The organism is Lysinibacillus sp. KU-BSD001 (assembly GCF_042920265.1).
In the GTDB taxonomy this organism is placed as follows: domain Bacteria; phylum Bacillota; class Bacilli; order Bacillales_A; family Planococcaceae; genus Lysinibacillus_B.
Map to the genome: position 1 here is coordinate 57,672 of NZ_JBDQZI010000004.1, position 115,343 is coordinate 173,014.

A 115,343-nucleotide genomic window follows, 5' to 3' on the forward strand; every position below is an offset into this window, starting at 1 on the left:
GTTTGTTTGTTACACGTGCATAGCCTTCTGCTGCATGGATTGCACCTTGCTCATGACGTGTCAAAATATGACGAATTGGATTACGGTACATCGCATCATAAATTTGTAATACCGCTCCACCTGGATAACCGAAAATTATATCAACGCCTTGATCATGTAATGCTTGCACTAAAATATCTGCACCATCACGCGGCTTTTTTACTTCTTCTGTCACTTCTTGCTTTTGCATTTCTTTTGCTGAAACATTAGACATTTCGTTTACTCCTCCCTACTTAAACTGATAAAGTGAAACTTCAATCAGTGGCTCCCACTGATGTATAAAGGTACTCAGGCTAAGAACACCACTTCCTGTGGCAACACCTGAGTGAGCAACGTCCTGTTGCCCCGAACCAATCGGGCTTTTATGGGCAGTTAATCTCTCACCTCTCACTTCAAGGTGAGGATCTTGTACCTGTCGCTTCGCTTTCGGTACAGATAAATTACTGCCCGTTAATGCGGGATAAAGAAAAAGCCTTCTTCTCCGCACGCAAAAGAAAACCTTTGCGTAGGGATGAAAAAGACTTTTCATGGTACCACCCTTATTCACAACTTAAATAAGCTGCCTCGTAAATAGCTTGAACAGTCAATCTTCGCCGAATGTTAGAAAGTTTCAGATAATTCAGCGCGCAACTAAAATTGACACACTATTCATTAATAACGAGCACTGTTCATGCCCGGAGCTATCTAATGGCAAAATCGCGTTTAATAGCTCACTCCGAGGGGATGTCGGATACAGTTGTATCGCCGGCTTCCAGCAACACCGGCTCTCTGGTAGATACAAGGCTCTGTAACCTTTAACCTCATCAACGTTTTCGTAAATATTATATTTTCATAATACCGCCTTGAGAAGCATTTGTCACTAGTTTTGAGTAACGTGCTAACCAACCGCGTTTAATTTTTGGCTCAAATGGTGTTAATTTTGTACGTCGTTCAGCTAAAACTTCATCTGAAACTTCTAGTTGAATCGTACGATTTGGTAGATTAATTGTAATGACATCACCATTTTCAACTAAAGCGATTGGACCGCCTTCTGCTGCTTCTGGTGAAATATGCCCAATTGAAATACCGCGAGATGCACCTGAGAATCGACCATCTGTGATTAAAGCTACTTTTGTACCTAAACCACGCCCTTGAATGGCTGAAGTTGGCGCAAGCATTTCAGGCATCCCTGGTCCACCTTTTGGACCTTCATAGCGGATGACAACGACATGCCCTTCACGCACGTCACCATTATCAATAGCAGCCTGTGCCTCTTCTTGCGAGTCAAACACAATCGCTTCACCTGTAAATACTTGTATAGATGGGTCAACCGCACCAACCTTGATAACAGAACCTTCTGGTGCAATATTACCGAATAAAATCGATAAACCACCTACTGGCGAGTATGGATTATCTTTTGTACGAATTACTTGATCATTCGTAATATGATAATCTTTCACAAGCTCACGCATTGTAACCCCTGCAATCGTCGGTCTATCTGGATGAATAGCTCCAGGAATTTTAGTTAACTCATTAATGATTGCTTGCACGCCACCTGCTTTTGCAATGTCATCCATCGAAATATCCGATGCTGGCATAATTTTCGCTATATAAGGTACACGTTCAGCGACTTTATTAATATCTTCTATGTTGTACTCGATTTCTGCTTCATTTGCAATTGCCAATGTATGTAGAACGGTATTCGTTGATCCACCCATCGCCATATCTAACGCAAATGCATCATCGATTGCTTCTTTTGTAATAATATCTCGAGGTTTAATATCCTCTTTAATCATACGCACTAAATGTTTAGCTGCTTCTTTAATTAGTTGGTGTCGCTCTTCACTTGTCGCAACAATTGTACCATTACCTGGTAGAGCTACCCCTAACATTTCCATTAGACAGTTCATCGAGTTCGCTGTGAACATCCCTGAACATGAACCACATGTCGGACATGCATTGTTTTCAATATCTAATAACTCTTCAGCTGTCATTTTACCCGATTTATGAGCACCGACACCTTCAAATACGCTTGTTAATGAAAGTTGCTTCCCGCTTGCAGAAGTACCTGCCTCCATCGGTCCACCTGATACAAAGACAGATGGTACGTTTGTGCGAACAGCTGCCATTAACATCCCAGGCGTAATTTTGTCACAGTTTGGAATGTAAAACACTCCATCAAACCAGTGTGCGTTAATTACTGTTTCTGCAGCATCTGCAATAATTTCACGCGATGGCAACGAATAACGCATCCCGATATGGCCCATTGCAATCCCATCATCAACACCGATTGTATTGAACTCGAATGGGATACCGCCTGCTTCAATAATCGCTTCTTTCACGACATCTGCAAACTGACGTAAGTGCACATGCCCTGGAATAATGTCGATGTACGAGTTACATACACCGATAAAAGGCTTATCTAAGTCTCTCGCCTTTACTTTCCCCGTAGCGTATAAAAGACTACGGTGAGGAGCTCGGTCTACCCCCATTTTAATCATATCACTTCTCATTTAGAACGCCCCTCACGTCTACATATGTTATTAGATGCTGAATTTTCAATCACCTATGTTTACATATTGATGTTCGCTTGAAACAACGAACGTATTAAATTGTTGCTATCATAGTACGAAAACCTTATGCTCGTCAACACTATTTTTGAATTTTTTAGACAATTAAAAACATTGAAAAACAAAGAAAGCGGTTTCTTTATGATTATTGCAATGTTTTTTCTCGTTTAGCATTTTTTTTAATCTCTATGAAAATAAAAAAATATTTCGTCAAAACGTATCTTTCACCTTATACAGCTCGGTCGTAACGAAGAAAACACAACCTATATACCAAATAAAGGTAATGATTAAACAGGATCAAATAACACAGATACTTCGAAAACAGTTACTTCTGTAAAATCACTATTCCTTGAGTGGCTTTCATTAATTAAATTTTAATAATTTATAAGTGTCGGATAATATACATCATTTCTGGATGAAATGTGTTATTGACTACGTTTAGTAAGATGGTCTTTCGCAATAAAAAAACCTAGCTTATACGCTAGGAGAGAAATAAAAATTCAACTGCGAGGTTTAACCAAATCACCGTATGCAACGTTGCAAAAATAAAACCTTGTTTATCAAGCTTTTTCATTAATGCCTTATCCATGATGATCACCTCTTAAACTAAGTTTATTTTTATTTTAATCAAATATTCTTATTTCCCTTAAACTTTTATAACATTTAGATAACACTTTCCCCTTGATTACATGGCATAATAAAACATATGTCAGAGGAGGGGAAAAAATTGAAGAAAGCTTTACTTGTGATTGACTATACGTATGATTTTGTAGCAGATGACGGAAAATTAACTTGTGGTAAACCGGGCCAAGCAATTGAACAAACAATTTCTTCTTTAATTGAAAAGTATGTAGCAGCTAATGAGCTTGTCGTTTTTACAAATGATATTCACTATGAAAACGACGAATACCATCCAGAAACGAAACTGTTTCCACCGCATAATATTGCCGGAACAGCTGGCCGTGATTTATATGGCATGGTCAAAGACGTTTATGAAAAACATAAAAATGGCTGCATATCGTTAAATAAAACGAGATACTCTGCATTTGCAGGAACGAATTTACATCAGCTATTACAAGAACGCGGCATTCGTGACATCGCCTTAGTTGGCGTTTGCACAGATATTTGTGTACTTCACACGGCTGTGGATGCTTATAATTTAGGCTATCATGTTACAGTTTACAAAAATGGGGTAGCTAGTTTTAATACGGCAGGTCATGACTGGGCATTAGAACATTTTACAAATACGTTAGGCGCTAAAGTAATATAATTAAATTTTTATTAAATTTACGTCCGATTACGTTTAATTTGCTATATCACAGGAAATAACTAAATAGACGCTATCATAGATCACTAACAATTTTAAAGGAGTTGTACGCAATTATGATTAGCTTTATTTGGTTTTTAATCATTGGTGGTATTTTAGGTTGGTTAGCAGGTATCATTCTGGGGAAAGATGTCCCAGGTGGTGTGATTGGTAATATTGTTGCCGGTATTGTCGGTTCGTGGATAGGAAGTATGTTGCTTGGCAATTGGGGTTGGAGAGTGTCTGACTTTTACGTATTCCCTGCACTAATTGGCGCAATCGTATTAATTTTCATCGTCAGCTTTATTTTAAAATCAATGCGTAAGGCGACTTAAATATGTCAATTAAAAGGAATCGCTCGTCGGCGATTCCTTTTTTAGTTGCACTAGGAATTCACAGTAATTACTTCTGTTTCCAGGCGCTCTTTATACGTGTTGTATAAATTGTAGTAATATAATATGTCTTCTACATATTCCTCACTGTGGTTATATTGAAAAATCGCTTTTTCTAACTCGCCATTCGCTGCACCAGCAATGGCTAAAAAATTCGCCGCAGAGTAAATGGCATCTTCAATATGAAATGGGTCTGCAATACCATCACCGTCAGCATCTACTCCATAGCCACCATACAGCGCAATTGTTTGTGGATCCAACTTTTCTTCATCTGTAATCTCCCCCTCACCAAGTCCAGAACATGTATTATGCTGCCATCCAACCCAAGTGCATGGCATAAATTGTAAATGCCCCTCTGCTCCGACTGGTGAGATCAGTGTTTGCATCGTAGAAAAGCGTGTCTCAATTCGATGATGTGCTGCAAGTAATGTCCACGGAATATTATATTTTTCCCCAGCCTCCATATAAATCGGGATGTACTCAACAGGGATTTCAAGATCAAAATTGGCTTGAATCTTCGCGATTTCACTCGGTTCCACAAATTCTCTAATAAACGGTAGACCTTTAAATTCCTCCCAAGCAAAATAAACCCCTATATAAATCGCTATCGTAACAGGTAGCATCAGAACAATTAAACATATTTTATATAGTGGAGAAAGCAACGGCTTTTTATTCTTTTTCTTCTTTTTATTTTTTGACATAATACCACCAAACCTTTAAATGAATAGTTAAATCACATCACATTTATGTAACGTACAAGGAATTAAAGTTGAGTTTTAATCGAAAAACTATTAGAATGAGTATCTCTTAATTATACCAGTATACATCAAATAAAGGAGCTATAATCCATATGTGGAAAGAATTCAAAGAGTTTATTATGCGGGGTAATGTATTAGACCTTGCGATTGCGGTTGTCATAGGTGCCGCTTTTAATGCCATTGTAACATCTTTAGTACAAAATATTATTACCCCACTCATAGGTATACTAGTAGGCGGAATCGATTTTACAAATGATTTTGTATGGACAGTGGGCAAGGAATCCGTCATGTTCGGATCATTTATCCAATCTGTCATCGATTTCTTAATTATCGCCTTCTCCATTTTCATGGCTTTAAAATTTATCAATAAATACATTTTACGCAAGAAACAAGAAGTTGCTGAAGAGCCTGCTGCACCTGTAGTTGATACAAAAGAAGAGCTACTAAAAGAAATTCGTGACTTACTGAAAAAACAGCAAGCTTAATCTCCAACAAGTCTATACACGATGCCTATAATTTTCAACGTCTATCCGAAAACATAGGCGTTTTTTTATTTCTTAGGTTGTCCAGTACCTTTTTACATGGTAAATTGGTGTAATAATCGATTCATTCGAAATGTTTCGTAAATTAATGTGAGTAGAGAGAGTGATTTGTATGACTGAACGTAAAATGGAAACGAAACTTGTACAACTTGGTAATTTAAGTGATGCAAAAACGGGTGCTATTAACCCCCCTATTTATTTATCAACAGCCTATAAACATGCAGGTATTGGTGAATCGACAGGGTATGACTACACACGTACTAAAAATCCGACTAGAACGATTTTAGAAGAAGGAATTGCCAACCTTGAAGGCGGTGACCAAGGTTTTGCCTGTAGTTCGGGTATGGCAGCAATCCAACTTATTTTATCTTTATTTGCCCCTGGCGATGAACTAATCGTTCCTGAAGATTTATACGGCGGGACATACCGTTTATTTAAAGTATACGGTGATACTTACAATATTAAGCCCGTCTATTCACCATTCACATCTATAGAGACTGTTGAAAGCTTAATTAATGACAATACAAAAGCTTTATTTATTGAGACACCAACAAACCCATTAATGCAAGAAATTGATTTAGTTGCTTATAACGAATTAGCAAAGAAGCACAGTTTATTATTAATCGTTGACAATACATTTTATACACCCTATTTCCAACGTCCAATTGAATTAGGGGCTGATATCGTGGTCCATAGTGCAACAAAATACATCGGTGGACATAATGACGTGTTAGCTGGTTTAGTCGTGGCAAAAGGGGCTGAGCTTTGTGAGCGTCTTGCTTATATTCACAACGGGGCAGGTGCTGTCCTTTCCCCAATGGATGCTTGGCTCGTTATTCGTGGTCTTAAAACGTTGCATTTACGCTTAAAACAACATGATGCGAATGCCAAACAAGTAGCTGAATATTTACAATCGGAAGAGCTTGTAACAGATGTTCTCTATACAGGAAAAGGTGGCATGCTATCATTCCGCTTAAAAGAGGCAAACATGGTAGATCCATTCTTACGCAATATGAAACTCATTACATTTGCGGAAAGTTTAGGTGGTGTAGAGAGCTTTATCACCTACCCTGCAACACAAACGCACGCAGATATGCCGTATGAAGAACGTGTAGCACGTGGTGTATGTGACCGTCTACTTCGCTTCTCTGTAGGGGTAGAAGAAGCAGAGGATCTTATTGCTGATTTGAAACAAGTATTTGATACGTTACGTAAAGGAGTGTAGAGGATGAGTCGAATCGAAACAGCTTTAGTGCATGGTGCCGTTCGTGAAGGCTATGCAGATAAAAAAGGGGCCGTCAATGTACCGATGTATTTATCTTCTACATTCCATCAAGAATCGATGGATGAATTTGGTGAATACGATTATGCCCGCTCAGGAAACCCAACTCGTGCTGCATTAGAGCGTGCCATTGCCGAGTTAGAAGGTGGCGATCGTGGCTTTGCCTTTGCAACAGGTATGGCCGCTGTATCGGCTTGCTTCATGCTCCTGTCTAAAGGCGACCATATCGTCATTACAGAGGATGTATACGGTGGAACGTATCGTTTTGTGACAAAAGTATTGCCGCGCTTTGGCATTACACATACATTTGTCGACTTTACAAATGTAGAAGCTGTGCGTGCTGCCATCACACCTGAAACAAAGCTATTATATATTGAAACACCATCGAATCCTACTTTAGGGATTACCGATATCGCAAGTATTGTAGCAATTGCCCGTGAAGTTGGGGCATTCACATTTTTAGATAATACATTTATGACACCCATTCATCAGCGCCCACTTGATTTAGGCGTAGATGTTGTTATTCATTCAGCAACAAAGTTTTTATCAGGACACTCCGATATCCTAGCAGGTCTTGTCGTAACGAAAGACCCTGCTATAAGTGAGCAAGTGTATTTTATCCAAAATTCATTCGGTTCATGTTTAGGAGTACAAGATGCATACACACTCATTCAAAATATGAAAACAACGGCGGTTCGCTTTAACGAATCTGCACGTGTTGCCGGTGTATTAGCTACATACTTAGATCAGCATCCACTTGTCGAAAAAGTATACTACCCTGGTTTAGCAAGTCATCCTGGTGTAGCGATTCATGCTCGCCAATCAACATCAGCTGGAGCCGTATTATCATTCAGCCTCCCTTCGTATGAAGTAGCAAAAACGTTTGTAGAGGCGATGAAAATTCCGGTGTTCGCCGTTAGTTTAGGCGGCGTGGAGTCGATTTTATCGTACCCAGCTAAAATGAGCCATGCTGCGATGGAGCCGGAAGAACGAGCAAAACGCGGCATTACAGATGGGTTACTCCGCTTCTCTGTAGGATTAGAAAATGAACAAGATTTACTAGAAGATTTTGCACAAGCATTAGAAAAGGCTTCACTCGTGAAGTGCTAATCGTCACGACCATCCTTTTACGGGTGGTCGTTTTTTTATGCATGTTGTAATAGGAGTGTTTACGAATCCTTGCTTTTGCCTATAAAAAAAGGAGACGTCCAGAAAGTAAAAACTTTCAGAACACCCCCTTCAATCCTTAATCATGTCCTATTAAGAAATATTGCTTCTGCGGTGGTTGCATGAACATGCCACCATCCTCGTCGAAAGGGGCCGTCTCAAAATATCTTTTCAGACGGCCCCTTCGCTTTATTGCTGCAAACGTTCTTCAATTAATGTTTCCATATCGATGGCGATTGTATCATATGACACGCCATCTTCTTGTTCAGAATAGCCTGTGTAGTTTTTTACAGCAATCCCCTTCTCATCTATTAAATAGAATGTATTCGCATGTAGTACTTGGTCTGAGTTCTCTGGCATTTTTACAAGCGATTTAAATGAATTAAGCGCAAGTTGCTCGATAAACTTCTGATCATACCCCGTTACTAAATGCCATTTCGACTCATCTGGCACATCATAGCGGCTTAAATAGTTGGCTAATACTTCCGGTGAATCCGTTGCCGGGTCCACTGAAAACGCCACAATATTATAATCCTCTACCCCACGTTCAATTAACTTATTTTGTATTTCTGTCATATTGTACGTCATTGGTGAACAAATCGTTGTACAGTTTGTGAAAATAAACATGGCTAGCCACGGTTTGCCTTTGAAGCTTTCAAGGGATACTTCTTCCCCACGATGATTCGTTACAGTGAACGGTTGCACTTCATATTCTGTAGTAGCTTTAAACTTATAGTTGCTACATGCACTGATAAGAACTGAAACAATAAGCAACATGACTAATAGCGTATATTTCTTTTTCATCTATCTCTCTCCACTTCTTCCTACGTTGTTTTCATCTTAACGAATTGTAGGTAAGAATACAATAGTTCCATTCGTGAAGGCTTTTAGACAAATTCGTGAAACCATATTTCACAATTACTGCCTCATGCTAAGCAGTGCTGTATGAATCGCTTCAAGCTTCGTTTCAATTCTATACAGTAAATAAAACGATATAAAAATAGGAAAACTAATTTCTTGAATGAGTGCTAGCCACTGCTCCATCTCTTTCACCTACCTTTAAAAAGCCAGTGAGACATCTCCCACCGGCTTTCATTTGTTAGTTCATGTCAAATTCTGTGACAGCACGTTCCACAATACGTGCAGACTTTTTTGCTCTAATCGCTTGTCCGTCACGCACAAATACATTGGACGAAATGATAGATTGCATCGCATGATTCACTTCTACATCCGTTAAGCTTGATTTCGGATTTTGCACCGAAATCGTTAGTGCCTTTCCATCTGCTAGTTCAAAAATTAATTCTAACACTTGTGTCATATGCTCACCTCCTCATCATTTTTTATTGCCATTACATGACGTACTGCTTTTCTGTTTTTTCAACATCTACAAGTTCAAAATCGGTTAAGCTTGCAAGAGCTAAAGCAACGGTGTTTAGTTGATCGGCTGTCACTGTTTCTACGATGTTACGATACGTTACTTTTTTGTACACTGACTCACCTTCAGCATTTTGTCCTGTTAAGAACTTTAATGTGAATGTTGCATTTTGAAATTGATACACTGCCATCTCTCATCCCCCCTTTCACTAACTAATATCGAAATTCGTCACATATAAAGGGACATACCTAATGAAAAAAATTGCAAAAACTTTTATAATAACAATGTAGAGAGAGTAAAGAGGTGAATACAGTGTTAGATGGCTGGTTTTTATGGTTTATTTTATTTTGGGTAGTCGTGCTTATCACTTTAATGAGTATTGGCGGCTTCTTTATGTTTAGAAAGTTCTTAAAAGCGTTACCAAAAGCTGATGGTAAATCGGATTTAGATTGGCAAAATTATTATTTAGATAAAACAATCCACTTATGGAGTGAGGAGTCTAAGGCATTATTAGCAGAGTTAACATCACCTGTCCCAGAACTTTTCCGCCAAGTAGCAAAAGAAAAAATCGCAGGGAAAATCGGTGAAATTGCTTTAGAAGAAAAATCTTCTACCATTACGCAAGATTTAATTATTCGGGGTTATATTCAAGCAACCCCTAAACGCGATCATAAGTTTTTACGTAAAAAATTAGACCAAATGAAAATTGACGTTTCACCATACGAGCATTTATTTGAATAAAAAAATCCTTACGAGTACTAGTCTCGTAAGGATTTTTTTAACTTACTATTGTTCTTTTTAATTTTTTAAACTGCACTAACATAGCAAGGCGCCATGGAATAATCATTGCCCATGCTAAAATGAAGAACATACCACCTAACTCCCCAACATCTAAGCTATTGGAGAATAGAAGCTTTAATATAATACGTAATACTAATAGCCCTACTAAAATTAAAACAAATGCCTTTGAACGTTTTAAATAAATAGCGCCATCACGCGCTTCAAACTTCGATGTGGCTATGAGTACCGTTGAAAATAAAATGCCAATAGCAGTCGCCTCTAAAATTTGAAGCGGCGCTACACGAAATTCTTCAAATAAAAACATCAATGCCCCAGTAGACATCGCAATGGGTGGTATAATAATTTTTTTCTCATTGACAGGATTTTTTTGCGATCGTAATCTTACAAACATCACAAAAATCGCCATCATTACGGCTCCTACAGATGTAATGAGAAATAAAAGTTGAGAAGGTATTGCATCAAACACACGAATCCCTCCCCTTGTCGCTTGACCTTCTTATGCTCCTAATACATTATGGATAACTAACTTTAACTTATCAGGTGTGAACGGCTTTGTAATAAAGTCTTTCGCCCCATGTTCAATCGCTTCTACAATTAATCGCTGATGCCCTAACGCAGTAATCATAATAATTTTTGCCTTTGGAAATTCAGCAATAATCTTCTTTACCGCATCGATTCCTGACATGATAGGCATCGTTACATCCATTGTTACGATATCTGGCTGAAGCTTCCGATACTGTTCAACCGCTTGCTTGCCATTTGCTGCCTCCCCGACAACTTCAAATCCCCATTCTTTTAACATATTGCCGATGGCGACACGCATAAACATCGCATCATCTACAATTAATACAGTTGGCATTCTAAAACCCCTTCACATGAGTACCACTAAAATACATAGTTTGATACATTGTATCAAATTAGAACCCAGTAAATCCACCAAAAATCGGGGAAAGAATGCGAATTATATAATCTAAACCGTCAAAGAATAATAGTATTCCGACCGCAATCATAATCCAACCACCAACTTTGATGATTTTTTGACTATTGCGACGAATCCATCCCATACGTGATATGAAGAAGCTTAATACGAAAAATGGAATCGCAAAACCGAAATAATACGCCAGCATGTACCACAAACCTGCATCAGGATTTGTACCTGCAAGTGCGATAATGGACATTAAAATTGGTCCTGTACATGGCGTCCACCCTGCCGCAAATGCAAGTCCAATCAGCGTTGAACCAATATAACCACCCGGACGATTTTTAAATTGAAATTTTCGGTCTTTCATCAAGAAGTCTACTTGTAGTAACCCAACAATCATTAGTCCAAATACAACGATTAAAATAGCCCCCACTTGACGCAGTAAATCTTGATATTGAATAAAGAAATCTTTCGCCAACGATGCACTAAATCCAATCGCAATAAAAATAATCGAAAACCCTAGAAGGAAAAATAGCGTATGTAAAATTGCTCGCTTTTGTAGCATCCCTTTTTCTGATTTTAGCTCATCTAACGTCATCCCTGTAATATACGATAAAAACGCAGGGTATAACGGCAATGTACACGGTGAAATAAAGCTCAGGAAACCTGCACCGAACGCTAAAAATACATTTATATCCGTAGCCATAACATTTCGTTCCTTTCTTTGTAGTGCTTCCATCGTACCAAATTTTTGTGTAAAAATCGCTTATTTGGACTGTGAAAATTTCATGGCAAAGACGTGTGATAAATGTGAAATGCGGCAAGCGAGCAAAACCTCACATTTGCAAACTAAAATTAATGATTAACGCAAGAAATCAATGATAAGGAATAAGGAATAAATAATGCATATATATATAACTACAATCGAAAATGCCATTGCTTGAAAGCGAATTAACCATCCCATTACACTTTCTTCCGTTCGGCGCTCACGCCATCGTTTCGCTGCAGTAAAGCTAATAAACCAACAATGAAATGTAACGATAATCGAAGGAAAAACACAAAGAAAAATAGTGCATACAAATTTCAATGGGAAGGTTGGTTCATAATCACCGTAATTCACAATATAAAATGGCAACACAAACCAAAACATAGATGTCATTATAAGGACCATAGCGTAAATCACATGCAACCATAAATATTGACGATGCACGTCCTTGTAAAAGCGAAAGGCTTCTCTCATCATCACCCATCCTTTTTACAGTCTATTACCTTAAATAACACTTTTAAAACAAAAAACACACAAAACTTTAACGAAAATAAAATATTTCGAATGCATATCTAGGTTCTTATGAAAAAATGGACTTAACTTAACGGTCCCAATATAACTTCTCATGCTTTCATTTATTTCATCACCTGCCAGCGATAAAAAAAGAATCCGCTTTCTTCTATAAAAGAAGATGAGCGAATTCTTTTTCATTATTTAAGCGTTTTCATCAAAATATGCACTTGATATATAGGTACCTTCATGATAAACGCAACCAAGAACACATTTGGCATAGGACCTATCTATCTAAATTGTTCGACAACTTATTACGAACGCAAAAAGCCGCTTACTTCCTTCCCTGCTCTTAAATTCCAAGTAGGTTCAAAGCGTCGGATAATCGCATTTTTGAGTTGATTCATTTCCTTTGTATCTTTCATCGGACAAATAGAAAAATGAATTTTTCCCTTGTCAAAAGCCTCTGTTAACCGAGCATTAATATGACAATGCGTAGCCGTCCCATCACGATAACAGCCTTTCGCTGAAATATTGCCAATATGCTGGTTAAACCGTTCTTTGAAAGCCCTTGCACATACACCTGAAAAAACGAGTTCATTATTTACAATAATATTGTAAACACCATTTTTTTGTAAAAGCTCGTCATTCCCTTTTACAACAAAGCGTGAAAAAGGCAAATCCCCATAATTATTTAAAAACTGCTTGTAATACGGATTCCCCATGAATTTCAGCTCAAGTAATGCTTCCCCAGCTGGTCGATCGAGTAACCAATCACATTTTTTTTCTGCCTCGAGCTTTAAATGTTCATACTTCTTTTGTTCCAACAATTGCTTCAATGTCATTTTGTCGAACTTTGCGAATGTGTTTTCAATCCCCATTTCCAACACATCTAGCCCGACTTTATGAAAATCAAAGCGTTTATCCCCTATTGTTACGTACATCCAAATTACCCCCTTTTGCTTGTACAATTGGATGTATTCGACATAATTAGAGAAATCCCTTCAAAAAAAAGAAAATAAGTTGCAAATCTCCTTATTCAGCAACTTATTTTGAGTACTCGTAATGAGCAAAAATGTATCCTAAAATACCATTTAAATAGTGAAAGGTTTGTATCATAGCCTCCGCGCTTTACCACAGCCTACACAGGAGCTAAAACAGGCGTGGCCTGTTTGGATCTCCTGTTACGGCTCCTGTGGCTATGGCGCGCTACGGCAAAAGTCAATGCTTCTCGATATGCTAGAAAAATATTTCTCTTACTAAAAGAAATCATTTTCTTCCTATTTGCAAGTGTAATTACCTAACCTCTACCGTCATGCATGAGAATCTTCCTTTATTTTTAGCAACCAATTATTATATTCCAGGTGTGTTGGTTATTAAAATATTTCCTGTATAGCAGCGTATTTTTTTAGCAAAAACGTAATCAAAAAATGACTTGCCAGTTGATTGAAGCGGAATCGGCGAGGTGTAGCTGACGGCATGCGCCTTTCGCTACAGAGCAAAGCTTCCTACGGGAATAGCAATAAAGGAACGAAGGCTAAAACCGTCACGTCCTGTGACAACGCCTTCGTGACCAACATCGTGTTGGCCTGAAGACCCCGCAGGAAATTTATTTGCGACGAAAGCGCAGCGACAGGAGCACCGAGGTACGAGCGACGAGGAGGCTGAAGCCATGCCCGTGGAAAGCGAGCCGAATGGAGCGGAAATCAACGGTTACTCAAATGGTAATATATATTTTAGAATTTACTCATTATGAGTTGAGTACATATTATTTTAATAATAGCGTATGACGCTTTCTCGCTTCATGGATAGAAGAGTAAGAGAAAATAATGATCGCCGTCCAAATACAACTAAAGGCGAAAAGCTCTACGTGTGTAAATGGCTCTTTATATAAAAACACACCTAGTAAAAAGGTAATTGTCGGTGAGACATATTGAATAAAGCCCATTAAATAAAGCGGAATTTTTTGCGCACCTTTCGCAAATAAAATGAGTGGAATCGCTGTAATAATACCGCTAATCATCATCAAAATGTCCGTCTGCCAACCTACATGTAAAAACTGCATCGTGTCATTGCTATATAAATAAACATAATACATAAGTGCAAATGGCATAATGAATAATGTTTCAATCGCAAGTCCCCGCGTCGCTTCCAACACAATACGCTTCTTTAATACGCCGTACGTAGCAAATGATAGCGCAAGTAATAACGATACCCATGGTACTTGACCATAATTCACGGTCATGACAAGCACCCCTAGTAAGGCAACACACAACGCAGCCATCGTCGCACGTGAAAGCCTTTCTTTAAAAATAAGCATGCCAAACAACACTGAAATAATCGGGTTAATATAATACCCCATGGATGACTCTAATACCCGATCATGTGTTACGGCCCAAATGTAAACATACCAGTTAATCGATATAAAAAAAGAAGCTGCCATCAATGAAAAAAATTGTCGCTTATGTTGCCATAAATAATGTAAATCCTCTATCAACTGTTTGCGCTTCCCAATCAATAAAATAAATAACGTTGTAAATACAAACGACCAAATGATACGTCCAAGTAATATTTCGATGCTGTTCACATGCTCAAGCAACTTCCAAAACAGCGGAAATATGCCCCAAATCGCATAGGATAAAAACGCAAACAGCATGCCCTTATGTTGCTCCGTCATAAAAAAACCCCTCTATATGTAAAGTAATCACATTATAGAGGTCAGCTTACAAAAAGTAAACGTACTTTTTTCGTGTTTAGAAATAATATGTGAATCTAGTTGAAATTTTTCATGAATAGAGCCAATTAACAAAAGCATCCTGTTTTAATCTTTTATCGGGTAGCCTAAATAAGGAATAACGGGCTGCTAATCTGTCATTTCGGTTCTATAAAAATAATAACTTGGTCCTTTGCGCTGTTGCTTTACATAACCGCGCCCCATTAAATAATGCACGTACGTAACAACTTGAATAAGAGATGCGCCGCGCAGCTTCGGAGGCTTATGTGCATATACTTGATCCGTAATATCGCTTACTGTCGCTCCTTCTGCAGGGATAGCATTTAAAATTTGCTGACATTTATCTATATAATGCAACATTAGTTGTGACACTCGTTCATTAAAATTTTTAATCGCTGGTCCATGTCCTGGTAAAGCATGATTCATTTTTAGCTGACGTAACTGTTTAAATGTCTCTAAATAGACGCCAAGCGGATTTTGTAAGCGGGTAGAAGGCATCACAATCGGATTAATAATTTCTAACAAATGATCTCCTAAAAATAACACACCTGCTTCTTTTTCATAAAAACAATAATGGTCTGGCGCATGGCCTGGTGTCCAAAGTGGCTGTAATGTAAATGTCTCTCCTTCAATCACTTGATGCTCAGAAAACACGACGTCTACATGCACTTGAAAAGGCTCAGAACGGTTATACACCGCTGACTCATCGCTATCTACCTTCATCTCATAAACACTCATAAACGATAGGTTATCATCTTCATACAGCCCTTTTTCAAACCGCGCTCGCCTTCTCGTTAATTCCTCATAGCTTCGCTCAGACATCCAAATGGTTGCGTTGTACTCATCCTGAAACCATCTCGCCAGCCCAAAATGGTCAATATGTAGATGTGTAATGAGCACACGGTTTATACGGCGTTGACCTATTACCTTTCGCCATATGTCCTTCGCCTCGTCTGATTCGTCACCCGTATCAATAATTGTGAGACCAGATGGCTCCTCAATGATATAACTGTTCATGCTACGTAAATCATAAGGAATAGGCAATGTGACAAGTTGCCAATTTAATATTTTTTGATTTTGCATAGTGAGCACCTCATTTATTATTCAATTATTCTGTCTTTTTGTGATAAGATAGTGGCACTTTCTAAATAAGGAGGGAAGCTATCTTATGTTACAAAAAGTCGATACACTTATTTATAATGCCATCATTTTAACGCAATCCAAGTCTATGCCGGTTGCGTCGAGCATGGTCATTCATAATGGAAAAATTATTGCTGTATTTCAGCACGAAGACCACTCCCCCTATCAAGCGAAAACTAAAATTGATGCAAAACAACAGGTGATTATACCAGGCTTAATTGATGCCCACTGTCACTTACAAGCTATGATTAGTGAGCAGTTCAGTATTCACCTACCAAAATCATTACAAACAAAAGAAGCTCTTTTAGCATATATCCGTGAGCAAATTGCTGCCATTCCTGCTGGTGAGTGGGTGCGTATTACTGGTTATCATCCTTTTCATTTTAGACATATAGAGACACTTACTATGACCGTACTGGATGAAATCTCTACCAATCATCCGATCCGTGTACGTTATGTGACACGTCATACTTCAACGTTAAATAGTCGAGGCTGGCACCATTTTCAACAAGCACTTCAGCAGCATTCACAAGAAGGCATACATCTAGAGTTGGATGCATGTGGACAACCAACAGGTATCATTCATGGAGCAGATACTTTACTAAATGAATGCGTCCTACCCAAAATTGCCGAAGAACAGTGGCTAACAGGCATGCAAGCTTTACAGTCGAAGCTTCTATCTGTCGGTATTACGACGATATGTGATGCATCACCTACGACTTCACCACCCCAACTGGCATTATGGGAAAAAGCTGCACAGCATTTTTGGAAAATTCCAGTCCAATGGATGACAAGTGCCACTCATTTTGATGAACTACCTAATGCTTTATACCATGTACCGATATTTAAACGCGGCGCTTTAAAAATTGTGCTAGAAACAATGCCTGAAGTTTATCCAGCAAAAGAATCGATTGTGCAAATGATGCAGCAAGCTTTCCTAGCTAATAGCCCGATTGCCATTCATGTTGTAACGCCTGAAATGGTGTGGCATGCACTGGATGCTTTACAAACGGTGCGTACGCAATTACCTGAAGTAAATGGCGCTTGTCGCTTTGAACATCTTAGCCTATGTCCGGAAGCTTTTTTCGACATGATTCAAGAGCAAAACATCCAAGTTGTAACGAATCCACCGTTTATATACACTCACGGAGATCGGTACTTACAGCAGGTGGACGAAGATGAACATAGTTGGCTTTACCCAGTGAACGCTTTACTGCAAAAAGGCATCACGGTCGCAGCTGGTGCTGATTCACCTGTTGCGCCCATCTCACCTTGGCTCGGTATATATGCCGCCTGTACAAGAAAAACGCAAGATGGTGCTCATGTAAATAGTGATGAGGCTGTTTCAAGAAAAGATGCGCTTCGCCTATATACGACCAATGCTGCCCTTGTTATGGGCGAACAGTACCAAATAGGACAGCTGGCACATGGCTTTGATGCTAATTTTGTCGTTCTTTCACATCATCCAATGCAATGCTCTCTTGCTCAGCTTCAACATATGCATGTATTAGAAACATGGATTCATGGCCAGCGAGTTTACTCTTCTTCATAACAATTGTTGTGTTTTAATCTATTTATATATATAATTTGAAATTAATTCCTATATTCGCAATACAAACTAGAAGAGGTGCACGTTATGGAAAATTCAAAAACTGTCCACCGTTTAAGTACGGTAGATAATGCCATTTCTTTACTGACATTATTCTTAAAATATCAATCACTAGGACTAGTCGATATTGAACGAGAGTTACAAATTAGTAAAACCGCGGCATTTCGACTAGCGGCTACATTAACGGATCGCGGGATGTTACTAAAAAACACCGCTAATAAAACGTATGAGCCCGGACCTATTATTTTTCAAATTGTGAACCGATTTCACTCACCTGATATTGTGTCGATTGCCCGTCCACACATGGAAGAATTGACAGCTATTACAAAAGAATCAGTTTACTTATCAATTCGTTCAGGTAATAAATTTATCTTTTTATCCGGTATTGAAAGTGAGCACGCTTTAAAGGTAACTACGCCACTTGGAGAAGAGTACGACCTATACTACGGCGCTGTTGGCAAACTACATATGTCTTATATGTCACCTAAAGACTTACAAACTTATTTTAATCGCACAGCCTATGTCCAACATACCGAGAGAACACTGGATATAGAGCTTCTCAAACAACAGCTCTCGACGATTAAGCAGAATGGCTATGCTTGGAGCCTTGGTGAACGGGCAGATGGTATGATTGGTGTCGCCGCGCCTATTTGGGGCAAAGGTGATGAACCCATCGCAGCACTTACGATTCTCTTACCCCTTTCTCGGTTCAAAAATGAAAATAAAAACGAAATGGAAGCACTACTCAAAGAATATACCGCCAAAATTTCTCAAGACTTTCTTGATAAATAACGCTAGCTATTCTACACAAGGCGTTGCTTATAATTTTCCTTTATGAGGGTTTGTTCAAAAGCAAGCCCTTGCTCTAAAGATCGATCGAGCCCAAAAGAAATTAAACGTTTAATTTGCTGTGCTGCTTTAGGATAGGTCGTGACACGCTTCATAAAACGGAGCACCTCATCAAATAGATGTTCTTCCTCAAAAATGTCTGTCACAATTTGACGTACCTTTGCTTCCTCTGCCGACAAATAATATCCTTTCATCGCAAAATCTATTGCCCACCCGTGACGCATTAAACGAGGCAAGCTTTGTGTTCCACCTGCTGCCGGTAACATACCGAGTGCACATTCTGGTAAAGAAATTTTCGTTTTTGGTGCAGCAAAACGAAAATCACAAATCATCGCCATTTCAATTCCTGAGCCAACTGCAAAACCATGTAAAATAGCAGCGATTGGCTTCGGACAACGACGGAATTCCTCCCAAATATCATGCTGAATACGAATTTTACGTTTTTCAATGACGGAAGGTACTGTCCCAAACTCCTTTAAATCGGCTCCCGCGCAAAATCCTTTTCCATTGCCTCGTAAAATAATGCCATGTATTGTAGGATCCAACTGTACAGCAACGATATGCTCATACAAGGCATCACGCATCGCCACGCTAACAGCATTTAATTTTTCAGGATCATTTAGTGTAATGATTGCTATATTTTCTTCTCTTTCTAATAATACGATTCGTTCCATCTCATCTCCTCCTACTCCCCAATGAAATGTGGCTTCCGCTTTTGTAAAAAGGCTTCAACCCCTTCCATTCGGTCATGCGTTGTTTGTAATAATAAATACACATCTAACTCTAGACGTAATCCTTGATCAAATGGGAGCTCGCTACCACGATATAAGCATTCCTTCGTATATTGTAAAGATAAGGTAGAAAGTTCACTTAAGTGCTGTGCCTCTTCACACACCTTATCCCACAGTTCCTCACGTGTTGTTTTTGTCGTGGCCAAGCCTAGTGCCATTGCATCCTCCGCTGTTACAGTAGATTGCCCAAGTAAGATTGCCATTGCTGCACCTTTCCCAATTATTCTCGGTAACCGCTGTGTAATGCCCCCTGCTGGCACTAACCCATGTGCTAATTCAGGAACGACAAATTGTACATCTTCTGCAATGATTCGAATATCTGCAACACAAGCAAAGCTAAACGCCAGTGATGTACATTGTCCATGAATGGCCATAATAATTGGATACGGTAGCTTTGCCCATTGCTCAATGGCTTCTGTAGCAAGGGCGACTGTTTGATACTGTTCTGGTACGTCCTCATCATGACTGGTAGGTAAGCTACTACCAATCGAAAATTCCTTTGCACTGGAACCAACTACCACTACTTTCACATCCGTTGCATCGCGCAAATAAATCGCAATGTCTCGTAATTCTTGAATAAAAGGCGCACGCCACTCATTTTGCGTGACGTCATCTGTCAACTGTACATAGGCAATTCCTGCTCGTTGTTTAATATTAAAAAATTGATACTTCATGTGCATTCCCTCATTTCATCGAAGTATTTTGTTTTGTAAAAGGCTGTATGTTCACCAAAATAAGGAGCTCGTTCTATTCGGATTGCATAGTCATCTCTTTGCCACCAATTTGGCTTTTCTTCTATTAAATAGGCCTCATCTTCACATAATGCTTTGACACATGATATATTCGCTGTATGCTCGTAAGGAACCCACGCTAACATCGTGGCGACCTCATATTGTGAGACATCAATCGTATAAGCAGCTTTCGTTGTCATTTGCTCATATAAGGCGAGAACAATCGACAACGCCCCGACAATCCCGGCCATCATATCACTGATCGAAAATAGCGGTAAAACAGGGGTCGCTGTACGGTCTACTGTTTGCGCTACAATTCCACCCATCGCCTCTAGTGTTGAGCCATACCCAACATAATCTCGATAAGGACCTATTTGACCAAATGCTGATAACGATGCATTAATAATCGACGGATTATGTAGTTGTAGTACATCATCTGTCAAACCAAAATTCTCCATTACACGCGGGCTAAAATTATTCACGACGATGTGGCTGTCTTGAATAAGCTTCAATAGTAACGCTTTATCTTTCTCTTCATACAAATCTAAAACGATGGATTTTTTATTGCGATTCAGCTCTTCAAAAAAGGGCGTTGTACCAGACTGCCCGCGAATACCATCTGGTCGATGTGGTGCCTCGACTTTCATGACCGTAGCACCTAAATCCGCAAATAATCTTGTACAATAAGGGCCTGCCCACATGGCGGTTAAATCCACAACTCGTAGCTCCTGAAAATTCGTAAAAGAAAAGGGCTGCTTCGCTGCCAGCCCTTTCGACATGATCCATGGAGAACGACTCATGTGATGTTGTTCAATAAAACCTCGACTTTTATGATGAGGACATTCAGCAATTTCCTGATGTGATTGCACACTTGCAAATGGCAATCGAAACGTCTGTCCAAGTACCATTAGCCCTTGGCGTAATTGACTTGCGCTCCATTTACTTAATGCCTCTTCGACACTCCTTTTTTGCAGCCTTCGTTCTGACTGTGTCGTACAATGTGGCAAATTAATTTCTGCCCAACGTGTTAAAAATGCCCACTGCTCATCACTTGGTGCACCAATGAACATATGCCCGTCTAAAGTCGGCGCGATCATCATCGGTATAATACCTTGCTCCTCTGAAGTAAACAAGCGACCTTTTAAGGCACCCTTTAAAATTTCTGCTACATGGATCGTCACTTTAGATTCACGTCTTCCTTCCAGTAGCTGACATACTACGAGAAAGGCAATATGGGCTGCCACTAACATAGAAGCAGGATAACCACCAATCGCTGGGGATGCGTTCCCTCTCTCATTTAGCCAGCCTGCTTTTGCTTGCAGTTCACGCTCTTCACCGGTTTGAAACGGTTGAAAGTCAATGTATATTGTCAACGCTGTCCCAAAATACGGTGAGGGCCACACCGTATGATCGATCAATACGATATCCCAATCATGAGTTGGGGAGGTCGATGGTACGAGTACCTTCTCTGCATCACAAAAGAAAGGATGGGGAGTCGATTGTTTTTCAACGTAAGCTCCTTGCTGCCGTAATAATTCAGCAGCATAGCTCGTTGCAAGTGTTGTTGAAATTTCTAGTATCCTACAGCCTTGAAGTGTTTGCTGCTTCATCATACGACCTCCTTTACTTAGTCTGCTGTTGGTAGCGCGACTGGTTTTTTCACCTGCATATTTTCATTGCAACATTGCACAGTACCATCACCAGATTTAATGCACATTACTTCACTTCCGCATTTTAAACATTCTAAGCGTTTGCCTAATTGATTAGTCATGGCATATCACTCCTTACTTTTTCTCACTGAGTACTTGCCCGCAGCATGTTATTTTTCCTTCCCCAATCTTCATCATAATGAATTCACTTTGACATTTTGGGCATGTAAACTTTGTACCGATTTTAATCGTCATTTACGATTCCTCCCTTTTAGCTAAGCATTTTATCGCCGATAATTTGCTTTTCTAGTAGACTATTGTATTCTTCGTTAGAAAGCTGCAATAATTCCTTAAATACATATTCATTATCTTGCCCAAGCGTTGGCGCTGGTGCTTGATGTAGAACGCGCTCATTGTTCCACTTTATAGGCCAGGATGGATACAAATGTGTACCTACGTATTCACGTGTCACCTCTTGATACACATTTTTCAAAAATGGATCTTGCTCCATTTCATGCACTTCCAATACAGGACCTGCTGGCACACCTACCTCCTGCAAACGTGAAGCAATCGCATAATGCGTATGTTGCGCTGTCCATGTTGAAATGATTGCATCTAGCTCATCATGTGCCGCAATGCGTCCTGCCACCGTCTTGAAACGTTCATCCGCTAACAGCGACTGTTGATTCATGACTTGGCATAAGCTTTGCCATTCTTCATCCGTTGTAACTGAAATCGCTACCCAGCTATCTTTCCCTTGTGTACGATAAATACCTTGCGGGGCAATCCCTGGGTGGCGATTGCCTACACGCCCCCAGTTTTCACCATTCAGTATAAAGTCAGCAATTGGCGCACCCATATAATTCAAGCAACCTTCATTTTGTGCAAGCTCTATTTCCTGCCCTTCTCCTGTTTGATCGCGATGCTCGAGTGCAATTAACAATGCAGCTGCGGCATGGAAGCCTGCGATGACATCTGCTACACCGAGTACAGTCATCGGTTTCCCGTCCTGATAGCCGTTCAATTGTGCGATACCTGACAGCATTTCAAATGTATAAGCAAATCCAGGTTGATTACGATAAGGTCCTGTCTTCCCGTAAGCTGGCATCGATAGCATAATTAAGTCCTTCTTATACTGCGATAGCACATCATACGTTAAATGAAAGTTCTCCATCACACGTGGTGTGAAATTTTCCATAACGATATCGCATTTTTCTACGAGCTTTTTGAAATACTTTTTCCCCTCTTCATCATTTAAATTAAGTGTTGCTCCTAATTTATTATGATTAGCTGCGTTAAATGTTGGCCCAAGCTCCCACCAATTTTCACCTGGGGATGTTAACATAAAACGGAAGCCATCCGGCGATTGAATCGATTCGAGTTTAATAATTTCAGCCCCAAGTGCACCGAGATAAGAAGTACACATTGGGCCAGACCACCACATCGTCAAATCTAAAATTCGTACTCCTTTTAATGGTTGATTCACAATGTTTCACCCTTTCTAGATTTGTGTACTTTTATCATAAAGTGCTTTTAATGTTATTTCGTTATGCTCACCAAGTGTTGGTGCACTCGTACGAATGGCCCAAGGCGTTTCCGCCATCCGGAATGGTGCACCCGGCTGCGTTATTTTACCGAGCTCTGGATGTGTAACCTCGACGAAAAATTCGCGTTCTACATACTGATCTAACGAAAGCAACTCTTCAAATGTCGGTACAAGTGTGACAGGTACACGCCATTCGTTGCCTAGCGCTAGCACTTCCTCCGTCGTATGCTCCATTAAAAACGCATCGAGGCGCTCTTGGAAAATGTCCTGATGAATTAAACGCTGTGGTAACGTTGTAAATCGCTCATCATCTACCCACTCATACGCGCCAATCATAAAGCAGAAACTTTGCCAATGCTGACCTGTTAGCACACTAATACCTACATGACCATCCTTACATTTCTCAATGCCTGGCAGCATAATATAGCGTGCCACATGCTTAAAAGGACTTGTCGGATAAGAGTTTTGAACGGTCGGATAGGACCGCTGTAATAAGCCTGTTGCCGTAATAGAAATATCTAAATGGGCGCCTATACCTGATACACGTGCACCGCGTAATGCGGCAAGGGCTGAAGATGCTGCAAATGTACCCGTTACATACTCCAACATACGTAATTGCCCTGCTGCACGTACTGGCTCAAGGTGTGGATCACCGACTGAAGAGAGGAACCCACTCATCGCCTGCGTCACAATTTCCGTTGCCTTATAATGGGCAAATTCTCCTTCTTGCCCAAAGTTCGTAATCGAAACCATGACAAGCTTTGGATTAATCGCTTTTAATGTATCGTAATCTAATCCAAGGCGCTTCATCACACCTGGTGCAAAATTTTCAACAAGAAGATCGACCTCTTTGACTAATCGTTTCACTATATCAATACCTTGCACTGATTTTAAATCGAGCGTGACACTTTGCTTATTATTATTTAAATAAGCAAATAAGCCGCTCGCATTTACATTTTGTTCATTATTTTTAAAGGGGCCTTCCGAACGTGAAGGGTCACCGGTACCAGGGCGTTCTACTTTAATGACTTCAGCGCCGTAGTCTGCCAAAATTTTTGTACAATACGGGCCTGCAATATGCCAAGATAAGTCCAGTACTTTTACATGTGATAACGCTAATTTTGTCATCTATTCACCCCCTTACATACTCGTTACTTTGGATGGTTCTTGCGGCTTTGTCGCCAACCACTGACCTAGGTTTTGCAGATGCATTTCCGGTGTACCAAATTCTAATTGTTGCCCTTTGAAGCGACGGAAACAAAACTGTAATGGATAATCATAATCGATACCCATCCCGCCGTGTAATTGGTGTGCACCCGTTACTACTTTTTGTCCTTCTTGACTGAGCCAAGCCTTTGCAATCGCAACCTCTTTTTTCGCATCTTTGCCCTCTACTAATCTAGAGAAGGCATGAAAGGCTGCTAGGCGACCACCTTCAACGATTGTGAACATATCCGCCAGACGATGCTGAACCGATTGGAACGAACCAATGGGTACATTGAATTGATGTCGCTCCTTCACATAATCGGCTGTAATATCCACTGTTCGACTAAGTACACCTGTCATTTCAATACATTTCAATGCTGTTGCAAATGTCAGCATGTCGCTTGCCACATCGAATCCATCTCCAACGTTGCCTACTATTTGTGCAGCGGATACTTTCACTTCATGGAAGCGTACTTCACATAAACCGTCCGCACTAATCGTTGGAATGTCCTTCACTTCTATTCCTTGTGTAGCTGTATCAACAAGGAACACCGTCAGCCCTTCCTTCGTACCAATCGCTTTTTGATCTGTACGGGCGATAACAAATAATTTGTCCACTGACTTGGCAAAAGGAACGAATAGCTTCGTACCATTTAATACGTAGTGATTTCCAGTAGATGATGCACCTAGAGACAAATGCTCTAACTTATAGTGTGCTTGCGGTTCTGCAATCGCATAACTTGCCTTTGATGTACCGTCTGCAAATGCGGGTAGTAAGTTTGATTTTTGCGTATCTGTGCCGTATGTTACTAGCGGCCTCACACCACTCACAATCGTCGATAAAAATGGACCCTGGAACAAGGACCAGCCTGCCTCCTCTATGACAAGTGCTAAGTCTAAAAACTCTCCACCGAATCCACCATATTGTTCCGGCACAACAAGCCCTACAAACCCTAGCTCTACAAGCTCTTGATAAAGTTTTTCTGAATAATGATGTGGGTTCCCTTCAAATGCACGTAATTCCTCTAGTCCACACTTCTCTTTAAAAAACTTACGTGCTGTTTGCTTAAATTCTTTTTGTATATCATTTAAATGAAAATCCATTGCGAAACCTCCTCACCCTTTTTTAAATTTAATAAGAGAGATATCTTCAAACACTTGATCGTCTACTACGACTTCAACTGGCATACCGATTTCAATTTCATGTGGGGAGGCATCGAGCATATTGCCCACAATTCGGGCGCCATTTTCCAATTCGACTAACACTACTTCATACGGCGTCTGGAAACCTGGGTGCACAGACCGATGATACACGACATAAGAGTAGACCTTTCCTTTCGTCGGTGCTTCTACCCATTCCAACTCAAAACTGCGACAATTATGGCAAGCAGGGCGCGGCGGATGTAATACCGTCCCACACTTACTGCATTGTTGAAAATGTAACTTTTTCGTTTCGCGTAGCTTTTGCCAAAATACCTCAGTATCTTCATTCATATTTGGCCTCGGTGTGCCAATTCCTGTATATTGCACCATATTGTTTACTCCTTTCTTAAAATGAGCCCACTTGTTGGTACGCCTAAACCACCTGTAACGAGCACATTTTCCACATGATCAATTTGTGTTGTGGACGTACCGCGGATTTGACGAACGCCCTCTGTAATTAAGTTCATGCCATGTAAATATCCTTCTGACATTAAGCCACCTGCTGTATTAATCGGTAACTCACCGTAACGATTAATTCGCGTGCCCCCTTCACAGAAGGCTACCCCTTCGCCTCGACCAACAAAGCCAAGTGCTTCTAACTGCATCGGAATTAACGGACTAAATGCATCATAAAACTGTGCTACATCAATATCCTGCGGTGTAATTCCAGCTTGTTTGAATAATTTTTTGCCGTATTCTTCTACCTCATGTAAAAAAGTAATTTCATCACGGTAGTAGCTCGTCATGACTTCCCCATTCGTTGACATTCCTTGGCTTACCCCCGCAATAATGGCAGGTGTTTGTTTTAGTGCCCTCGCACGTTCTGGCGTCGTTACAATAACAGCAACGGCACCGTCCGTACTTAAACAGCAATCATGACGTCGAAGTGGCTCGACATTAATCGGTGATGCCATATACTCTTCCATTGTCATCGTACGATTATAAAAAATAGCTTTCGGATTGCGGTTGGCATTTTCACGATTGACTAAAGGTGCCCATGCTAACTGTCCATCCTTAATGCCGTATTCATGAATATAACGATTAGCAAACATCGCTACCCACGAAACAGGTGTCAGTAAGCCGTATGGATGATACATCCCCATATATACATCTCCGCTTACCCTCGTTGGCTCAAAATCACCGTAACGCATCGGACCAGAAGCATCCCGAATTGAACGAACACAAACGACATAATTGGCTAAACCAGATGCCACCGCCGCAGCTGCACTTGCAACCGTTCCACAACTCGCTCCACCACCATAGGGCACTTGATTGAAGTAGCTTAAGTTTGGAATGCCGAGTGCACGTACGATATCAATTTGAGTGGCACTATCTAGCGTATAATTCACCATTCCATCGATATCTTTAATATCTAATCCTGCATCCTCTACTGCATTTAAAATTGCTTCCAGTGCCATTTTTAATTCGGTTCTTCCACAATTTTGACTAAACTCTGTTTGACCAATCCCTACAATCGCTGTTTTTCCTTGAATCGTTTCCACATGTTTACCCCCTTGGTAAGGCTACTACGCCTGCTCCTAATGCGTGATAACCTAAGTTATTTTTACCTGCAAACTCCACTTCTACTAGACACTCATCGTTTTCTTCATATTTTTTTGTAACCCGACCACTAAAGACAATCGTGTCATTCGGATAGTTAGGTACGGCTAGTTTGAGCGAAATTTTCTTCAAAGTGCCTTCTGGTCCTGTCCAATCGGTTAAATATTTTCCAACAAGACCATTTGTCGTTAAAATATTCATAAACACATCGTCAGCCCCTGCCGCCTTTGCTGCCCTATGATCGTGATGGACGATTTCGTAATCATGTGTGGCTGAAATGGCACCGCCAACAACGAGCGCTGCCGTTACCTCTCTAGTAGCAGTTGGCAACTCCATTCCGACTTCGACTGCATCCCACGTCGTACTTGCATACATTGTCGCTTTCATTTCACATTCCTCCTATTCTTGAACTTGCGCCTTATACGATAAAATTGTGAAAGACTGCTTACATACAACCTCATTGCGCTGGTTCGTAAATGTATATAAAAATGTAGAGAAATAACCAGGTCCTCGTGCTGTTTGCTTCAACGGTGAGATTTCTTTTACTGAAATCGTGTAACTAATTTCATCCCCAACTTTCATTGGCTCAAAATATTCTTGTACTTGTTCTGTCGCAACGATGGAAGAATAGCCGTGCTCCCTTAGTAACTCTACTAAATGCTCCATTGTATTTTTTTCACGCTGTACTTTTGGCCATAGTGGATTCATTGTATACACTTGCACTTGCGTTGGCGGTGCGATAATACCCCCGTATCGTGTTTCCTTCGCATACTCTTCATCATGATAGAGTGGATTGGCATCCTCCATCACTTCACAAAAATGACGAATCATTGGACGGCATACTTCATCTGCTCCTTTTGTCACCTCGGATTCAATCCCAACTAACGCTTGCAGCATTTCATTTGTTAATGACATGATTTTCTCCTCCTTTGTATTAGGCGCGTGGTAAGGCTAACCCAAAGCGGGCTACTAAATCACGCTGTACATCATTCGCACCACCACCAAACAAGAACACCAGTCGTTTCTTCGCATAGTTCTCTGCGTCACCGTTTGCGATTGCCCACGCTGAGCCGTCTTGTACTTGCCCGAAAAGCCCCATAATATGCATGCAAGAATCAAAGACACGTTGATTTATTTCAGCTGCAAATACTTTATTCATTGAAGGTCTAAACGGGGCTACTCTTTCATTATCATGACCCCATGCAGCACGGTAATTGAGTAAACGTAATACGTCTAAATTCATCTTCATTTGTGCAAAATGCTCCTGTACCCAAGGACGATCGATGACACGCTCTCCATCAATGACTGTTTCCTGAGCAAAAGCCAGTGTATCTTCCACCATCCGCTCCATACGTGCATACGTCGAAAGCATTAAGCGTTCTAATGATAATTGTGAAGTAATGTACTCCCAGCCTTTATTTTCTTCGCCGACAAGCGCCGAAACAGGTACTCGAACATTTTCATAGTACGTAACATTTGTTTCCTCGCCCATTAATGCCATTGGTGTGACAGAAAAACCTGGGTCCGTCGTCGGTACTAAAAAAATTGAAATCCCTTTATGCTTTGATACCGTCGTATCTGTCCGTGCTGCAAGCCAAATATAATCTGCAATATGTGCGTTTGTAGTGAAAATCTTCTGTCCATTGATGACGTACTCATCACCCTCGCGAATAGCTGTTGTTTCTAGAGCAGCTAAATCTGTCCCTGCCTGTGGTTCAGAATAGCCAATCGCAATCTCCACTTCACCTTTTAAAATTTTAGGTAAGAAGTATTTTTTTTGTTCCTCGGTCCCGACTTTCATTAACATAGGGCCAACAGTTTCTAGTGTAATGAACGGAATATTCACCCCTGTGCGATCAATTTCCTCGATGAAAATGTATTGCTCTAGTGGTGTAAGACCTTGCCCCCCGTACTCCTTTGGCCAACCAACACCTAACCAGCCATCTTCTCCTAGTTTTTGAATGTAAGCTTTCCAAATAGGGCCGCCCTCTGGTGTTACTTTCAGCTCTTCAATTAACTCCTCTGTAATTTGCTCCTCTAAGTAAGCACGAATTTTTTGGCGGAGTGATTCTTGCTCTGCTGTTAACTCAAAATTCATTTACTTCATCACCTTTCTTTTTTTATTCCACTAGATTAGTAGTATATTGTTCACGTAAATCACGTTTTAATAACTTACCTGATGATGTACGTGGTAAATCCGTTGCAAACTCGATGCACTTTGGACATTTGAAGCTCGCTAGTCGCTCTCTACAATAGGCTGTAATTTCTTCTACAGAAGGTGGGGCTTGCAAATTATTCGGAATAATAACAGCTAAAATTTCTTCTCCCCATTCCACACTTGGGATACCAATGACCGCTGCATCTGAAATTTCTGGATGACCAATGAGCACATTTTCAATTTCCTGCGGTGCAATATTTTCACCACCGCGAATAATCATGTCGGAGTTACGGCCTTTCAAAAACAAATAACCGTCCTCGTCTAAATACCCCATATCCTTCGTATTAATCCAGCCATCAATCATCGTTTCTTTCGAATCATCCGGGCGATTCCAGTACCCTTTCATCGCCTTAGCTGTTTTAATGTAAACGTTACCAATTTGATTGATCGGTAACTCATTTTTTTCGTCATCAAGGATTTTAATCTCCACATTCGGTAACGGCTTCCCAACCGAATGCAAGCGTAAAATCTTTCGTTCAATTTCTTCCGGTGTGCCAACAAGTTTATGATCATCTGGTCCTAACACCGCTACCGTAGATGTCGTTTCTGTCATGCCGAAAGCATTGGCAAAATCAACAGATAACGGGAACATCTCTATTGCCTGACGAATTATTGGAAACGGCATCGGTGCAGCACCGTACGATAAGCTTTGTAAACTTGAAAAATCCGTTTGTTTAAAACGTGGATGATCGATAATACGTTTTAACATCGTTGGTACTAAAAATGCGTGCGTTACTTGCTCCTTCTCTAATGCGTCGAGCCATGTATCCGCATCAAACTGACGAATTAAGACGATACGGCGTCCCCCATAAATACAATTGCAAATGCTCGTTGCGCCAGCTACATGATAGTTAGGCACGCACGTTAACGATGCGCCATTTGGCAAACCAGTTGCTGCTTCAGTATGCCCCATCACATAATTTGTCAGCTGTGTATACGTCAGCATGACACCTTTTGGTAAGCTTGTTGTCCCACTCGTATAAAGCAAAATCGCAATATCATCTGCCTCAATATCGGCAAATTCAATCATCGGCTCACCATTTGCAATATAAGGTTCATACAATTCATACCCTTGCGCGTCGTCTCCAATGACAATTGTTTTTTCCACTTTGCACGAAGGGTCTTGTAAAAAGGGTTCAATTGATTTCACATAACGGCTTTCAATAAGCAATACTTTAATCTCGCTATCTCGTAGCATATACGCCAGTTCTTCTGGCTTTGCCCGATAGTTAATCGGTACAATTGTTGCGCCTATTTGAAATGCTGCAAAAAAACCTTCCACCACTTCGGGACTATTCGTTGAAATAATACCGACCCGATCTCCATGTCCTACACCATCACCTGCTAATCGAGTAGCAAGTGCCCCTACACGCCGTATGAGTTGCTCGTAGCTTTGACGTTTATTAAAAAACGTCAAAATTTCTTGCTCCGGTGCAATACTCGCGGCAATGGACAATAGCAAATATGCATTCATTTCACCACACCCTATCTCCGAATATTCAGAAAATTGTTGTTATTGCGATTATCATAATATATAATTCCGAATATAGCAATAATAGTTTGAAATTTTTTTAATTAGAACTAAAAAATAACAAATAGTGGGGTGTTTTGATGCAAATAAAAAAAGACCGCCGTGCACAGCAGTCTCGTCGTTTAATCAAGCAAACGTATATTTCGCTCATAAGGGAGAAAGGCACTGTCGTGATACCTATTACGGAAATTGTGGCACGCTGTAATATTAATCGTTCTACGTTTTACATGCATTTTCAAACGAAGGAGGATTTACAAAACCAAATTACATCAGAGTTTATCGAGGATCTGTGCGCACTTATCCAGCAATATGCACGTTCATCTCCCAAATCTTTTTTTGACCATCATGTACAACTAACCATCTTTAAATATGTCGATCAGCATTCTTATTACTTCCATACATTACTAACCTACACGGATTCTTTTTTGAAGAAGCTTTCTCATGCACTGTATAACGTATTTTTACTTTCGGTACGAAATCAGATTGCGTCACCTCAAATTGTTGCCACTTATTATGCATCCGTTATTACAGGGATGATCTATCATTGGAGTATTGAAACCAACTACGAATACAACGCTCAGTATATGGCTCAAGAAACGACAAAGCTTTTTGAATCGAATATGCTTTGTCAGGAGCTAAGCAAGTAAAAAGATAGAATGATGTCGAACCTTAAGTTAAATACCATCAAAAGGGACGGAAGTGTTGGATATACGACATTTCTGTGTATTTTGTGGATTGAAAACAAAATATCCACTCTTTTATAATGGGGCTTAATAAATACGGTGAAAGGAGATTTTTCGTATTGTAAGCGCTTCAATTATTAATAAGGGAGATGATGAGGATTGGATAAATTCGTAAACAAGAACGAAAGTGAAAAGATCACAAAAAAACAGTGGGTTCAATTTTTGGCTTTAGTATTTGGGGCATTTGTAGCGATTGAAGCAATGGCATTTCAGGCACCTGCTATTCCTGTTATTTCGCAGCACTTTGAACTACCAACATATTTAGCCGGTTTAATCTTACTAACTTTTTATATTGCTTCTGCAACACTATATCCAATTGTAGGACGTTTAGCAGATCAGTATGGACGCAAAAAGATGTTGGTCATCGGTATGATTATTTTCACTGTTTCTGAAGTAGCCGCTGCCATTGCTACGGATTTCACGATTTTCCTCATCGCTCGGGTATTCCAGGGGGTGGCAGTTGGCTTTATATTACCGGTAGCCATTGCTTATATCGGTGTTATTTTTCCGCCTGAAAAGCGTGGGATGGCCTCAGGTATTTTTTCATCCGTGCAAGCGGTTGCGGCAATGTCAGGGGCTGCCATTGCAGGTTACTTGATTTTACAATACGGCTGGCCGATCATTTATTGGGTAAGTGCTGCCTTAGCTTTTCTTGGCTTAGTCGTTGTCCTTTTATTCGTAGAGGAGTCGAAGGGAGAAAAGCAATCATCCTTTGACTTTATCGGTATGCTCCTGATCTTTGTGACATCAACAACGTTACTATCCGTTTCAACAATCGGGAAAATGTTCGGCTTCTTTTCGCCTTATACAATTATGACCGTCATTGTAGGAATCGTAGCAGTTGCTCTATTATGGATTTATGAGAATCGTATGAAAAACCCGTTAGTCGAGTTATCCTTATTGAAAATTAGATTATTTAGTATGGCCGTCGGGATTAACTTGCTTATCGTAGCAACCTTTATGCTATTTATCTATTGCATGAATTTCTTCACAGCATCACGACCAGGCGGGGATACATCCCAGACCGGATTATTTTACATGTTTCTATACGGGGCATCATCTATCGGGGGCTTATTCGTAGGTCGCTTAGCAGATAAATTCAGTGGTCGATCCATTCTTATTAGTATTTTCTTTATCCCTATTGTTATTATGTTTATATTTACGATGATTAGTGCCACAACTTCCTTTAATATTATTGCTGCGTTAGCGGTGTGTCTTGGTTTTGTGTCGGGGGCTAATACCCCTATCTTAATGAAATTTGCCTTAAACCAAGTACCAAAGGAAAAGTTAGCGGCAGGAGCAGGCTTATTCTCCTTTATCCGTGATTTTGGCACACCATTAGGGTCCGTATCAGGCATTGTGCTCTTCTCAACTTTTAAAGATTCTGCATTCAAAGAGTCTTTACTAGCTTCTGCAAGTAAAGCGGGAATTTCAAGCGAGCATTCAGCAGCATTACTAGCAGCTGGTCAAACTGGTACAGTAGAAAACAGCGCCTTAGCCGAACAGCTCTCTACATCAGGGGTATCATTTGAATCCATCTATTCGGTAGCGCATGTAACGAGTCTTACATCGACTGTTCATACGATCGCTTATATTGCGATGGCACTATTCGCTATCATTCTCTTTTTATGCTTCTTAATTCCAAAGGAGAAAAAAGCACCTGCCCCAGCTGTTGCACCAAATATGCAAATAGCTGAAGAAACCTTGTCATAACCTCTCGTACTTAACAAACTAGACGGCCCTAAAAGTCAGTCACTATCGACTTTTAGGGCTGCTCGATTGTTGCACTAAAAGGATACGGTATTTTCCAACCATACATAAAAAGCCGGCTAAATCATTTATTTAACCAGCTTCCGCTCATTCTACTATACCATTTTGTAATAAATACAGTTTATGATACAGCCCTTTTTGCGCGAGCAACTCCTGATGTGTGCCGCGCTCGATAATTTCCCCTTGATGTAACACTAAAATTTGCTCTGCCTCTTGAATCGTTGATAAACGATGCGCAATCGCAATGGTTGTGCGCCCTTTACGCATTTTATCGAGTGACGCCTGAATCGCTACTTCTGTTTCTGTATCAATTGATGCTGTCGCTTCATCCAACACAAGAATTTTTGGATTTGTGGCGATCGTTCGTGCAAAAGCTATTAATTGACGCTCCCCACTTGAATACGTGGAACCACGCTCTGTGACATGCTCGTTTAACTTCTCTGGCAACTCCTCAATAAAATCCTCTTGCACAAATTTCGCTGCCTTTTCTACTTCCGCATCAGACATATCGCCATACAAGCGGATATTACTCCCAACTGTCCCGTAAAATAAAAACGGATCTTGCAGCACGAGACCAAGCTTGTGACGTATTTCCTGCTGACTATATTGTTTAATCGACACCCCATCAATAAAAATGTTCCCCTGCTCAAATTCATAAAAGCGCATCAATAAATTGATAATCGAGCTTTTCCCCGAGCCCGTATGTCCTACAAGTGCGACTGTTTCACCAGGACATACTGTAAACGAAATATTTTTTAGTACATCTGTCTTGCCATCATAACTAAACGTAACATTACAAAACTCAATCCGACCATCCGTAATTTCCGCTTCAACCGGATATTGCTTCGGCTCCTCGTCTGTTTCATCTAATATTTCAAATACACGCTTTGCTGCTACAACCGCTTGCTGGAAGATGGCAAGTTGCTCCATCATCTGATTAATGGGCTCAAAGAAGCGGCTAATATATGTAACAAACACATACACTACGCCCACTTCCACAGCTGTATGAAATGAAGCCATGCCAAAATACATAAGTAACACGATAATCGCCGCAAAGTAGACAAGGTCGATAATTGGACGAAGCAATAGGCTATTCAACTTTGTATTCCGCATCATCGCATCATAGTGCGCTTCATTAATCGTATCAAACTCCTCGTGTAAACGCCCCTCTTGACGAAATGTCTGCACAATGCTCATCCCTGATAATGACTCAGATAATTTCGCATTGAGCTCACTTAGCTTTTCACGCATTGCCATATACACAACGGCGCTTAACTTCCGATAGACATAAATAATGTACACAATGATTGGTAAAACCATCAGCACATATAACGCAAGTACAGGATTTAATAAAAACATCGCTACGTATACACCAACAATTAAAAAAGCGGCTTGAATGACGCTGATTAACACATTCACAAATAAATCTTTAATTGCTTCTGTATCATTTGTTGCGCGCGAAACGATTGCTCCTGCTGGCACTTTGTCAAAATACCGCATCCCGAGTCGGTGTATTTTACTAAATACATCGATTCTTAGTTGCTGAACGACCTTTAAGGCAATGACTTGAAATTTATAGTGTTGATAATAGCGGAATATAACATTTAATACCTCGATCCCAATAAAAGCGCTCGCTAATAAAATAAGCGGTCCCGTTTCAAAATAACGAGGTATAATATGATGATCGATAAATATTTTAATTAAATATGGTGTAATAACTTCCCCAGTGACCGACAGTACTAACACAACAAGCGCAAACGTAAGCGCCTTTTTATGTGGGTGTAAGTATGTAAAGAGACGCTTTAAAATCACGGTTTGCTCCTTGCGACTAATCGTCTGCTTACTCATGCTGACCCACCTCGTTCCACTAATTGCTCTAGTTGTTGCAGCTCATACATTTCATAATACCGCCCCTTTAATGCCATCAGCTCATCATGTGTCCCTTTTTCTATAACCGTTCCACTTTCCATAAACAAAATGAGCTGTGCATGCGAAATAGCACTTAAACGATGCGAAGTAATAATTGTTGTTGCATTAGTGCGTTCCTCTTTTAATGACTGAAGAATAGCTTCCTCTGTTTTCGCATCAACAGCTGATAAGGAGTCATCTAAAATTAGCAAGTTTGGTTGCATCAGTAACGCACGTGCGATGGAAATCCGTTGCTTTTGTCCACCAGAAAGCGCTACTCCACGCTCGCCTACAACAGTGTCATACCCTTTAGAGAAGCGCAAAATGTCTTCATGAATATGCGCTAACTTAGCTGCTTGCTCTACTTGTTTATATGATGCCTGTTCATTCGAAAACGCGATATTGTGAAATACACTTGTAGAGAAGAGAAAATGATCTTGCGGCACATAGCCAATCGCTTCTCGAAGTCTTTCTTTCTTGTAATTTTCGATCGCTATACCGCCGTACGTAATTTCACCTTCATATTGGTCAAATTGTCGGAGAAGTAACTTTAAAATAGTAGTTTTTCCTGCCCCTGTTTTACCGACAATGCCTAATGTTTCACCTTCTTTTAGCTCAAAGAAAATATTCTTTACTGTTGGATGAGCGTCTCCTGGAAATGTAAATGAACGAACGTTAAAGGTGATTGCACCACTTGGCACCTGATTGATCGCACCATCCATATCCTCCATCTCTACTGGAACATGAAGTAATGATTCAATGCGGTCATAGGATGCACTTCCGCGTTCTACAATATTAAAGAGCATCCCAACAGCTAACATCGGCCAAATGAGGAGACCTAAATACGTCGTGAATGCCACTAAATCACCGACCGTCATTGCTTCTTCTACGATAAACTTAGCTCCAAACGCTATACTTAAAAAATAACTAATCGCTACAACTAAACTAATCGTTGGGTCGAATAAAGCATCGATTTTCGCAACGCGCACATTTTTCTCTACAACCTCACTGGATAATCGACGGAAATCTTCAATATCTGCCGATTGATAACCAAAGGATTTAATGACCTTCACACCAGATATGGACTCCTGTGTTTTATCATTTAAGTCGGAAAATGCTTGTTGTGCAGTACGGAATCGTTGGTGCAATAGCTTGCCATAATAACTTGTAGATAAAGCCATTAACGGCATCGGTAGGAGGGCAATTACTGTAAGGCGCCAATCAATCGTAAATGCCATCGCTAAAATGACAAAGCCACCTGTTGTCACAGAGTCAAAAAGTGTTAACACCCCACCACCAGCCGTTTGTTGTACAGCCGCAATATCATTTGTCGCATGTGCCATTAAATCGCCGATCCGACGTTGTTGATAAAATGACGGGCTCATTTTTGTCAAATGACGAAATAACTTTTCCCGCAACGCTTTTGCTAAATAATTAGAAGAACCAAAAATCTTCTTCCGCCAGTAGTATCTTAAAATATACATCGTAATCGCCACACTAACAATGATAGTAAGCCATTTGAATAGGGATGTGGCAGTCAATGTCCCTGCCCCTATTTCATCCAACGTCATACCAATTACTTTTGGCGGGATGAGTTGTAATAATGCCACTAGCACAAGCATTGAGATACCTAGTATATATTCTTGCTTTCGCTCCTTAAAAAACCACCCTAGCTTGATAAATATTTTCATGAAATCCCTCCATCAGATTCGTTTATTTTACCAAATTTTCAGAAAAATTAGAATGGTTTTTAGCGGAGTGTTTCGATTATTGAAATAAAAAATCTCGTTGATTTTGCATTTAACCTAGAAGAACTGAAAACAAAATATTGTTTAGATAATGGTCGCAATACGATTCCACTAATTCGTATGTTTAAATATTTACTACTAAAAGCTCTTTTTAACATGTCAGATAGTGATATTGTCGAACGTTCAAAAAACTTGGGAAAAAGGCGCTATAACATTGAAGCGAAGCATAGTAAAATGAAAAATCCGCATGGGTACACAATACGGCCAAATCTCTAAGTTTATTTAGCATGGAAATAAAAGAGGCAATGGGTTACGACCATATTTGCCGTCCATCTGAAGCGAATTCTAAAGCTTTTAAATGAAAAAGAGTAAGAAATAGATAAGGAAATAAGGCCCTTTCCGTTCACTTGGACAGAAAGGGCCTTATTTTTATTTGAAAAACCAATCCGTCATTAAAAAACTTAAGTTTTTCAGTACCTACTAGTAAACACTCAGAGGGAATCGAATTATGTTGTCACTTTAAATACAGTTTTAATTTTTTGGATGACGCCGCCTGTTGAGTATGTTAATACGCTTCGTTTATAGAATGATAGACTGAGGAAGTAAACAGCAGCCACTGTCAACCCTAATATGGCCAATGAAATAATTGGTTCCATCATGCCCATATCGGTCCCACCAATGCGCATTGGCATCACCATTCCTGCTGTAAACGGAATATACGAGAATACTTTAATGAGCATTGTATCAGGATTATTCATACCCGCGATCATGACATAGAACGCAAGGATAATGACAATCATCGCTGGCATCATCACTTGATTCCCTTCTTCTACTTTGGAAACAAGTGAACCGAATAATGCCCCAATAATTAAATACAGTAAAATAGTTAACACTAAGAAGAGGATAACAAAAATATAATAAGAAACTGATAGTTCACCTAGAAAACTTGTCACCATATCCCATTTTGCACCATCATCTGTGAAGCGTAATAAACCGAATAATACTGCCAAAATAATAGTAAATTGTGTCACCGCGATTAAGAACACACCAAATACTTTCGAGCGGAAATGTGTCTCGGGCTTGACGCTGACAAGTAACATTTCAAGTGCGCGGGAGCCTTTCTCACTTGCTACATCTGTCGTAATAATGGATAAGAATGAAATGACTATGATATAAATGATAATACCTGCTGCATAGGAACCGAGCATTCCTGCCATCTTTTCTTCTGTCGATTTACCTTCATTCTCTACTACATTCACGGTTGTCATACCAATCAGTGGTGTTGTATCAAGAAGAAGCGCCGCCTGTTCGTCCGTTAAATTTAACTGACCAATCGAAAATAGCTGCGCGGCTGTTTCAATACTATCTGTTAACTGCTGCTGCATGGAAAACGTTAATGGGTCATACGAATAAATTTGTGCAGCCAATTTGCCTTCTGTTTCTGACAGCTCAATTGCCGCTACATACTCCCCGTCCTCAAGTGATTGATCAATCGCTTGCATATGCGAAATCGTTTCATACACGATATCACTTGAATCATTAAAATGATCGGTTACATTTGATTCGATATGATTATACAATGCGACAATATCCGCTGGGCGATCTTCGTCGGTAAATAAGCCTTTAATATCTTGCCAAAACGTCACACCAACAATGATTAATAAGTAAAAGGCCGTCGAAAATATAAATGTTTTTGACTTAATTTTTTGCTTATAAAGCTGCTTCAGTAATACGCTAAATTTAGACATGTGTGCCACCTACTTGATCTTTAAAGATTTCATCGAGTGATAAATAATCGAGACTAAATTTTTCAATATATTGACCGTTTGAAACGACCTTAAATATCTCTTCGGCAAATCGCTCGTCTTCTAATGTAAGCACATATTCATCCTTTACATATTGACATTCTTTCACACCTGGCAACGTCATATCACGGAGAGACAAATCCGTTCGAATCGTCAATTTTGTTTTCCCGTATTGTTTCTTTAAATCGAGTAATGAACCTGAGAATAAGGATATCCCGCGCTTTAATAAACATAAATAATCACAAAGTTCTTCAACATTATCCATCTGATGACTGGAAAATAAAATCGTCATCCCTTGATCACGCAGATGTAGAATAGCGTTTTTGAGCAAATCTTTGTTGACCGGGTCCAGTCCGCTAAATGGCTCATCTAAAATGAGAAATTTCGGCTTATGGATAAAGCTAGCAATGAGTTGCACCTTTTGCTGATTCCCTTTGGATAATGTTTCTGCCTTATCTTTCCTCTTTTCCTCTAGCTCAAAGCGCTCAATCCAAAAATCAATTTCACGCTTTAGCTCGTCGCGTTTCATCCCCCGTAGCTCGCCAAAAAAGTACAATTGTTCTTCCACCTTCATTTGTGGAAAAATTCCTCGTTCTTCTGGTAAGTACCCTAAAATATCACGATTCACTTTATTAATCGGGGTACCTTCCCACGTAATTTTCCCTTCCGTCGTTTCCTGTAAATCTAAAATCATTCGGAACGTTGTCGTCTTGCCTGCGCCGTTTTGTCCGATAAGCCCAAAAATTTCACCCTTGTCGATTGTAAAATTCAAATCTTGCACAGCGGTAAAATCTTTGTACCGTTTCGTCACATGTTCAAGTTTTAAACCCATGCCCATACTCCCTTCTCTTTCTACCTACAATCTATATACGGATAAGATTTTCATAAAGTTTCAAAAATTGGTTTATCTTTAAAAATCAAGATGAACATTTTAAAGATTATGTATGAAATACAAAAAAGACGGTGCAAGCTTCCGTCACACCATCCCTATTTCGCAAAGTTATGCTTTCATTTTTTAGCCCATCTATTACTCTTCCTCACCTAACAACACACATAATCCACAAAAATCCATCAGTGTTAAGTTGCCTTGTGCATGTTTTTCTCGCCACACTGGTAAGAAGCTACCCCTTTCTACTCCTTTTTGTAGTAAATGCGCCACTTTCGTGTTGTTATAAAACATCGCCTCTACACGATTGTGCAATGCCGGACTAGAGAACATTTGAATAGCAGGCCGTACATATTCGGCTAGTGTGGACGCAATTGAATGGCAGATTGCTTCAAAGTGTTTTTCGTATAAGGCAACATCTACCGTAGAATTGACAAAACAAATTTCAAGTAATACCGCTTGTTTTTTTGTATTATTTAAAAAAGCTAAGTCTAATCGTTTTTTCGCACCGCGGTTTACAAAACTAGCTGCTGTAGCAATTGCTTTACTTAAATTGGTCGCCAGTGGCTTAACTGCTTCCTCTTGATACAGTACTTCTGTTCCAATAGCGCGTGTTTCAATTCCTTTAATCGCATTAAAATGGACGCTCACATCGATTTGTCGGTCTGTTTTATTGTGCGAGTTCACTAAAAACTGGACGTTTTCACGCTGATTTTTAGATTGATTATCAACGATTTTATGGACCTTAATCCCTCGATGTTCAAGTAATTTCACAACCCGATCAACCACTTTTCTTGCTTCTGTCACCTCATCAATTAAACCAACCGCTCCTGACCCTACTTTCCAATGGCCTGGACTAATCGTAATCATTGCATTCCCTCCTTTACTTACTACTATCGAAATTTCTATCAATAATCGGGACAAAAAAACGCCTCCTGACTTGTTCAAGAGACGCCAATCTTAATTCTTTACTGGTAATGAGCAAAAATACATCCTCAAAATACTATTAGAGTAATAAAAGATATTAAGCTAAAGTGGTATCATAGCCTCCGCGCTTTGCCACAGCCTACACAGGAGCTAAAACAGGCACGGCCTGTTTGGATCTCCTGTGTAGGCTCCTGTGGCTATGGCGCGCTACGACAAAAAAGTGAATACTTCTCGATATTCTAGAAAAAACACTTATCTTCTCTATAAGGAATCACTTTCTTTCTATTTGTACGTATAATCGCCTAACTTCTACTATAATCAATGAGAATATTTCATTATTTTTTAGCAACTCATTTTTTATTGAACACTAGTTGCTTGTAGCGGAGGCACAAGACTCCTACGGGAAAAGCGAGACAATCAAGACCCCGCAGGAGCGAAGGATGAGCGACGAGGAGGCTTGATCTCGCCCGTGGAAAGCGAGTGCCGGAGCGGAAAGCAACGGTTACAGAAATGGTAATATATGTTTTGATATTTGTTCATTATGAGTTCTTTACTTTCAACTTAGATAATTGTTCAGTTGCAAATTGTTGTATTTTTGTAAAATCAGTTTCAAGTGCTGTATACGAAATCGGTTTACTAATAAAGTATCCTTGAATTTTATCGCAGTCGCTATGTAATAAATAGTCTAGTTGCTCCACCGTTTCAATTCCTTCTGCAACGACCTTTAAATTTAAATGCTTTGCCATCGATAAGATCATTTTCACTAATGCTTCATCGTTTGGATTTTCTAAAATATTCCCTATGAAACTACGATCGATTTTTAAGCAATCAATTGGGAAATCTTTTAAATAAGACAAAGATGAATAGCCTGTCCCAAAATCATCGACAGCAATGGCAACACCTAGTTCTTTCAGCTCTTTTAGTACAGGAATAATTTGCTTTGTATTCATCGTCATACTTTCAGTAATTTCTAGTTGAAGATATTGTGGCTTCAATTTTGTTTGTTGTAATGTTTGCCTTACAAAATTAACAAAATCCTCTTGATACAGTTGCCCCATCGATAAGTTAACCGCTACTTTCATCGGCTGCTTATATTTTTGCTGCCAAGCTACTGTTTCACGACAAGCTCGCTCCAGCACCCATTGACCAATAGGAACAATTAAACCACTCTCTTCAGCGATTGGAATAAACGCAAATGGTGAAATTAATCCTCTCTTTGGATGGCGCCAACGAATAAGTGCTTCTGCCGAGCGAATTTCCCCTGTACGTAAATTTAATTGTGGCTGATATTCTAAAAACAGCTCCTCGCGTACAATTGCATTTTTTAAATCATTTTCTAGAACAATGCGTTCCGACTGTGCTTTTTGCATATCTTCCGTATAAAAAGCTACATGTTCTAGACTTTTTTTCGCTTCATGTGTGGCAAACTTCGCAAATTGCAGTAAATCTTCTTCATGGATCGTATCTGTTGGATACAGTGAAATCCCAATATCAATATTACTATTTAAAGCAAAATGGTCGATAGCAAGCGGTTCTTCCATCATTTCTTTTAGTTGCTGTAAAAGGTTGTAAATTTTTTTAGCATCATCATGTTTTTCTATAAAAATAGCGAATCGATCTTCTGCCAGCTTGCACAATACATAATTTGCAGGTAAAAACTTTTGTAATCGCTCTGTAATCATAACGAGCATCTTATCGGTATATTTCGTACCGAGCGAATTTTTGATACTGTAATATCTTCCTATTCCAAAAACAACAAGCGCTTTATGAGACTCCTCTCGCTTTAAATTCTTTGATAAATATTCCATTAAATACCGTTCGTTTGGTAGTGTTGTTATTTCATCGTAATACGCTAGCTGTTTAATCTTCTGCTCTGACTGTTCTAACGATGTATTTGCTTCTATTAATTTATTAAATGGTTGTTCAACCGTTAAATAATAAATCGCTTTAAACAAGAGCAAATACGCTAAAAGTTGGAAAATATGTCCTGTAAAATTATAAATATCATATACATCCTTATAAGAGACGAACATAATATCGCTACATAATAAATAAAGCGATGCAGCAATCATTAGTATTGCTCGACGCGGCATCACTTTTATGCGTTTTACTAATAAAATAATTAAAGCAATTTGTAAAACTAAAGCGGTCATTTGCAAATTATTTTTTAATGGGGTTGTCCCATTTTCATCAACAAGTACTGGTAAAAGTTGAGTTGGCATATACACCATAGCAATTACGCCTAAACTGAAGAGAATACTGAGCGCATACGATTGTAATCGGCTACTACTTGAAACCTCTTTTTCTTCTAATAAAAAGACGATCAATAACCCTAATGGAAACATTATACGGGGAATAACGTAAAACCATGTAGCTAAATATGGACCACTTTCTTGAATAAAGTAGGGCATTCCTTTATATGCGATTGCGTGATTCACTTCTAATATCCCCGTCATTAAAAATAATGCACCCATATAAATGGTGCGGTTTTTCGGATTATATTTAGAAATTAACCAAATTTGTACAGCAATAGATAAAGAGAAAAAACAAATAAATATTTCAATGATTAGGTGAATTGTCACATAATTACGTTCACCAAAAATGCCATACAGCGGTTCTCGAAAGATAATTGCTACCCCTGCTATAACATATGTAAGTAAAACATATAAAAACAATGACTTCTGTTCATGCACTATTTGTTTATATGTTTTCAAGGATGTATCCCTCTCTTCGGCAAAATATTTTCTATTTTTTGTATGTATTGTATATTTTCTATACTAACATAAATAATATACATTTAAATATATCGTTTAAGAATTGTTTAAGAATATTTAACAATTCCTTTCTATTTATCTATAGTTAGGCTACAATCGATATGATATCAATATAGTAAGAGGTTATTATGGCAAAAAATAAATTAGTAGGTTTTACCCTTGTGATTTTAGGGGCCTTTTTCTGGGGAATTGGGGGAACCATGTCACAGCAATTATTCCAAAAGTTTGAAGTCGGGGTCGGTTGGCTCGTGACGATCAGATTATTAATCGGAGGCATTTTACTGTTGCTCACACAAAGCATATTTAAAGACCGCAAACAAGTCTTTCGTGTTTGGCAAACTGATGCCCTTCGTCTTATCATTTTCGGGCTTGTCGGTATGCTAGCAGTTCAATATACATATTTAGCAAGTATTAATTATGGAAATGCGGCTGTTGCCACTTTATTGCAATATTTAGCACCCGTGATGATTATCGTATGGTTAGTGCTAACAAAGAAATCCAAGTTCAGTAGGAAAGATTTTGTTACAGTAACACTTGCATTATCAGGTTGCTTCTTTTTACTAACAAACGGTTCTGTTTCTGCATTCGCTGTTCCGATGCCTGCTATTGTATGGGGGCTTTTAGCCGGCGTTACACTCGCTTTTTATACGTTGTATGCGATTCCCCTGTTAAAGAAATACGATTCGCTTGTAATTGTTGGCTGGGCAATGGTAATCGGGGCTGTCGCCATTAACCTAGTGTATCCTGTTTGGGATGTAAATGTATCCACTTGGACAGGCGAGACAATTTTTTATTTAATTATTGTCGTTATTTTTGGTACAATGCTTGCATTTTGGTTTTATATTGAAAGCTTGCAAACACTAACAGCGAAGGAAACGAGTTTACTTGGCAACATCGAGCCATTAACAGCTGTACTCGCAACTGTATTATGGCTTGGGGAACCATTCGGCACATTCCAATGGCTCGGTACAGGATTAATTATTTTAATGATGATTTATTTAGCGGTGCGAAAGTGAGGTACGTAAAATTTTCTGCCGCGTCTCTCAAAATAAAAAAAGTAGGGTGTCCTAAAAAGTAAACACTTTCAGAACACCCCTTTTCTACCTTATTCCTTCTTGCCAGCAATTGATAAATACGCAACAAATACAAGCATGAGCATGATGCCGACAACTTGCCACATCTGCATGACTGAACCGAGCCAAAGTACTGAAATAATCGTTGCAGTTACCGGCTCAAAGCTTGATAACACACTCGTTTCGACTGCCGTAATATATTTCATACTGCTTAAAAATAACACGAATGCAACGGTGCCAAAAATCACAAGCCCTGCAATCATCCACATCACTGTTGAATTAGCGAGTAACCCCCACTCATCTGTCGCCCAAATTCTCCCTATTATAGATAGCTCCATTCCGCTCAGTACAAATCCCCACGCCACAACGACTAATACTCCCCACTCTTTCATCAGACGTGCTGGGTATAATGTATAAAATGCGTAAGTCAAGCCTACTGCAACACCCCATATAAGTGCTGTTTCACTCACCATTAATGAACTGAGTGAGCCATTCGTCAGCAGCAAAAAGAGGCCACATAATGTACCGATAATGCCGATCACTTGTGCTTTTGGTGGCCATTTTTTATGCGTAATCGACACATAGAGTATAATAAAAATAGGCGCTAAAAACTGTAATAATGTAGCCACAATTGCATTGCTTTCTTCAATCGTTTTTACAAATGTAAACTGTAGCCCTAGCATGCCGACCATACTAAAAATAAATAACTGGTTACGCCATGTTGCTTGTCTCCAAATAGCAAAGACATTTGTACCCTTTACATGTAAAAAGGCTAATAACAGTGTACCTGCAATAATTAAACGAACAGCAAGCATAAACGAAGGGGTTATTTCTGTTGTAGATAACAACCATTCCATGATCGGACCTGTTGCTCCCCAGGATATCGATCCTATAATAATCATTAAAATTCCTTTTATTCGGTCCATAAAAACACCTCAATATCTCGAACCATTACTCAAATTTCTATACTCGACATAGTCTAGCATCTATTTCGGATAAAATATAGCACCTTTTTGATATAATAGAACATAACCGATGTGCGTTAACTAAAAAATTAAAGTGAGGTGAATATATGTATAGAACGATCGAAGAACGACTACAAGCACTTGAAAAACAAATTGCACGTCAAGATTTTCAAATTCAACTTTTACAAAACTTAGCAGCTAACCATCAAAAATATGCCATATACCAATATGTCATTTCAACGAATATGGACGAACATACCTTTTACTTACTCCAACAATTAACAAAAGATTACGAGGAAAAACTGAACCTTGGAGAGTCCTTTACATTACATGAATTTATCACTGCTGTTAAAAAGGTCTTATTACGAGAAGGGATTTATTTAACAAACGTTGAACTATCCGATTTTGTACCGAAATGGCTAGGAGGTACACTTGGCAGTATCGGCTTTTCTCTACCGCTCCATGATTATTTTTATGAGAAAGAATGATCCATCTGCATAAAATTACTAACAGAAAAATGCAATTCGAATCGAAGTCGAATTGCATTTTTTATCCTTTCAGAAATGCTACAGATAGTTCATAATCTTAACACGCCATTAATAAACATACGTTTCTAAAAAGCTTACGATTTCTTCAATCGTTCCATCAATTTCTTCTTCAAATACATCATTTTTAGTAAAAAAGCTATGAACAAGTCCAGATGCAATAGACTGTTGGACTACTACACCCGATTGCGCTAATTTTTTACCATAAAGCAATCCTTCATCACGTAATACATCGTTTTCTGCCACTAACAGAAATGTTGGGGGTAAGCCTGCTAACTGTCCATGAAGCGGTGCGATCAGCGGATTTTTAGCATCTGCTTCTGTTCGAATATAATAATGACCAAACCATTTCATTACATCACGGTCCAATCCAAACCCTGTTGCATAGGCTTCATATGAGTCACTTTTATAAGACAAATCCGTCACGGGATACAGTAAAATTTGTGCATCAATGTTTAGATGTTGTTCTTTCGCTAATAGTGCTACACACGTAGCTAAATTGCCTCCCGCGCTATCTCCTGCTACTGTAATAACACCATTTCCATGTAGTTGTGCTACCTCACTTTTTACCCACGTGAACGCATCATATGCATCATGTAGCGGAATCGGAAATTTAAACTCAGGAGCTAGGCGATACTCCACAGATACAACAACGGACTTTGTCTTCTCTGCAAGTAATGTACAGCTTGCATGACATGTACTTAAGTCGTTTAGTACCCAACCGCCACCGTGATAATAAATCATAATCGGGAAAGGTCCATCCCCTTTTGGTGTATAAATACGGATTGGAATGCTTGCACCGTCTCTTGCTGTCATTGTTCGATTGTCAATCGTCGCTACCGTACCTGTTTTCACAGTAGCTGGTGGCAATGCTGCTCGCAATGCTCTCGCTCTTTGCGGCGTCATTGTCGTTAATGAAGGCAATCGATTAAAATTTATTAAGTACTTTTTTACTTTTTCTTTTACATATGTCATCCATGTCACAACCTTTACTCATTTATAATACCTTTAATTCCGATAAACTTAATACACTTTATGATATAGCAATACGCTCTTGAATGCAAATAAAAAATCCTCCGTCTAACTGGAGGACAATGAAAAAATCTATTAAATAACAGTAGCGAGTATGTGAACGAATTTTTGTACACGTACTCGCTTTTTGTTTGAGGACACTGATTTCCATTCCTGTGGACGCTTTTCCCGAGCATGACCTCAACTAATTTTTTGTAACTTCACTATTTGAAATAGCCTAATTTTTTTCAGGATGATTTACTTTCTTCATATTACACTAATAAAATATCTTCCTCGTGATGCTTGGATTTCAAAGAAATATGGCTCATTTCTTTTTAATCCTTCTAATTTCACACTTTTGCCAGCCGGCACTTGAACTGGACCAAACAGTATATGACCATTTTTATCCTTCACTCGTAATAAAATATCACTTTCATTACTAATACCATTAACTAGTTCCTTATCCCAAAAAACACTATCAAACATAAAGGAATCTTCGTCGCCCAATTCCCCAAACTTTAAAGTTTCCCATTGTTCCGTGTCATCCATCACCTTTGCAAAAGCTCTTTCTTTTGGAAAGAATATTTGGTTAACAGCACCAACTTCTTGAATGACGAAGCCCCCTATAACGGTCATGATAAAGGTAAGCGCAATGGCTACAAATACTTGAATACGTCGATTTTTAATAATCTGTTTAAAAGGGGCTTTAGCCACGATGACTTCTTCTGACACCAGTTGAATCGTATTCGTTGGCTGCTCCATCATTTTTAAATAGCGCCCACATTGTTCACAATGCGCTACATGTTCTTCCACAACTATACGTGTCTCTTCACTGCAAAGATCATCTACATAAGATGGCAATAAATCTTTTACAATATTACAGTTCATAATCATCACCTTGTACCCTTTCTGCTAATTTTAATTTGGCCCGGTAATACGTTACTCTTGCCCAGTTCTCACTTTTATAGAATATTTCTCCAATTTCTTTAAAGCTCAGATTAATAGAAGCTCTTAGTAAAAAAATTTCACGATAAGGCTCATGTAACAAATGGATTTCTTTATGTAAGGAAATAAGATTATCTCTCCTAGCGAGCTCAACATCCGGTAAATCAACCGTAGACATTATATCCTCTCCCATTTGCATCATATTTTCTATACTCGTGGCTTGATAGCGGCTTTCCTTTTTTAAGTAGTTATAGTACGTATGCTTTGCAATTTGACATAACCAAACAGACATTTTACATTCCCCGTTATAACGATGAATCGATTTTACTGCCTGATAAAAGGTCTCTTGGGTCAATTCCTCGGCCAAATCTACATTATAAGTTAAACAAATAAGAAAACGCTTTACTTCATTTGCATAGGATTTATACACTTCACTTAAATCCTCCACCTTTCCCCTCCTCTCACCAAATTTAAACTGGGATACTTATATATAGATTTCAAACAGCATTCGTTACAAAAATTTCAATTTTTTATAAAAAAATATTATCATACAAAAAATAGGAGCTATCCTAATGATGGGATAGCTCCATTTTATCTATTACATACGCTTTAATTTCTCATATTCTAATTGCAGTTTCTCAATGCGTTTACGTCCTTCTTCGCGGTTGCGCATTGTTTCTGCTTGAATTTGTTTTGTTTCTTGAATACCTTGCATAATTGTTTGCCATGTTGTTTCAATCGTTTCCACAGAAATGCTTGGTGCACCTGATTGACGGGCAATATTTACGGAGTTTTGACGGATATTTTCGGCATTACGAATGAGCATTTCATTCGTACGCTTGTCTAACTCTGCCATCGAATCGGATACAAGTTTTTGGCGTTGCAATGTCACCGCATGAATCAACCCTTGTTTAAAAATTGGGATCGTCGTGACAAAGGCTGAGTTAATTTTAGCGATTAAGTTGTTATTACCCTGTTGCATCAAGCGGATTTGTGGTGCAGATTGGAAACTAACTTGCTGTGCCATTTCTAAATCATACTTTCGTTGCTCTAACAGTTCCATATTCCGACGAACTGTATCAACCTCCATTAATGCTTCTTGATCGCCCGCATTGCCTCTCGCTTCAATCGTTGGTAAATATACCTGTAATTGCTCTAGTTTCACATCAATTGCTGCTACATGCTCGCTTAATGAATGGAAATAATTTAAGTTTTCATCATACATTTGCTCTAATTCAATCGTATTGCGCTTCATTTCGATTTCATACTTTTGAATTTCCGTATGAACAGCGTCGACTTCTTTACTCATACTATCGTATTTCGCTAAAATACGTTCTAATTGTTCTTTACTACGATTAAATAAACGTTTTAAAAAGCCGCCCTTTTTTTCCTCTTCCATAAACTCTTTTGGATCAAAGCGGTCCATAATTTTATTCAAGTTATTTAACAGCGTACTTGATTTTTCAAGATTACTTGTCTTAATCGTCGCTAACATACGATCAGAAAATGTAGAAATCCCTTTTGCTGTTTCTTTCCCAAACTCTAGTACAGCAATTTGATTATTTACATCAATTTTGTCAGCTAGCTGTAAAACACGGGGCTCCGTTTTTAGTTTGATTTGTCGTTGTCGAATTTGTGATAATTCCTCATTGGATACTAATTGTGTTGGCGTAACTTCCATTACTTCCTGTTTTGGTTGTTCTGGTGTTGCCGTTCTTGCATCCAAATCGTCAAATAGTGGATTTTTCATTTCAGTCATTACAATTCCTCCGTTCTACAGTTAAAGGCTTACCCTTACTTTACCATACGAACTTCTACTCAAAAAGTTTCAATATTTCATACATTCAATTTACAGACAAAAGAACGATTTTTCCTTTACTAAAAATTCTAAAGTGTTAGAATAAGTATCGTTATGTTAAAAAAGGGGGCAAGATGGATGAAATTATCCGTCAAATGGAAAATTATAGGTATCGTTATTTTAATTGTCGTGATTGGATTAAGTTCCTTAGCTTCAATTAGTTCCATTATTATTATAAACAAAACAGAAGAAAGCGTTGTCGAACAAAGCGAATCGCTTGTAGACCAACTTTCCAATAACGTTACAACAGCACTTGGTATTTATGAAAAAGTATTGCTTACATATGCGGAATCAGATGAAGTCATTACCTATTTCAAAGAAAATGAAGGGTTATTTGACGAAGCAGACAAAACACTTCGTACAGAATTCGCGACATTTATGCATCATTACGGAGAAGCTTCAGGTATTTATTTTGCACAGGCAAATCGTATTTTATTTGAACCACATTTTGATGGCATTCAAGACATCGATGCGACGACTCGTAGTTGGTATATCGATAGCATGGCAAATCCATCCGTTGTTATATGGTCTGATCCCTATGTGGATGCAGCGACAGGTCAATACGCCATTACCGGTTCTAAAGCGGTTTATGTTGGAAATGAAGTGATTGGTGTACTAGGAGTCGATATTTTACTAGAAAGCTTAACTAATATGGTATCCGCAATTGAACTAGGTTATGGAGGCTATCCGTTTATATTAGATGACAACGCTACAGCTGTTGCACACCCTACCCTAGCCGGTGAAAGCCTCGCAAACTATGACTTTGTCCAGCAAATGAACAATACAAATGACACGAATAAATTAGAATCAACCATTGACGGTGAAGATCGAATCATTATTTATCAAAAGATTCCTGATTTAAATTGGACAGTAGGTGCGATTTACACGATTGATCAGTTACAAACGGTCGCGAAAGATATTCAAAAAATTATTTTCATTATTACTATTTTGATTTTAGTCGTCACATTTGTTGTACTATACTTTTTCATTTCACGTATTATTAAACCACTTTATACGCTTGGCACATTAATGGAACGCGTATCAGACGGTGATTTAACCGTACATATTGATGTAAAAAGTCGCGATGAAATCGGTCGCCTCGCACATCATTTTAACGACATGATTCATCATATGAAAAATATTATTCAAGTCGTAAAAAATTCATCAGCTAATGTAGAAGAACGCTCTCATCATTTAAGTGCAATGGCTGAGGAAACAAGCGCATCTGCAATCGAAGTTTCATCCGCTGTCAATGAAATTGCCATCGGTGCGTCAGAATCTTCTATGAATGCAGAAGCGGTGACAGAACAATCTGTAACATTGGCCGAAAAAATCCACAACATAAACGAACGCTCCCACGCTACTGAGGCTATTACTGCTGAAGCTGGCGAATTAAATGAAGGGGGCCGCGAAAAAATGGGGCTACTTCGAACAAGCTTTGCGTATTCAGAACAAGAATTACAACAAATGGGTACAGTCATTACTGCATTAGAGCATAAAATTGGCTCCATTGATTCTATTATGAATACGATTAGTGCCATTTCGGCTCAAACAAACTTACTTGCCTTAAACGCATCGATTGAGGCAGCTCGTGCTGGGGAACACGGGAAAGGGTTTGCTGTTGTAGCCAATGAAGTCCGAAAGCTAGCTGAACAGTCTGCTGACGCAACAGAACAAGTAAAACAGACAATTACACAACTTCAACAGGAGTCACAAATTGTCTCTCAACGCATGAATGATATGCAACAAACATTCAATGAATCGAATGATATTGTTGAAAATACAAGTAGCCTATTTACGAATTTAGCAAATTGTATTGATCGTATTAATGCATCGTTTGTAGCTGTTCACCACGAAATAGATGGTGTCAATCGTTACAAAGATGAAGTGCTACAGACTATTGAAAAAATGGCTGCAAATGCCCAAACATCAGCTGCTGCCTGCCAAGAAGTAAGTGCTACTTCAAATGAGCAACTGACAGCGATTCACTCCGTTGCCGTTGCCTCAGAACAATTAAACAACTTAAGCAACGAACTCGCTACAGCCGTAAGTCGATTTAAGCTATAATTAAAAGGGTGCTTCTCAAAACTGACGAAGCACCCTTATTTATTGGTATTGTTGTGATAATTCACGATACCATTGTAAATCCCCTGTTTTAATGGCTACTACTTTTAACTCGTAAATATCTTCTTCTAACAATTGGACTTCCTCATTTGACCTTAAATAATCTTCCGGAATCCAATATGATAACTTCGACACTTTTGGTGCTTGAATTAAATATTTTTTTTCTATATTATTTGCCTCTAAAATAAAAGCTGGAGTTTGTCGATATGACACCCATTGTCCTACTTCAAACATCTGTCCATTCCTCCTCATTCTACAACCTCATTATTAACTATTCTCAATTTTTATAAAATATAACAATTTCGCATTATCTATTTTTACCATTATGAGACCACGGCATTTAAAATATACATGTCAATCAAAATAGTTTTACCTATTTAGAGAGACACATCTTGGCGGATATCCATGAAACTTATACTTTTGGTTAATATAAAAATCTCCTAGCGTAATAATCTTTTACGTAGGAGATTTTCATTTTATATATTATACATTCAACTTTCTTCATCTATTGGAACAAACCCTGTTTCAACATATGTAATCGCACCTGTATAAGCATTAATCGATTCAATATGTCCGCCTGTTGGAGAATGCGGATAATCTATGCTATACATCAAGCTGTATATATTATTTCCCAAATCTACTCGCTCTACTGTTAGTGCGACATCCACATATTGTTTCACAATAGCATTGGCTTCTTCCAGTGTAATCATCGGTTTTGGTAACTCATTTAATTGCTCGTAAGGAATCGTTGAAATTACCATCGATTGTATATGCCCTGTTTCGTTATGCACAACAATTTCTGATGCTTTTTCCGATAAATAAATCCCTTGATGCTCGTATACGAACCGATACGTTGTGTAGTCATTTTCTACCTCGTCTACATAAAAAGGAGCATAGTTGTATATAGAAGCGGTATTGGGTGTTCGCTCAAACCTATACTTTTCATACGATTCCCCTACTGCATACTTTAATGCCTGACAAGCACGAATAAACGGTTGCTCTACTGTGGATTGTTGCAATGCTTCGTCTATGATTACGTCCCAGTAACGCTCTGCCTCCTGCTCGGTGTATTCCACACTTCCTTCTCTCCCACCAAGTAGTAATATTTCAAGCGGCTCCTCAATATGTACTTCTGGCAATACATCATAGCCAAATCCTATCATTTCAGGCCATTCGCTCATCTTTTTTACGTGTCCGTCTACTCCTACCCCATACATATCGTATGCTGGTACATACACATAATGCCAAGCATTTTCCATATGAATCGCTAACTGCATGAGTGGTTGCTGTAACAAAATAACTTTTGCTTCCTCAGGAGAAATCATCGTTTCTGGATATTGTACGGTATAATGTTCATGCATAAATGTTGCACTTGCTAACGTCCCGTCCCGTTTAATCGACAGCTGAAGACCTGAATTTGGCAGAGCAAGACGGTAGCGCGGCTCCACTTCTTCAAATGTAGCTAAATAATTCGCATCAAAGTCCACAATGACGTCGAGCTTTAAATTACGATTATCCAGCGCTTCCTTTATACGCCAAGCGATTGTCGAAATTTCCTTTGCTTCTATTTCAAATAGTGCATGATTGGGACGTACGATAGCATCCATCATCGCACTGTTTGTTAACGGTACACCTTGCTCCATTAAAGCATCCACATCATAAAAATCAATGCGCTGTAGCTGCCCTTCGTCCATATGTATTTCTCCGACTAATTCACCGCTGATGTCATAAATAAATTGAATCTCATCTTGCTGGACAATTCGAGCAAGTTGCTGATCAACAAAGGGTTGTAACTTTTCTAGCATCTTCTCACTCCTTTCCTCCTAGCATAACACGAGGACAGCCTTTCTTAATATAAAAGGCGATCTCCCCTGATGGAAGATCGCCTCTCAATTAAGCTAACGGGAACGTTAATTCCTGAGGAGGTTGTCCTTGTTTATTCATTAATCGAATACAAGTAGGCTCAATTTCCAGTGTAATCATATCATGTGCATTATCATTGATTAGGCCACGGAGAAAGTTCGTCACTTTTAACTTTAATTCATCGTCTATAAAGTCTGTCACTTTCCCTTCAATTTCGAGATAAGGGGCATCTTCATCTGACTCTGTATACCCAAACAAAATATGAGTATACGGGTTATTTTCGAGGTCCAATACTTTGGATGAATCATCTTCTGTCATCGTATAAAGCTTAAATCCTCTATTCGTAAAAGTCATATAACGTGCATAAGGCTTATCACCTTTTACTGTCACCATTGATCCGATTTTTTTGCTATCTAAAATATCTAAGATTTGCTCTTGTAAATTGTCCATCCGCCTCATCCCTTCTTAATGGAAGTTGATTTCCTCTCGGTTATCTCCACTTTTATTCATAAATCGCAGACGCTCTGGCTCAACCTTTAATAGGACTAAAGAGGACGCATCGCCTAAATAGTCTCCTTTATAATTAGATAAAATGCGCTCTTTCATTTCATCTATATTTGATTCTAATACTTTTCCTTCAATTTCTAAAAAGGTCTCCCCTAGCTCTTCATTTTCATACCCGTATAAAATATGAGTATGAGAATTCTTTCTCAGCTCGTCTAATTTCCCTGAATCTTTTGGAGTTACCGTGTACAAAGTAAACCCATCATTGGAAAATGTCATATAGCGTGAATCTGGTTTACCATTTGACACAGTGGCCATAACACCAACAGAATGCTTCGATAAAATGTCTAATGCTTGATCTCGTAATGAATTGTTCAACAATCCTCTCTCCTTTCACTTGATCATCTATGTATAAAATGCCCTTATACGATGTAATTAAACAAAAGGATGGAGAAAATCATTTTTTATTATGAACGGAAGCTAGTGCTTACCCTAATCACTACAAATAGTTAAAAATAACAATTCAAAATGGAATTAATACCCTATTCGCAAATAAAACGCTAGCGATGGCAATGCCGCTAGCGTTTTTGTATAGTTTTTATAGCTAAACTTCTAGTTATAGCCTTTTTCACGAGCTGCTTTTTCGTCTTGCATTTCCGCTTGCATTGCTGCAACAGACTGTTCTCGTCGTTTATTTTTCGCTTCAATTTGCGCTCGTTCTTCAGGGCTTGCATAGAGCATCGTTTCTTCTGCTGCTTCCATATTTTCCATCGTATTTTTCACCATGGATTGTAAACGCTCGACATTGTTTGAACGGTCATCTGGCTTTGCTTGATATTTGTTTGACATCAATACCCCTCCATCATGTATTTTCAAATGACAGATTTATTGTGGTATTCTGATCAAACTTTATACGCCTCTATTGTTAAAATGTTACCGCAACTTGTCCTATGTACTACTGGGCTAATGCTGGATGCCAATCTTTACATACATCGACTTCCCCTTGTGCATGGCCGTATAGTTTTAATTCATCGACCGTTAATTCGATAGAGGAATTTGAACTGCCGCATGCGGGATGCACTGTTGTAAAACGTTTTAACGACGCATCTACATATACAGGTACGTCTGTTACTAGCCCAAAAGGACAAACGCCACCAATGGAATGTCCCGTCACCTGTAAAACACTGTCTGGATCGAGCATTTTTGCTTTTACCGCAAATGTTTGCTTAAATTTCGCATTGTCTACTTTCGTATCACCCGCTGCAACGACTAAAATCGGTGTATCTTTTCCTTGAAAGCAAAGTGTTTTCGCAATACGTGCTGGATGTACACCAATTGCCTCTGCTGCTTCTTGTACAGATGCTGTGCTTTGGGCATGGACAACGATATCCCCCTCGCGACCAATGTTCGCAAAAAATGCTTGAACCGCTTGTAAACTCATAACTAAAACTCCTTTTATCTAATACCTATTTACATGATATAACCATTATACCGTAAAATAATTATATATTATCGGAACATTCAATTATCTACGCAAATTAACCTTTTGTTCCTTTAGAAGTGAAGAACAGGTGGCTAGCGAAAATACTTTTGGAAAAATTCATTATTCATTTGTCACAAATTTATATCCAAATCCTCTAACAGTTTGTATTCCGCTCCCTTTAGAATATGAATCTCCTATTTTACGCCGTAAAGTACTAATGTGTACAGCCACTGTTTTCGAATCAGCAATCCCATCAAAGCCCCATACTTCATTAATAATTTGCTCACTGCTGACGACTTTATTGGCATTTTCAACTAAATAAAAAAGGAGCTTCTTTTCTTTCGTAAATAAATTGACACGTTCACCATCTTTGTATACCTCTTTTTGATCTAAGTCGATTCGTAAATTATCTAGTTCAATGACCTGCTCATTTATTGTAGTGCCTTTTCTGCGTAACTGTGCTTGGACACGGGCAACAACCTCTTTTGGAATAAATGGTTTTGTAATATAATCATCGCCGCCAACTTCAAACCCTTGTAATTTTTGTTCGATATAATGATGAATCGTCACAAAAATAATAATGGTATCGAACTGCTTACGGATTTTCTTTGCAAAATCAAATCCATTTCCATCTGGTAAATTAACATCAAGCAAAATAAGATCGATAGGCGTTTCACATAATTGTTTTTCACCAGCTGCTAACGTTGTAGCGGTGTACACTTCAAATCCTGCATTTTTCAAATAGAGTACGAGCACTTCATTAATATCCCAGTCATCTTCAATGATTAATATTTTATTCATACTTCACCTCCCACTCGTGGTTAAGTAGTAGGATCTCACCTCACTTTTTTGTTTACTTCATTAATCATTCTTTAAAGTCTATTATAATATTTTCTATGTATTATTTATCATAATTTTACAAATAATTAAAATATCTTTGCATTCTACTAAAAAATAAGCTAGGTTTCATATGAACCTAGCTTATTTTGGCATTCACATCCTCCTCAATACAGAGGTAGAATTACTATCTTTCTTCATGTTGATACGCAATTTGTTTTTGTGTATCTAAGTACATTTGCTTGGATTGCTCGAGATCTAGCTTCATTTTGTCTGTTTCCACTTTGAATGTTTCTAGTCGAAGCTGTTCTAGTTCGATTTCTTTTTCTAGCATTTTTACTTGTATTTTCGCCTGTCCTCGGCGATGCGCTGTAATAATCGCTGTTAATGGGATAGATGCTACCGCTATCATCGTCACCATCACAATGAGAAAATCAATCATTTTCTACACCTCTAATCCGTAATTCACTACTAAAAACTTATACAAATTATACCAATAATGTTCTTCAAAGTCTTTAGTAAACCGCTTGTTAATTTTGAATAAAGCTTAAATGATGGAGTGGCCATACGACTACATCGACCGTACCGATAATTTGTTCTCGAGGTACAAAACCTACACGTTCATTCCGACTATCCATACTACTCTTACGATTGTCGCCGAGTACAAAATAACATTCTTCTGGTACTATTTCTTCCTCTAAGCACTCCTGTAAATTAAAGTCTTCCGTAAGTATATCCTCATCGGCTAAAGCTACTTTATGTCCTTCCAAATAATGCTCTTCAAACTTCTCGCCATTAATAAACAGCTCATCATTTTTATATTCAATATGATCACCAGGTAAGCCAATAATTCGTTTAATATAATTTGTGTCCTCATCTACTCGAAAAACAATGACATCAAAACGGTCATATTGGGATATTTTTGGACCAATTTTATTGACAATAACACGATCCCCACTGTTAATTGTCGGTAGCATAGAGGCACCATCAACGAGAATAGGTGTACAAATAAAATAACGCAAGACAACTGTCAGCAAAATCGCCGCGCCTATCGCGTTCAACCAACTGATTATTTCCTTTTTTATCATGTTCTTGTCCAAAAAAATCCCCCCTCTACCATTTCGGTACTCAGCCAAACTAGCGATCTCTCACAATACGTTATGCACTAGACAAAGGCGCTACAGCAAATGCACCTCAAAAATAGTGTATACTATATATTATTCCACTTACTTCTTTGGCAAAACAATTGCTAAAAATTCTCTATCGTCTAGTTGTTCTTGTATTATAGCCCTATTCCCTCTTATTTCAACTACTTGTTAGTAATTTCGCAACTTATTAACTAAAAATAGTTTCCAGTATTATGACTATAGCGATACAGAACAGCACATAGTTTACAGCATAGCTTTTTATCCGTTGGAACGACATATGCCATACAGTCTCTTTTATTGTTAATACTTTAAAAACAGCATGTCCCTTTATTTCTTGCATGACCGACACTAACCAGCTATTTAACATATAGTAGGATAACATCAGTAACGTCATATCGGCCCATAATGGCAAGATGAAATACAAAGGAATGGTTATCCCTACTAACTGTACATATCCCCAACGATAACGCTTATTACGAATTAATGTCTTTAGCATCAGCTCCGACGTCGCATCATTTGACCGTTTAAACAGCCTTCCTTTAAAAAAACGCGGCGCTTTTAATGTATGCTTTTCAGGCATTAAACTTCCTAGCTCTGGGTTCACCATGAAAATGCGCGCTTGCCATCGATAATACGCCTCTCGTTCCACACTAATATACTGGTCAAAATAGTGATTCGAGCGAATATGGTTCTTTTCGTAATAGACGATACAGCTAAAGATGAACAATATCGTGATGGATACAGTACTAAAGCTCGCATAAACAACCATCCCTGTTAGCCCTGCTCCGACGAGTAGTTGAACAATCGCTTTTATCCACTTATAAAAATGAAAAGACTTACTCACTAAAAAGTACAGCATCATACTGCAAACGATTTGACCAATTGCAAGTGTCGTAAATTGATAATGATGTACTAACAATGGTAAAAGTGCTAATAAACAAAGGCCCATATAAACAGCTTGTATGAACATCGAATACATAAAAGCACTTCGCTTTAACTGACGGAATGTCCGTTGATGTTGCAATAAAAACAGCCGATCCGCTGCCTCTTCAAATGTCCGCAAGTACCCCACACTTGCTAGTAACAGAAGTAAAAAAATAAAGGGAATAGCTGGCACATAATGAAAGAAGCCATACGCTCCGTTCAATATTGTTTCCTTATACAAGAAAAAGAGAAAGGCTCCAAATGGAAGGAACAAATACAAATAAGTTGTCCAATCTGCAATACTACTGAATATTTTCCGATGAAATCGCCATTGCTGTAAAAGACGGATTTTAAATAATGCCATCTGTCACACCTGCAATCAGCTCATCAAAGATGTCTAGCAATGGCTGCCCTTCATATTGCTGCAATGCTTGAAGTGCCCCTTGCTTTAAAATAGCGCCGTCATGCATACAAATAAAGCCGTCACAAATTTTTTCAGCCGTATCCAGAGCATGTGTCGACATTAGTATCGCAGCCCCACGACCTTTGTAGTCCTCGATCAGTTCAATGAGTTTTCGTATCGCTTGCGGGTCAAGCCCCATAAACGGCTCATCTAAAATATACAATTCATATATTGGCGTTAAGGCTAACACAAGCATCACTTTTTGCTGCATCCCTTTTGAGAAATGAATCGGATAGTCATGCAATTTATCCTCTAAACGAAATGCCTTACATAATGCTTTTGCCTGTTGTTTTAATTCGTTCTCCTCTTGACCAACCGTGCGGATTAATAAATCAATGTGCTCCCACAATGTGTAATATTCATATAGTATCGGGCGCTCGGGTACGTAGCCATATGTATCGATTTGAATATCTCCCTGAAAATAAGGAATCGTCCCCATCATTGATTGGATTGTCGTACTTTTCCCAGCGCCATTCGCCCCAATCAACCCGATTAATTGACCAGGTGGTAGCGAAAATTCGATATTATTTATAACAGGTTTTCCTTGCGTATATCCAGCTTCTTTAATGTGTATTGAAATCATGCATCATCCCTCTCTCTTATTTTGTTCTACGATTCAGCGAGAAAATAGTTTCATTTTGTTGCCTTAAAATAGTAAAGAGGTACGTCTCTTGTCCTTAAGAGATGCACCCCTTCTGCTCGTTTACCGCGCCTATTTTCCTTACTAATATTTATTTCAGCAAACTTACGAATAAATAGAAAGCAGTCCCCCATATAAACAGGGCGGATAGTTTATTAAATAATGTAAATACAACAGTCGATATTTGCATTTTCTTTAGTAACGCCCCTGTCAGCATAAGACCAAAAAACCATAGCCAAGAAATCAAAATACAGGCGAAGATAAATAACGACTGCTCTTGTCCACTGTATTTCACCGCATTTGTACCAATCACACCAATTGTATCTAGCAAGGCATGTGGGTTTAGCAAGGAAACGGATAATGCGAAAACGACTTGCTTTTTGATCGGTAATGCCTCTTTATCGTCCAACGCTGTGACATTTGAACGCCAAATGACAAAGCCCATATAAATTAAAAATATAATCCCCCCGATTAGCAATACGAAACGAAGCCATTCGAATTGTAACACGATGATAGATAATCCTAAGCTCGCTAACATAATTAAAATCGTATCACAAATGGCCGCAGTTACCGCAGCTGGTAATGCTCTTATTACGGTCGGTTGCATCACCCCTTGTGTAAATACGAATACATTTTGAACACCTAAAGGTAAAATGAGTCCAAAGGCTAAAATAATGCCATGTAGTATCGGTTCCATCTTTTCAACTCCTATTCTTTTCTATCGTATCTATGATATAACTACAATAAAAGGTCCAATTGGTTGGTTATTTACCCACCCAATTTAAAGGAGGGTTAAAATGCATTGGAAACCCGATCGTACGTTGTCTATTAGTCTATCTAAGCAAATTGTTCAGTGGATTACCGAAAACATACAAAATGGCGAGTGGCCGAGTGGGACGAAGCTACCGACTCAAAGACAGTTAGCCGTCATGCTTGGGGTCAATCGTAGTACGATCCAAGAAGCAATGGATGAATTAAAAGCAGATGGAATTATCTCTTCCAAAATAGGTTCGAGCACATATGTGTCCAACGCTTCCTGGAACATGCTAGTCAAACAAAAACAGCCGAATTGGCAAAAATATATTGAAGCAAGTATTCATAAACCAAATTACCAAACAATCCAAGTCATTAATGCGTGTGAACAAGACGATTCGATTATTCGTCTTAGTACAGGTGAATTAGCGCCAAGCTTACTACCTACTGCAAAAATCCAATCTTCCTTGCAGCAATTGCAGTTAGATGGTAGAGCGATTGGCTATTCCTCTCCGCAAGGAAGCCTACACTTACGAGAAGCACTTTGTCAGTATTTAAAAAAGCGCAGAATTATAGCATCTCCTGACAATATTTGTATCGTTTCTGGTGGATTGCAGGCACTGCAGCTGATTGCAGTTGGCTTATTAGAGACAGGCTCTATCGTGTTTCAAGATCCCTTTTCTTATTTGAATTCAATTCATCCATTCCAATCTTTTGGCATGGACTTACAAAGTATAGAGCTATCAAATCGAAATACAACAGCTCTCGAAAAAAGACGCGGGCGACGTCAAAGCATTTATTATGCTATCCCTACCTTACATAACCCAACAGGGGCTATTTGGTCTATGGAAGAAAAACAATCATTTTATGACATGTGCAAAACATTACATTTACCAATCATTGAGGATGACGTCTATTTTGAACTGGCCTTTGAAGAACTTACCCCACCTTTAAAAGCAATTGACACAGCAGGGCATGTACTCTATCTAGGTAGTATGTCTAAAACATTAAGCCCGGGGTTACGCATTGGCTGGGTTGTCGCACCATCCCCGGTCATTAAAAGATTAGCCGATATAAAAATGCAGATGGATTATGGCTCCAGTGCCTTTTCACAAGAAATTGTGACCCATTGGTTAACGACAGGGCTATATGAGCAACACATACAGGAACTAAAAGTAGAATTGAGACGGCGAGCGGTACTAATGGAAGGATTGTTGAAGCAATACTTTACAGATATCGCCTCTTGGCAATCGCCAAAAGGCGGATTTTATATATGGATTCGGTTTCATCAGCCGATTGTTACGACCGACTTTTTCTTTCAGCTATTAAAACAAAAAGTGCTCATTAATCCCGGCTATATTTACGAACCAAAAGATACGCATCATATTCGCCTCTCCTATGCTTACGCCTCCGATAGTGAATTACAGTCAGGGCTTCACATTTTATATGAAGAAGCGATGGGTAAGATGAGGGAGTGTTAGATACCCTTTCATAAAAGCAATCGACATTTCATTTTCTTTAAGAAGGTAAGCGTAAATATGAGTATCTACGATTGGTTGCTATGAAATAATAGAATGCGTGCAATATCTCACACTAATGAAAATATGCACGCATTTTAAATCTTCTTTATGTAAATTATTATAAAATATTCAATACGAACTGTAATTTGTTTTTCTTTTGAGTTTCAGATCATAAACAGTCGATACACTATTTATAAATTTTTAGCGGAAAATGCTAGTATCGCCCTCTAATACTTACTTCAAATATTGCTCGATTCGTTCAATGACGGTTATATAATAAGAGACGAGATGTAGTACAAAATCCTTTTTCCCTATTATTTTATTCATCGTAATTTGCTCTCCAACAAGCCCTACTTCAAATCCTGTCACCTCACTTGATAATAGCTTGTCTTGCCAAAATCCTTTAATATGAGTAAACGGCACTTTTACAATTCCCCCTACTTCCTCTAGTTGCACGTTAAACTGCTCAAATGCCCCATTCCGCATATACAGAAATACATTCGTCGATAAAGTTCGCCTTTTTCATACAGGACGGGATTACACCTAATGAAAGGCGATTTTGGAATTTCACTTCAATGCCAAGCTCTTCATGTAATTCTCTCACCTCATCTTCTACCGTTTCGTCAAACACTTTCTATCATAAAGAACATTTTTCATTTTTAGCGAGAGTGTTTGGAAAATATTTCGTTATAGTAGATAGAAGAATAAAAAGGAGGAAAAACATGGTTGATTTTATCCAACGACTACAACAACACGAAGAAAAAGCACTCCGTTATGTAGTCCAGCAGTATTTAGGGTATATCAAAGCAATCGCGCATAAAATTTTAGGCGACAGTTTCGGACATATGCTAGTCGAAGAATGTGCAAATGATGTATTTTTGCTCATTTGGCAAAAGTGTCATCAATTTGAGGGAGATGAAACAGATTTTAAAAAGTGGCTTGGTATAATCGTAAAATATAAAGCAATCGAACTCTATCGAAAACAGCAAAAATATCAAGATACCGTTTCAATCGAGCAGGCACCTCCACAAATTTCGCAAGACAATATTGAAATACATTTGGAAAAGTCATTTGAAAAAGAAATATTGCTAATTGAAGTACTGCATTTGCCCCCTTCAGAGCGTGAATTATTTTTAATGAAATATTATTTGGATTACACAAATGGCGAAATCGCTGACATTTTACATATTTCCAAAGCCGCAGTTGAAAACCGGCTTTATCGTGGAAAGAAAAAGCTAGCGAAAAATCCAAAGTTAAAGGAGTGTTTATCTTGAAAGGCGAAAAAGATTTTTTGCGTATCGATATTGATGAAATTGAATCTTTTGACGTGTCAAATCATGAGGTAAAAACCGTCATTCAACATGTTTTACGAGAACCTAAAAAGGTCTACCGTGTATCTAAATGGGGGGTGGCGGCTGTACTAGCAATTGGCATTGGCTCTATTAGTATATTATCGATACCTACGATCGCATCAAAACTGCCAATCATTGAACAGCTTTTATCGTACTTTTCAGAAGACAAAAAACTCGTTCTCTTTAACGACTATGCAACTGCATTCGGACAAACCGCCGAAAGCAACGGCATGACAATGAAAATAGAAGATGCTGTTTACGACGGTTATTTAGTTTCCATTGCCTTTTCTATCGAATCTGAAAAACCTTTAGATGATTTACAATTCGTGAAAAGTATACCTAAAATCACTGGTCATGAGTTGTATAAAGCGGAAGAGCATATGCAAAAGGTAGATGAAAATACGTATATTGGCTTTTTAACCTATGAAGTAGCAGATTCCGCAGCACAAAACTCATCTATCGAATTAACTTGGTCGCCTAAAGGCTTTTACGATAACCATTATAATTCGGTCATTTCTGGTGACTGGACATTTTCTTTCGAACTGAACAAACTCGATTTACAGGAAACAATCGTCGATAAAACAATTACAAGTGGCGTGCGAGATATTGTCATTGATCGCATTGCTTCTACAGGCTATACAACCATTATCTATTTTAGCGGTGACATAGATTTTATGACTGAATTCATCTTCTTAAATGTGAAAGATAATTTAGGAAATGATTATCAATTTGCGCCTACCCATGGGCAAATGGTTACGAATGATTTTCTTACTGGAACCGTACCGATTTTTGGCTTAGATCAAAACGCCTCTTCCCTACTTGTGACACCGACCATTTACACAATGACGGAAAATAAGCCCTTAACAAAAGAAGAGACTCTTGGAACAGTAGAAGTTCCATTAAAATAGAAGCTATGCATGTAATAGCACTATCGTTTTCTACATCTTTGTCGAAGGATTAAATATAATGGAATACTATTGGAACGTTACAACATGTACTATAAGGAGGCTCATTCAATTTGGAGGGGTTTGAAATCTTCATTTATATTTGTTTAGTAACTGCAATTGCATTCTTTATTGTTGCGATGCTTCTAAAAAGGAAAAAGAACGATCAATTCATCGGTACAATATTCCTGTCTTTCCTTTTAATTAGCGTAACTATCGTAATCATCAGCTTTTTTATTGGTGGTTGGAGTGGTATGGGGATTGGATTGATGGGTCTCTCTATTTTTATCGGTACTATTATTGGCATTGTTCTAACAAGCTTGCTGCAACTTTTTAAAATAACCTAAATTTCATCTAAGGAAACTATGTAAGCTGGCTCATACTAGTGGTGGGCTTGCTACCAAAGGCTAAGTACATTTCTACTACGGCTGACGTGTAAGATTACGGTGTTCCATCACCACTCCGTATCCAGTGCATCTGCGCTCCTTTTATGTCCAAACGAGGATTTGGGAGAGGTTTATAATTCAATTAATATAGTTAACTTCAAATGAATTACAATTATTTAGTAATATAGCATTTATTTGATACTAGAACTTCCGTGTATTTCAAACGTATTAAAGTAAAGTTAGTATTTTTAATTAGGGGATGAATGGATGGTTAGAAAAAGAGGAACGTACCAAATAAAAATTCTTGATAAGCAGCTTATTTGTGTATTTTGTCAGAATGATGAATTTCAGCATCGTGAGGTTTATATGGATTTAAGCCCTTTAGGTGAAACAGTAACGGAGCAACTTACATTGCAATCATTTTCCTGTACGTCATGTGGCGATATCCGAATGTTTGAAGAAAAGAATCGCTTCGACCATACGTTACAAAAACATGTATCGATTATTGAATATATGGAAGTGATAAAAGAATGAGTGGTACAGATGAACATTTACTCCCCCAAAAAAGTCGCATCACGATTTTTGATGAGCCTATTATTTGTAGTTTTTGTACACATGATGTGTTTATTCCTTATGAAGTGTATGTAAATGTTGAACAGCCAGGTATCGGTGTACGTCATGTTCGTTATATAGCAATTTGTCAGCATTGTGGGCAAGCGAAACAATTTGGCGATCCAAGCCATTATGATGCTGAAAAAAATACTTATATTTGGGCATTGAATCAGTATTTAATTTCGATTAAAAATAGAAATTATAAGATTAAAATTTTGTTGTATGTTGGAAAAAGAAACGATGATAAAATAACCTCTTTTATAAATAAGCTTGCTGAACATTTTAATATAGAAGTAGAAAATATAAGTAATTTAAAAGGTGGAGCAGTACTTCAAATAAAGATATCTAGTTTTAATGATAGACAAACAATTAGGTCTACAATCATGTATAGTGCGAAGTTGCTAAATGTAACGATTAAGGACCTAACTATTAAATAAGAATATGTAAGCAATATTTATTTTAAATTGAAGTTCCTTGTTCTGTTAAGAATATAATATTTTCAGGATTGCCGAAGTGGGCATAACCTCTTTTTAAGAAATAATTAAATAAGCAAACCTCAAAACATCAAGTTGATCTTAGCGAAATAATGTGCCATGTTACACTAAAAATAAAGTAACAGGTTATTACAACAAACTTTGTAAAAGTGCCCAAACATGCTTTGGGTGCTTTTTTTCAACTAACGTAACCAACTTAGTTGAATAATGAACAAGAATGTATTGTAAAATAATGTGAGAAACGTCATGTATAATAGAGGCTCATAAAGAAAGTTGTATGAAAAATAGCCGATACAAATTGAAGACTTAGGAGATGTGTTAATTTGGCTTATATTCACGATTTTGGAATAATTGAATGTATTGAAAAAGATAAAGATTATATTGGTTATGAACCTGAAAAATATAATTGCATAGGTGTAGATGGTGATTGAGAAAAAGTATTGTAAAGAGATGTGGAACTTGTACATTGCCCTAGAAAATGATGAAATTCATGAAGATGAATTTTATAATGTTATTAAAAAAGCAACCGATGAGTATTACAAGCTTAATGATGAGTTGAGAGAGTTATTAGAAACATATTTTGTTACTATCTATACTGATTTGATTGAAGTAGTTGAAGATTAATCATTCTTATTCAACTATCGAAAGCTTTAGTGAAACAAGGATTTATATCGTATACATAAATAAACCTAATAACGTTCCCAAATGAAACCGCTTTGGGTGCTTTTTTTACTAACGAAGCAGTAAAGTTAAAAATTGGACTTTTCTTGTAGAAATATAGAACTGGATAAAAATACAGAGGGGAGAGAATTAAATGGAGTTATACATTGAACATTATGTTACAATCCTACTCTTAATTTCATTTGTTTTTTTTTATGCTATTACATCGTGGTTTGCTGGAACAATTGAACCTTATAGAGATTTACTAATAACTATTGCAGTCGTTCACTTTGTTATGTCAAAACTGATAACTATAAAAAAGAATGAAGAGAAACAAGGGGAATAGTTATTGAACTAACGGAGGCTTTAGTACAACAAAGATTTATAAAATATACACGCAAATCAGAAGTAACGTTCCCAAATGAAAGCTAGGAAGTACAAAAAGAGCCGTGAAACACTATTAATTCAACGTTTCATGGCTCTTCCTATGAACATCATTTATACCACTTTTTATGCAAAATCGACAAAAATCAATCATGGCAACGGTTGATAACCATTTTGAGCGATGTTACATAAGCTTATTTAATGAATAACTTTATGGTCATATATTGAACATAATGCCCTCTTATTAGTTTAGTCTATCTAACTAAAGGAATGAGCTTTCTCATTCGGAAATCTGTAAAAGCACCTAACACTCTACAATTATCGCAATGTCATTCCCATAAAGTCACGCATCTCTACGCTTAATTCATTTAATTGCTCAATAATCGTGCTGAAATCTTGTACAAGTGTGGCTTGTTCAGATGTCGCTTGATTAATTTGGGATAAATTCTCACGTAATGTATGTAAGTTCGAATTAATATTTTTCAGTGCATCTTCAATATTTTGAGTCGCTGATGACGTTTGAGAAGACAGCTTCCGCACCTCTTGCGCCACAATATTAAACCCTGCACCGTGTACCCCTGCACGGGCTGCTTCAATAGATGCATTTAGTCCAAGTAAATTCGTTTGATTGGAAATATTTTTAATTAAATCTGTAATACCGTTAGAGCGTTCTGCATCTTCTCGTACTTGCTCAGCCTGAATATTGATTTCATGTGTTGTGGCAGCTAACTGCTGAGAATGCGATGCAATCGTATGCACTTTGTCGTGTAAATTATTAATAATCCCGTTCATGGATTGCATATAGCCTTCAAGCTTTAGCTTATTTTCAATCGGTACACCAAAGCCAACTGCCCCTATAACTTTTGTGCCTTCTTTAATCGGAAACGCATAGGCATTAAACTCTACGCCGTATACTTCTTTACCAACGATTACATCTGGCTTTTGACCACGCAGTGCTAACACTAAATTTTGATCATCCGCGTTCATTTTTTGCCCTGCTTGATAACCTACATTGATTTTCCCACTCGGTAAATATGCTTGCACAATTTCATCTCGATCTACGACAACCATTGTCGCCTCACCCTTCATTGCTTCATGTAAATATGGCAACGCTATCGCTAACGCTTGTACTTTATCCATCGTAAATCCCCCGAATATTTTTTTTATTTAGAATTTTAATTTTACCTAATTTTACGGATGAATAAAATAGCTTTTGGATATATGTTACATTTTTGTACTTAACTCAAGGGATATTCGGTCCATAGATAGCAGCAACTTAATCATTATGCTAGCTATAGCATAAAAGTTAATGAAAAAATGAGTATCGAAAGAACATTCTCTCGGTACTCATTTTGACTGCGACTACCAAATAGGTGACCAAGTTGTTAAAAATTGTATTGTTCGCTCCCTGCCAATGCTAATTAATTGTTGCTTCGTTTCTTCATCCAGATCAAACTGTGTCGCACTATAGTTTTCAACTGGAATAAAAATAATATTTTTTTCATGCTTTCTTGAAATATAGCGTTTATCATGTGCATCTTTCATCGTCGCAAAAAGTCCTTCGAATAGCTCAATGGCATTGTCAATTGTTTGTGGTGGCATTTCTTCGCTATTATGGCTTAACTTCATGCCAAGTACGGGGCGCTCTTTATGGCCATTATCATAAATCCACATTGGAAAATTACTTAGTACGCCTCCATCTACAATGACCGATTCCCCCTTTCCATTTTTTAAATACACAGGCTCAAAGAAAAAAGGAATGCCACAGCTCATACGTAACGCACGGGAAATAGGGAATTTCTTACTATCAATACCGTATTTTTTTAAGTCATCTGGCAACACAATCATGCGTCCATTTGTTAAATCAGAAGCTACAAGCTTTAAAGCGCCACGTTGTAAATCTCCAAATGTATATACACCTTTTGTCGCCAGTTTTTGATAAAACCACTTTTCTAATGTCTTGCCGCGATACAGCCCTAATCGCCTATATAAGTTAATCCACTTAAAAAAAGGAATGTTGAAAAATAATTTAGGTGGATCAAGTAATGTGCTTACATCTAGTTCATCTAGAATCCCTTCAATTTCTTTTACACTAAAACCCGCTGCAATGAAGCTTGCTAAAATCGCACCTGCACTTGTACCTGCCACTCGCTGAAATTGTATACCACGCTCTTCTAACACTTGAAGAGCGCCTACATAAGCAAACCCTTTAATACCGCCACCGGAGAACACACCATCCACAATCATTTACGTCTCCCTCTCCGTTCTTTTTTCTAGTATAAGAACGCTACATGCTATATGTTCCACCTATTCCGTTATAAGAGTCGTTACGTTGCTGATTAAATGCTTTCTATACTGAACAAAACACCTACCATCTGGCGCTAAATAGAAAAAAACAGCTTACAAAGTTTGTAAGCTGTTTCACTTTATTTCTTATTACTCAATGCCTTGTGTCCATTCTTTCACTTTTTCTGCATTGGCATTGATCCAATCTGTTGCTGCTTCTTCAGGATTCTTACCACCGTTAATGGCTAACATGACTTCTTCAATATCTTCAGCCGTCCAGTTAAACGCATCTAACACTTTATATGCATCAGGTGCATCTTCCTCTAAGCCTTGACGTACAAATGTATTGATTGTTTCTTCTCCACCGAATACACCTTGTGGATCTTCTAAATATTTCAGGTCGTATGAAGCGAATTTCCAGTGTGGAGACCAGCCTGTTACAATAATTTCCTCTTCATTTGCAATCGCTTGATCTAATGCTACTGTCATGGCACCCGATGAAGAAGGTAAAAGCTCCCAATTTGCAAGATTCGGATAGTTTCCAATCGCTGCCTCTGTTGCACTCATGACACCCGCACCTGCTTCAATTCCTGTAATCGTTGAACCAGCCTCAGTCGTTAAATCTTCAATGGAGTTGACATCCATATAGCTTGGCACAACTAATCCAATTTTTGCACCTGTTAAGTTTTCACCTAAGTGCACTAAATTTTCTCCATATTTATCTAATTGAGCCGCATGTGTTGCCGGTAACCAACCCGCTACCATTGCATCGGCCTCTCCTTTTGAAACAGCTTCCCACATAATGGCATTATCTAATGGTGTTAGTGTCACATCATACCCAATATTTTCAAGCACTTGCCCAATTACATGCGTTGACGCAATTTCTGTATCCCATTCTACATACGCTAAATTAACTTCTCCAAGCTTTTCCTCTGTTGTTGCTTCATCTTCTGCACATGCTCCAAGTACCATACTTACCCCTAAAGCTGTTGCTGCAAATGGTAATTTCTTTTTCATTTTTCTAATCCCCTTTAAAACGATTTTTTCTTATTGAAACTTTGTGTTAGTCGGTCTGCAATAATCGCAAAAATAACTAAGCTTAATCCTGCGACAAATCCATTCCCGACCTGTGCTCGTTGAAGTGCTGATAACACTTCACGCCCAAGCCCCGGCGCACCAATCATAGAAGCAATGACAACCATGGATAAGGACAGTAATACCGTCTGGTTAATCCCTGCCATAATAGTAGACTTCGCTAGAGGAAGCTCTACTTTGAAAAGCTTCTGCTTCCCTGTACTACCATAAGAATCTGCTGCTTCAACAAGCTCTTTTGGTACTTGGCGAATGCCTAAATTCGTAAAGCGTACAGTTGGTGGTAAAGCAAAAATAACCGATGCAAACACACCCGGTACAACGCCGATTCCAAAAAACGCAACTGCCGGAATTAAATACACAAATCCTGGCATTGTTTGCATAAAATCAAGAATTGGCTTAATGATGCCTTCAGCCACTTTACTTTTAGACATAAGTATCCCAATTGGAACACCTAGAATAATTGCGATAATACTCGCAAATAAAACGAGCGTAATCGTATTCATCAATTGATTCCATAAATCTTGGTTATAAATAAATAGCAAACCAATGACAGAAAATAACGGCAAACCGAAAAGTTTACGTGTTGCAATATAAGCTAATAATGCAATGAGTAATATAAATAAAATCGGTGGGATAGCAGCAAGTAAGCCTGTAAGTCCTTCCATTAAAAATGTGCCACTAGATTGAAGAGACTTAAAGAAACTCGCAAATGTGTCCGTTAACACGTCCATCATTGTTTCTACTGTATCTGCTACTGGGATTGCTGGAATTTGATTAAGCATTAGACGTCACCTCCTCACTTGATGAAGCAAGTGATTCGATAATAACGCCTCGAATTAAAACCCCTCGTAACTTTCCTTGATCGACAACGGCGATTGGTGTAGGACTGTCGGAAATAATCGGCAGCACTTCTTGAATTAACGTTGTTGGCTCCACACAAGGCATATCCTCTTTTACAAAAGGTAGAACCGATTTCTCCCCTTTTTTCGCAGCCTCAAGTGCATCACTTGCGGTAATATAGCCTTTGAATTGACGTTTCTTGTCGACTGCAATTAGCACACTAATTTCCTCTTCACGCATACGCTGAAGCGCTACTTTAGGTCCATCACTTTCAATATTCACGGTCATTGGACGCACCATAACACTTTCAACTGTTAATACTTTCGAACGGTCAACATCCTCTAAGAATGTACGAACATAGTTATTCGCAGGGTTTGTTAAAATTTCTTCCCCTGTCCCTATTTGCATGATTTTCCCGTCTTTCATAATGGCAATACGGTCACCAATACGAAGTGCTTCGTTTAAATCATGTGTAATAAATATAATCGTTTTCTGTACTCTTGCTTGAAGCTCTAATAATTCGTCTTGCATATCTTTTCGAATTAACGGATCGAGGGCAGAAAAAGCTTCATCCATTAATAAAATCTCTGGATCATTCGCAAGTGCTCGCGCTAGTCCTACACGTTGCTGCATTCCACCAGACAATTGACTTGGGTATTGGTCTTTAAACGCTAATAACCCCGCATTTTGTAAAGCTTTTTCTGCTTTCAATCTTCTTTCTTCCTTAGCCAATCCACGTACTTCTAACCCATACTCTGTGTTTTCAAGAATCGTACGGTGCGGAAATAACCCGAAATTTTGGAATACCATACTCATCTTTTCACGGCGTACCGCTTGTAATTGCTTTTTATTCATTGTTGAAATATTCTCGTTATCTATGAAAATATCACCACTTGTCGGTTCTATTAAACGGTTTAATAAACGAATTAACGTCGATTTCCCACTACCAGACAACCCCATGATGACAAAAATTTCACCTTCATTAACAGTAAAGTTTGCATCATAAACACCAACTGTAGCACCTGTTTTTTCGAGTATTTCTGTTTTACCCTTTCCTTGCTCTACAAGTTTAAGAGCTTGAGAAGTATGCTTCCCAAAGATTTTGGTGACATGCTCAACTCGAATCTTTTCCATTTTTTCACTTCCAATTTCTATAAAAATTCCCTATAAGTACTTCGACTCATAGTAACAACTTAATGGTAACGTAAAGTTGTTACTTATGTCAATATAACTTTCTTACATAAAAACTAACTTAATCGATGAAAAGGTTTTCATAATCAAGCAAAATACGGACCTATCAAGATTTCAATTTTTTAAATTAAATAGTGAATAGCATGTAATAGAACTGTAATGATTCCTACATTTAGGTGTATCACCAAAATTCAAGATTGGTATTTATATATTGTGCATTTTAATGTTCTAGCATAACGATTGACTTTAAAAATCAGCCTAGTTTTGTTTTGCTCGCGTCGGAGGGTTTTGATCGGATGCAGTGACTTTTTGCTCGGATACGGTAGGATTTTGCTCGCACTGGAAGTTTTGACCGGATACAGCGGCTTTTTGCTCAGGTAGCTGTAGCTTTTTGATCTTTCAGTGTCGACAGTTTGAGGATGATTTATATAACTACACTCCCCCTCTCTGTTCCGTGTACTAAACATAATTTATTTATAAAACATCAACCATAAGTTACGGTAATAACTCATTTTAAAAATCTATAAAATATTACATAATATTCTAATTATTCCACCTTTTCTTCCCCTTACCTCAACTGACCCTTTCATTTACTATAAAACTGACTATTTTAAAAAGTTCAGATAATTTTATAATAAGCTCATACTAACATTAAGGAGTGTTACAAAAATGTCTATTTTAACAGGGTCAGAGGTTGTAAAACGCGGGATGGCATTAATGCAAAAAGGCGGTGTCATTATGGATGTCGTCAATGCAGAGCAAGCTAAAATTGCAGAAGCAGCTGGTGCGGTAGCCGTTATGGCATTGGAGCGTGTGCCTTCTGATATACGAGCGGCTGGTGGGGTTGCACGTATGGCAGATCCACGTATTGTAGAGGAAGTCATGGGCGCTGTGTCCATTCCGGTTATGGCAAAAGCACGTATCGGTCATATTGTAGAGGCACGTGTATTAGAGGCAATGGGTGTGGATTATATCGATGAAAGTGAAGTATTGACACCAGCCGATGAGGAATTCCATTTACTAAAAAGTCAATACACAGTGCCATTTGTATGTGGTTGCCGTGATTTAGGCGAAGCAGCACGACGCATCGGAGAAGGCGCGGCAATGCTTCGAACAAAAGGAGAGCCAGGTACAGGTAATATTGTGGAGGCAGTTCGACATTTACGTAAAGTAAATGCACAAGTACGTGCTGTCGTTGCAATGAATGAAGACGAATTAATGACAGAGGCGAAAAATCTAGGTGCTCCATTTGAAGTACTACTAGCTATTAAACAAGCAGGTCGCTTACCAGTTGTAAACTTTGCGGCAGGTGGGGTTGCGACGCCAGCCGATGCTGCGCTTATGATGGAACTCGGAGCAGATGGTGTATTTGTCGGGTCAGGTATTTTCAAAGCAGAAAATCCTGAAAAATTCGCGCGTGCTATTGTCCAAGCAACAACACACTACCAAGATTACAAGCTAATTGCAGAAGTTTCAAAGGAAATTGGCGTGCCAATGAAAGGGATTGAAATCCGCCAGTTAGCACAAAGCGAGCGTATGCAGGAGCGTGGCTGGTAATGAAGATTGGTGTACTTGCTTTACAAGGTGCCGTGACAGAGCATATAAAAGCAATTGAAGCTTGCGGTAGTGAGGCTGTCCCCATTAAAACAGCCGCGCAATTACAGGACATCGACGGACTGTTATTGCCAGGTGGCGAAAGTACAGCGATGCGCCGCTTAATTGACTATGCGAATATGCTCCCTGCCCTCCAACAATTTGCTGAAAACAAGCCAGTATTTGGCACATGTGCCGGACTTATTCTACTCGCTTCTTCTGTGGAAGAGGAAGAAGCACACATTGGACAGATGCGCATCACGGCTCGTCGCAACGCATTCGGTCGTCAAATTGATAGCTTCGAGACACCTATAGCAATTCAAGGCGTAAGCGACCATTTCCCTGCTGTCTTTATTCGCGCACCTAAAATTGCTGCTGTTGAAGAACAGGTGGAAGTGCTTGCTGTATTAGACGGCGATATCGTCTGTGCTCGTGACCGTCACCTCCTTGCTTGTTCGTTCCATCCAGAACTAACAACGGACCTGTCGTTAATGAACTATTTTATTGATATGTGTAAATAAAAATTTTCTAAGCTACCAATGATAAAACCCGTACTTTGATGAAAATCATCTCAAAATACGGGTTTGTGTATGTGATAGAATATAGTTAACATGTTTATACAAAACAACGGACTTCATCTTTTGATTAGTTTGTACATAATGGTTTGCATCACACTTTGAGGTAATAACTTAGAAGATAACAACAATAGCTTATATCTAATATTCGGAACAATCATGCTCTTTTTAGCATGTATTCCTTTAAATATAGCAATGGCTATACTTTCAGCAGGAACCCCCATTATATTGACCAAGTTATTAAGGCCTGTCATCGAATTTGTATATGCAAACGCTGTTTTTGTCGGACCAGGACACACTGCCGTCACAATAATATCTCCCTGTTTGTTTAACTCTGTATGTAAAGCTTGGGAAAAATTCAATACAAACGCTTTTGTTCCACTATAAATCGCCATTTGTGGCGTTGGAATTGGACCAGAAATAGAAGATATATTCACTATTCGGCCATACTGTTGTTTAATCATTTCCTGTACAAAGTAGTATGTCATTTCCGTCAAAGCTGCAATATTTAATTGAATCATATATTGTTGTTTTTCAATCGGTAGCTCTTGAAAAGGACCTTCTAAACCAACGCCCACATTATTTACAAGAATATTAACCGTTCGATTAGTGGAACAAATAAAATTATAGATTTTCTTGGCTGCCCCCGGTTCCGATAAATCTTGGGAAATTGTAGTGACCGTAGTATATGCTTTGAGTTGATTATAAACATTATCTAACTTTTCTTCATTTCGGGCTACAAGAATCAGGGAATATTTATTCATGGCAAATTGTTTTGCTATTTCAAATCCAATCCCTTCACTCGCACCTGTAATTAAAACCGTTCTATTTTCCAAAATACTAGCCCTCCAAAATTACTATGATACATTTGTTTTAATTAATTAACTTAATTTTCTGATACATAAATTTATGAGAAGATATCTATTATGTCTATTTCTCAAAACTACTTCGCTTTTTATTTATAATTGCCGGTATGAATAAATATAAAGCATATGCGAATGCCATCCACGCTGTAAATGCAATGATTTGGGCAGGATCTAATTTAGGGAAAAATAGGCGATGGTTTGATAAAGAAAATGTATCCAGTGCTAAGCCTACAATTGTTCCGACTATACCAAATCTTAACGAAGCATTATTGGACTTATCAAAGAATAAATATAAATGTGTAGTTCCCCATAATAAAAAACCTGTTCCAACTAGTAAAAAGAAAATGCTTATTACATAATTCTCCGTTCCAGGGCTATATAGTACTTTATCTCCAAAAAGAATGAAAAACATAGTAGCAAAAGCCCACACGAATAAACCTGCCACTACCGGGAATACATAGCCTTTCATTATTTTCCCTCCTCATCAACTAACTCACTTAAACGATGAAATAACTTTTCAACATCTTTATATACATTTTCTACAGGAAAATCCTTTTCCAATAATGCTTGTAATGCCAATCCATCGACAAGAGCATTCAATAAAATTCCCCATGTTTCTAAGCTGATCCCCTGTATAGGTGAATTTGCCCATAATTTGGATACATTTTCACTCATAGCTTTATTTTCTAATAGCATCATTTCCGCTAATGAATCTCTTATTTTCTCATTATGAAAACTTGAAACCATTAAGGTTAAAAATAATTTGTGATAAAAAGAATCATGCGAGCAACGACTTTGCGCTGATTTTATAGCTTGACTTAAAATAGATTGATTTTGTTGTTGGGAAATTTCAGTCCAAGATTTTTCACAAATATCCTGGACTACATATAATAATAGCTGTTCTTTCGTTTTAAAATGGTAATAAATCGTTCCTTGCGTTACACCAGCTACTTCTGCAACAGCTCTCAACGTAAATTTCTCTATCCCCTTTTCTACTAAACATGCTTTCGCAAAATGAATTAAATCACCTTTACTAATCACATTTGGTTTTGCCATCTTCCCCCTCCTTTTTAGTTATTCAACTAACTAACTTAATGCAAGTGTATAGCGAAATCCATTTATTAGCAATTCAAATATTTTGTCTTTATTGTGAACGCAACAAATCTTAAAGTGTTCTATACAAAACAAGCTTTGATACTGAGCCATGATTTAGATCATTTATTTTATCTTTCCAAAATGTTAGGATATCTAGCAGAAAATGAGGCTGGGACAAAAAGAAAAAATATTAGACCAAATAATAAACGGTCTAACATTTTCTTGCTTTATGATTAAGAAATAACTGTGAGTAGGCAAAATGTTAATATTCATTTTCGCCATTTCTCGTAAAAATTAAGTTATTTCCCAGCCTCTATTCATTCACTCAGTGAACTAACTTCCCTCACATTTAGGTAAGTTAATATCGAATTATTCAATGATGCTAAATAGCGCTTCTTTCTTAAGTGGTTTCTTGTTCAAATCATTTAAATAATAGATTTCTGACTCCGTTACCACTAAATATTGGTTTCTACAAAAATCTTATCACTGACTAATTTAGACTTTGTCATTTTATTTTCAAAAAATACTTACGCTTTTTCCCGTTCATATTCACTTTATATCAATGATGCGGAGTATTAATAAAACCGTTTGTATTTCGCATTTAAAATTTCAGCCACTTTACAACTGCAAAAGTGATTCATTTTCATGGACAAGGTAAATGTAGCAGTATGCTCATTGGTAGGCTTTACATATAGCCTTTGCGGGCATAATCCTCGCTTAAAAGGCGTAGTATCAAGGATTTAACGCCCGCGCAAGGGTATCATGCCCACCACTCCAAATAAAGCCGAGGTGTTCTTCAGGAAAATATAGAGGGGGTTAAGTAACTCACTGGCTTAGTTGACAAGTGATTCAACAATCGGTTCCTATATACAACCGTTATGATAGAGATTTTATTATATTACGTAACATAGTTTTCACTATGGTTCTGTGAAATAGCTTAATAAATTGAAAATATATGTTTCCAAAAAAATTTTGAAATTGAACAGATGTAGATACTATTATGTTATGTCCATTTTCCTTTTTAAAGATAAAAATTGAAACCCGAAAATTTAAATGTTTATCATTTTCTCCTAAGATAATTTCTCTCTGACACTTCTCTATAATGTTAAATAATCCTATAGAATGCCCAGGCTCAATATCTTCCTCACTTAAGTCCAAACGGTTAACGTTGGTTGTTTTCAAACCTAAATATTTAACAATATTATTTCTTAAACGAAAAAGGGAATTTATCCATTTCGGTGAACTTTTGAAAAAAGCTAAAGTGACTTGTTCTATTGACACTTCATTTTTTGCAATGAATCCTTCATAAGCATCATAATAATGATAGGGAATTTTATAAATTAGGGAATCAGAAGGCATTTGACATTTATTTATTTTTAGCATAATTTATAATCCTCTCTTTACTTATTCAAAAGTTATAGCATTTTACTATCCAATTATTTCTTCAAACATTATAAGAATTTGACTCTCCATGTCTTTTGAACTTACCTTTTTGTATTTATGTCTTTCATACCAACCCAAATAATAATGGTAAATTAAACTTGCTTTTATTTTAGCTTTTTCTTCACTAATTTCTAGTTGTTGTAATAACTTAGTCATGTAACTCAATCTCATATTTTCAATAGACGTTAGCACTTCTCTATATTCATCCTTTTCCTGACCAAGTCTACGCAAATAAAATAGAAAATCTCCTACATTCTCATTACTAAACATTTTTTCAAGTACAGTTCGAATTTGTATTTCCGTTGTCATATTTTTTGACGATTCAAATATCACATCTATTGTTGCCCTTTTGGTCCATAATTCTATGACTCGTCTTAAAAACTCATCCCGATCGGTAAAGTACCAATAAAAACTGCTCTTACTACATTTCAATTCTCTTGCCATTTTTTCAACTACTAGTGCAGCAAAACCTCCCTGTGAAAAGTATTCAATCCCTTTTTGTACCCATTGTTCTTCGGTTACTAAAATTTTTGGCATCCTTTTATCACTCTTTCTTTAAAATCTATCTGTACGATACCGTCTAATAAAACACACTTTAAACTATAGCACATTTAAACCTCTTTTAGACGTATCCGTACAAAAAAATTTTATCTATCCTTATACAAAATTTTCATTTAGACGATAGCAGGTCCTCTCTTCCTCTGTACTCGTTACCGTAACTAGAGTATTTTCACGATCCAAAAAATAATTAGAAATATCCTTATTTAGTCACTACTCGAAAACAAGCGTATTCGAATTCACGAATACGCTTGTAAAACAATACGCTAGTTCAACAGAGCCACCATCAAAACATATGGCATTTAATATTTTGCTCAGCTGATATGGAGTAATCACTATTTTTATTTAATAGCCCTAAAGATTATTTTTATTGAATGGGAATCCAGATTTCAGAATATAAGTTTGGATTATGTGGATCTTCCTTCGTATACACCTCTAACTCTGCTGCTCCTGTAGGCTTATACGGGTTTGATGGAAACCACTCGGAGTAAATTTGCTTCCATGTATTTTGCATCGCATCTGGCATTGGCCCGTGTACTTCAAAAACCACCCATTTCGCTGCGGGTATTTCCATTGTTACAAGATTTTCAGGTGCAGTCCCGACATAATCGGTTGCAATCCAATAATCCATCAAACTATTTTCCTTATGCTGTTTATCTGCTAGACAAACACCTAGAATTCCTTTAATGTCTCCATTGTTTAATTTGATTAATGTTTCATCCATGCCTTTTTTGTTCATTTCATCCCAAAACAAAGGAATTTCACGTGTATTCTCTCCGTTTTTACAACTATACGTTCTTTTTACACCGACTACTTGAAACTTCTCTTTTTCTACAATTTTATACTTCATTGGTTCTGCTCCTTTCAAGCTCACCTGAATCACAAGGCGATTGTATGATTGTAATGGTTTTTGCATTTTTCTGGCTTCACTTGGCGTTACATTATGTTGCTTTCGGAATGCCTTCGTAAATGCTTCAGGAGAGTCATAGCCATATTTGTAGGCGAGATCGATTACTTTTATATGTGTATCCATAATTTCTTGCGCAGCTAACGTTAGCCTTCTCCGTCTAATGTAATCCGTAATAGACATATCAGTTAAGATGTAGAAGACGCGCTGAAAATGAAACACAGAGGCGTTTGCTTCTTGTGCTATCTGCTCCAATGTTACGTCATCTAGTAAATGTTGTTCTATAAAATAAATTGCTTTTTGAATCGACTCAATCCAACTCAATGTCCTCACTCCTTACTTATAAGCTTATATAATCTCTCATTATTCATCCTGTCATTTTAAGCTATCTTTGGACAGGTATGTTTTACAATCACCTTGTTATCCCGTTGTTGATGTTCACCAATGAATGCTGTTATAAGGTTGCCTTATGCATATGCGCCTTTACTTCCTGCCATGGAACGGAATACCCTTTCCCTTTTGAGCAAAAAATGCTAGAGGATGTGTATTCTGGATCGGCGTCTTTGTTATAGCCGATACGCTCCATCACTTCCGCTGTATTGTGGCATACATCGTAGCCCGCAAATGTAAGAGAAATAACTCCCTTGCCATTTGTATAAGCGAGAAACGTAGTGGGGTAATTCATAAAAGTTGCGACAGGTACTTGCCCAGTAAGAATCGCATCCGTTTCCGTTATAATCGGTGCATCAAATGTACCAGATGCTTGCTGAATATCGGTCATCATGCGTCCAATATGCTCGCTAGCTGCTTTTAGTTTAAAGGCATAGTACGGCTCCAGTAGCACATTTTCCGCCTGCTCTAATCCTTGACGAAGTGCGCGATATGTTGCCTCGCGGAAATCACCGCCATCTGTATGCTTGTTATGCGCGGCTCCCGTCAGTAATGTCACATGGATATCCGTTACAGCAGAGCCTGTGAGCAAACCGCGATGTGCTCGCTCCAATACATGCTGCTCGATTAAACGCTGGTGTCCTATCGTTAAATCATCCACATGACATGCATTGAAAAACGTAATCCCCACGCCTCGCTCATTTGGCTCAAGCTGTAAGTGGACCTCGGCATAATGTTTAAGTGGCTCGAAATGACCATAGCCTGTCACCGTCGTACAAATTGTCTCTTCATATAAAATTTCAGGGTCTTCAAATTGAACCGATAACTGAAAACGACTATATAACAGCTCCTTCAGCACCTCTAGCTGAATAACCCCCATCATATGTACATAAATCGTTTGAAACGCTTCTTGCCACTGCACCTTTAATGTAGGCTCCTCTGCTTCGACTAACCGAAATAACCGCAATACCTCTTTTATATGCTCCGTGCCATTATAGACAACCTTGGCTTGCATCGTTGGAACAAGCGTATAAGGCTTGCCCTTGTCAAATGTTGTCCCAATGTAATCGCCAATTTGCGGAACAGAAAGCCCTTTAACTGCAAAAATCTCACCAGCTGTGACACGTTGAATAGCTTGATAACTATTACCATTATAAAGACGAATTTCTGTCACCTTTTCTCGTGTTTCGCCAAATGCTACATCCGTTCGTACTGTTAACTCTCCCTGTAACGCCTTACAAAAGGTTAAACGCTGCTCTCCTCCATGACGAATTTTCATGACCTCTGCTTGAAACGGTAACGCTACATCGTAATCTGTGATTGTTGTGTTATGTAGGACATCCAGAAATGTTTGAATGCCGTGTCCCTTTAGGGCCGCACCACTCATTGCAAGAAATATTTCCTCTTCCTTAATAAGCTGACGTAAGCTCGCAAACACGGTCTCCTCGGATAATGAATCCTCCATAAATTGTGCCAATAATTCTTCGTCTCGCTCTGCTACGAATTCTGCGGCCTCTTCATACAGCACAATATGAGGAGAAAATTGCTGCTTCAGCTCTTGCATGACCCGTAAAACATCGGCCCCTTCCCGGTCTACCTTATTAATAAAGAGATATGTCGGCACATGATGTGTACGTAGCAATTGCCACACGGTTTCTGTATGTCCTTGGATACCTTCCACCGCACTCACAATTAGTACTGCATAATCCATCGCTCGTATCGCCCGCTCCATCTCCGCCGAAAAATCGACGTGACCAGGCGTATCAATTAATGTATATGTATCCCCTTCGATTTGAAAACGTCCATGCTCAGCAAAAATAGTAATACCACGCGCGCGCTCTAGCGTATGATAATCTAAAAATGCCGCTTGATGGTCTACTCGCCCCACTGCCATGATGCTCTTTGTATGAAATAGCAATTGCTCCGAAAAGGTTGTCTTCCCCGCATCCACATGTGCTAGCACACCAATCGTTTTAAACAAAAAAATCACTCCTTTTGCTGTATTGTAGCATGTTTTTTTACATGCTAAGATGATGGATTCTTCAAAGCAAAATTAGTCTAAAATAGGCGGAATTATTCCAACCTAATAACCCCGTAATTTGAGGGAGCATCAAATTACGGGGCTTCTATTTCCAATGGCTATTTCATTTCTTTTATTATAACGGTTTAAATTGTTAGACAATGAATAATAACTAAAAATAGGTACAATATTACGAAAAATACCTACATTAATTCCTAAAACTATGTGTACAATTATCACACGCCGCCTCTTATTATTCGATGCACAATTTCATCATTTTTTAGGTTAACTGCTTCATCACATCTTTTACATTTTGTACAATATACGCCCATCTTTTTTCTATGAGTTCACTTAATCCTATATTAAATTCAATTTTATGCGGTGTAATGCCAATTACATAACCATGCACACTTTCCTTCAATTGGTACAAAACTTGGAATAAATGCAGGTTATGCACTGATAAATCTAAAGAATGTACAATATTAAGATTATCCAAAGAATACACCTTCAATTCGCCAGGCTCATTTCCTGAAATTACGGCGTCTAGTATAATGACAACGGTGGCATCTTCAATGACATGCAGACAATAATCGATATCTGACTCACCAACGATATACTGAACATCCGTTTCCTCTGCGTGTTTCATTAGTTCTTCCACGAGATATATGCCAATCCCATCATCCATCATTAATCGATTGCCAATTCCGAGCACAATGATTTTGCTCATTACAACACCTGGATTGTTTTCACTTGTTTCCCTGGCACATAAACATGCGTAGCACATGACATACACGGATCAAATGAACGTAATATTCGCCCGATTTCAACCGGTTCATCGGGGTTCTGAATGTCAGTACCGATTAACGCTTGTTCTGCCACGCCCCTATACCCATTGTCATCGCGGGTTGAAAAATCCCATGTGGATGGCGTAATGATTTGGTAGAAGGCTATTTTTTTATCCTTTATTTTGAGCCAATGCCCTAATGCTCCCCTTGTAGTATCGACTAACCCTCGACCAGAAGCTGCTTCCGGTAAATCATACTTCTTTTGTACATCCGTACCTGGAATGACTTGTTGAAGTAGTATTTGCATAATTTCTGCTATCTTTTTAGCTTCTAATGCTCGGGCGATCGTTCGATCCATTGCTGAAATTTGATTTGGATAAGCCCCACTTAATATCAATCTTGCTAATGGCCCTACTTCAAATGGAAGATCATTGTACCTCGGTGCCTTAACCCAAGAGTAAGCATTTTCTTTATCCATATCCGGTTCTGGTACTATTTTATCTGGTTGGTAGGTGCTCTCAGGTGATGTGTAATAGGCGTAATCGATTTTTTCTTGGATTTTATTTTCATCAAACACTTCTATGCCATTTTTAGTTAATACGAGTGGTTCTACATATAGCGTGCCTAATTCCTTATAATTATTAAATAAACCATAGGATAATAGATTGCCATAACCCCCGCCCATTTTATAATACTCCGGATAATAGTACGCAATATCATAAACATCAGGAATCATTTTTTCGTCGATAAATACCTTTATTTTTTGTAAAATCGAGTCTATATGTACTACTTTGTCAGACGTTGCTTTCGTCGTAATCCCACCAATAAAAACCCCATGATTATGTGGTGCTTTTCCCCCTAAAACGGCTAACATTTCATGGGCAGATCGACTGACGGCAAGTGAGTCGAAATAGTGTTGTGCAATTCGATGATTTATTGCTTTTGGTAATCGAAAATCATGATGATCAGCTTGTAAAAGCGTATTTTGTTCAAGTTTCACAAAGTCCGGCACTGTATACTGATAAAAGTGACGAATATGATTTTGTAAAAACTCACAAGAGTGAATAATATCTCTTAAATACTTGCCTTGTTCCATTGGCTCAATTTTAAGGGTATCTTCTAAAGCGAGGGAGGAGGCTACAGAATGTGCTGCTGAACATATTCCACATATTCTTTGTGTAAAATAAACCGCATCAAAAGGACTGCGCCCTACTAACATTTGTTCAAAGCCGCGAAATAAGTTGCCTTTTGTTTTCGCATCTACTACTTTATGATTCTCAATCAGGACATCAATTTCCATAAAACCACTAATACGTGTTAAAGGATTAATGACTATTCGTTTACTCATCTTTCACCACTCTCGTTGTATCATAACTAATAAATGGTGCCATAGCATCTGGAAAACCAAATGTAGCACACCCTATACACGGTGTATCCGCTCCAATTGGCCAGTTTACATGCCCGTTCCATTGCCTTGTTGGACAATCCGTTCTTGTAACGGGTCCACGGCAACCTAGTTTAAATAAACATGTTTGATCACTTAACTTTTCGGCAAAAATTCCCCGATCAAAAAACGGTCTCCTTGGACAGCGATCATGGATGAGCGTACTGTAAAACATTAACGGCCGCCCTAAATTATCTGTCTCTGGCTCCCCATATAATATAAGATGAGCTAACGTCCCTAAAAACCAATCCGGATGCACAGGACAACCTGGTAACATAATCATTTCTTTATTAGGAAGGACTTTCGGCAAACCGACGGATCCAGATGGGTTCGGTTTTGCGGCCGATACGCCACCATGCGTTGCACAGGCACCCACTACTAAAATATTGGAAGCCTTTTCCGCAAGCATCGTCACAGCTTGTAGTCCAGTAAGAGGTTTTCCTTGCCAACTACCAATGATGTTGTACAATCCATTATTTTTTAATGCGACGGCTCCTTCAACAGCTAAAATATACTCCCCTTCCATCGCATGCATTAGTTGCTCAATCGCTTTTTCACCTTCAGCTACCATCAAACTATTACTATATTGAAAATTAACTAATGAATTTAAAGTATATTCAAAATTTGGATTTTGTCCGTTTAATAATGAAATAATATTACCTGAGCAGCCGTTCAGTTCTAAATACACAAGATTTTTTTTCTTAATCCATCCATTTTTTATACTAGTAGCAGCATTCTTTGTCAATCTCGCTGCAATTGCTTCATTGCTCAAGTCTTCAGGTGGTAAAATTAGCTTCTCCATTACACTAACCTCCCCACTACGGGTAATGTCGCTAAAATCGATTGTTGCCCAGCATGACATGAAGCAAATTCCTGTGAATATTCTTTCCCTGCCAGTAAACCAAAATGTGTTGCAGCAGCCCATGCTCTATTATTTGTCACATCATAAATGAGGCCATTTACAGCCACATATGCAGGCCTCCCATTTTTCCCATCGAAGTTCGCCAATTGTTCAACAGTTAAATTTCTTTCAGTAATTTGGGCAATAGATGCATTAGCTGTCGTCACACCAGATGGTATTTTCGTTGGATTAACAGGAGCATTGTTTGAAGGCATTATTTTAGCAGTAGTTGGTGTTGAAAGGTGATTATTTAAGGCTTGATTTGCCAGTAATTCACTTATAAAATGAATGGTCGTAATCGTATCCCATAATCTTTGTAAAATTTGAGGAGCGATTGTAGTTTGATTGATTGTGGATAATGTATAAATATCTTGTCGGGCTTGGGTAACAAGATTATTCAGCTGAAACCTCAGTATCTCTATATTTTGCATGAGCGCCTCCTAGTTCAGTCTGTTCTACATATGTTATGCTTTCATTTCAAATTCTTTAACAAATCCTTGGTAAAAGTAACCCCGAAAGACGGAAAAGACGTCGCTTAGACCCAATTGGGGTTGTCATAAATAGTTTGCCTTTTCGTTCTGAACAAGCTACCACTTGCCCAATAACCGTTGCCTCTTTTGTGATTTCATGATTTTTTAAAATATTTAATACCGCATCTTTCTCATTTGCGTCTACTATGATGACAACTTTCCCTTCATTGGCAAGATACATTGGTTCAAACCCTAAAATATCACATGCCCCTTCAACTTCTTGCCGAATAGGTATGCGCAGTTCATCTAATTCAACAGAGAAGTGGAAATCTTCACATAGCTCTACTAAAGTAGTTGCTAATCCACCCCGTGTAGGATCTCGCATTAAACGAATCCCATCGACTTTCTTCAATAAATTCTGTGTCACATGATTTAACGAGGCGCAATCACTCACAATATCCGTCATTAATCCTAACTCTTCGCGGGCAGATAAGATGGCAACCCCATGATCCCCAATAGTACCACTTAAAATAACATAATCGCCTACTTGAATCTTTTCAGGCTGCAATGCTTGAGCATCTTCTATCACCCCGATGCCTGTTGTATTAATAAACAAACTATCGACACAGCCTTTTTCTACTACTTTTATATCACCTGCTATAATGGATACTTCAGCATGTATTGCTTCCCTTGCCATACTTTGTACAATCGTTTTTAATTCGTTTATGGGAAATCCTTCTTCAATAATGAAGCCAGCAGTAATAACTTTAGGTATGGCACCACTAACCGCTAAATCATTCACCGTTCCTGTAATAGCTAGTTTTCCAATATCGCCGCCAGGAAAAAAGATTGGCTTCACTACATAACTATCTGTCGTCACAGCGAGTGTCTCAGATGTACTTTTAAATAGCGCTGCATCAAGTAATGTATGCTGTTGGTGGTTGAACGATTTTATAAATATATCTTGGATAAGTTGATGTGTTAATTCACCACCTTCTCCATGTGCTAAACTAATTCTTTTAACCAATTTATTCCTCCCTCATGTATTGATAATGGGCGGCACAAGTTCCTTCTGTCGAAACCATACAAGGACCAATTGGATGTAATGGCGTACATCCTTTATTAAATAACACACATTGTTCAGGTATAATCATTCCTTGAATAATTTCACCACAACGACATTTCGTCTTTTTTGGTTCACCTACTTGCACATTAAATTTTTTCTTTGCATCGAAATGAGCATATTCAGCCTTTAGAACCAATCCGCTTTTAGGGATCACCCCCATCCCTCTCCATGCTTCATCATGATAATGAAAATATTTTTCCATCAACTGTTGTGCAATTAAATTTCCCTCCTCCTTTACGACATATTTATAATCATTTATAATTTGATTTTTTTTGTTTAGTAATAGTTGTAACATTTTATAAATCCCTCTTAGTAATTCAACTGGCTCAAACCCCGTAATCACACCCGAGACTTGATAATCTTCTACTAAAAAGTCATAGCTATTTTTCCCAACTACAACTGAAACGTGCCCAGGCAATATGAACCCATCTATATTCACCTCTTTTGCATCTAAGAGCACTTTTAATACAGGTTCTACTAGCTTTGTTGTCATCCATATTGAAAAATTCTTTAATTCTTTTTTCTCTGCTTCTTGAACTAGTACTGCTAGAATAGGAATGGTAGTTTCAAATCCAATTCCTAAAAAAATGATGTCTTTATGAGGATTTTCTTCAGCAATTTTAATACTATCTAATGGCGAATACACAACTCTAATATCACTTCCTGCCGTTTTTGCTTCAATTAAACTCGATTTAGAACCTGGCACTCGCATCATATCACCAAATGTACAAATAATTCGGTTTGGCTGTTTCGATACCTCTATCATGGCGTCAATCGATTTCTGATCCGTTACACAAACGGGACATCCTGGTCCTGCAACGAGACCAACATGTGTTTGCAACCTTTGCTTAATACCCGTTCGAGCAAAAGCCATCGTATGAGAGCCACATACTTCCATTAGCACAGGGATTCTACCGTTTTCTTTTTTAAATTGCTCCGCAAGATCAAGTACGGCATGTAATGATTGCCGCATAATACTTGGATTTGTTAAATCATTCAGAGCTGCCACTTATTAAATTCCTCCACTCCTCAATACTCTCTATTGCAAAGCGCTCATCAACAATTGTCATGGCCTGTCCGGCATGTAATAATACATAGTGACTAACTTGCACTTCTGGAACAAACACAATCCCAACAAAGATTTTTGAGCCCATAACATCCACTAACGCTTGATTCCCCTCAATTTTTATTACTTTTGCAGGTACACCTACACACATATTTAACAGCCTTTCACATCAAATTTGTTGTGCCATTTTTCGTGCAGCAATGACAATTTGACCAATTGCTAATCCCCCATCATGACATGGAATGTTATGATGTGTATACACTTGCACTCCCTCTTTTTCAAGATGATGCTTCAATTGTTTGACTAGATACATATTTTGAAAAGACCCGCCTGAAAATACGACCTGTCTATTTAAATGAGGATATTGTTTCATGATCGTTAACACCATTTGTACACAACTTGACACAATCGTTTGATGAAATTTTTGGATGATTAAGGCGAGCGGTTTTTGCTCCAATTTATGGATGACGATTTGCTGAATCATAGCAGAAAAATCAAGTTCAAATACGTGCTGTTCGCTTACTCGAATTTGGAATGGATAAGTGACGAATGTGTTTTCAACGGGAGTATGAATCATATAATCTGCTAACTTACTAGCAGCTTCACCCTCATATGTAGAAAGAGTACAAATGCCTAAAATGGCACTAACCGCATCAAACAACCGACCACAAGTCCCTGCTGTAGTCGTATTTATTTTTTTGACAATCATCTGCTCTAATATATTGATTTCTTTCCATTTATCAGGAAAAATTCGGGATGCTAAGTCCTTTCCTTCCTCCTTAAATAGCGAAAGAAGCATGCCAACTGCGTTACGCCAAGGCTCTTTGATAGCTTTTTCACCACCAGGGAGCGGTGTGTATTGTAAGTGACCAAGTCGTTCGAAACTTTGTGCATCACCGTATAAAAATTCAAATCCCCAAATATGCTTGTCTTCCCCGTATCCTGTGCCATCTAAAATAATCCCTAAGCAAGGTTCAGTCAGTTGGTTATCTACCATACAAGATACATGATGTGCATGGTGATGGTGGACGGAAATCACTTTACTATTAGAGTGCTTTGCTATTAACGTCGTTGTATAAGACGGATGTTGATCGACAGCTATATACTTCTCCTTTACTCCATGCCATACTTTCAATTGATGCAGTTGTTTTTGAAAAAATTGCACCATTTCTTCATTATTTAAATCACCAATATAAGGGCTTAGGATAATATCATTTTGTTTCCCTAGTGCAATTGTGTTTTTTTGATTTCCACCTAAAGCAATTATGTTCGACACATTCCATGTTGATTTTATAACTTCCGGTGCAAACCCTCTCGCCTTTCTAATGAAAATAGTGTTGTTGTCACTTTGCTGCACAACCGAATCATCAATTGGATGTAAAATTTCTCGATTATGCGTGACAATATAATCAGCAAGTTGCGTTAAATTTTGATGATGGTGATCCTTATACTGGATGGGTAAATTAGTAAGGTTCGCACTCGTCATTACAAGGCATTCCAATTGATGCTGTTCAAATAATAAATGATGCAACGGAGTATATGGCAACATCACCCCTATAGTTGATAAACCTGGGGCAATATTTTCGGGCAATATACATCCTTGCTTTTTCTGTAACACAACAATGGGCATTTCAGCGCTTGTTAACAATTGCTCTTCATCCATTGATACATGGCAAAATTCCCGTATTAGGTCTAATGATTTAACCATGATTGCCAATGGGCGTTGTGGTCTGCTCTTTCTACTTCTTACATCATCCACTGACTTCCTTTGATACGCATCACAGGCAAGGTGATACCCCCCTATTCCCTTTATCGCAATGATGTTACCTTGCTTCAAAAGTTTTGATGCCTCGAAAAGTCCCTGTTGATTTTCAGCTATTGTTTCACACTTTTGATTAAGTAACCGTATTGTCGGGCCACATTTCGGACAACAAATGGGTTGTGCATGATGTCTTCGATTTTGTATATTTTCATACTCTACTTGACAGTCTAAACACATTGGAAAAACAGCCATTGATGTATTAGGACGATCGTAAGGGAAATCTTTAATAATCGTGTAGCGAGGCCCACATTGTGTACAATTAATAAATGGATACTGGAATCGGCGATTTTCTCTATGTTTCATTTCGTCTAGGCATTGTTTACATATAGCTGCATCTAGCGTGACGAAAAAAATTTGACGTTGTTGTGTTATTTCACTTGGAATAATGGAGAAATCTTTATAAAAACGAAGCGGAATTTGTTGGATTTTAATTGTCTTAATTGCTGCCAGTTTTGGTGGAAAGGTCTTTAGTTCATGTAACATTCTCTCAAGATTGTCTTCCTCCCCCTCTAGTACAATGTTAACTTGTTCTGTATTATTTTGAACGGTGCCTTTTAACTCATATTTTTTGGAAAGAGCGTAAACAAAAGGTCGAAAACCGACGCCTTGAACTCTCCCCGTTACAATGACATTTAAGGCTTTATACATTGATGATAAACATCCTTTAACCAACTTACCCAATTTTCCATACCTTCTCCTGTTTTTGTGGACAATGCTGTAAATTGAGCATCAGGATTAATTTGAGCTAAATCCCTTTTAGCTTCCTCTAAATCAAATGAAACATAAGGTAATAAATCAATTTTATTAATCATCGTTAAATCTGTACGTCGAAACATCACGGGATATTTCGGGATTTTATCGTTGCCTTCTGGAGCACTTAATATGACTACTTTATAATGTTGACCTAAATCATATCCGGATGGGCACACTAAATTTCCAATGTTCTCAATAAAGAGAATATCGATAGATTCAAAGTCAAATTGCGGGAGGACTTTGGAAACCATCCGAGCATCTAAATGGCATCCGCCTACTGTATTAATTTGAACAGTGTTCACCCCAAGTAAACGTAATCGTTCTGCATCACGTTCTGTTGCTAAATCCCCTTCAATCACAGCAATTGTAAACTCGTCCCCTAATCGTTTCTCCGTTTCCTCTAACAGGGTTGTCTTCCCTGCTCCCGGCGAACTCATGACGTTAATAACGAGCGTTTGATTTTTATGAAATATTTCTCGATTAGTATTTGCTACTACATTTAAATCGGTCAATACGTTTTCTTTAAGATTAATTTTCAAATACATCACACCCTTCATAAGATTCGACCCTAAATGTTTCTCCCGAAATGAGAAGACCATTGAGAAGACCACACTTTGGACAAAGTGCTATTCGAAAGTCTGGTTCAAATTCATGTAAACACGTTTGACATTGCGTTGTTGCTTTCTCGCGAACAATTTCTAATTGTGAATATTCATCAAGAAGACCTAAATTCTCTTTACGGAAATAGAAAAAAGCAGCTTCTAAAGCATCGGGTAACACATTGGATAAATCACCCACAATCACTTGCACTTGTTTTACTCGTCGAAACCCTCTGGATATTGCATCTTTTGATACGAGTTGAATAATTTCATACATTAATGACATCTCATGCATGAGCAAACACCTTCCTCATAATTCTTTAATATCTTATGTTTTTATGTACTAAAAAGAACTAGTTACTATTCAGAGTAAAAAAGCGTAAAAACAGCCTTTTGACACAAAAAACAGGAGCCCCCAATTTATGGAGGGCACCTGTTTTGTATGACAAACGATAAACCTATGATGCCATCTTTTCGATTATTTTATAATCTTTTGTTTTTTCGTACTTCACATTGTTTCTATCACAAAATGCCATTAAATCACGAAATATACTTTCTGGTTTAAACAATGTTACACGAATAGGAAATCCGCTCTGCATTTTAATAACAGCCATTTTTGATTGCCAATTTGCTCTTTTGAAAGTAATCTTTTTAATATCCGATTGTGTCACTTGTTTTTTGTAAATGGGTATACCTAAAAAGTGAATAGTATACACGATATGATTTTCATGAATGATCAATGTGTATTTAATAAATGCTGTTAAAAAAATCAATATGAAAATCGTTACACTACTCCACTTTATCCAAGTATGATCCCAGGAAGTAATACTTGCAGCTAACGATAAGAATGCCATTGGTAAAATCCATTGCCTTTGTGTAGTTGCTTTGTATTTCAATGTTTATAACTCCTTTCTTTATCATTATTATTATACAAATATTCCAAAAAGCCTTTTATATATGTAAAAAGAGAATTGGCAACCGCCAATTCCCTTCTATCTTACTCTGCAATTAATTGTTTTTTCTTTATAACTATCACTTGATTTAGCACGATGGCACCAAGTGTTTGAATGACTGTTTTCACAATCACTTGCCCTACAATGGCTGCAGGAACAGCCTCCCACGGTAAAAAGTTTGCTCCTAGCGGACTTAAGCCAACGATCACAAACACAACCGAATCCAGGAATCCACCAACAATCCCGCTATAGAACACACGCCACGCCATTGGTAGCTTTAAACGTGAATAAATTTCTGTATCCGCTGTTTCAGCAATGACAAACGAAATCGCCGACGCTGCGACAATCATCAATGTGTCACCTAATAAAAAGGACACAACTGCTGAGATGACAAGCGCTATACAAATAAAGGCATACGTTTTAGCTCTGCCATATTTATTTTGGACTAAATCTCGGAAAATAAAAGTTGCCCCTACAAAAAGCGTACCCATTGGGACAATAAACATGCCGAATTGCAGCGGTGCAAACTTTGCTGTTACTACATTCGCAATGACAATGGATAATAAATAAAATAAGATTCTCATTTCTCTATATTCCTTCCTTTACAATCGAATTATTCTGTTCTGCTTCCTTCGAATTTAAATACGCAGCAAGTCCTCTGTTTCGCAACTTACATGCCGGGCATTCCCCGCAACCATCTGCTTGAATACCGTTATAACAAGTTAACGTTTTGGTACGAACAAATTGTAGTGCGCCTAACTCATCTGCAAGCGCCCATGTTTGTGCCTTATCTAACCACATTAGCGGCGTCTCCATGACAAACGTAGCGTCCATCGATAAATTTAATGTGACATTGAGTGACTTGATAAACACATCGCGGCAATCCGGATAACCACTAAAATCTGTTTCGCATACACCTGTGACGATATACTTCGCTCCGACTTGGCTCGCTAACACCCCTGCAAAAGAGAGGAAAAGAAGATTACGTCCTGGTACAAAAGAAGATGGTAGCTCTCCCTCTTCCCCTTCCTCCACTTCGATTTCCTGTCGTGTTAATGCACTCGGCGCAAGCTGATTAAGGAGCGACATATCCAGTATGTGATGTTTCACGCCTAGTTCCTGTGCGATTTCTTTTGCACATTCGATTTCAAGTGCATGTCGTTGCCCATAATCAAATGTTACTGCCTCTACCTGTGCAAAGCGCTCCAGTGCCCAAAATAGACAAGTCGTACTATCTTGCCCACCGCTAAACACAACAATGGCTTTCTCCTGTTTCATATGAAAAACTCCCTTATAAACGAAAAGACAGCATTCTAAGAAAATGCTGTCTCTTCTTAGTTTTTTTAAGAGGGGGGGCTAAAAACCTCTACTATTTCATTATCGGTTATCAATTTTTTCTGGATTTAGATCGTGATTCATTAAACGATAATGCGCCATTTCTTCATATTTCGTCCCCGGTCTACCGTAGTTGCACCAAGGGTCGATCGAAATACCTCCGCGCGGTGTGAATTTTCCCCATACTTCGATATAGCGTGGGTTTAGCAGTTTAATTAAATCATCCATAATGATGTTCACACAATCCTCATGGAAATCACCATGGTTGCGGAAGCTAAATAAATATAATTTTAATGATTTACTCTCCACAATTTTTTGATCTGGAATGTACGAAATGTACATTGTTGCAAAATCAGGCTGACTTGTAATCGGGCATAAGCTTGTAAACTCTGGGCAATTAAATTTCACAAAATAATCGCGGTTTGAATGCAAATTATCCACCGACTCTAATACTTCAGGAGCATAATCAAATGAATATTTCGTATTTTGATTTCCTAATAGTGTTAAATCTTTTAATCCTTCCTCGTGGCTACGGCCAGACATAAAAAAACCTCCCAGTATATGTTTCCCAAAACACATCACAAGAGAGGCGGCATTCATCCATCTAAACTAAAGCGAACAAATAAAAAAGCCACGTCCGATATGGACATGGCGTAATAAGCATGCTTCCATAGTTTTTTATAGAGGGTATCAGCTATGAACCTCTCCCGTTCAAATGTCGGGAATATTCTTTTCTTTTGATATAATACATAAAACAAAGGAATACGTCAAATATATTTTGAGAATTAAAGCTTTATTATTATCCGATAGAAGACTCCTGCCTCAAGATATTATCCATTCATTCTTTATAAAATAAACAACTGCAATATAGTTATTAAAACTGCACTTGCAAGCGGCACTAGCTTCATCGCATTATAGCCAGATGAGGAGGAATGTATTTGCTCTAGTGGATCTTTTGCAGGTGATGCAAGAAACTCGATAAAGCGTTGCCACCGACTCACTTTAAATTGTGCCAATGATTGCGGTACTTCCACTTTATATTCATCCAATCTTTTTTGTAGTGATGGTTCCTTGTCAAATTCATCCTTCAGCATGAAAATCCTCCTTTAGTTCATCTTTTAAAAACTTAATTGCGTTATGCAATCTTGATTTTACCGTACCAATTGGGATTGATAAAATTTGTGCAACTTCTTCTTGCGGTAAATCGTGATAGTACGTTAGTAAAATGACTCCTCGTTGTTTTTCCGGTAACTTTGCGATTGCTTCTTGCACTGCTAACTTTTCATCTGCTGAAAATTGGCTAGTAGCTGCTGGTACTAAAAACGGAAAAAATGTTTGCCACTTTTTTCGTCTATTTAATTTGTTTACAAGTAGCCTGTAAGCAATTTGAAACAAGTAAGACTTTACAGTTCCCTTCTCTACATCATAGCTATGTAATGTTTTTTGCAATCTTTCAAACGTATCATGAACAATATCCATACTAAGCTGTTCTTCTTGGGTGTAACGAAACAGGAAGCAATAAAGCGTTTCATATAAATTATGATACAGCATATTAAAGGCTTCTATATCGCCTTGTTTGTATGCTTCTATCCATTCTTCATTGCTTTTCATCAAGCCCATCCCCCCAATGAGCTTTTATCGACTTTAATGTAACAGAAACGCGCGTCACAAAATACCCCACTATGACAATTACCCATGCCTGAGACTGATTTGTAAAAAATTGCACATATGGATTGTCAATTGTTTGACCAGCTGTAATTAAGAAATTTAATGCTTGCACGCAAATAATTGTATAAATCGCTAAAATAATTGTTAGTGTATCAAACATATTCCAACGTAAGTAAATAGTTGTTTTCTTGTAATTTATTTTTTTATTTTCACGGACTATATATTTCCTATCATAAGGAATCATTATCGCTAATATAAGTATAATCCATATCCCCATAATGATGAGTGAAATTATCCAACCAATATCCAATTGTATCACCTACCTAAAGCTATAAACTTTTCTAGCAATAAACGCCAATAAAATACTAAATACAGTTAAAATGATAAAATATTGATACTCAGGAAGCCATGTTTCATTTACCATATTTAAATGTAATTGCAAACTGTCATTCAGATAAAGCATTGGATTCCAAAGTAAGAAAATATAATAATTTTGTGGATCTTTTCCTGCAAGAGTTAAAAACATCGACGACATTGTAATGGAAAACATAAACAGAATCATAATCGGTATTAACATACTTTGAGCTACTTTTCCATTTTTAAATAAACCCGCCAATATAAAGCTAAGAGGATACAATGCCAGCAAGACAAAATTACTAATGAACACCATTTTCAGAAAAGATACTAGTGAAACATCTATTAAAAAAGAATAGCAAACAAGTAGCAATACTAAAAAAACATTTACTAATGTAAAAACACCCGTGCCCATGCCGACATAATACGTGAATGGTGTCACACCTGTTCGCTTTACCCAGTTAAAAGTCTTATTCGCTTTCATATCTGCTAAATAAATCGTAGCACTCGAAAATGCAAACGAGAAAAGTAAAAGCAATATTGAAATCGGGAGAAACTGTCCTTTAATTAAAAAGCTTATTACTTCTTCATTTCCCTTCATTGCTATTTTACTAATCCATGAGCAAATAAAAAAACTAAATGCTGGGAGTATATTGCCTAAAGTCACTCCAGAATTGCGTAAACTTTCAAGCATATACATACGTGAAATTTGTGTAATCATCCTGCTCTACCCCCTAACACCGTTCCAGTAACCTCAAAATAAATTCCTTCAATACCTGCCAGTACAGTATTTTTGTATTTATTATCTAGCTCTTGTCTTGTGCCGTTTTCAACGAACTTGCCATCTTTTAAAATATATACATAATCAAATAATGGCTCAAACCCAGCTACTTCATGGCTAATAATCATAATTATTTTACCCTGTTTATGCAGTTCATTTTGCAAAAAATGCATGAGCTGCTTTTTCTTCATTAAATCTAAATCAGCAAATGGTTCATCCAGTATTACAATTTGTTTGTTCAGTAAAAAAGTAAGGAATATGGATACTGCCTTTCGCTGACCACCAGAAGCATTTTTCAGCAAAATATGGTCGAATGTTTGCAGACCCAATATTTCATACAATTCTTCTAAATCATTATTTGTTAATTTTTCAAATAATCGAACGACTTCACGAATTTTTAAATGTTGATAGCTATCGAATGACTGGTATTGCAGGGCTGCATTGTCTGCTACACTTTGTGTTAAATTGTTAAACTGGATTGTTCCGCTATCATAGTCCTCGTCTCCTACGATACATTTTGCTAACGTCGATTTCCCCGCACCATTTTCACCTAATAGCAAATAACAGCACCCAGGTTTAAATGTAGCTGAAATACTATTCAAAATCGCTTTTCCATCATATTTTTTCACAATATCGTTCAATATTAGCTCCATTTTTATGCCTCCTCAATTGTATATTCACTTACTATACAAATGGGAAAAGATAAAAGTTCATTTTAATTTTGGAAATTTTTTTTTTATAAATAACCAAAACTCTCTTTTCTCCACAAAAAAAGTAGCACAAACCAGACATTTGATTTGTACTACTAATGTTTATGTTTTATTTATGAAGATTTTGTACGCCTTATTTGGGCTAGTATGACAGAAACGATATGAACGACAAAATACGAAGTACCGATTAAGCCTATAAAATCGGTATATCATGAGCGTTGGTATTTTACCTGAAAGATCATCCCAATGACATACATTACAAAGAAACATAGACATGCAATCAGATTGCCAGTAGGTAATACCCTTTCTCCAAGTCGTAAAAATTATATTTATCTATCCATTCCCTAAACATCAAGCTTTTAACAGCTAGAAGAGTCACTTACAAAAACTTCGTATTCAATGCAGCCATAAATGCTGCGACAATCGATACAATCACTACTACAATCGGTGCATAAAAGATTAAAAAATCGTGCATCCTCTGACACTCCTTATACATGTGTTTCTTCTTTACCAGATACATAGTCTTTGTTAAAGACAAATAGTTTAAAGACTAAATATAAAGAAGGTACAAGCAACACTAAGCCTGCGACAAATGCTACAACGAGCGCAATCGCCATCGCTTCATTCGTAAAACTATCGTGAATCGTTAAATACGGATAGAGTAAATATGGATAGTGTGAAATTCCATAAGCAAAGAAGGCAATCGCAAACTGGACGATTAATAAAATGACGGCTAATCCATATTTTACTTTCGCCCATAATAGCCAAACTGTCGCTAAAAACACAATGCCGGATAGTGCAAACAACCAAGATAAATCAACCATTTGGGCATAATGCCAATTGCCAAGCGCCTTTAACTCGATAATGATACCAAGTGCACTCACGATAAGCGGGATCGCCCAAATAAGCGCGTATTTACGCATCAATTCACTTGCTTTATGATCCCCTGCTTTTTGTGCGTACCATGTTAAAAAGACAGCGGATATATACAGTACGGCAATAACACTTAATACAACGATAGACCAAGATAACGGACTTGTCAGCAATGCTTTGTAGTCTAAAATGGGTTGACCCGCTTGCATCGTCACAAAGCCACCTTCAGAAATCGTTAAGATGACGGAAAATGCAGCTGGGATAAAAAGTCCTGACACCCCATAAGCAAGTGCATAGCCTTTATGTCCACTCATACCGCTATAAGATTCAAAAGCATAGTAACTACCACGAATCGCTAGTAAAATCAGCGCAACGGAAGCTGGTACTAATAAAATCGTACCATAATAATAAGCGGTTTGTGGGAAGAATCCGACAATCCCGACAAAGAAAAAGACTAAAAAGACATTCGTAATTTCCCATACCGGAGATAAATACCGCTTAATAATGTTTGATAAAATATGGTCATTGCCGCGCATTAAGCTATAGGCATTAAAAAATCCTGCGCCAAAATCAATCGATGCGACAATCACATAGCCAAATAAGAAAAGCCAAAGTACCGAAATACCTAATATTTCTAATGCCATACAGCATCACCGCCTTGTCGTGCTGCTAATTCTTTTTCAACCGGGTTGTTTTTAAACATACGATGCAATACGACTAAACTACCGATTGCTAACACAAAGTACACAATCGCAAAGGCGACAAATAAATATTCTACGCCGGTAGCACTTGTCGCACCGTCCTCTGTTCGCATAATGCCATATAATATCCATGGTTGTCGTCCTAATTCTGCTAACCACCAGCCCGCTTCAATCGCTACAAGCGATAATGGACCACTTAAAACAATTAGTACTCGGAACCATTTTGATTCAACCCACTGCCACTTTCTCCATTTCCCTACTAAATAAGCAACTGAAAGGAAAATCATGAGCATACCAATTACCACCATGACATCAAAGAGATAGTGCGTAATGAGTGGCGGATGTTCGTCTTCTGGATATTGATCTAACCCAATCACTTCTGCATTAAAATCATTACTCGCTAAAAAGCTTAACATTTTAGGGATGCGGAGTTCATACTTGATTTCCCCTTCATCTAGTACACCAAAGAGGATTAAATCTGCTCCTTCTTCTGTTTCAAAATGCCACTCTGCTGCGGCTAGCTTTTCAGGCTGATATTCCGCTAAATATTTTGCTGAAAAGTCACCAACTAATGCAGAAGCAATAGAGAAAATAACGCCTAATTTCATCATCATAAATAATGCTTTTTTGTGATACATATGGTCTTCACCGCGTAATAGTTTATACGCTGCAATCGCCGCTAAAATAAAGGCGACCGTCATATAACTTGTTACGAGGACATGCCCGATTTTGGTCGGCATAGCTGGTGTGAACATCGCTAAAATCGGTTGGATATTGATGAGCTCGCCACCGACGATATCAAACCCTTGCGGTGCATTCATAAAGGCATTGACAATCGTAATGAAAACGGCTGACATCGATGCGCCTATCGCTACAGGAATAAGTAGTAGCATATGATGTTTCGGATTCTTAAATCGGTCCCATGTATATAAATAGATTCCTAAGAAAATCGCCTCAAAGAAGAATGCGAATGTTTCCATGAATAGCGGTAAGGCTATTACCTGCCCTGCTAATTCCATAAACTCTGGCCACAGTAGTGATAGCTGTAAGCCGATGACCGTCCCTGTTACTACACCAACTGCGACTGTAATCGTAAAGCCACGTGCCCAACGTCTTGCCATCATGGTATAGTGCATATCATTTTTCTTATAGCCGACGTATTGAGCAATTAAAATCATTAACGGCACACCTACACCGAGTGTTGCAAAAATAATATGGAAAGATAATGTTAATTCGGTTAATGCCCTGCTCCAAAAGACAGTTCCCTGTTCCATCTGGATTCACTCCTAAACGCCAAATATTGTTGTAATCACTGCTACTAAAAAAATAGCTGAAATGGTAAAGCTCGTAATCATAAACCCTTTCGATTTTTCCATCACCAATCACCTCTTATAAAATGTCTAACCATGTTTTAATGGCTGTACCTAAAATTAATAGTGCTAAAATGGCTTGTAATGCTTTTGTATTGAGCTTGCCGCCAACCTTTGCACCAAGTGGAGCCGCAATGATACTTGCCACGATCATGACCGCTGCTGGTCCATAGTCGATTTGCCCTGTCATAATTTTGCCGACTGTTCCACCAATTGATGAAATAAACGTAATTGCTAAGCTCGTTGCAATCGTCATACGTGTTGGAATTTTCAATACAACAAGTAAAATCGGTACTAATAAAAAGCCACCCGCGGCTCCCACAATCCCCGAGCCAATCCCAACGACAAACGCTAAGATCGCTGCTAGTGGTTTGCTAAATGTAAGTTGATCTAACGGCTTATCATCAATTTGTTTTTTCGGAATAAACATCATTACAGCGGCGATCAATGCCAACACACCGTACACAATGTTCACTGCCGCTTCTGATAACATGCTAGAACCAAAGCTACCGATAAAGCTACCTACTAAAATCGCTGTACCCATATAAAGAATAAGTGTTTTGTTTAAATAGCCACTTTTACGATATGCCCATACACCCGCAATCGATGCAAAGAATACTTGAATAGCACTAATCCCAGACACTTCATGTGCGGTGAAAGCTGCTAACCCAAACAATGGAGGAATATACAGGAGCATCGGGTATTTAATAATGGATCCCCCTACACCAACCATCCCTGATACGAATGATCCAATAAAACCAATTAAAAATATGACGACGATGAATGCCAAATCCATCGTACCACCTTCCTTCTCCTTTATTTACTTTAAGTATAGAGAGTGCGCGGTTGCTAAAGTATAGGGGGAAGCCCCTATAATGCTGAAGAAAAAGGCAGATTTGTGTGTTTAATGAATCAATGAAATGAAGCGACACTTATTAATAGTAAAGATAAAAAATGAATAAAACCAAAACCGCTACTTTGAGGACATATACTTAAAAGATATACCAAAATGTCCCCCCTTTCTTGAATCCCAAATTTATGAATATCAGTTTTTTTAATCCCCTACTTTCTAAGCATGTTTTCTTTATCTTGTGTGATAGGTAATCTAGAACTTTTTTGGAATCCCCCCTGCTAATAAGGACAAAGATGTCATGACTAGTCGCTTATTAACCCCCTTCAAAAATCCCAATCATTTACAAATACAAAATAGTTAAGTAAACTTAACTTAACTATAAACCTTTAAGTTGAATTGGAGATGGTAAGCCTGTGCATGATTATTTAACAATCATAGATGAAATTAATCAGAAGTTTGAGCAGTTCAAGTTGTTAGTTTTAAAAGAAACAAAAGAGGTTGAGGAATTAGAAAACTTCCATTTGACTCCCCAACAAGAAATTATCATGTTTTATATCATTCGTAATGAGCCTGTAATTGCAAATGATATTGCAAATCATTTTGATATTTCCAAAAGTGCGGTTAGCCAAGTAATTTCAAAGCTCGAAGAAATGAACATGATACATCGTCAAGAAAATTCAATAAACCGTAGAGAAACCTTTATTTATGTTGGACATAGAGGGCAAGAGTTTCATCAGCTTCTAAAAAAAATTGACGACATTCTTGTGGAAAAATATTATTCGAAAGTAAGTTTAGCAGCATTAAAAAATGTGCTTGATACATTAAATAAGATTGTTGGAACTACAAAAAACAAAGGGAGTTAAGATAATGGGGAAAAATTTGAAACAATTAACTAATCGTATATATTATTTACCGCATAACAGTGAAACAGATCGACCAATACTGTCTGCCATATGTGGAGTTCACCAAACTTTAATTGTAGATGCAGGAAATTCTGATAAACATGCTAAGTTATTTCTTAAAGAACTTAACAAATACCAAATTACTAATTATCATTCTGTAGTATTAACACACTGGCATTGGGATCATAGCTTTGGAACAAATGAGATGAATATATTAACTATCGCACATGAAAACACAAAAATACATCTCGAGAAAATTATGGAGTATGATTGGTCAGACGAAGCTTTAGATAGTCGTGTAGAAAAAGGCTTAGAGAATCCGTTTTGTTCAGAAATGATAAAAAAGGAATTTGGAGTAGACAGAAATATCACCATCACTTTACCTAATATTACTTTTAAGGAAAAATTCGAGATTGATTTAGGTGGGATTCGATGTATAGTCAAACATGTAGGTGGAGATCATTCTGACGATTCATCACTCATTTTTGTAGAAGAAGAAAAAGTAATTTTTTTAGGGGACTGTTTGTATCCAAGTATTTACACACAACAACCACAATATACAATTGATAATGTTAGACGTCTCTTAGAAAATATTGAAATGTTTGATGCCGAAATCTATGTGCTGTCACATGAATCTCCATTATCTAAAGAGAACTTTATCGGTTATATACAGTTATTGAAGTTGATTTGTGATTTAACAGAAAAACATCAAAGAAACCACTTGAGTTTGGTTAATGAGCTAGCTACTCGATTAAACCGTAAATTAAGTCAGTTAGAAGAAGAGATTGTTTATTGTTTTATTAACGGATTATCAGTTGATTGAACTAGAGAACTATGAAATACCAAATAAACGAGCTGAATCTTGAAACAAAGCATAGAAATGATGGATAATCTAGGTATCAGGTAACTCAGATTTTGTAGAACGATTAAAAACTGGCGCTCTCTTGAATGAAAGGGATTGTGCCTCATGGATGATGAACAAGTTTCTATGCTTCTCCTAAGTATCTAGCATGTAAAAAGCGATAAAGCCGAGTGCTTTATCGCTCAATAAAAGGGTAAGAAGGGATTATAAACTGTATGACGTTTACAAAATGTTTACGTTCCTATTATCATTCTTAGCATGCCTTATAAATATAGGGGTTTTCCCTTATCTTCTGGCATTATTCGAAAATAGTATTTAAATTTTATGCCGTCGCCAAACCAAAATAATCCACGTAAAAGACGGTCTAATCACGCCTTTTCAACCACTAACCAATATAAAAAAATCTGCCCACCTATTTTGAAGATGAGCAGATTTCCTTAGACAGCTCCCGCATACTACGTAATATACTTATTCGTAATGCCGTATTGAATAAGTTCTGCCTTGCTTTTTAAATGTAGCTTTTGCATAATATTAGCTTTATGGTTTTCTACCGTTTTAGCACTAATAAATAGCTTGTCTGCAATTTGCATATTCGTAAAGCCTAAAATCGTTAAACGAACGATTTCTTGTTCACGTGTTGATAATACATCCGGATTGTTTTTTCCTTTTTTCTTAAATAATTTTTCGATTTGTTCTTGTGGCAACCCGACTTCATAGTAGCGGCGGCCTGTATACACACTTTGAATCGCTTCATACATTTCGCCACCTTGGCTATTTTTCAAAATATAGCCATCTGCCCCAACTTCCATCGCCTGTTGAATATAGGCGATTTCGTTATGCATCGTCAGCATAATGACTTTCGTTTCAGGTAAATTCTTTTTAATTTCCTTCGTCGCAGTAAAGCCGTCTAAACCATTGGGAATGGAAATATCCATTAAAATAACATGCGGCTCTGTTTGGTAGGCAAGCTGAATCGCCTCTTCTCCGTCACTTGCCTCCCCTACCACTGTAATATCCGGATAATTCCCTAACAGAAGCGCAATGCCCTTTCGTATTAATACATGGTCATCAACGAGCAATATTTTAATCATGTTGTGGCCTCCATCTCGGAATGACAATATCGATACATGTACCTTGTCCTAATTTGGACATAATTGTACAAGTACCGCCTAATTGATCGACCCGTTCTTCCATATGCTTAAGACCAAGCCCTGCATTTTGAATTTTCTCTCGCTCAAAGCCAACCCCGTTATCTTGAATGGTCATATAAATATGCGTGTTGTCCTTTTTAATATGGATCTGCACTTGGGTTGCTTTTGCATATTTAATAATATTATGCAAAGCTTCTTGTGTAATACGGTACAAATTAATCTCGACTGCCGGGTCACATCGGTCAAGACCACGTGTCGTTAATTGAATAGCCAAATCTGGTCTATTTTTTTTAATCGCATCAATTGTCGCTTGAATAGTTGGCTCTAGTCCTAATTGGTCTAAACTGTGCGGGCGCAGTTGATGAGAGTACGCATTAATGTCATTCATGACCTTTTGCAGTTCCGCACGTACTTCGGAAATATACTCGTTCAACTGGGCATTATCTTGAACAAATGATTCAATGGCTTGCAGCGCGACAGATACGGAAAATAAGGATTGTCCGACACCGTCATGCAGTTCTTGTGCTAGCCGTTTATGTTCTGATTCTTTTGCTTCAATTAATGCTCGAATCATTTTTTTGTTGATGGCCGCCTCTTGTGCTTTTTTAAATGTTTCTTGATCACGTAACACAAGCAAATATTCCGTTTCCCCTGTATTTTCATTGGCATAAATGGCGGCTGTGCTCATTTCGACATCAATTTTTCTACCATGGTATGTCGGCATTTCCGATAAAAATGAAGGCACTTCGTTGTTCGCAATTAAATAGCAAGTAGGTTCGCCCTGCTCCTTTTTTCGGGTCATACAATAGGAACAGTATGGTACGAAATCGCCAACTTGCCAGCCTGTTAATCGCTGTGCAGCAGGATTCATCATAATGATTTCCCTGCTTTCCTTCATAATAATAATGCCATCTTGAATATGCTCATAAATTTGCTGTAAATACTCATTTTGTAGGCGGGATTGCATACTTTACGCCTCCTTATAAATCATCCCTTTTACTTTACACGGTTTTTTCATCATCGTATAACTATTTACACTATACCCTTTTTTTCGTAAAAAGCGGCTCGCCATATTTAAATCCATGTGACTTTCTACAAGCAGATGGATAGGACGATGCTCAATTTCTGTATAAAAACGTGGCAAATAACCATACGGGATATGCTTACTATCTTGAACTAAACAACCTGCTGTATTGTAATCACGTACATCCAGTATTTGATATGTGTCATCTACTTGACGATACGGAATGGCTTTTACCTGTTTAACAGGGACAAGACGGATATAAAAAGTACGCGCCAACACAAGACCAACTACAGCGATTAGTAACATTTTCATATAAAACCTCCAAAAGAGTGCCTCACGATAGAAGGCACTCTTTATCATCATTCATTATTTTACTTCTTTTACCCATTGGCCATAGCCGCCAGTCATATTGACTAAATTGTGGAAGCCATTTGCTTTTAATACGCTCGCTGCAATCGCAGAACGACCACCTGCTTGACATTGAACAATGAGTTTTTTATTTGGTACTTCATCTAGACGATTTTTTAATGTACCAACCATAATGTGTTGTGCCCCTTCAATATGTCCTTCATTGTATTCTGTCAGATTACGCACATCTAATACCGCCACATCTTCTGCATCCATCATCGCTTTTGCCTCTAAAGGTGTAACATTTTCATATGAATCTAGTACATTCGCTTGCTGGGTCATCGCTTCTACATCTGCATAACCTAATACTTGGTCAATACCGATTGAGCGAAGTGCGATCAGCATATCATCCATTTGCGCAGGATCCACTAGTAAATATAATGGTTCCTTGTAGTTTACAATCCAGCCCATCCAGTTTGTGAATGAGTTATTGAATGGCACGTTCATCGTTCCCTTAATATGCCCTTGTGAGAAGCTTTGTGCATCACGTGTATCTACTACTTGCTGTCCTGCTGCAATCAATCCTTCAATTTCTTCAACAGACGTAATGACTTGTAGCTCTGGTAAATTTTTAATTAACTCAATCCCAATTTTATTGACCGATTTCATTACGGCAAAGTAATAAGGTGGTTCTGGTTGACCGTCTAATAATGCTGTAACAAAGTCTGGCTCGTTGTCAAATTGCATTGCCCAGTTGAATTGTTTTTCATAACCAACCGTTGTGGAAGGTACTGCACCAAGCGCTTTCCCACACGCACTACCTGCTCCGTGTGCTGGCCATACTTGTAAATAGTCTGGCAATTGCTTAAAGCGTTCCACAGAGTTGTACATCACTTTTGCCCCTGCATCCGCTGTCCCTTGAATACCTGCTGCTTTTTCAAGTAAGTCTGGTCGACCGATATCACCAGCGAACACAAAGTCACCTGTAAAAATCCCAATCGGTTTATCTGCTGCTGCGCCATCTGTTAATAGGAATGAAATCGATTCTGGTGTATGACCTGGTGTATGCATTACTTCAAAAGTAAGCTTACCAAGTTCAAATTTGTCACCATCTTTTAATAACACATGGTTGATGCCTTCTAAATTTTGATATTTCCAGTTTTCATCGCCTTCATCTGAAATATACATTGTTGCACCAAAGCGGTCAGCTAATTCACGAGAACCTGCTACAAAATCGGCATGGATATGTGTTTCTAATGCCCCAACGATTTTCATATTTTCTTTTGCAGCTACTTGGATATATGGCTCAATATTGCGCATTGGGTCAACAATTACTGCCTCCCCTTTTCGTTGACAACCTACCATGTAAGAAGCGTGTGCTAATTTTTCATCATAGAAATAACGTAATAACATAAAATTCTCTCCTTTTAATGTGATTTTTTATTTAAAACCTGTAGTGTTGCTTGTACATATTTCAGTGACTTTTGAACACTTGGGTCTTTTAACCATTTCATAATCGTAAAGAGTTTAACTGGTTCTGTTGTTGCTTCTGCTTGTTGTTGAATTTCTTTTACTAGGGATAGCCCTTGCTTTCCTTTTGCTACAACAGGTTCTGTGTAGGATTGGATGCTTGCTGTTGCATAATCCATTGTTTGTTGATCCGCTAACACAGCGGTTGCAAAATCGAGTACATCCTCTAGCTGATTGATTATTTGTAAAAGCTTCGGCAATTTTTCTAGCATGCCAACTAATGCTTCTACTGTTTCTAGATTTACATTGTAGCTTCGTATAAGTTCATCGTATTTTTGAATCACTTGCTCGTCTTGCAATACCGCTTGGCCAAAACTCACTACATTGCCGATTGCTTGTACATTTTTTTCATAGGTCGGCAATTGCTGTAGTAGTGATATGAGAGCGGCTTGCACATCTGGCTGCTTTAGTTGCTCTAGTAACGGATTCGTTTCCATCACATATGCCCCCTTTCTACATCGTTCCTTTGAGCATGCCGTCCCAGTACATGATTGGTAGTAAATCTTTTTTCATCATATACATGCTCGTACGTTCAACGGCTTGGTTAAATGGCATCGATTCTGCAGGTTCTTTCGTATAGTCGAACTCGGCTAAAATGAGCTTGTTGTAACCTGTGACGATTGGGCAAGATGAGTAACCGTCATACGTTTTATCCATTGTTTGGTTGCGCATAGATGCGATTACATTTTCTGCAACAACAGGTGCTTGCTTACGGATGGCTGCCCCTGTCTTCGATGTCGGTAAGTTGGCACAGTCGCCAATGCCAAATACGTTTGCATATTTTTTATGTTGCAATGTATACATATCGACATCTACCCAACCATTTTGGTCAGCTAATGGGCTATTGACGATAAATTTCGGTGCATTCATATAAGGTGTGACGTGAATCATGTCATACTTCACTTCCTCTTTTGCACCCGTATCTAGATGTTCAAAGATGGCGATTTTTTCATCCGCTTTAATTTCGATTAAGTTACGGCGGAATCGTGCATCGATTTGTTTTCGTTCTACTACCTTTTCTAGTGCCTCACGGTATTTCAGGACATCAAAAATGGCTGGATTTGCTGAACCAAAGATAACTTTGATGTTTTGACGTACACCCGCTTTTCGGAAATAGTCTTCCGCGATATGCATAATTTTCTGTGGTGCACCACCGCATTTGACAGGTGAATTTGGATGCGTAAATAATGCTGTACCCGATTTTAAATTGCGAATCGTTTCCCATGTATAATCCACATGTTCAAATGAATAGTTACTGCAAACGGATTTTGTACCAAGTGCTTCTTTTAATCCTTTAATAGCACCCCAGTTAATTTCAATACCGCCTGCTACAACTAAGTAATCGTACGTAAGAGCTGTTTTGTCTCCTAAGATGACTTCATTTTGTTCCGGTTTAAATTCAAGTACGGGTTGTTGAATCCATACCGCACCTTCTGGGATGACAGATTCCATTGAACGTTCAGAATCTTCTTTTTTAGCAGCTCCTCCACCGACTAGCGTCCATAGCGGTTGATAATAATGCTTTGATGCTGGATCTATAATCGCTACTTCATGGATGAGGCTTTGTGATTTTCTTAATAGGCGAGCGGCAACAGAAATACCCGCTGTTCCCCCACCAACAATGACGACTTTGAAAGAATTTTTCATGCTTCTTCCTTCTTTCTGCATTTTTGTGTTGTGAAACTTTACACTCTCATCATAGTGAAATCTATATTTCAAAAATATAGGGGTTTCCCCCTAAACAATAACTTGTTTTTTTAGTGGAAAACCCCTAATTTCATTTAGATTTGTCTATATTAATATAAGAAGAAAGGAGCTGATACGATGCATTCTTTACAAACATGGGCACTAGCATATAAAGGGAAGCTACTTCTCCTCTTTGTTCTATCGGTATTTTTAGGTGGTAGTATCATCCTGCAAGGCTATAGTATTGTACAAATTGTCGACCTTGTATTTATAAAACAAAGCCCTTTTCCCTCTACATTTCACTTTTTACTTTTATTATTTCTTGCTATCCTGTTCCGCTTATTCACGCAGTTTTGGCTGAATAGAATAGGTGGATTGTTAGCTGAACGGGTGAAAAATTCGCTTCGTCAAACATTGCTTCAGCATTGGACACAAAATGCAATGGAAGCGCAAATGACGACACAAACAGGTGAAAAGGTGACATTGTTAATTGATACAGTAGACCAATTAGAAAGTTATTACCGGGAATATATCCCGCAAGTTATCAAAACAACCGTTATACCACTCATGGTACTAATTGCTGTGTTTATGACACATGCAGCAAGTGGCTGGATTATGATCATTACAGCCCCTTTTATTCCATTAACGTATATCATCATCGGGCTGCAAACAAAGGCAAAATCAGAAGAACAATTAGTAGCGATGAATCGATTTTCCGGAAAATTCTTGGATTTACTACAAGGACTTCAAACGATTCGCCTTTTTGGACAAAGCGAGAAACAAGAGCAAGTGCTAGCAGAAAGCAATAAAGGGTTTATGGAACGTACATTATCCGTTTTAAAAATCGCTTTTGCTTCTACGTTATTTATTGAATTGATTACGACATTAGGGGTGGGATTAGTCGCGCTCGAAATTGGCTTTCAAATGATTGTCTTTCAGTCGCTCACGTTTGCCCCTGCATTTTTTGTTTTAACGTTAGCACCTGAGTACTACAATTCCTTAAAAGAACTCGGCGCAGCCTTTCATACAGGTCGAGGAAGTTTAGGCGCGGTTTCTATTATTGAAGAGGCGATGCAAACGACCGCAACACCCGTACGTTGGGGCAAGGAGCCGATTGACGATCAACCACAGCTGTCCTTACAAAACGCAACGTACCAATATGAAAATGGGCCGCTCATTGGACCGATTTCTCTTAATGTAAAACCAGGCGAAATGATTGCTTTGATCGGTCCTACTGGTCATGGTAAAACAACGATTTTAAATATGCTCTCCAGTATGGTGGAATTATCTAGCGGTGTGGCTTTACTCGGTGGAAAGCCGCGCACACAACTGTCAGAACAGGATTGGTACCGTCAAATGAGCTATATTTCCCAACATCCATATGTATTTGCGGGTACGCTTCGAGATAATATTCGAATGGGGCTTACCGCTACTGATGAGGAGATTTATGAAGCATTGCGTAAAGCACAACTCACATCTTGGCTGGACACATTGCCTGAACAGTTAGACACAAACATCGGTGAAGGTGGACGAGGGTTATCGGGTGGCGAAAAACAACGTGTTGCGATTGCCCGTGCTTTTGTAAAAAACCCATCCATTTTATTTTTCGATGAACCAACGGCAGGACTTGATGTGTTAACAGAACAACTATTAACAGAAGCGATGTATACATTTAGTCAACATGCAACCGTCATCACGGTAGCACACCGATTTGAGAGCATCCAGCACGTCGATACATTATATATTATTGAGCATGGTCAAGTTAGCGCGAGCGGGACACATGCACAACTCGCATCTCACCCGTTTTACGAATATATGAAGAAAAGAGGGACGTATGATGAAAGCACTGATTGAGATGATTTTACATGATAAAAAAGATGTGCTACTTGCGATGACTGCGGGTACAATTAGCGGCCTTACAGCAGTAGCATTATTTGCACAAAGTGGCTTTCTCATTTCAAAAGCGGCGCTCATGCCTCCTTTTTATAGCATTTTAATTTTGACGGCCTTTTTAAAGCTTTTCGGTGTGGCCAAATCAGCGAGTAAATATGCCGAACGCTATATTTCACACCGTGTGACATTTCGCTTTATGAGTGCTGTACGCATGTGCTTTTTTAAAAAACTTTTACCCCAATCAAACTTATTACATGCATATAAAAGTGGGGATTTATTAAATCGGATTACGAGTGACGTGGATCTATTGCAACATTTTTTCTTACGCGTCGTCTATCCGCCGTTTATTGCGCTATTTGTTTTTTTCGCAACGATTGTTTTTACACTGTTGTTTTCACCTTGGCTAGCACTGATTTTAATGATTGGCTTTATATTCACCAGTACAGTCGTGCCAGCCATTTTAATTTACCAAAAATCGAATACAGCTGTGCCGGTCAAAAATGCCTTTACAAATGAAGCAACAGAATATTTATACGGTTATCGTGATTTACAGCTACATCACCAATTAGCAACGAAGGAACAGTCATTACAAATTATTAGTACCGATTATTCACGACTAAAAAAACAAGAGCTCAACCGGGAACAAAGCGCTCATTTTTGGAATCAGTTCATTGCTTTACTAACGGCGTTTTTCATTGTAAGCGTGGGTGCCTATTTTGTTTCCATCGGGTCTCTGGACGGTTTATACCTCGCGATGTTAATACTAGTCGCATTAACGGTATTTGAATCAGCCATCCCTCTTGCGATGTTACCTAGTCATTATAAAAATGCCCAAGAAGCAACCGCGCGATTAGATGCCATTGCGCCACCTGCTTCGCCTAAGGAGCGGGTGCCATTAATAAAGCAAAAGCCATTGCACATTACCTGTGACAATGTATCTTATTCGTATCACAATACGTTACATTCAACTATTTTACATGTTAATTGTACGATTGCTGCTGGTGAAAAAGTAGCGATTGTCGGTCCAAGTGGCTCTGGTAAATCGACGTTATTTCAACTGCTAATTCATGAGCTCAAGCCGATCAGTGGCGAGATTTTTATCAATGAACAGCCGATGCAATCTATTGATAAGCAGGAACTGTGGGCGCAAATGAGTATTCAATTACAGCATAATCACTTTTTCTCTGGCACCGTTCGAGAAAATTTACTGCTGGCAAAACCAACCGCGACAGATGAAGAACTACAGCAAGTGCTCGACCAAGTATTTATAACAAAACCATTATCTGCTATTGTATATGAAAAAGGCGGCAATTTATCAGGCGGCGAAAAACAACGCCTTGCTTTTGCTCGTGTACTATTAAAAAATAGTGACCTATGGCTGTTAGATGAACCATTTACAAGTATAGATGCTCAAACCGAGGGGCATTTATTTCACACTTTACTGACGAAAGAAAAAGATAAAACAATTGTGCTGATTACACATAAGCTAACCGATCTAGCAAAAATGGACCGCATCTTCGTCATGGACCACGGTACACTAGCAGAAAGTGGTACATTTGAACAATTGCTTACACAGCGCGGCCTTTTTTATACAATGTACACGCAACAAATACGAGGTGATAAAAAATGAATACATGGGATCAACGCTTTAAACAACAGGAATATGTATACGGAACAGAAGCAAATGAATTTATACGAGAACAGGCTTCCCGTTTTCCAACGGGCTCTACAATCGCCGCATATGCAGAAGGAGAAGGACGTAACGCGGTATATGTAGCTTCCCTTGGGCACAATGTTACAGCTTATGACTATGCACAATCAGGATTAGATAAAACAGAAGCACTAGCAAAAGCACAAAATGTACAGGTCCAAACGAAGCTTGTGGATTTAATCGAACAACCATTACTAACAGAACGATATGACGGTGCCTTTATGGTTTTCGGGCATTTTCCAAAAGAAAAGCAATATGCTGTACTCGATAATATAATGGCCTCCTTAAAACCAGGGGGCATCTTTATGTTTGAAGTATATGAAGATCAACAACTTGCTTACGGTACAGGTGGGCCAAAAGATGTGGACTGGCTGTATAATGGACGTGATGTACTCGCTTGGGCACAACCATTTAACTTAGTGCACTTCTTTATAGGCGAAACTACACGCCATGAAGGTCAACTACATACGGGCAAATGCTATGTTGTGCAAGTCGTGGTGGAAAAGTGAGACGCCTTTATATAGGGGAAATTAAAAGGATGAGGCACCTACTCATCCTTTTTTTGTGGTTTACATGATGGGGTTACTTCGGTTTGTTGGTTTTGACAACAGAGCTTGGGGTTTTGCCCGGATAACCTTGTGTTTTGCTCGGATACGGGATCGTTTTGCTCGTTCACCGTGTATTTTTGACCGCTTGGGCACTTGTTTTGCCCGGTTGCCCGTCTTTTGACCGCAAACAATCGCATTTTGCTCAATCTAGGTAGCCTATCATTCCACCACTTCAAAAATAACCTTTGCCTCTAGCTGATATTTTTCTCCTTGCGCCCCTTCGATGACAAAGTCCGTTCGTCCATTAATTTCATATTGTCCTACGGGAAACGCCAACGTACTCATTTGCTCTAACACATCTTCTGTATACGAATTTCCTTCCATGCCCTCATGATATGAGCTGCCTGAGAAATAGTAAGGCTCGATTAACACCTCGCCCTTTCGCATCGGCGTAATAATATACGGCTCATTCATCGCCGCGCCAAATTGATAATCCTTTGTCAAATTTGTCGTTTCCAGCCAAATCCAAGACCCACCATGACCAATCTGGATAGCCTCTTCCTCACCGTCATATACTAATTCAGCTCGTACAGCTATCTTTTCCCCTACTTGATACTGCGCCTTTTCACTGACTAGCCGTAGCGTAAACGGTGCTTCTTTTACCTCCTGTGTTGTCACATTCTCTACTTTTTCCCTATTCATCGATTCCGTTCCACATGCTGTTAGCAATATGAGTAATAAAATACTATATAACCATTTCATTTCGTACACCTCCGTTTCGAGATTAGACGAATGAACAAGAAATACGTTACAAAGTCTTTTTAGGCTTAATAGTCTCCTAACAATTGTTGAATTTTTAGCATAAAAAATGATAGACTATATCCCAACAAACAATAGTATTTTAGTATAAAGGGGACAGCAGCATGCAGATTGAAATTCGTCGATTGCGGGCAAATGATATGGAGGAATTAATGGCATTTTTCCGCACCGTCTCTATTGATACATTCGAAAAAAATGGCATTAGTCATTTAACAGACGACTTAGAAGATGAATTGCATACGAAGGAACGCTATTTACAAGAGGATTTATATACAAATGGACAACAACGCTATTTTTTATTAGCCATTCATGAAGGAAAAATCGTCGGGACAATTGGCCTTTACAAAGCAAATTCTTTTGTCGTAGAGCTAACAAAAGGCGCCGTGCAAGGCATGGATGAGGTTGGGACCATTTATATTTTACCGAGCTATCAAAATAAAGGGTTAAGCACACTCCTTATTAAGGCAATGATACTTACTTTAAAGGCGAACGGTATTACGCAATTTTGTTTGGATAGTGGTTTTGCGACTGCACAAGCAGTATGGCTAAAAAAATTCGGTCAGCCTACGTATTTATTTGAGCATTACTGGGGGGAAGAGGCACATCATATGGTTTGGATTATTCAAACAAACTATACTCCTGTGACGTTTACGTTATAAACTTTTAAAAAGGAGAAAACACATGTCAAACTCATGTTTTCTCCTTTCTTCTATAAAGGTAAATCCTTTCGCTTAAATACTTCTACACTCGCACTAAATAAAACAATACCCACTACCGCTAAAATACCGAACTTCCACCATTCTGGGTTACCCGCCACAATAGACTTTGTATCGAATAACGCATTGATCGTAACATACTTTACATTTTCAAGACTTGCATCCACCGTACTCACGATTTGACATAAGAAAAACGCCAGTGGAATCCCTGCACCAAATGCCAGTGAATTTTTCGATAAGTTAAATAAACTCGAAAAGAAGAAAGAAATCCCACTCGTTGCAAACATCAGTAAAAATAAACCGACGTTTAATAGTAAAAAGTCACTAATCACCACATCCGCCTCTGTCTGAAAAAGTTGGATTGCGAATACGCCAACGATTGTTTCCAACAAAATCATGGCAAATAATGCGACGATAAGATAGGCTGCCTGTGTTAGTACGATCGTGCTACGTTTTGTCGGCGTAGACAATAAATACGCCATTGAACCTCTATCCACCTGCGCAGCAATTAAGCTATTGGCCGTCATAATGACAAAAATAAGTGGAAAAATAATACCGTGAATCGAATAATACGTTTGAGCAAGCATACCAAGGAAGGAGGTTTGCGTTAACATGTTCTCTAACGGCGTTCCTTTCACTAAATTCTCCATACCTGTTAACGTGCTACTATCAAAAAAAGTGACAAATATAAGCTGTAACGCACAAAGCACAATCGTAAAAATAAGCCATAGCTTTCGATTACTTTTCATTGTTTGTTTAAAAATCGTTGGATTGATCATTTGGCTACCTCCCTATAGTGCTGCTCAAAATAGGCTTCGAGTGTCGGCCTTTGTTCTATTACATCAGCTACTTCATAATTACCTAAACATTGTAAAAAAGGGGTTAGCTCCTGCGCGGCCACTTCCACCGTTACGCTAGACGCCTCTGACGCTACCACGTTAAATTGTTCCGTTTGAAATTTTTGTGCATCTGTGACATTTGTAAATTGAATGGTAAACTGCTGCTTTTGCTGATGAAGAATTTGTGCGGTATTCACAATTTCCGTAATGCGTCCTTGTTTAATCATCGCGACCCTATCACAAACTTCCTCCACCTCATTAAAAAGATGCGTCGACATAAAAATGGTCTTTCCTTTTGCTTTTTCCATTTTAATGATGTCTAAAAATGCCGCTCTCATCAGTGGATCTAGTCCTGTTGTTGGCTCATCCAACAGTAAAACCGCTGGATCATGCATTAAGCTCGCGACAATCGCTGTTTTTTGCTTCATCCCCTTCGACATTCGCTTTAAATTAGCAGAAGGATCTAGCTGTAATGTTTCTATTAACTGCTTGGCATAGTCTAAATTCGTGAGTCCTACTAGCTCCGCCTGTTGCTGCAAAAATGCCCAGCCCGTTTTAGCATCTGGAAAGGCTATTTCCCCGGGAATATAACCGACCAATTGCTTCACGGCAGCTGCCTCATGCCAACAGTTCAGACCGGTAATTTCACAATGGCCTTTTTGCGGT

At 38.3% G+C, this 115,343-nt stretch carries 125 protein-coding genes, 1 pseudogene and 2 riboswitches (2 of these 128 cut by a window edge); of the genes and pseudogenes, 29 read left to right on the forward strand and 97 right to left on the reverse strand.

The window, feature by feature from the left end:
* The 3 genes from ilvB to ilvD form a co-directional block, all read right to left on the reverse strand.
* Nucleotides 1–229, reverse strand: partial view of a biosynthetic-type acetolactate synthase large subunit gene (ilvB, locus tag AAGS61_RS07405; protein ID WP_391370341.1) — the beginning only. The gene continues 1,496 nt to the left of window position 1, outside the view; only the first 229 of its 1,725 coding nucleotides appear in the window; its start codon is at nt 227–229; its stop codon lies off the left edge, out of view.
* 39 nt (nt 230–268) lie between these two features.
* Complete coding sequence (locus AAGS61_RS07410) at nt 269–526, reverse strand: hypothetical protein (protein WP_391369525.1); 258 nt, start codon at nt 524–526, stop codon at nt 269–271.
* Between the two features lie 334 nt (nt 527–860).
* Complete coding sequence (gene ilvD / locus AAGS61_RS07415) at nt 861–2,531, reverse strand: dihydroxy-acid dehydratase (protein ID WP_391369528.1); 1,671 nt, start codon at nt 2,529–2,531, stop codon at nt 861–863.
* A 784-nt stretch (nt 2,532–3,315) separates the two neighbouring features.
* Between ilvD and AAGS61_RS07420 the strand changes: the two genes are divergently transcribed.
* Nucleotides 3,316–3,858 (forward strand): cysteine hydrolase family protein, encoded by a 543-nt coding sequence (locus AAGS61_RS07420; protein ID WP_391369530.1) that lies wholly within the window; start codon nt 3,316–3,318, stop codon nt 3,856–3,858.
* Nucleotides 3,859–3,971: 113 nt separating this feature from the next.
* A complete protein-coding gene (locus tag AAGS61_RS07425) occupies nt 3,972–4,229 on the forward strand; it encodes a GlsB/YeaQ/YmgE family stress response membrane protein (RefSeq protein WP_391369533.1) in 258 nt (85 codons plus the stop codon).
* Nucleotides 4,230–4,279: 50 nt separating this feature from the next.
* Here the strand turns inward: AAGS61_RS07425 and AAGS61_RS07430 are convergent, their stop codons facing one another.
* Entirely contained in the window at nt 4,280–4,987 is a 708-nt protein-coding gene (locus AAGS61_RS07430) for a lytic transglycosylase domain-containing protein (protein WP_391369535.1), read from the reverse strand.
* A gap of 149 nt (nt 4,988–5,136) precedes the next feature.
* On the opposite strand from AAGS61_RS07430, the gene mscL reads away from it, so the two are divergent.
* The 3 genes from mscL to AAGS61_RS07445 all read left to right on the forward strand — a co-directional run bounded on the left by mscL (nt 5,137) and on the right by AAGS61_RS07445 (nt 7,978).
* Nucleotides 5,137–5,529, forward strand: a complete 393-nt coding sequence (gene mscL, locus AAGS61_RS07435) for a large conductance mechanosensitive channel protein MscL (RefSeq protein WP_391369538.1) — start codon at nt 5,137–5,139, stop codon at nt 5,527–5,529.
* A 169-nt stretch (nt 5,530–5,698) separates the two neighbouring features.
* Nucleotides 5,699–6,811: a methionine biosynthesis PLP-dependent protein gene (locus tag AAGS61_RS07440; protein ID WP_391369541.1), complete on the forward strand. Its 1,113-nt coding sequence runs from the start codon at nt 5,699–5,701 to the stop codon at nt 6,809–6,811.
* A gap of 3 nt (nt 6,812–6,814) precedes the next feature.
* On the forward strand, nt 6,815–7,978 hold the full coding sequence (locus AAGS61_RS07445) for an aminotransferase class V-fold PLP-dependent enzyme (RefSeq protein WP_391369544.1): 1,164 nt from the start codon (nt 6,815–6,817) through the stop codon (nt 7,976–7,978).
* A gap of 246 nt (nt 7,979–8,224) precedes the next feature.
* Here the strand turns inward: AAGS61_RS07445 and AAGS61_RS07450 are convergent, their stop codons facing one another.
* The 4 genes from AAGS61_RS07450 to AAGS61_RS07465 form a co-directional block, all read right to left on the reverse strand.
* On the reverse strand, nt 8,225–8,839 hold the full coding sequence (locus AAGS61_RS07450; protein ID WP_391369546.1) for an SCO family protein: 615 nt from the start codon (nt 8,837–8,839) through the stop codon (nt 8,225–8,227).
* 114 nt (nt 8,840–8,953) lie between these two features.
* Nucleotides 8,954–9,079 (reverse strand): YvrJ family protein, encoded by a 126-nt coding sequence (locus tag AAGS61_RS07455; RefSeq protein WP_391369549.1) that lies wholly within the window; start codon nt 9,077–9,079, stop codon nt 8,954–8,956.
* Between the two features lie 55 nt (nt 9,080–9,134).
* The gene (locus AAGS61_RS07460) at nt 9,135–9,353 is read right to left on the reverse strand and encodes a DUF2922 domain-containing protein (protein ID WP_391369551.1); all 219 of its coding nucleotides are present in this window, start codon (nt 9,351–9,353) and stop codon (nt 9,135–9,137) included.
* Nucleotides 9,354–9,384: 31 nt separating this feature from the next.
* Nucleotides 9,385–9,600, reverse strand: a complete 216-nt coding sequence (locus AAGS61_RS07465; protein ID WP_391369554.1) for a DUF1659 domain-containing protein — start codon at nt 9,598–9,600, stop codon at nt 9,385–9,387.
* Nucleotides 9,601–9,722: 122 nt separating this feature from the next.
* Here AAGS61_RS07465 and AAGS61_RS07470 point away from each other — a divergent pair, with 122 nt between their 5' ends.
* Nucleotides 9,723–10,151 carry a DUF2621 domain-containing protein gene (locus tag AAGS61_RS07470; protein WP_391370344.1) on the forward strand — a complete coding sequence of 143 codons (429 nt, stop codon included), beginning with the start codon at nt 9,723–9,725 and terminating at the stop codon, nt 10,149–10,151.
* Nucleotides 10,152–10,188: 37 nt separating this feature from the next.
* Here the strand turns inward: AAGS61_RS07470 and AAGS61_RS07475 are convergent, their stop codons facing one another.
* From AAGS61_RS07475 to AAGS61_RS07505, 7 genes are all read right to left on the reverse strand, one after another.
* Nucleotides 10,189–10,677 carry a CcdC family protein gene (locus tag AAGS61_RS07475; protein WP_391369557.1) on the reverse strand — a complete coding sequence of 163 codons (489 nt, stop codon included), beginning with the start codon at nt 10,675–10,677 and terminating at the stop codon, nt 10,189–10,191.
* Between the two features lie 30 nt (nt 10,678–10,707).
* Nucleotides 10,708–11,070, reverse strand: a complete 363-nt coding sequence (locus AAGS61_RS07480) for a response regulator (RefSeq protein ID WP_391369560.1) — start codon at nt 11,068–11,070, stop codon at nt 10,708–10,710.
* Nucleotides 11,071–11,128: 58 nt separating this feature from the next.
* Entirely contained in the window at nt 11,129–11,839 is a 711-nt protein-coding gene (locus AAGS61_RS07485; RefSeq protein ID WP_391369562.1) for a cytochrome c biogenesis CcdA family protein, read from the reverse strand.
* Nucleotides 11,840–11,995: 156 nt separating this feature from the next.
* On the reverse strand, nt 11,996–12,373 hold the full coding sequence (locus AAGS61_RS07490; RefSeq protein WP_391369564.1) for a hypothetical protein: 378 nt from the start codon (nt 12,371–12,373) through the stop codon (nt 11,996–11,998).
* A 350-nt stretch (nt 12,374–12,723) separates the two neighbouring features.
* Complete coding sequence (locus AAGS61_RS07495; RefSeq protein ID WP_391369567.1) at nt 12,724–13,353, reverse strand: hypothetical protein; 630 nt, start codon at nt 13,351–13,353, stop codon at nt 12,724–12,726.
* 824 nt (nt 13,354–14,177) lie between these two features.
* Nucleotides 14,178–15,086 carry an EamA family transporter RarD gene (gene rarD, locus AAGS61_RS07500; RefSeq protein WP_391369570.1) on the reverse strand — a complete coding sequence of 303 codons (909 nt, stop codon included), beginning with the start codon at nt 15,084–15,086 and terminating at the stop codon, nt 14,178–14,180.
* Nucleotides 15,087–15,272: 186 nt separating this feature from the next.
* Complete coding sequence (locus AAGS61_RS07505) at nt 15,273–16,226, reverse strand: MBL fold metallo-hydrolase (protein WP_391369573.1); 954 nt, start codon at nt 16,224–16,226, stop codon at nt 15,273–15,275.
* An 85-nt stretch (nt 16,227–16,311) separates the two neighbouring features.
* Here AAGS61_RS07505 and AAGS61_RS07510 point away from each other — a divergent pair, with 85 nt between their 5' ends.
* Both AAGS61_RS07510 and AAGS61_RS07515 read left to right on the forward strand, forming a co-directional pair.
* Complete coding sequence (locus AAGS61_RS07510; RefSeq protein WP_391369576.1) at nt 16,312–17,835, forward strand: amidohydrolase; 1,524 nt, start codon at nt 16,312–16,314, stop codon at nt 17,833–17,835.
* Nucleotides 17,836–17,919: 84 nt separating this feature from the next.
* Nucleotides 17,920–18,684: an IclR family transcriptional regulator gene (locus AAGS61_RS07515; protein WP_391369579.1), complete on the forward strand. Its 765-nt coding sequence runs from the start codon at nt 17,920–17,922 to the stop codon at nt 18,682–18,684.
* A gap of 11 nt (nt 18,685–18,695) precedes the next feature.
* Here the strand turns inward: AAGS61_RS07515 and AAGS61_RS07520 are convergent, their stop codons facing one another.
* From AAGS61_RS07520 to AAGS61_RS07580, 13 genes are all read right to left on the reverse strand, one after another.
* Entirely contained in the window at nt 18,696–19,415 is a 720-nt protein-coding gene (locus AAGS61_RS07520; RefSeq protein WP_391369582.1) for an enoyl-CoA hydratase/isomerase family protein, read from the reverse strand.
* A gap of 11 nt (nt 19,416–19,426) precedes the next feature.
* On the reverse strand, nt 19,427–20,206 hold the full coding sequence (locus tag AAGS61_RS07525; protein ID WP_391369585.1) for an enoyl-CoA hydratase/isomerase family protein: 780 nt from the start codon (nt 20,204–20,206) through the stop codon (nt 19,427–19,429).
* Nucleotides 20,203–21,873, reverse strand: coding sequence for a CoA transferase (locus tag AAGS61_RS07530; RefSeq protein WP_391369588.1), 1,671 nt, complete (start codon nt 21,871–21,873; stop codon nt 20,203–20,205). Before AAGS61_RS07530 ends, AAGS61_RS07525 begins: the two co-directional genes overlap by 4 nt.
* A gap of 17 nt (nt 21,874–21,890) precedes the next feature.
* On the reverse strand, nt 21,891–22,034 hold the full coding sequence (locus AAGS61_RS07535) for a hypothetical protein (RefSeq protein WP_391369591.1): 144 nt from the start codon (nt 22,032–22,034) through the stop codon (nt 21,891–21,893).
* 149 nt (nt 22,035–22,183) lie between these two features.
* A complete protein-coding gene (locus AAGS61_RS07540) occupies nt 22,184–23,398 on the reverse strand; it encodes a CaiB/BaiF CoA transferase family protein (RefSeq protein ID WP_391369593.1) in 1,215 nt (404 codons plus the stop codon).
* Nucleotides 23,399–23,413: 15 nt separating this feature from the next.
* Nucleotides 23,414–24,586 (reverse strand): CaiB/BaiF CoA transferase family protein, encoded by a 1,173-nt coding sequence (locus tag AAGS61_RS07545; RefSeq protein WP_391369595.1) that lies wholly within the window; start codon nt 24,584–24,586, stop codon nt 23,414–23,416.
* A gap of 12 nt (nt 24,587–24,598) precedes the next feature.
* Entirely contained in the window at nt 24,599–25,768 is a 1,170-nt protein-coding gene (locus tag AAGS61_RS07550; protein ID WP_391369598.1) for an acyl-CoA dehydrogenase family protein, read from the reverse strand.
* A 12-nt stretch (nt 25,769–25,780) separates the two neighbouring features.
* Nucleotides 25,781–26,197, reverse strand: a complete 417-nt coding sequence (locus AAGS61_RS07555) for a Zn-ribbon domain-containing OB-fold protein (protein WP_391369601.1) — start codon at nt 26,195–26,197, stop codon at nt 25,781–25,783.
* 5 nt (nt 26,198–26,202) lie between these two features.
* Nucleotides 26,203–27,369, reverse strand: coding sequence for a thiolase C-terminal domain-containing protein (locus tag AAGS61_RS07560; RefSeq protein WP_391369604.1), 1,167 nt, complete (start codon nt 27,367–27,369; stop codon nt 26,203–26,205).
* 4 nt (nt 27,370–27,373) lie between these two features.
* Complete coding sequence (locus AAGS61_RS07565) at nt 27,374–27,814, reverse strand: hypothetical protein (protein ID WP_391369606.1); 441 nt, start codon at nt 27,812–27,814, stop codon at nt 27,374–27,376.
* A gap of 12 nt (nt 27,815–27,826) precedes the next feature.
* Nucleotides 27,827–28,342: an FAS1-like dehydratase domain-containing protein gene (locus AAGS61_RS07570; protein WP_391369609.1), complete on the reverse strand. Its 516-nt coding sequence runs from the start codon at nt 28,340–28,342 to the stop codon at nt 27,827–27,829.
* Nucleotides 28,343–28,361: 19 nt separating this feature from the next.
* Complete coding sequence (locus AAGS61_RS07575; protein WP_391369612.1) at nt 28,362–29,525, reverse strand: acyl-CoA dehydrogenase family protein; 1,164 nt, start codon at nt 29,523–29,525, stop codon at nt 28,362–28,364.
* A gap of 22 nt (nt 29,526–29,547) precedes the next feature.
* Nucleotides 29,548–31,119, reverse strand: coding sequence for a class I adenylate-forming enzyme family protein (locus tag AAGS61_RS07580; RefSeq protein WP_391369615.1), 1,572 nt, complete (start codon nt 31,117–31,119; stop codon nt 29,548–29,550).
* Between the two features lie 137 nt (nt 31,120–31,256).
* Between AAGS61_RS07580 and AAGS61_RS07585 the strand changes: the two genes are divergently transcribed.
* On the forward strand, nt 31,257–31,823 hold the full coding sequence (locus AAGS61_RS07585) for a TetR/AcrR family transcriptional regulator (RefSeq protein WP_391369618.1): 567 nt from the start codon (nt 31,257–31,259) through the stop codon (nt 31,821–31,823).
* A 258-nt stretch (nt 31,824–32,081) separates the two neighbouring features.
* On the forward strand, nt 32,082–33,632 hold the full coding sequence (locus tag AAGS61_RS07590) for an MFS transporter (RefSeq protein ID WP_391369621.1): 1,551 nt from the start codon (nt 32,082–32,084) through the stop codon (nt 33,630–33,632).
* A 144-nt stretch (nt 33,633–33,776) separates the two neighbouring features.
* On the opposite strand, the gene AAGS61_RS07595 is transcribed toward AAGS61_RS07590, so the two are convergent.
* Together AAGS61_RS07595 and AAGS61_RS07600 are read right to left on the reverse strand one after the other, a co-directional pair.
* On the reverse strand, nt 33,777–35,537 hold the full coding sequence (locus tag AAGS61_RS07595) for an ABC transporter ATP-binding protein (RefSeq protein WP_391369624.1): 1,761 nt from the start codon (nt 35,535–35,537) through the stop codon (nt 33,777–33,779).
* Nucleotides 35,534–37,288, reverse strand: coding sequence for an ABC transporter transmembrane domain-containing protein (locus AAGS61_RS07600; protein ID WP_391369627.1), 1,755 nt, complete (start codon nt 37,286–37,288; stop codon nt 35,534–35,536). The genes AAGS61_RS07595 and AAGS61_RS07600 overlap by 4 nt, the downstream gene beginning before the upstream one ends.
* An 81-nt stretch (nt 37,289–37,369) precedes the next feature.
* On the opposite strand from AAGS61_RS07600, the pseudogene AAGS61_RS07605 reads away from it, so the two are divergent.
* A pseudogene (locus AAGS61_RS07605) lies at nt 37,370–37,534 on the forward strand (transposase); the annotation flags it as partial.
* A 317-nt stretch (nt 37,535–37,851) separates the two neighbouring features.
* Here the strand turns inward: AAGS61_RS07605 and AAGS61_RS07610 are convergent.
* From AAGS61_RS07610 to AAGS61_RS07625, 4 genes are all read right to left on the reverse strand, one after another.
* A complete protein-coding gene (locus AAGS61_RS07610) occupies nt 37,852–39,093 on the reverse strand; it encodes an ABC transporter permease (protein ID WP_391369630.1) in 1,242 nt (413 codons plus the stop codon).
* Complete coding sequence (locus AAGS61_RS07615; RefSeq protein WP_391369632.1) at nt 39,086–39,982, reverse strand: ABC transporter ATP-binding protein; 897 nt, start codon at nt 39,980–39,982, stop codon at nt 39,086–39,088. The genes AAGS61_RS07610 and AAGS61_RS07615 overlap by 8 nt, the downstream gene beginning before the upstream one ends.
* A gap of 195 nt (nt 39,983–40,177) precedes the next feature.
* The gene (locus AAGS61_RS07620; RefSeq protein ID WP_391369635.1) at nt 40,178–40,906 is read right to left on the reverse strand and encodes an N-acetylmuramoyl-L-alanine amidase; all 729 of its coding nucleotides are present in this window, start codon (nt 40,904–40,906) and stop codon (nt 40,178–40,180) included.
* 596 nt (nt 40,907–41,502) lie between these two features.
* A complete protein-coding gene (locus tag AAGS61_RS07625) occupies nt 41,503–43,677 on the reverse strand; it encodes a bifunctional diguanylate cyclase/phosphodiesterase (RefSeq protein WP_391369637.1) in 2,175 nt (724 codons plus the stop codon).
* A 188-nt stretch (nt 43,678–43,865) separates the two neighbouring features.
* Here AAGS61_RS07625 and AAGS61_RS07630 point away from each other — a divergent pair, with 188 nt between their 5' ends.
* Nucleotides 43,866–44,753: an EamA family transporter gene (locus tag AAGS61_RS07630; protein ID WP_391369640.1), complete on the forward strand. Its 888-nt coding sequence runs from the start codon at nt 43,866–43,868 to the stop codon at nt 44,751–44,753.
* An 89-nt stretch (nt 44,754–44,842) separates the two neighbouring features.
* On the opposite strand, the gene AAGS61_RS07635 is transcribed toward AAGS61_RS07630, so the two are convergent.
* Complete coding sequence (locus AAGS61_RS07635) at nt 44,843–45,736, reverse strand: DMT family transporter (protein ID WP_391369642.1); 894 nt, start codon at nt 45,734–45,736, stop codon at nt 44,843–44,845.
* Between the two features lie 146 nt (nt 45,737–45,882).
* Here AAGS61_RS07635 and AAGS61_RS07640 point away from each other — a divergent pair, with 146 nt between their 5' ends.
* Nucleotides 45,883–46,263, forward strand: coding sequence for a hypothetical protein (locus tag AAGS61_RS07640; protein ID WP_391369644.1), 381 nt, complete (start codon nt 45,883–45,885; stop codon nt 46,261–46,263).
* Nucleotides 46,264–46,371: 108 nt separating this feature from the next.
* Here AAGS61_RS07640 and AAGS61_RS07645 read toward each other — a convergent pair whose 3' ends face one another.
* The 4 genes from AAGS61_RS07645 to AAGS61_RS07660 all read right to left on the reverse strand — a co-directional run bounded on the left by AAGS61_RS07645 (nt 46,372) and on the right by AAGS61_RS07660 (nt 50,035).
* Nucleotides 46,372–47,295 (reverse strand): alpha/beta hydrolase, encoded by a 924-nt coding sequence (locus tag AAGS61_RS07645; protein WP_391370346.1) that lies wholly within the window; start codon nt 47,293–47,295, stop codon nt 46,372–46,374.
* Between the two features lie 303 nt (nt 47,296–47,598).
* Nucleotides 47,599–48,219 (reverse strand): zf-HC2 domain-containing protein, encoded by a 621-nt coding sequence (locus AAGS61_RS07650; RefSeq protein ID WP_391369647.1) that lies wholly within the window; start codon nt 48,217–48,219, stop codon nt 47,599–47,601.
* On the reverse strand, nt 48,209–48,724 hold the full coding sequence (locus AAGS61_RS07655) for an RNA polymerase sigma factor (RefSeq protein ID WP_391369649.1): 516 nt from the start codon (nt 48,722–48,724) through the stop codon (nt 48,209–48,211). Before AAGS61_RS07655 ends, AAGS61_RS07650 begins: the two co-directional genes overlap by 11 nt.
* A gap of 150 nt (nt 48,725–48,874) precedes the next feature.
* The gene (locus AAGS61_RS07660) at nt 48,875–50,035 is read right to left on the reverse strand and encodes a toxic anion resistance protein (RefSeq protein WP_391369652.1); all 1,161 of its coding nucleotides are present in this window, start codon (nt 50,033–50,035) and stop codon (nt 48,875–48,877) included.
* 177 nt (nt 50,036–50,212) lie between these two features.
* Between AAGS61_RS07660 and AAGS61_RS07665 the strand changes: the two genes are divergently transcribed.
* A complete protein-coding gene (locus tag AAGS61_RS07665) occupies nt 50,213–52,201 on the forward strand; it encodes a methyl-accepting chemotaxis protein (protein WP_391369654.1) in 1,989 nt (662 codons plus the stop codon).
* 39 nt (nt 52,202–52,240) lie between these two features.
* On the opposite strand, the gene AAGS61_RS07670 is transcribed toward AAGS61_RS07665, so the two are convergent.
* The 12 genes from AAGS61_RS07670 to AAGS61_RS07725 all read right to left on the reverse strand — a co-directional run bounded on the left by AAGS61_RS07670 (nt 52,241) and on the right by AAGS61_RS07725 (nt 60,817).
* The gene (locus AAGS61_RS07670; RefSeq protein ID WP_391369657.1) at nt 52,241–52,492 is read right to left on the reverse strand and encodes a hypothetical protein; all 252 of its coding nucleotides are present in this window, start codon (nt 52,490–52,492) and stop codon (nt 52,241–52,243) included.
* A 257-nt stretch (nt 52,493–52,749) separates the two neighbouring features.
* Nucleotides 52,750–54,063 carry a hypothetical protein gene (locus AAGS61_RS07675; RefSeq protein ID WP_391369660.1) on the reverse strand — a complete coding sequence of 438 codons (1,314 nt, stop codon included), beginning with the start codon at nt 54,061–54,063 and terminating at the stop codon, nt 52,750–52,752.
* An 88-nt stretch (nt 54,064–54,151) separates the two neighbouring features.
* Nucleotides 54,152–54,571, reverse strand: a complete 420-nt coding sequence (locus AAGS61_RS07680) for a pyridoxamine 5'-phosphate oxidase family protein (protein ID WP_391369662.1) — start codon at nt 54,569–54,571, stop codon at nt 54,152–54,154.
* Nucleotides 54,572–54,586: 15 nt separating this feature from the next.
* Nucleotides 54,587–55,003, reverse strand: a complete 417-nt coding sequence (locus AAGS61_RS07685) for a pyridoxamine 5'-phosphate oxidase family protein (RefSeq protein ID WP_391369665.1) — start codon at nt 55,001–55,003, stop codon at nt 54,587–54,589.
* Nucleotides 55,004–55,237: 234 nt separating this feature from the next.
* On the reverse strand, nt 55,238–55,474 hold the full coding sequence (gene tlp / locus AAGS61_RS07690; protein WP_391369668.1) for a small acid-soluble spore protein Tlp: 237 nt from the start codon (nt 55,472–55,474) through the stop codon (nt 55,238–55,240).
* A gap of 106 nt (nt 55,475–55,580) precedes the next feature.
* On the reverse strand, nt 55,581–56,066 hold the full coding sequence (locus AAGS61_RS07695) for a YbaK/EbsC family protein (RefSeq protein WP_391369671.1): 486 nt from the start codon (nt 56,064–56,066) through the stop codon (nt 55,581–55,583).
* Nucleotides 56,067–56,228: 162 nt separating this feature from the next.
* Nucleotides 56,229–56,909, reverse strand: a complete 681-nt coding sequence (locus tag AAGS61_RS07700) for a response regulator transcription factor (RefSeq protein WP_391369674.1) — start codon at nt 56,907–56,909, stop codon at nt 56,229–56,231.
* Between the two features lie 223 nt (nt 56,910–57,132).
* Nucleotides 57,133–57,387 carry a hypothetical protein gene (locus AAGS61_RS07705; protein WP_391369677.1) on the reverse strand — a complete coding sequence of 85 codons (255 nt, stop codon included), beginning with the start codon at nt 57,385–57,387 and terminating at the stop codon, nt 57,133–57,135.
* Nucleotides 57,388–57,475: 88 nt separating this feature from the next.
* Nucleotides 57,476–58,045 carry a signal peptidase I gene (lepB, locus tag AAGS61_RS07710; RefSeq protein ID WP_391369680.1) on the reverse strand — a complete coding sequence of 190 codons (570 nt, stop codon included), beginning with the start codon at nt 58,043–58,045 and terminating at the stop codon, nt 57,476–57,478.
* A gap of 235 nt (nt 58,046–58,280) precedes the next feature.
* The gene (locus tag AAGS61_RS07715) at nt 58,281–59,381 is read right to left on the reverse strand and encodes an ABC transporter permease (RefSeq protein ID WP_391369682.1); all 1,101 of its coding nucleotides are present in this window, start codon (nt 59,379–59,381) and stop codon (nt 58,281–58,283) included.
* On the reverse strand, nt 59,368–60,063 hold the full coding sequence (locus tag AAGS61_RS07720) for an ABC transporter ATP-binding protein (protein WP_391369684.1): 696 nt from the start codon (nt 60,061–60,063) through the stop codon (nt 59,368–59,370). The genes AAGS61_RS07715 and AAGS61_RS07720 overlap by 14 nt, the downstream gene beginning before the upstream one ends.
* A gap of 148 nt (nt 60,064–60,211) precedes the next feature.
* Entirely contained in the window at nt 60,212–60,817 is a 606-nt protein-coding gene (locus AAGS61_RS07725) for a LysE/ArgO family amino acid transporter (RefSeq protein ID WP_391369687.1), read from the reverse strand.
* Between the two features lie 100 nt (nt 60,818–60,917).
* Here AAGS61_RS07725 and AAGS61_RS07730 point away from each other — a divergent pair, with 100 nt between their 5' ends.
* Nucleotides 60,918–62,354: a PLP-dependent aminotransferase family protein gene (locus AAGS61_RS07730; RefSeq protein WP_391369690.1), complete on the forward strand. Its 1,437-nt coding sequence runs from the start codon at nt 60,918–60,920 to the stop codon at nt 62,352–62,354.
* A gap of 273 nt (nt 62,355–62,627) precedes the next feature.
* Here the strand turns inward: AAGS61_RS07730 and AAGS61_RS07735 are convergent, their stop codons facing one another.
* On the reverse strand, nt 62,628–62,879 hold the full coding sequence (locus AAGS61_RS07735; RefSeq protein ID WP_391369693.1) for a hypothetical protein: 252 nt from the start codon (nt 62,877–62,879) through the stop codon (nt 62,628–62,630).
* Nucleotides 62,860–62,997, reverse strand: a complete 138-nt coding sequence (locus AAGS61_RS07740) for a hypothetical protein (protein ID WP_391369695.1) — start codon at nt 62,995–62,997, stop codon at nt 62,860–62,862. Before AAGS61_RS07740 ends, AAGS61_RS07735 begins: the two co-directional genes overlap by 20 nt.
* A 118-nt stretch (nt 62,998–63,115) precedes the next feature.
* Between AAGS61_RS07740 and AAGS61_RS07745 the strand changes: the two genes are divergently transcribed.
* The 6 genes from AAGS61_RS07745 (at nt 63,116) to AAGS61_RS07770 (ending at nt 66,805) form a co-directional block, all read left to right on the forward strand.
* Entirely contained in the window at nt 63,116–63,667 is a 552-nt protein-coding gene (locus AAGS61_RS07745) for a sigma-70 family RNA polymerase sigma factor (protein WP_391369698.1), read from the forward strand.
* Entirely contained in the window at nt 63,664–64,653 is a 990-nt protein-coding gene (locus AAGS61_RS07750) for a DUF4179 domain-containing protein (protein WP_391369701.1), read from the forward strand. The genes AAGS61_RS07745 and AAGS61_RS07750 overlap by 4 nt, the downstream gene beginning before the upstream one ends.
* Before the next feature lie 110 nt (nt 64,654–64,763).
* Nucleotides 64,764–65,036 (forward strand): YesK family protein, encoded by a 273-nt coding sequence (locus tag AAGS61_RS07755; protein ID WP_391369704.1) that lies wholly within the window; start codon nt 64,764–64,766, stop codon nt 65,034–65,036.
* Nucleotides 65,037–65,342: 306 nt separating this feature from the next.
* On the forward strand, nt 65,343–65,609 hold the full coding sequence (locus AAGS61_RS07760; RefSeq protein WP_391369707.1) for a hypothetical protein: 267 nt from the start codon (nt 65,343–65,345) through the stop codon (nt 65,607–65,609).
* Nucleotides 65,606–66,124 (forward strand): hypothetical protein, encoded by a 519-nt coding sequence (locus tag AAGS61_RS07765; protein ID WP_391369710.1) that lies wholly within the window; start codon nt 65,606–65,608, stop codon nt 66,122–66,124. Before AAGS61_RS07760 ends, AAGS61_RS07765 begins: the two co-directional genes overlap by 4 nt.
* Nucleotides 66,125–66,604: 480 nt before the next feature.
* Nucleotides 66,605–66,805, forward strand: a complete 201-nt coding sequence (locus tag AAGS61_RS07770) for a hypothetical protein (protein WP_391369713.1) — start codon at nt 66,605–66,607, stop codon at nt 66,803–66,805.
* Between the two features lie 738 nt (nt 66,806–67,543).
* On the opposite strand, the gene AAGS61_RS07775 is transcribed toward AAGS61_RS07770, so the two are convergent.
* The 5 genes from AAGS61_RS07775 to AAGS61_RS07795 all read right to left on the reverse strand — a co-directional run bounded on the left by AAGS61_RS07775 (nt 67,544) and on the right by AAGS61_RS07795 (nt 72,580).
* The gene (locus AAGS61_RS07775; protein WP_391369716.1) at nt 67,544–68,365 is read right to left on the reverse strand and encodes a methyl-accepting chemotaxis protein; all 822 of its coding nucleotides are present in this window, start codon (nt 68,363–68,365) and stop codon (nt 67,544–67,546) included.
* A gap of 222 nt (nt 68,366–68,587) precedes the next feature.
* The gene (locus AAGS61_RS07780) at nt 68,588–69,472 is read right to left on the reverse strand and encodes a patatin-like phospholipase family protein (protein WP_391369719.1); all 885 of its coding nucleotides are present in this window, start codon (nt 69,470–69,472) and stop codon (nt 68,588–68,590) included.
* A 189-nt stretch (nt 69,473–69,661) separates the two neighbouring features.
* On the reverse strand, nt 69,662–70,528 hold the full coding sequence (locus AAGS61_RS07785) for a glycine betaine ABC transporter substrate-binding protein (protein ID WP_391369722.1): 867 nt from the start codon (nt 70,526–70,528) through the stop codon (nt 69,662–69,664).
* Between the two features lie 14 nt (nt 70,529–70,542).
* A complete protein-coding gene (locus AAGS61_RS07790) occupies nt 70,543–71,388 on the reverse strand; it encodes an ABC transporter permease (RefSeq protein ID WP_391369724.1) in 846 nt (281 codons plus the stop codon).
* On the reverse strand, nt 71,381–72,580 hold the full coding sequence (locus tag AAGS61_RS07795; protein WP_391369726.1) for a quaternary amine ABC transporter ATP-binding protein: 1,200 nt from the start codon (nt 72,578–72,580) through the stop codon (nt 71,381–71,383). The genes AAGS61_RS07790 and AAGS61_RS07795 overlap by 8 nt, the downstream gene beginning before the upstream one ends.
* Nucleotides 72,581–73,306: 726 nt before the next feature.
* On the opposite strand from AAGS61_RS07795, the gene pdxS reads away from it, so the two are divergent.
* Both pdxS and pdxT read left to right on the forward strand, forming a co-directional pair.
* Nucleotides 73,307–74,194: a pyridoxal 5'-phosphate synthase lyase subunit PdxS gene (pdxS, locus tag AAGS61_RS07800; protein ID WP_391369729.1), complete on the forward strand. Its 888-nt coding sequence runs from the start codon at nt 73,307–73,309 to the stop codon at nt 74,192–74,194.
* Nucleotides 74,194–74,751, forward strand: coding sequence for a pyridoxal 5'-phosphate synthase glutaminase subunit PdxT (pdxT, locus tag AAGS61_RS07805; protein ID WP_391369732.1), 558 nt, complete (start codon nt 74,194–74,196; stop codon nt 74,749–74,751). Before pdxS ends, pdxT begins: the two co-directional genes overlap by 1 nt.
* Nucleotides 74,752–74,864: 113 nt before the next feature.
* On the opposite strand, the gene AAGS61_RS07810 is transcribed toward pdxT, so the two are convergent.
* The 30 genes from AAGS61_RS07810 to AAGS61_RS07955 form a co-directional block, all read right to left on the reverse strand.
* Nucleotides 74,865–75,641, reverse strand: coding sequence for an SDR family NAD(P)-dependent oxidoreductase (locus tag AAGS61_RS07810; RefSeq protein WP_391369735.1), 777 nt, complete (start codon nt 75,639–75,641; stop codon nt 74,865–74,867).
* A gap of 94 nt (nt 75,642–75,735) precedes the next feature.
* Nucleotides 75,736–76,140, reverse strand: a complete 405-nt coding sequence (locus AAGS61_RS07815; RefSeq protein ID WP_391369738.1) for a DUF5367 family protein — start codon at nt 76,138–76,140, stop codon at nt 75,736–75,738.
* On the reverse strand, nt 76,140–76,727 hold the full coding sequence (locus tag AAGS61_RS07820) for a TetR/AcrR family transcriptional regulator (RefSeq protein WP_391369741.1): 588 nt from the start codon (nt 76,725–76,727) through the stop codon (nt 76,140–76,142). Before AAGS61_RS07820 ends, AAGS61_RS07815 begins: the two co-directional genes overlap by 1 nt.
* Nucleotides 76,728–77,642: 915 nt before the next feature.
* Nucleotides 77,643–78,149 (reverse strand): DUF2867 domain-containing protein, encoded by a 507-nt coding sequence (locus AAGS61_RS07825; protein ID WP_391369743.1) that lies wholly within the window; start codon nt 78,147–78,149, stop codon nt 77,643–77,645.
* Between the two features lie 45 nt (nt 78,150–78,194).
* Nucleotides 78,195–78,746, reverse strand: coding sequence for a TetR/AcrR family transcriptional regulator (locus AAGS61_RS07830; RefSeq protein WP_391369746.1), 552 nt, complete (start codon nt 78,744–78,746; stop codon nt 78,195–78,197).
* A 388-nt stretch (nt 78,747–79,134) separates the two neighbouring features.
* Nucleotides 79,135–79,998: an AraC family transcriptional regulator gene (locus AAGS61_RS07835; protein ID WP_391369749.1), complete on the reverse strand. Its 864-nt coding sequence runs from the start codon at nt 79,996–79,998 to the stop codon at nt 79,135–79,137.
* A 130-nt stretch (nt 79,999–80,128) separates the two neighbouring features.
* Nucleotides 80,129–82,045: a GTP-binding protein gene (locus AAGS61_RS07840; RefSeq protein WP_391369751.1), complete on the reverse strand. Its 1,917-nt coding sequence runs from the start codon at nt 82,043–82,045 to the stop codon at nt 80,129–80,131.
* Between the two features lie 319 nt (nt 82,046–82,364).
* On the reverse strand, nt 82,365–82,811 hold the full coding sequence (locus tag AAGS61_RS07845; protein ID WP_391369754.1) for a hydrogenase maturation protease: 447 nt from the start codon (nt 82,809–82,811) through the stop codon (nt 82,365–82,367).
* Nucleotides 82,811–84,217 (reverse strand): nickel-dependent hydrogenase large subunit, encoded by a 1,407-nt coding sequence (locus AAGS61_RS07850; protein ID WP_391369756.1) that lies wholly within the window; start codon nt 84,215–84,217, stop codon nt 82,811–82,813. Before AAGS61_RS07850 ends, AAGS61_RS07845 begins: the two co-directional genes overlap by 1 nt.
* A complete protein-coding gene (locus tag AAGS61_RS07855; RefSeq protein ID WP_391369759.1) occupies nt 84,210–85,115 on the reverse strand; it encodes a hydrogenase small subunit in 906 nt (301 codons plus the stop codon). The genes AAGS61_RS07850 and AAGS61_RS07855 overlap by 8 nt, the downstream gene beginning before the upstream one ends.
* Entirely contained in the window at nt 85,115–85,645 is a 531-nt protein-coding gene (locus AAGS61_RS07860) for a cytochrome b5 domain-containing protein (RefSeq protein ID WP_391369762.1), read from the reverse strand. The genes AAGS61_RS07855 and AAGS61_RS07860 overlap by 1 nt, the downstream gene beginning before the upstream one ends.
* A gap of 55 nt (nt 85,646–85,700) precedes the next feature.
* Nucleotides 85,701–86,711 carry a hydrogenase expression/formation protein HypE gene (gene hypE, locus AAGS61_RS07865; RefSeq protein WP_391369765.1) on the reverse strand — a complete coding sequence of 337 codons (1,011 nt, stop codon included), beginning with the start codon at nt 86,709–86,711 and terminating at the stop codon, nt 85,701–85,703.
* A 1-nt stretch (nt 86,712) separates the two neighbouring features.
* On the reverse strand, nt 86,713–87,783 hold the full coding sequence (hypD, locus tag AAGS61_RS07870; RefSeq protein WP_391370349.1) for a hydrogenase formation protein HypD: 1,071 nt from the start codon (nt 87,781–87,783) through the stop codon (nt 86,713–86,715).
* Nucleotides 87,784–87,802: 19 nt separating this feature from the next.
* Nucleotides 87,803–88,027: a HypC/HybG/HupF family hydrogenase formation chaperone gene (locus AAGS61_RS07875; RefSeq protein ID WP_391369768.1), complete on the reverse strand. Its 225-nt coding sequence runs from the start codon at nt 88,025–88,027 to the stop codon at nt 87,803–87,805.
* Between the two features lie 18 nt (nt 88,028–88,045).
* Nucleotides 88,046–90,346 carry a carbamoyltransferase HypF gene (gene hypF / locus AAGS61_RS07880; protein WP_391369771.1) on the reverse strand — a complete coding sequence of 767 codons (2,301 nt, stop codon included), beginning with the start codon at nt 90,344–90,346 and terminating at the stop codon, nt 88,046–88,048.
* Nucleotides 90,331–90,990: a hydrogenase nickel incorporation protein HypB gene (gene hypB, locus AAGS61_RS07885; RefSeq protein ID WP_391369774.1), complete on the reverse strand. Its 660-nt coding sequence runs from the start codon at nt 90,988–90,990 to the stop codon at nt 90,331–90,333. The genes hypF and hypB overlap by 16 nt, the downstream gene beginning before the upstream one ends.
* Nucleotides 90,980–91,345, reverse strand: coding sequence for a hydrogenase maturation nickel metallochaperone HypA (locus AAGS61_RS07890; RefSeq protein WP_391369777.1), 366 nt, complete (start codon nt 91,343–91,345; stop codon nt 90,980–90,982). Before AAGS61_RS07890 ends, hypB begins: the two co-directional genes overlap by 11 nt.
* A 163-nt stretch (nt 91,346–91,508) precedes the next feature.
* Nucleotides 91,509–91,946 carry a hypothetical protein gene (locus AAGS61_RS07895; protein ID WP_391369780.1) on the reverse strand — a complete coding sequence of 146 codons (438 nt, stop codon included), beginning with the start codon at nt 91,944–91,946 and terminating at the stop codon, nt 91,509–91,511.
* A 101-nt stretch (nt 91,947–92,047) separates the two neighbouring features.
* A complete protein-coding gene (locus AAGS61_RS07900) occupies nt 92,048–92,587 on the reverse strand; it encodes a VUT family protein (protein WP_391369783.1) in 540 nt (179 codons plus the stop codon).
* A 4-nt stretch (nt 92,588–92,591) separates the two neighbouring features.
* Nucleotides 92,592–93,326, reverse strand: coding sequence for a 7-cyano-7-deazaguanine synthase QueC (gene queC / locus AAGS61_RS07905; protein WP_391370352.1), 735 nt, complete (start codon nt 93,324–93,326; stop codon nt 92,592–92,594).
* A 5-nt stretch (nt 93,327–93,331) separates the two neighbouring features.
* Nucleotides 93,332–93,376, reverse strand: a riboswitch (PreQ1 riboswitch).
* A gap of 4 nt (nt 93,377–93,380) precedes the next feature.
* Nucleotides 93,381–93,881, reverse strand: a complete 501-nt coding sequence (queF, locus tag AAGS61_RS07910; RefSeq protein ID WP_391369785.1) for a preQ(1) synthase — start codon at nt 93,879–93,881, stop codon at nt 93,381–93,383.
* A 121-nt stretch (nt 93,882–94,002) separates the two neighbouring features.
* A riboswitch (PreQ1 riboswitch) is annotated at nt 94,003–94,049 on the reverse strand.
* A gap of 134 nt (nt 94,050–94,183) precedes the next feature.
* Nucleotides 94,184–94,432: a hypothetical protein gene (locus tag AAGS61_RS07915; protein WP_391369788.1), complete on the reverse strand. Its 249-nt coding sequence runs from the start codon at nt 94,430–94,432 to the stop codon at nt 94,184–94,186.
* Nucleotides 94,419–94,958 (reverse strand): RNA polymerase sigma factor, encoded by a 540-nt coding sequence (locus tag AAGS61_RS07920; RefSeq protein ID WP_391369791.1) that lies wholly within the window; start codon nt 94,956–94,958, stop codon nt 94,419–94,421. Before AAGS61_RS07920 ends, AAGS61_RS07915 begins: the two co-directional genes overlap by 14 nt.
* The gene (locus AAGS61_RS07925) at nt 94,936–95,325 is read right to left on the reverse strand and encodes a group-specific protein (RefSeq protein WP_391369794.1); all 390 of its coding nucleotides are present in this window, start codon (nt 95,323–95,325) and stop codon (nt 94,936–94,938) included. Before AAGS61_RS07925 ends, AAGS61_RS07920 begins: the two co-directional genes overlap by 23 nt.
* A complete protein-coding gene (locus AAGS61_RS07930) occupies nt 95,326–96,081 on the reverse strand; it encodes an ABC transporter permease (protein WP_391369796.1) in 756 nt (251 codons plus the stop codon). It lies immediately after the preceding gene.
* Nucleotides 96,078–96,794 carry an ATP-binding cassette domain-containing protein gene (locus tag AAGS61_RS07935; RefSeq protein WP_391369799.1) on the reverse strand — a complete coding sequence of 239 codons (717 nt, stop codon included), beginning with the start codon at nt 96,792–96,794 and terminating at the stop codon, nt 96,078–96,080. The genes AAGS61_RS07930 and AAGS61_RS07935 overlap by 4 nt, the downstream gene beginning before the upstream one ends.
* Before the next feature lie 436 nt (nt 96,795–97,230).
* Complete coding sequence (gene cydS, locus AAGS61_RS07940) at nt 97,231–97,326, reverse strand: cytochrome bd oxidase small subunit CydS (RefSeq protein WP_391369802.1); 96 nt, start codon at nt 97,324–97,326, stop codon at nt 97,231–97,233.
* A 13-nt stretch (nt 97,327–97,339) separates the two neighbouring features.
* Nucleotides 97,340–98,368, reverse strand: a complete 1,029-nt coding sequence (locus AAGS61_RS07945; protein WP_391369804.1) for a cytochrome d ubiquinol oxidase subunit II — start codon at nt 98,366–98,368, stop codon at nt 97,340–97,342.
* Complete coding sequence (locus AAGS61_RS07950; protein WP_391369806.1) at nt 98,359–99,699, reverse strand: cytochrome ubiquinol oxidase subunit I; 1,341 nt, start codon at nt 99,697–99,699, stop codon at nt 98,359–98,361. Before AAGS61_RS07950 ends, AAGS61_RS07945 begins: the two co-directional genes overlap by 10 nt.
* 115 nt (nt 99,700–99,814) lie before the next feature.
* Complete coding sequence (locus tag AAGS61_RS07955; protein WP_391369808.1) at nt 99,815–100,591, reverse strand: sulfite exporter TauE/SafE family protein; 777 nt, start codon at nt 100,589–100,591, stop codon at nt 99,815–99,817.
* Between the two features lie 470 nt (nt 100,592–101,061).
* Between AAGS61_RS07955 and AAGS61_RS07960 the strand changes: the two genes are divergently transcribed.
* Together AAGS61_RS07960 and AAGS61_RS07965 are read left to right on the forward strand one after the other, a co-directional pair.
* Complete coding sequence (locus AAGS61_RS07960; RefSeq protein WP_391369810.1) at nt 101,062–101,511, forward strand: MarR family winged helix-turn-helix transcriptional regulator; 450 nt, start codon at nt 101,062–101,064, stop codon at nt 101,509–101,511.
* 4 nt (nt 101,512–101,515) lie between these two features.
* Nucleotides 101,516–102,373: an MBL fold metallo-hydrolase gene (locus AAGS61_RS07965; RefSeq protein ID WP_391369812.1), complete on the forward strand. Its 858-nt coding sequence runs from the start codon at nt 101,516–101,518 to the stop codon at nt 102,371–102,373.
* Between the two features lie 494 nt (nt 102,374–102,867).
* On the opposite strand, the gene AAGS61_RS07970 is transcribed toward AAGS61_RS07965, so the two are convergent.
* From AAGS61_RS07970 to AAGS61_RS07995, 6 genes are read right to left on the reverse strand one after another with little or no spacing between them, the layout of a single operon-like run.
* Nucleotides 102,868–103,503, reverse strand: coding sequence for a response regulator (locus AAGS61_RS07970; protein WP_391369813.1), 636 nt, complete (start codon nt 103,501–103,503; stop codon nt 102,868–102,870).
* Nucleotides 103,496–104,530: an ATP-binding protein gene (locus AAGS61_RS07975; protein WP_391369814.1), complete on the reverse strand. Its 1,035-nt coding sequence runs from the start codon at nt 104,528–104,530 to the stop codon at nt 103,496–103,498. The genes AAGS61_RS07970 and AAGS61_RS07975 overlap by 8 nt, the downstream gene beginning before the upstream one ends.
* Before the next feature lie 3 nt (nt 104,531–104,533).
* Nucleotides 104,534–104,899, reverse strand: coding sequence for a hypothetical protein (locus AAGS61_RS07980; RefSeq protein ID WP_391369816.1), 366 nt, complete (start codon nt 104,897–104,899; stop codon nt 104,534–104,536).
* Between the two features lie 54 nt (nt 104,900–104,953).
* Nucleotides 104,954–106,348, reverse strand: a complete 1,395-nt coding sequence (locus AAGS61_RS07985; RefSeq protein ID WP_391369818.1) for an MBL fold metallo-hydrolase — start codon at nt 106,346–106,348, stop codon at nt 104,954–104,956.
* Nucleotides 106,349–106,362: 14 nt separating this feature from the next.
* Entirely contained in the window at nt 106,363–106,902 is a 540-nt protein-coding gene (locus AAGS61_RS07990) for a hypothetical protein (RefSeq protein WP_391369820.1), read from the reverse strand.
* 16 nt (nt 106,903–106,918) lie between these two features.
* Nucleotides 106,919–108,112: an FAD/NAD(P)-binding oxidoreductase gene (locus AAGS61_RS07995; protein ID WP_391369821.1), complete on the reverse strand. Its 1,194-nt coding sequence runs from the start codon at nt 108,110–108,112 to the stop codon at nt 106,919–106,921.
* Nucleotides 108,113–108,289: 177 nt separating this feature from the next.
* Between AAGS61_RS07995 and cydD the strand changes: the two genes are divergently transcribed.
* The 3 genes from cydD to AAGS61_RS08010 are packed head-to-tail and all read left to right on the forward strand — an operon-like array spanning nt 108,290 to nt 112,264.
* Entirely contained in the window at nt 108,290–110,005 is a 1,716-nt protein-coding gene (gene cydD, locus AAGS61_RS08000; RefSeq protein ID WP_391369823.1) for a thiol reductant ABC exporter subunit CydD, read from the forward strand.
* Nucleotides 109,989–111,674 (forward strand): thiol reductant ABC exporter subunit CydC, encoded by a 1,686-nt coding sequence (cydC, locus tag AAGS61_RS08005; RefSeq protein ID WP_391369825.1) that lies wholly within the window; start codon nt 109,989–109,991, stop codon nt 111,672–111,674. Before cydD ends, cydC begins: the two co-directional genes overlap by 17 nt.
* Nucleotides 111,671–112,264 (forward strand): class I SAM-dependent methyltransferase, encoded by a 594-nt coding sequence (locus tag AAGS61_RS08010; RefSeq protein ID WP_391369827.1) that lies wholly within the window; start codon nt 111,671–111,673, stop codon nt 112,262–112,264. Before cydC ends, AAGS61_RS08010 begins: the two co-directional genes overlap by 4 nt.
* 258 nt (nt 112,265–112,522) lie before the next feature.
* On the opposite strand, the gene AAGS61_RS08015 is transcribed toward AAGS61_RS08010, so the two are convergent.
* The gene (locus AAGS61_RS08015; RefSeq protein ID WP_391369828.1) at nt 112,523–113,065 is read right to left on the reverse strand and encodes a hypothetical protein; all 543 of its coding nucleotides are present in this window, start codon (nt 113,063–113,065) and stop codon (nt 112,523–112,525) included.
* 161 nt (nt 113,066–113,226) lie between these two features.
* On the opposite strand from AAGS61_RS08015, the gene AAGS61_RS08020 reads away from it, so the two are divergent.
* Nucleotides 113,227–113,781: a GNAT family N-acetyltransferase gene (locus AAGS61_RS08020; protein WP_391369829.1), complete on the forward strand. Its 555-nt coding sequence runs from the start codon at nt 113,227–113,229 to the stop codon at nt 113,779–113,781.
* A gap of 50 nt (nt 113,782–113,831) precedes the next feature.
* Here the strand turns inward: AAGS61_RS08020 and AAGS61_RS08025 are convergent, their stop codons facing one another.
* Together AAGS61_RS08025 and AAGS61_RS08030 are read right to left on the reverse strand one after the other, a co-directional pair.
* On the reverse strand, nt 113,832–114,617 hold the full coding sequence (locus tag AAGS61_RS08025; protein WP_391369832.1) for an ABC transporter permease subunit: 786 nt from the start codon (nt 114,615–114,617) through the stop codon (nt 113,832–113,834).
* Nucleotides 114,614–115,343, reverse strand: partial view of an ABC transporter ATP-binding protein gene (locus AAGS61_RS08030; RefSeq protein WP_391369835.1) — the 3' portion only. It continues 152 nt past the right edge of the window; the window shows 730 of its 882 coding nt (coding positions 153–882); its start codon lies beyond the right edge, outside the window; its stop codon occupies nt 114,614–114,616. The genes AAGS61_RS08025 and AAGS61_RS08030 overlap by 4 nt, the downstream gene beginning before the upstream one ends.

Excerpts from the sequence above, each read along its gene's own strand:
- ilvD (WP_391369528.1), bottom strand. The coding sequence starts at position 2,531 with ATGAGAAGTGATATGATTAAAATGGGGGTAGACCGAGCTCCTCACCGT.
- AAGS61_RS07425 (WP_391369533.1), top strand. The coding sequence starts at position 3,972 with ATGATTAGCTTTATTTGGTTTTTAATCATTGGTGGTATTTTAGGTTGG.
- AAGS61_RS07430 (WP_391369535.1), bottom strand. The coding sequence starts at position 4,987 with ATGTCAAAAAATAAAAAGAAGAAAAAGAATAAAAAGCCGTTGCTTTCT.
- mscL (WP_391369538.1), top strand. The coding sequence starts at position 5,137 with ATGTGGAAAGAATTCAAAGAGTTTATTATGCGGGGTAATGTATTAGAC.
- AAGS61_RS07440 (WP_391369541.1), top strand. The coding sequence starts at position 5,699 with ATGACTGAACGTAAAATGGAAACGAAACTTGTACAACTTGGTAATTTA.
- AAGS61_RS07445 (WP_391369544.1), top strand. The coding sequence starts at position 6,815 with ATGAGTCGAATCGAAACAGCTTTAGTGCATGGTGCCGTTCGTGAAGGC.
- AAGS61_RS07450 (WP_391369546.1), bottom strand. The coding sequence starts at position 8,839 with ATGAAAAAGAAATATACGCTATTAGTCATGTTGCTTATTGTTTCAGTT.
- AAGS61_RS07455 (WP_391369549.1), bottom strand. The coding sequence starts at position 9,079 with ATGGAGCAGTGGCTAGCACTCATTCAAGAAATTAGTTTTCCTATTTTT.
- AAGS61_RS07460 (WP_391369551.1), bottom strand. The coding sequence starts at position 9,353 with ATGACACAAGTGTTAGAATTAATTTTTGAACTAGCAGATGGAAAGGCA.
- AAGS61_RS07465 (WP_391369554.1), bottom strand. The coding sequence starts at position 9,600 with ATGGCAGTGTATCAATTTCAAAATGCAACATTCACATTAAAGTTCTTA.
- AAGS61_RS07480 (WP_391369560.1), bottom strand. The coding sequence starts at position 11,070 with ATGCCAACTGTATTAATTGTAGATGATGCGATGTTTATGCGTGTCGCC.
- AAGS61_RS07485 (WP_391369562.1), bottom strand. The coding sequence starts at position 11,839 with ATGGCTACGGATATAAATGTATTTTTAGCGTTCGGTGCAGGTTTCCTG.
- AAGS61_RS07490 (WP_391369564.1), bottom strand. The coding sequence starts at position 12,373 with ATGAGAGAAGCCTTTCGCTTTTACAAGGACGTGCATCGTCAATATTTA.
- AAGS61_RS07495 (WP_391369567.1), bottom strand. The coding sequence starts at position 13,353 with ATGTACGTAACAATAGGGGATAAACGCTTTGATTTTCATAAAGTCGGG.
- rarD (WP_391369570.1), bottom strand. The coding sequence starts at position 15,086 with ATGACGGAGCAACATAAGGGCATGCTGTTTGCGTTTTTATCCTATGCG.
- AAGS61_RS07505 (WP_391369573.1), bottom strand. The coding sequence starts at position 16,226 with ATGCAAAATCAAAAAATATTAAATTGGCAACTTGTCACATTGCCTATT.
- AAGS61_RS07510 (WP_391369576.1), top strand. The coding sequence starts at position 16,312 with ATGTTACAAAAAGTCGATACACTTATTTATAATGCCATCATTTTAACG.
- AAGS61_RS07515 (WP_391369579.1), top strand. The coding sequence starts at position 17,920 with ATGGAAAATTCAAAAACTGTCCACCGTTTAAGTACGGTAGATAATGCC.
- AAGS61_RS07520 (WP_391369582.1), bottom strand. The coding sequence starts at position 19,415 with ATGGAACGAATCGTATTATTAGAAAGAGAAGAAAATATAGCAATCATT.
- AAGS61_RS07525 (WP_391369585.1), bottom strand. The coding sequence starts at position 20,206 with ATGAAGTATCAATTTTTTAATATTAAACAACGAGCAGGAATTGCCTAT.
- AAGS61_RS07530 (WP_391369588.1), bottom strand. The coding sequence starts at position 21,873 with ATGAAGCAGCAAACACTTCAAGGCTGTAGGATACTAGAAATTTCAACA.
- AAGS61_RS07535 (WP_391369591.1), bottom strand. The coding sequence starts at position 22,034 with ATGACTAATCAATTAGGCAAACGCTTAGAATGTTTAAAATGCGGAAGT.
- AAGS61_RS07545 (WP_391369595.1), bottom strand. The coding sequence starts at position 24,586 with ATGACAAAATTAGCGTTATCACATGTAAAAGTACTGGACTTATCTTGG.
- AAGS61_RS07550 (WP_391369598.1), bottom strand. The coding sequence starts at position 25,768 with ATGGATTTTCATTTAAATGATATACAAAAAGAATTTAAGCAAACAGCA.
- AAGS61_RS07555 (WP_391369601.1), bottom strand. The coding sequence starts at position 26,197 with ATGGTGCAATATACAGGAATTGGCACACCGAGGCCAAATATGAATGAA.
- AAGS61_RS07565 (WP_391369606.1), bottom strand. The coding sequence starts at position 27,814 with ATGAAAGCGACAATGTATGCAAGTACGACGTGGGATGCAGTCGAAGTC.
- AAGS61_RS07570 (WP_391369609.1), bottom strand. The coding sequence starts at position 28,342 with ATGTCATTAACAAATGAAATGCTGCAAGCGTTAGTTGGGATTGAATCC.
- AAGS61_RS07575 (WP_391369612.1), bottom strand. The coding sequence starts at position 29,525 with ATGAATTTTGAGTTAACAGCAGAGCAAGAATCACTCCGCCAAAAAATT.
- AAGS61_RS07580 (WP_391369615.1), bottom strand. The coding sequence starts at position 31,119 with ATGAATGCATATTTGCTATTGTCCATTGCCGCGAGTATTGCACCGGAG.
- AAGS61_RS07585 (WP_391369618.1), top strand. The coding sequence starts at position 31,257 with ATGCAAATAAAAAAAGACCGCCGTGCACAGCAGTCTCGTCGTTTAATC.
- AAGS61_RS07595 (WP_391369624.1), bottom strand. The coding sequence starts at position 35,537 with ATGAGTAAGCAGACGATTAGTCGCAAGGAGCAAACCGTGATTTTAAAG.
- AAGS61_RS07600 (WP_391369627.1), bottom strand. The coding sequence starts at position 37,288 with ATGAAAATATTTATCAAGCTAGGGTGGTTTTTTAAGGAGCGAAAGCAA.
- AAGS61_RS07610 (WP_391369630.1), bottom strand. The coding sequence starts at position 39,093 with ATGTCTAAATTTAGCGTATTACTGAAGCAGCTTTATAAGCAAAAAATT.
- AAGS61_RS07615 (WP_391369632.1), bottom strand. The coding sequence starts at position 39,982 with ATGGGTTTAAAACTTGAACATGTGACGAAACGGTACAAAGATTTTACC.
- AAGS61_RS07620 (WP_391369635.1), bottom strand. The coding sequence starts at position 40,906 with ATGATTACGATTAGTCCAGGCCATTGGAAAGTAGGGTCAGGAGCGGTT.
- AAGS61_RS07630 (WP_391369640.1), top strand. The coding sequence starts at position 43,866 with ATGGCAAAAAATAAATTAGTAGGTTTTACCCTTGTGATTTTAGGGGCC.
- AAGS61_RS07635 (WP_391369642.1), bottom strand. The coding sequence starts at position 45,736 with ATGGACCGAATAAAAGGAATTTTAATGATTATTATAGGATCGATATCC.
- AAGS61_RS07640 (WP_391369644.1), top strand. The coding sequence starts at position 45,883 with ATGTATAGAACGATCGAAGAACGACTACAAGCACTTGAAAAACAAATT.
- AAGS61_RS07645 (WP_391370346.1), bottom strand. The coding sequence starts at position 47,295 with ATGACATATGTAAAAGAAAAAGTAAAAAAGTACTTAATAAATTTTAAT.
- AAGS61_RS07650 (WP_391369647.1), bottom strand. The coding sequence starts at position 48,219 with ATGAACTGTAATATTGTAAAAGATTTATTGCCATCTTATGTAGATGAT.
- AAGS61_RS07660 (WP_391369652.1), bottom strand. The coding sequence starts at position 50,035 with ATGACTGAAATGAAAAATCCACTATTTGACGATTTGGATGCAAGAACG.
- AAGS61_RS07665 (WP_391369654.1), top strand. The coding sequence starts at position 50,213 with ATGAAATTATCCGTCAAATGGAAAATTATAGGTATCGTTATTTTAATT.
- AAGS61_RS07670 (WP_391369657.1), bottom strand. The coding sequence starts at position 52,492 with ATGTTTGAAGTAGGACAATGGGTGTCATATCGACAAACTCCAGCTTTT.
- AAGS61_RS07675 (WP_391369660.1), bottom strand. The coding sequence starts at position 54,063 with ATGCTAGAAAAGTTACAACCCTTTGTTGATCAGCAACTTGCTCGAATT.
- AAGS61_RS07680 (WP_391369662.1), bottom strand. The coding sequence starts at position 54,571 with ATGGACAATTTACAAGAGCAAATCTTAGATATTTTAGATAGCAAAAAA.
- tlp (WP_391369668.1), bottom strand. The coding sequence starts at position 55,474 with ATGTCAAACAAATATCAAGCAAAGCCAGATGACCGTTCAAACAATGTC.
- AAGS61_RS07695 (WP_391369671.1), bottom strand. The coding sequence starts at position 56,066 with ATGAGTTTACAAGCGGTTCAAGCATTTTTTGCGAACATTGGTCGCGAG.
- AAGS61_RS07700 (WP_391369674.1), bottom strand. The coding sequence starts at position 56,909 with ATGAATAAAATATTAATCATTGAAGATGACTGGGATATTAATGAAGTG.
- AAGS61_RS07705 (WP_391369677.1), bottom strand. The coding sequence starts at position 57,387 with ATGATTGATTTTCTCATTGTGATGGTGACGATGATAGCGGTAGCATCT.
- AAGS61_RS07715 (WP_391369682.1), bottom strand. The coding sequence starts at position 59,381 with ATGGCATTATTTAAAATCCGTCTTTTACAGCAATGGCGATTTCATCGG.
- AAGS61_RS07720 (WP_391369684.1), bottom strand. The coding sequence starts at position 60,063 with ATGATTTCAATACACATTAAAGAAGCTGGATATACGCAAGGAAAACCT.
- AAGS61_RS07725 (WP_391369687.1), bottom strand. The coding sequence starts at position 60,817 with ATGGAACCGATACTACATGGCATTATTTTAGCCTTTGGACTCATTTTA.
- AAGS61_RS07730 (WP_391369690.1), top strand. The coding sequence starts at position 60,918 with ATGCATTGGAAACCCGATCGTACGTTGTCTATTAGTCTATCTAAGCAA.
- AAGS61_RS07735 (WP_391369693.1), bottom strand. The coding sequence starts at position 62,879 with ATGCGGAATGGGGCATTTGAGCAGTTTAACGTGCAACTAGAGGAAGTA.
- AAGS61_RS07745 (WP_391369698.1), top strand. The coding sequence starts at position 63,116 with ATGGTTGATTTTATCCAACGACTACAACAACACGAAGAAAAAGCACTC.
- AAGS61_RS07760 (WP_391369707.1), top strand. The coding sequence starts at position 65,343 with ATGGTTAGAAAAAGAGGAACGTACCAAATAAAAATTCTTGATAAGCAG.
- AAGS61_RS07765 (WP_391369710.1), top strand. The coding sequence starts at position 65,606 with ATGAGTGGTACAGATGAACATTTACTCCCCCAAAAAAGTCGCATCACG.
- AAGS61_RS07775 (WP_391369716.1), bottom strand. The coding sequence starts at position 68,365 with ATGGATAAAGTACAAGCGTTAGCGATAGCGTTGCCATATTTACATGAA.
- AAGS61_RS07780 (WP_391369719.1), bottom strand. The coding sequence starts at position 69,472 with ATGATTGTGGATGGTGTGTTCTCCGGTGGCGGTATTAAAGGGTTTGCT.
- AAGS61_RS07785 (WP_391369722.1), bottom strand. The coding sequence starts at position 70,528 with ATGAAAAAGAAATTACCATTTGCAGCAACAGCTTTAGGGGTAAGTATG.
- AAGS61_RS07790 (WP_391369724.1), bottom strand. The coding sequence starts at position 71,388 with ATGCTTAATCAAATTCCAGCAATCCCAGTAGCAGATACAGTAGAAACA.
- AAGS61_RS07795 (WP_391369726.1), bottom strand. The coding sequence starts at position 72,580 with ATGGAAAAGATTCGAGTTGAGCATGTCACCAAAATCTTTGGGAAGCAT.
- pdxS (WP_391369729.1), top strand. The coding sequence starts at position 73,307 with ATGTCTATTTTAACAGGGTCAGAGGTTGTAAAACGCGGGATGGCATTA.
- pdxT (WP_391369732.1), top strand. The coding sequence starts at position 74,194 with ATGAAGATTGGTGTACTTGCTTTACAAGGTGCCGTGACAGAGCATATA.
- AAGS61_RS07815 (WP_391369738.1), bottom strand. The coding sequence starts at position 76,140 with ATGAAAGGCTATGTATTCCCGGTAGTGGCAGGTTTATTCGTGTGGGCT.
- AAGS61_RS07820 (WP_391369741.1), bottom strand. The coding sequence starts at position 76,727 with ATGGCAAAACCAAATGTGATTAGTAAAGGTGATTTAATTCATTTTGCG.
- AAGS61_RS07825 (WP_391369743.1), bottom strand. The coding sequence starts at position 78,149 with ATGCTAAAAATAAATAAATGTCAAATGCCTTCTGATTCCCTAATTTAT.
- AAGS61_RS07830 (WP_391369746.1), bottom strand. The coding sequence starts at position 78,746 with ATGCCAAAAATTTTAGTAACCGAAGAACAATGGGTACAAAAAGGGATT.
- AAGS61_RS07845 (WP_391369754.1), bottom strand. The coding sequence starts at position 82,811 with ATGAGCAAAATCATTGTGCTCGGAATTGGCAATCGATTAATGATGGAT.
- AAGS61_RS07850 (WP_391369756.1), bottom strand. The coding sequence starts at position 84,217 with ATGAGTAAACGAATAGTCATTAATCCTTTAACACGTATTAGTGGTTTT.
- AAGS61_RS07855 (WP_391369759.1), bottom strand. The coding sequence starts at position 85,115 with ATGGAGAAGCTAATTTTACCACCTGAAGACTTGAGCAATGAAGCAATT.
- AAGS61_RS07860 (WP_391369762.1), bottom strand. The coding sequence starts at position 85,645 with ATGCAAAATATAGAGATACTGAGGTTTCAGCTGAATAATCTTGTTACC.
- hypD (WP_391370349.1), bottom strand. The coding sequence starts at position 87,783 with ATGCGGCAATCATTACATGCCGTACTTGATCTTGCGGAGCAATTTAAA.
- AAGS61_RS07875 (WP_391369768.1), bottom strand. The coding sequence starts at position 88,027 with ATGTGTGTAGGTGTACCTGCAAAAGTAATAAAAATTGAGGGGAATCAA.
- hypF (WP_391369771.1), bottom strand. The coding sequence starts at position 90,346 with ATGTATAAAGCCTTAAATGTCATTGTAACGGGGAGAGTTCAAGGCGTC.
- AAGS61_RS07890 (WP_391369777.1), bottom strand. The coding sequence starts at position 91,345 with ATGCATGAGATGTCATTAATGTATGAAATTATTCAACTCGTATCAAAA.
- AAGS61_RS07900 (WP_391369783.1), bottom strand. The coding sequence starts at position 92,587 with ATGAGAATCTTATTTTATTTATTATCCATTGTCATTGCGAATGTAGTA.
- queF (WP_391369785.1), bottom strand. The coding sequence starts at position 93,881 with ATGTCTGGCCGTAGCCACGAGGAAGGATTAAAAGATTTAACACTATTA.
- AAGS61_RS07915 (WP_391369788.1), bottom strand. The coding sequence starts at position 94,432 with ATGCTGAAGGATGAATTTGACAAGGAACCATCACTACAAAAAAGATTG.
- AAGS61_RS07920 (WP_391369791.1), bottom strand. The coding sequence starts at position 94,958 with ATGGGCTTGATGAAAAGCAATGAAGAATGGATAGAAGCATACAAACAA.
- AAGS61_RS07930 (WP_391369796.1), bottom strand. The coding sequence starts at position 96,081 with ATGATTACACAAATTTCACGTATGTATATGCTTGAAAGTTTACGCAAT.
- AAGS61_RS07935 (WP_391369799.1), bottom strand. The coding sequence starts at position 96,794 with ATGGAGCTAATATTGAACGATATTGTGAAAAAATATGATGGAAAAGCG.
- cydS (WP_391369802.1), bottom strand. The coding sequence starts at position 97,326 with ATGCACGATTTTTTAATCTTTTATGCACCGATTGTAGTAGTGATTGTA.
- AAGS61_RS07945 (WP_391369804.1), bottom strand. The coding sequence starts at position 98,368 with ATGGCATTAGAAATATTAGGTATTTCGGTACTTTGGCTTTTCTTATTT.
- AAGS61_RS07950 (WP_391369806.1), bottom strand. The coding sequence starts at position 99,699 with ATGGAACAGGGAACTGTCTTTTGGAGCAGGGCATTAACCGAATTAACA.
- AAGS61_RS07955 (WP_391369808.1), bottom strand. The coding sequence starts at position 100,591 with ATGGATTTGGCATTCATCGTCGTCATATTTTTAATTGGTTTTATTGGA.
- AAGS61_RS07965 (WP_391369812.1), top strand. The coding sequence starts at position 101,516 with ATGGGGAAAAATTTGAAACAATTAACTAATCGTATATATTATTTACCG.
- AAGS61_RS07970 (WP_391369813.1), bottom strand. The coding sequence starts at position 103,503 with ATGATTAAAATATTGCTCGTTGATGACCATGTATTAATACGAAAGGGC.
- AAGS61_RS07975 (WP_391369814.1), bottom strand. The coding sequence starts at position 104,530 with ATGCAATCCCGCCTACAAAATGAGTATTTACAGCAAATTTATGAGCAT.
- AAGS61_RS07980 (WP_391369816.1), bottom strand. The coding sequence starts at position 104,899 with ATGAAAATGTTACTAATCGCTGTAGTTGGTCTTGTGTTGGCGCGTACT.
- AAGS61_RS07985 (WP_391369818.1), bottom strand. The coding sequence starts at position 106,348 with ATGTTATTACGTTATTTCTATGATGAAAAATTAGCACACGCTTCTTAC.
- AAGS61_RS07990 (WP_391369820.1), bottom strand. The coding sequence starts at position 106,902 with ATGGAAACGAATCCGTTACTAGAGCAACTAAAGCAGCCAGATGTGCAA.
- AAGS61_RS07995 (WP_391369821.1), bottom strand. The coding sequence starts at position 108,112 with ATGAAAAATTCTTTCAAAGTCGTCATTGTTGGTGGGGGAACAGCGGGT.
- cydD (WP_391369823.1), top strand. The coding sequence starts at position 108,290 with ATGCATTCTTTACAAACATGGGCACTAGCATATAAAGGGAAGCTACTT.
- cydC (WP_391369825.1), top strand. The coding sequence starts at position 109,989 with ATGAAAGCACTGATTGAGATGATTTTACATGATAAAAAAGATGTGCTA.
- AAGS61_RS08010 (WP_391369827.1), top strand. The coding sequence starts at position 111,671 with ATGAATACATGGGATCAACGCTTTAAACAACAGGAATATGTATACGGA.
- AAGS61_RS08015 (WP_391369828.1), bottom strand. The coding sequence starts at position 113,065 with ATGAAATGGTTATATAGTATTTTATTACTCATATTGCTAACAGCATGT.
- AAGS61_RS08020 (WP_391369829.1), top strand. The coding sequence starts at position 113,227 with ATGCAGATTGAAATTCGTCGATTGCGGGCAAATGATATGGAGGAATTA.
- AAGS61_RS08025 (WP_391369832.1), bottom strand. The coding sequence starts at position 114,617 with ATGATCAATCCAACGATTTTTAAACAAACAATGAAAAGTAATCGAAAG.